The following is a 114,272-nucleotide window of genomic DNA, read 5'->3' as shown; positions in this document are numbered from 1 at the left end:
CTGCGTCCCGCGTCGAGCCGGCCCAGTGACACGGCCCGGTCGACCGCGTCCTCGGCCATCCGCCGGTACGTGGTCAGCTTGCCGCCCACGATCGTCACCATCCCGTCCGGCGTGGTCAGCAGCGCGTGCCTCCTGGACAGGTCGGCGGTGCGGCCGTCGGCGGCGAGCAGGGGCCGCAGCCCCGCGTAGGTCCCGGCGACGTCCTCACGCCGGACCGGCTCCTCCAGCACGGAGTTCAGGACGGCCAGCAGGAAGGTCACGTCCTCCTCCGGCACCGGGGGGACGTCCGGGACGGGGCCGTCCACCGGCTCGTCGGTGAGGCCGACGTGGACCCGTCCGTCGGGCTGGGGGAGAACCAGGGCGAAGCGATTGCTCTCCCCGGGGATCGGCACGTGCAGTCCCGCGGCCAGGCCCGGCAGCGTCTCGGGCCGCAGCACCAGGTGGGTGCCGCGCGAGGGGCGCAGCCGGATGCCCGGGTGCAGCCCGGCGGCCCAGACGCCGGTGGCGTTGACCACCGTCCTGGCCCGGAGCGTGAAGGTGTCCCCGCCGAGCTCGTCGCGGACCAGCGCGCCGTCGCCGGACAGCTCCAGCGCCCGGCAGCGCGTCAGTATCCTCGCCCCCTGGGCGGCGGCCGTCCTGGCCACGGTGACCACCAGGCGGGCGTCGTCGGCCAGCCGACCGTCCCACGACAGCAGGGCGCCGCGCAGCCCCCGCGAGGTCAGCGGCGAGGCGAGGACGAGGGCCTGCGCGGCGGAGATCCGCGAGGGGCCGGGCAGGAGGTGGCGCGGCGTGCGCGCGGCGGCGCGCAACCCCTCGCCGGCGCGGTACCCGGTCATCACCAGTGCCGCGTGGCGGCGGGAGACCTCCGGGACCAGCGGCAGCAGGTAGGGGTGAGCCCTGACCAGGTGCGGCGCGGTGCGCCCGAGCAGGTGGCCGCGCTCCACCGCGCTCTCGTACGCCACCCCGACCTGCCCTTTGGCCAGGTAGCGGAGCCCGCCGTGGATCATCTTGGAACTCCACCGGGAGGTCCCGAAGGCCATGTCGTGGGCATCGATCGCGGCCACGGAAAGGCCTCGGGAGGCCGCGTCGAGCGCGGCCCCGGCGCCGGTGGCGCCCAGACCCACCACCAGCACGTCCACCACGAGGTCGCGCACCTCGGCCAGCTCGCGTTCGCGGCGGGCGGCGTTGAGAGAGGAGTTCACGGTCGCAGGTACCTTTCCAGGAGCGTGGTGAGCTCGGCGTCCAGGTCGTCCAGGTCGTCCAGGCCGGCCGGGCCGAGCATGGTCGGGCCGGAGATCAGGAACGACTGGGCGGTCAGCAGCACGGCCCTGGACAGCCTCGCCGGGTCACCGGGGCGCACGGAGCCCCCCTGCTGGCCTCGGACGATCGCGGCCTCGACGAGCGTGAGCATGGCCTCGTGGCTGGCGCCCCTGCGGTCCAGCAGGTAGGGCAGGAGCAGCTCCGGGTCGACCTCGACGATCTTCCGCCAGAGCGGGTGGTCGCGCAGCGCCCGTACCACCGCCACCGACGAGGCGACCGGGTCCTCGGTCGCGAACCGGTCCGCGACGCGCACCCACTCGCGGGTCATCAGGTCGGCGACGAGGGTGCGCACGTCGGGCCAGCGGCGGTAGATCGTCATGCGGGAGAGCCCGGCCCTGCGCGCCACGTCGGTGAGCGTGGTGCGCCGCACCCCCACGGCGAGGACCGTCTCCCGGGCGGCGTCCAGGACCCGGTCGGTGCGCTCCGCGTCCGCATTGTGACGAATAGACGTCATGTGTCACAGTGTAAGGGTGGAAAATCCGACGAGCGCCGCAGATCCCATGCTCTGGTCCGGCTGGGGCGACCCCGGCAAGGCCGCCGACCTGCCGGAACCGGTCAGAAAACTGCTCCAGGACGTGCTGGGCGTGCGCCCGCGGCAGGACCGGGCCGCCGAGCTCGGCGAGGTGCGGCTGCCCGCCGTGACCCTCTCCCCGCCCGTCCTGGCGGAGCTGCGCGGCGTCGTCGGCGCCGGCCACGTGCGCTCCGGCGACGAGGCCCGCGTCCGGCACACCCGGGGCAAGTCCACTCCCGACCTGATGCGCATGCGCGCCGGAGACGGCTCCGACGCGCCCGACGCCGTGGTGCTGCCCGGTTCTCACCGCGAGGTGCTTGAGGTGCTGGCGACCTGCGCAGCGCACCGGGTCGCGGTGGTCCCGTTCGGTGGCGGGACCTCCGTGGTCGGCGGCCTGGTCGCGGACCGGCGGGGCTTCGCCGGTGTCGTCGCGCTGGACCTGGCCAGGCTGGACCGGCTGGTCGCCGTCGACGCGGAGTCGATGGTCGCCGAGATGGAGCCGGGACTGCGGGCCCCGGAGGCCGAGCGGCTTCTGGCCGGGCACGGATTCACCCTAGGTCACTTCCCGCAGTCGTTCGAGTACGCCACGCTGGGGGGCTTCGCCGCGGCCCGCTCCAGCGGCCAGGCCTCGGCCGGGTACGGGCGCTTCGACGACATGGTGGTCGGCATGACCGTGGCCACTCCGCGCGGCACCCTGGAACTCGGCCGGGCGCCCAAATCGGCGGCCGGGCCCGACCTGCGCCAGGTGATCCTCGGCTCCGAGGGCGCCTTCGGCGTGATCACCTCCCTGCGGCTCCGCGTCCGGCGCGCGCCCGCCGAGCGGGTCTACGAGGGGTGGCGGTTCGCGTCGTTCGCGGAGGGAACGGCCGCGCTGCGACACCTCGTCCAGGAGGGTGTCGTGCCCACCGTGCTGCGCCTGTCCGACGAGACCGAGACGATGGTCGGCCTGGCCCGCCCCGGCGAGATCGGCGCCTCGCCGACCGGCGCGGGCTGCCTGGCGATCGCCGGGTACGAGGGCTTCTCCGAGGTGCCCGCGCTGCGGGAGCGGGTCGCCGCCGTGCTGTCGGGCCTCGGCGGCGTCCACCTCGGCACGGAGCCGGGGGAGTCGTGGGCCCGCGGACGCTACTCCGCGCCCTACCTGCGCGACTCGCTGCTCGCCGCCGGGGCGACCGTCGAGACGCTGGAGACGGCCGGGTTCTGGTCCAACCTGCCCCGTCTCTACGACGCCGTACGGCTCTCGCTGCACGCCTCGCTCGGCTCGCCGCTGGTGATGTGCCACATCTCCCACGTGTACGGCACCGGCGCCTCCCTGTACTTCACGGTCGTCACGGCGCAGGGCGACGACCCCGTCGGGCAGTGGGAGGCGGCCAAGCGGTCGGTCAACGAGGCGATCGTCGCCGCCGGGGGCACCGTCTCGCACCACCACGGCGTCGGCCGCGACCACCGGGAGGCCTACGCGACCGAGATCGGCGACCTGGGCGTGGAGATCCTGCGCGGGATCAAGGACCGGCTCGACCCCGAGGGCGTCCTCAACCCCGGCGTTCTCGTCCCTCCGGGGAGGTGACGGGTACGGGGAGACCCGACCGGGTTCGACCTGGGAGGCTCCACCGGGCTCCACCGGGCTCGACCGGGGAGGGGCGGTCGGGAAGGTCCGGCCGACGAACTCGTCCCGGAAGGTCAACCGGCGACCACGAGCTTCTCCATGGCCTCGCGGAGCGGTCCGGGGATCCCGGCCGGCCGGCGTGTCTCCCGGTCGACGAACACGTGGACGAAGTGGCCCTCCGCCACGAGCGTCTCGCCGTCCTCGCGGAACAGCCCCAGCTCGTACCGGACGCTGGAGCGGCCCAGACGGCCGACCCGCAGCCCCACCCTGACGGCCTCGGGGAAGGACACCGAGGCCCGGTAGACGCAGTGCGACTCGACGCACAGGCCGATGGCGTCGCCGCCGTGGATGTCAAGGCCCGCGGTCCTGATCAGCCAGGTGTTGATCACCGTGTCCATCATCGAGTAGTGGACGGCGTTGTTGACGTGGCCGTAGACGTCGTTGTCCTTCCACCTGGTCGGAACCGTCTCCCAGTAGGCGTACACGGTAGAACCATATTCCAGAGGGTGGCCGCCCGGGCGGGGGCGTACGTCGACGGCTTCGAGACCGGCCGCCTTTCCCGAGAGGACGTGCGGCCCTTTAAGATCATTGCCAAGATATGGGGCATGGTTGACATAGGACAGGCGGCGGAACGCGGGCGTGAGGCCTCCTCCCGGGTGTCGAAGGAGGGCGCGGGCTGGTCCTGCGCCCAGACGGGCACCTTCAAGGACCTGCTGCCCAGCAAGGAGACCTTCTCCTGGCTGAACCCGCGTACCATCTGGCGGTCGCGGAACGAGGTCCTCGCGATCCTGTTCGGAGACCCCTCGGGGCAGGTGCGGGCGCGCTGGGTGGGCTCCCAGCGGGACCGGGGCGTCGACCCCTCCTTCCGCATCCCGATGGACGTCGGCCCCGAGTTCTCCTTCCTGGTCCTCGGCGACACGGGGGAGGGCGACGCCTCGCAGTACGCCGTGGTGCCGGGCATGCTCAAGATCGGCGAGGACACCGCCTTCGCGGTCGTCGCCAGTGACGTGATCTACCCCACCGGCTCGGGCAACGAGTACGAGGACAAGTTCTTCCGCCCGTACCAGGACTACCGGGCGCCGATCTACGCGATCCCCGGCAACCACGACTGGTACGACGGGCTCGGCGGCTTCATGCGCGTCTTCTGCGACGCCCCGGCGCTGGCGGCCGAGAACGAGGGGTTCAAGCTGTCGCCCTCGGGGCTGCGCGGCCTGCTCTGGCGCAAGCCCGAGAAGATCGACGAGGCCCGGCTGGCCAGGGCGCGCGAGCGGCGGGCGCGGCCCGAGCAGCGGGTCGTGCAGCCCGCCCCCTACTGGGCGATGGAGACCCCGGGGCTGCTCATCGTCGGCGTGGACACCGGGATCCGCGGTGACATCGACAGGGAGCAGGCCGAATGGCTGCGCACGGTCTCCCGCGACCCCCGGCCCAAGGTACTGATCACCGGGAAGCCCATCTACACCCGTAACGACCACAAGCCGTCGAAGCTGGCCGGCGGCGGCACCATCGACGACATCGTCACCGATCCCGCGCACAACTACGTCGCGGCGATAGGCGGCGACGTGCACAACTACCAGCGCTTCCCGATCAAGGTCGGGGAGCGGACCATCCAGTATCTCGTGGCGGGCGGCTCCGGGGCCTTCATGCACGCCACCCACACCATCCCGAGGGTCACCGTCGGCGGCCTGGACGAGGACGACTACCGCTGTTACCCGCTGCGCGGCGACTCGCTGTCGTTCTACAGCAGGCTCTACAGCGACCGGCTGCGCATGCGCTGGCTCTACCTCACGCCCGACGAGAGCGCGGCGCTGATGTCCCGCCAGATCGGCAACACCCCGGTGCGAGACACCCCGGCCGTGCCGATCACCCGGCGGATGAGGTGGGCGGCCCGGATCCTCGGCGGCTGGCCGATGCCGCTGCGGCTGCCCGTGGGCAGGACCTTCCACCGCTACCTGTCGGAGCTGTCCGACTGGGACACCCCGCCGTTCTTCAAGAGCTTCCTGCACATCTCGGTGACCCCCGAGGTCCTGACGATCCGCTGCTTCGCCGCCACCGGCTGCCTGCAGCAGGAGATCGAACCCCCGATCGAGGACGAGATCGCCATACCGCTCGTCTGATCGAGAATGTCGTGGCGGCGTGGCAGTGTTGGGGTATGCACGTGTCGGTCGCGGCGGCTCCCGGGGGTGGGGGCGTGCTGCGTGTGGACGGCGAGCCCGCCGGGGCCGTCGCCGATCTGGCCTCGGCCGCCCGCGAGCTGGAGACCCGGAGCCCGCGCTGGGTCTGGGCCGACACGCGGGAGGTCTACCCCGCGCTGCTCGCCGCCGGGGTGCGGCTGGCGCGCTGCCACGACCTGGTGCTGACCGAGGGCCTGCTCCTGGCCCACGAGGGGCGGTTCGGCGAGCCGAGGTCCGTCCCCGCGGCCTACGCCCGGCTGCACGGCCTGCCCGTGCCCGACGACCACCACGGGCCCGCCGGAGGGCAGGCGCGGCAGGCCACCCTCTTCGAGGAGGAGGCGCCCCCGCCGGACGCGAACCTGATCGCCGAGGTGTACGCCGACCAGCTGCGCCGCATCGAGGCCACCGCCGATCCGCGGCGGTTCCGGCTGCTGGTCGCCGCCGAGTCGGCCGGGGCGCTGATCGCCGCGGAGATGGCCCAGGAGGGCATGCCCTGGCGGGAGGACGTGCACGACGAGCTGCTGACCGGCCTGCTCGGCCCGCGCCCGGTGCACGGCATGCGGCCCGTCAAGCTCCAGGCCCTGGCCGACCAGGTGGCCGCGGCCTTCGGCACGTCGTTCAACCCCGACTCCCCGCAGCAGATCGTCAGGGCGTTCAAGGCGGCGGGCGTGCCGGTCGCCTCCACCCGCGCCCACGACATCAAGCAGGTCGAGCACCCGGGCGTCGCGCCCCTGCTCGCCTACAAGGAGATGGCCAGGTTCTACAGCTTCCACGGCTGGGCCTGGGCCGACCAGTGGGTGCGCGACCACCGCTTCCGCCCCGAATACGTGGTGGGTGGCGTGGTGACGGGCCGCTGGGCCACCAACGGCGGCGGGGCCCTGCAGATCCACAAGCTGATGCGCAAGGTCATCGTGGCCGACGAGGGCTGGACACTCGTCGTCGCCGACGCGGCCCAGCTGGAGCCGCGAGTGCTGGCAGCCATGGCGGGAGACGGCGGCCTGGCCAGGGCCGCCGGGCAGGCCGACCTCTACCAGGCGCTGGCGAAGGCGTTCGGTGGCGAGCGCGAGAACGCCAAGCTCGCCATGCTGTCGGCGATGTACGGGGGCACCAGCGGTGACGCGTCCAAGCTGCTGGCCGTGATGCGCCGGCGCTTCCCCCTCGCCCACCGGTTCGTGGAGGACGCCGCCCGGGCGGGGGAGGAGGGCAAGGTGGTCCGCTCCTGGCTGGGCCGCACCTCGCCGCCGCCCTCCGCCAGGTGGCGGGAGCTGGTCTCCGGCCCCGAGGGAGCCCGCGCGGCCCGCGACCGCGGCCGGTTCACCCGCAACTTCGTCGTCCAGGCGACCGCGGCCGAGTGGGCGCTCGCGCTGATGGCCGTGCTGCGCGGCCTGCTGCCCGACCCGGCCAGGCTGGTGTTCTTCCAGCACGACGAGGTGATGGTGCACTGCCCGGCCGAGCAGGCCGGCGAGGTCGTCGCGGCGGTCGGCAAGGCCGCGGAGGAGGCGACCCGGCTGCTGTTCGGATCGACCCCGGTGCGCTTCCCCATGCAGGCCGTCCCGGTCAGGTGCTACGCCGACGCCAAATGACGCCCGGCGCCCCGCGCGTTCCGGCCCTGACCGCGCTCAGGAGCGGGCCAGGGCCAGCCAGGCGCCGGTGACCGTCACCATGACCGCGACGGCCGCGCCGAGCACGCCGTACGACAGGCTGCCGACGATCACCCCGGCGATCACCGTGCCGGTCGCGCCGCAGACGTTCATCAGCAGGTCCGAGAGGCCCTGCACGGGGGTGCGGTGTTCCAGCGGCACGGCCTCGCTGAGCATCGCCGAGCCGGAGATCAGCCCGCACGACCAGCCGAGGCCGAGCAGGAACAGGCCGGCGGTCACCTGCGGGACGTCGTGCGCCCCGGCCCCGCCCGCGAGGACGGCGGCGGCCAGCAGCAGGCCCATCCCCAGCACCAGCACCGGGGTCCTGCCGGCCCGGTCGGCCAGCCAGCCGACCACGGGTGACAGGACGTACATCCCCGCGATGTGCAGGCTGATCACGATGCCGATGACCGTGTACGTCGAGCCGCCGTGATCGAGGTGGACCGGTGTCATGGACATGACCGAGACCATCGCGGTGTGGCTGACCGCGATCGCGACCAGGGCACGGCCCGCCACGGGCGTCTCGCGCAGCACCCGCCAGGCGGTACGGAACGTCCCCCCGCCCTTCCCCGGAGAGCCGGCCGGGCCGGACGCGGGGGTGCCGGGAGCGGGAGGCGCGTCCGGGGCCCGGAGGGCGGCGTGGGCCAGGAGCAGCGGATCGGGGCGCAGGGCGATCACGATGATGCCGAGGGCGATGGCGAAGCCCAGCAGGGCGAGGGCGAACGGGCCGCTGCCCGCCGGCAGCCCGAGCCCGGCGCTGAACCGTTCGGCCGGTCCCGCGAGGTTCGGCCCGGCGACCGATCCGACGGTGGTGGCCCACACCACCAGCGACAGGTGCCGGGCGGAGTGCCCCGGCGGGGACAGGTCGGTCGCGGCGTAGCGCGAGGCCAGGCCGCCCGCGCTGGCCGCGCCGAACAGCACCAGCCCGGCGAGCAGCAGCGGCCACGATCCGAGGCCGACGGCGAGCAGCGAGACCAGGCAGCCGAGCAGGGCGCACCCGTAGGCCAGGGCGAGTCCGGCCCGCCGCCCGCCCCTGCCGGACGATCTCGCGGTGGGCAGCGCCAGTAGCGCGGCGCCCAGCACGGTCGCGGTCCCGGCCAGCCCGCTGAGCGCGGTGGAGCCGGAGAGCTCCTCCACGGTCACCGAGCTGAAGGTGAGCCCCACGGCGATACCGATCCCGCCGCTGATCTGGGCGGCGGACAGGACGGTGAGCGTCCGCCGCTGCACGGCGGCAATCTGTTCCTCGCCGGGGGGATTGCTGGGCTTCGCGGTGTTGGTGGGGTTCGCGGTCACGAGCGAAGTCTGCCATCACTCTTGACCTCCTCCCCCTCGTGAACGAGGGGGATTCCCACGGTCGCCCGTGAGGTTTCCTGCTTCATCGCCTGTTGCCCGTCAGAGAGAACTCTCTGTGAGGTCTTACACCAGCTCCACAGGCGTTTCACCTCTCCGCCAGCCCGGCGGCGAGGATGTTATTCGCGGCATTCACGTCTCGGTCATGGACGGCGCCGCAGGCGCACACCCACGACCGGACACCCAACGGCATGGACCGCTGGTTGATTCCGCACGCCGAGCACAGCTTCGAGGAGGGAAACCACCGGTCTATGACAAGGAGTTCGCGTCCGTACCAGGCGGCTTTGTACTCCAGCATGGACCGCATCTGACGCCAGGAGGCGTCCGAGATGGCGCGGGCCAGGCTGTGGTTCTTTACCAGGTTGCGTACGGTGAGGTCCTCGATCACGACCGTTTGGTTCTCACGGACGAGACGAGTGGTGATTTTGTGCAGGTGATCGCGGCGCCGATCGGTGATACGGGCATGCACTCGAGCCACCTTGAGCCTGGCCTTGGCCCGGTTGGCCGATCCCTTCTCCTTACGGGCCAGGGCACGCTGAGCCCTGGCGAGCTTGTGCCGGTCGGCCCGCTCATGCCGGGGGTTGGCGATCTTCTCTCCCGTGGAGAGCGTCGCCAACGCCGTGATGCCCGCATCCACCCCGACCACGCTGGTGGCTGAAGGGAGCGAGCGGATCGTGTCCTCACAAAGAAGGGAGACGAACCAGCGCCCGGCGGCGTCCTTGGTCACGGTCACCGTGGACGGACGCGCCCCCTCGGGCAGGGGACGCGACCACACGATGTTCAGCGGACCGTCTATCTTCGCCAGCGTGAGCTGACCGCCCCGGTAGGTGAACGCCGAGCGGGTGTACTCGGCGCCGAGCCGCGACTTCTTACGGGACTTGAACGTCGGATACTTCGCCCGCTTGGCGAAGAAGTTCGTGAACGCCGCCTGCAGGTGCCGCAGCGCCTGCTGCAACGGCACCGACGACACCTCGTTCAAGAACGCGAGCTCCTCGGTCTTCTTCCACGCTGTCAGCGCAGCCGACGACTGTGTGTAGGAGACCTTCCGGCCTTCCAGCGCGTAGGCGCGGGTCCGCTCTTCAAGCGCCTTGTTGTAGACCAGGCGGGCACAGCCGAACGTGCGAGACAGCTCTACCGCCTGCTCACTCGTCGGATAGAAGCGGAACTTGTAGGCCCGCTTCACGATCTGCGCCACGCCACACACAATGCCACAAGAAGCCAACCGTGGACTTGTGTTCGATCCCAGACCTGCGGCACCGCGCCGCGTTTTTCCCCGGTATGGAGGCCGGGGTATCCACGCTGGAGGTAACTGATGACCGAGAGGTCGCCTCGTCGGCGAGGCGAGGCGAGGGGACGGCCGGCGGGATCAGTCGACCGGTACGAAGGTGGCGAAGAACGTCTGGAGGATCTCCGAGTTCTTCTCCCAGTCCAGATCCTGGACCCTGAACGTGATCTGGTAGGCGTTCAGGCCGTTGACGGCGACGTAGCGCGTCAGCCCGTGCATCGGGACGCCGTTGGACTGGACGTAGGTGTACTCCCAGTCCGCGGCCTTCCACGTGCGGTAGTTCACCGTCGTCACGCCGACCTCGGTGTACTCGTCCAGGCCCTTCTTGCTCGCCCGGCTCAGGGCCAGTACCGGCTCCGCGACCGGCACCTTGGCGACGACGAGGTTCTGCCCGCCGCCCTTCGGCCCGGAGAAGGTGGCCGTTCCGCCGGCGCCCTCCTTCACCGTCCAGTCGTCGGGCACCGCGCCGGAGACACCGGCGGCGTCCACCCGTTTGAAGCCCTCGGGGACCTCGCTCGGCCCGGCGGGGGTCAGCGGCTCGGCCGCCGTGGAGATCGCCGTGGACGGGGTCGCGGGGGCCGCTGGGTCGGGGTTCCCGCCGGGCAGGAAGACGAGCAGCCCGGCGACCACGATGGCCAGCACGCCGCCCCCGCCGAACATCAGCAGGCGGACGTCGGGACCGCCGCCCTCGTTTCCCTGCGCGCGGCGCGCGCTCCCGCGCGCCCCGCTCCGGCTGGGAGAGGTCATGGCCTGCGAGTCCCGTACGGCGGCGCGGGAGGGCGCCTCCGGCGAGGAGGGGGTGGGCCAGAGCGCCGCCTCGCGGGCCCGGGACGCCTCGCTCTGCCCGCCGCGCCGCGGCGTGGCCGGTGGCGCGGACAGCGGTGCTGACGGCGCTGACGGCGCTGACGGCGCGGCGACGGGCAGGTCTCCCGAGAAGCTGGTCAGCGGGTCGAACGGATTGCCGTCGGGCCCGGTCGCCGGGATGCGCAGGGCGTCGTAGCCGCGCCGGTGCCCGCCGGTCGGGCCGGTGGCCGCGTCGGCGGGCGGCCCGCCCGCCCGCGGGAACCCGCCGGAGGCGGAGGAGGGAAAGGACAGCAGGTCCGAGCGCTGGGATCCCGACGGGCCGGAGAGCGCGTCGTAGGGGAGCGGGTGGCCGCCGGAGGAGTCGTTGCCCGAGCCGTACGGCACCCGGATCGGGCCGGAGGGCGTTTCGATGATCCGGGAGGGCATCGGCCCCGACGGCATGTCCAGCGGGGGCATCAGGTGGATCGGCATGGAGTCGCCGGGAACCGGCATCGACGAGGGCGGCGGGGTGGGCGCGCGGTTCGGGGTGCTGGAGCCGTGGCTGCGCAGTATGCGGTCGAGCAGGTCGGACACCTGCGAGGCGCTCATCCGGTCGGCGGGGTTCTTGCGGAGCAGGCCCTCGATGACGGTGATCAGGGCGCCGGCCCGCTGGGGGCGGCTGGGCTCCTGGGTGAGGATCGCGCCGAGCACGGCCACCGCGTCCGGACCCTCGTAGGGAGGCCGTCCCTCGACCGCCGCGTACAGGGTGGCGCCGAAGGACCACAGGTCGGAGGACTGCGTGACCGGCTGGCCCGACAGCCGCTCCGGCGGGATGTAGGCGGGCGAGCCCATCAGCAGGCCGGTCTGGGTGATCGCGACGTCGCCCTCGATCGCGGCGATGCCGAAGTCGGTGAGGACCACCCGGTCGGAGGTGAGCAGCACGTTGCCCGGCTTGACGTCGCGGTGCATGATCCCGGCGGCGTGGGCGTGGCGGAGCGCGTCGAGCACCCGGACGCCGATCTCGGCGGCCTGGACCACCGGCAGCGGCCCGCTCTGCCGCACGGCCTGCTCCAGTGACCAGGCGCGGACCAGCTCCATCACGATCCAGGGGCGGCCGTCCTCCTCGACGACGTCGTGGACGGTGACGATGCCGGGGTGGCTGAGCCGGGCCGCCGAGCGGGCCTCGCGCAGCATCCGCCGGTGGGCTCCCTGGGTGCCCGCGTGGTCGAGCCCGTAGGGGAGGATCAGTTCCTTGACCGCGACGTCCCGGTCGAGCAGGACGTCGTGCGCGTGCCACACCATGCCCATGCCGCCACGGCCCACCGGTGACACCAGGCGGTAGCGCCTGCCCACCAGCCTGCCCTGGCCCTCCGGTGTCCCGCCGGCGGAATCGCCGCCCTCAGGCCCCTGGGGGTTTCTCCCGAGCAAGCGATCGGTCATCGTTCCCCGTTCCCCATAACCAGCGCTTTTGTGAGGTGGACACGATAGCGAGATGGCATTTGGTCATGGAAGTTTGCATGCTGAGAAAGCACGTGACGGTATTTGTCAGGATCGGTGTTCTCCGGATCACTGAGGCCTGCGCCCGCGCTCTGACGTCGCCGAATGCTACCGGCGGATGGCTGAATTGTCAGCTTTACCCAATCTTAATAGACAAAAGATCACTAAGATGCCGTATGTTCATGATCGGCCACCGCGGCCGCCTCTGCCAGCGCGGCCAGGGCCGAGGTGAAGGCCGAGGCGGGCGGGCTGACCAGGCCCGCGCCGACCTGTCCGGTCCCCGCGACCCGTCCGGCGATACCGGTGTTCACGGTGGGCAGCAGGCCCGTCCTGGCGACCAGCGTGACGTCGACGCCGACCGGCGTGCCCCGGAAGTCCAGCCCCGGGATCTGGTACGCGGGATGCTCGGCCAGGGTGATCTCGTACATGGACCGGGTGGCCGCCATCGCGTCCGACACGTCGCCGCCGACGAACCTCACGATCGCCGGGGCCGCGGCCATCGCGAAGCCGCCCAGCCCCGCCGTCTCGGTGATCGTCGAGTCGCCGATGTCGGGGTTGGCGTCGTCCGGGCCGTACGCGCCCAGGTAGAGACCGTCCGGCACGCCCGCGGGGCCGGTGAACCACCGGTCGCCCAGCCCGGAGACCTGGACCCCGAAGTCCGTGCCGTTGCGGGCCATCGCGACGACCATCGTGGAGCCGGGGACGTCCCGCGCGGCGTCCGTGCTGACCTTGCACGCGGCCATGCCCGCGTTGAGGAAGAAGTGGTCGTTGCCGTTGACGAAGCGCAGGACCTCGGCGGCGTGGCCGGGAGCGGCCTCCACCACGTCGGGGGCGAGCTCGCGCACCAGCAGCGAGGTGGCGGCGCGGTTGCGGTTGTGCAGCTCGTCGCCCATCTGCAGGGCCTGCGCGGCCAGCGACCTGAGGTCGAGCGGCCCGCTCCGCTCCAGGGTGGCCTGGAGCACCGGGCCGAGCACCTCGGCCATCCAGCGCAGCCGCCGCAGCACCTCGGGGCCGTACGCGCCGTACCGCAGCACCTTGCCCAGGCCCTCGTTGAGCGAGCAGTAGGCGGTGCCGCCGTGCTCGGCGTCGTGGACCTCGAACATCCACATCGACGGGGTGACCACGCCCGCCATCGGCCCGACGGTCCGGTGGTGGTGGCAGGAGTCGAACCGGGCCCGCCCGGCGGCCAGCCGCTCCTCGGCCTCCCCGGCGTCGGCGGCCAGCCCCTCCAGCAGCATCGCCCCGATGAGCGCGCCCCGCATCGGGCCCGACGCCCGTTCCCACTCGATGGGCGGTCCCGCGTGCAGGAACGTCCCCCTCGGCAGGTCGAGCACCTCGTGCGCGGGCCGCACCCCGACGAGCTGAGGCCGCGCCGAGACCAGGCGGCCCACGGCCGTCTCGTTGGCGCGGACCCTGCGCGGGTCGGCCAGCACCCTGGCCAGGTCCGCCTCGGTGCCGGGCATCGGCGGGCGCCAGTCCACCCGGACCCGCGGGACGGCCTGCGCGTCCAGCGCCTCGCCGAGCACGTCGGCCCCCACCGTGATCACTTCCGGCTCGCCGGAAAGCATGGACAGCGTCATCGTGTTCCTTTCGGCGTGGAGACCCCCGCCTTCGGACGTGGGGAGGAGACCCGGTCCGTGAGGGTCGGAATCCCCTGGCCTCAGTCATGGGGAGGACGTCAACGGTTCTCCCCGAACCTGAAAACGGTCAACGGGCGTTCGCGGCGATCCCGGCGGCCGCTCGCGCGGCGTACCCGGCGGCCCCGGCGTTGGACGTGAACACCGCGGCCCCCGCCGCGTTCAGGGCCCCGGCCTGCGCGGCCAGCCCCTGCGGGTCGCCCTCGGAGCCGACCAGCGCGACCACCGCCGTGACACCTCTCGCGACGGCCTCGGCGATCGCGGGCGCGAGCCTGGCGGAGGGGTCGGGGTCGGCGCCGTGGCCGAGCACCACGTCGAGCAGGACGACGTCGCCGGGCGGCACCTCGGCCAGGGCCTCCAGGCGGAGCGTCGGGTCGATCATCGGGTGGGCCCTGCCGACCGTGTAGGCGTCGTCGCCGAAGTCGGTGAACTCGCCGTGCCCGGCGATCAGCCGCGCCTCCACGCACAGCGTCCCGCCCGAGTAGATCCCCAGCAGGTTCCCCCCGGCTCCCGCGCCACCCGTCCCGGGGGGCGCGGAGGTCGCGTCGGCCGTTCCGGGGGCGGGCCAGGAGGGCCAGGTGGGGACCGGGACCCCGAGGGCGCGCAGGGCGGCCTCGGTCACCGAGGTCAGGTCGTCCTGGCCGGGACCGAGCAGGGCGGTCACGACCGGCGTGCCGAGTTTCGCCACGGCCTCCTCGACGGCCCGAGCGACCCCGGGGGCCGGAGGCTTGGAGATCAGGACGATCAGCTCGGTGGCCGGGTCGGCGTCGAGGGCCTCCAGGGCGCGCAGGGTGGACAGCCCGCCCACGTCCGCGGACAGGTCGCGACCGCCCACGCCCAGCACGTGCGACACTCCCACCCCCGCCAGGTCGAGCAGGCAGGTCACCTGCTGCGCACCGGTCCCCGAGGCGGCCACCAGCCCGACCGGGCCCGGCCGCAGGACGTTCGCGAAGCCGAGCCCCGCCCCGCCGACCACCGCGGTGCCGCAGTCGGGGCCCATGACCAGCACGCCGCGCTCGGCGGCGCGCCTCTTGAGCAGCACCTCCTGCTCGACCGGCACGTTGTCACTGAAGATCATCACGGACAGGCCCGCCTCGACGGCGTCCAGCGCCTCGGCGAACGCGTGCGGGCCCGGCACCGAGACCAGGGCCAGGGTGGCGGCGCGCTCGCGGGCCGCGGCGCGGACGGTCCGCGGGGGGCGCTCGGCGCCGCCACCGCCGCCCGCGGACGGGGCCGACAGCGCGGCGAGCAGCCCGTCGAGTTCCGCGGACGCGGCCTCCAGGGCGTCCGCCTCGCCGCGCAGCGCGATCAGCAGGTCGGCGGTATCCGCCCGGGGAAGGTCGAAGCCCAGCTCGGCGGCGATCCCGAGGTTGAGCTCGGTGGCCATCGCCACCACCGCGACCTCCACGCCGGGCAGCGCGGACGCCGCGCGGCTGACCCGCATCAGGCTCACGGAGTCGTGGTAGACCCCCGTGCGCGTCCGGACCACATCAGTACTCGCCATTGCCCCCGCCTTCCAGATCGATCACCGCCGCGAGCCCGATCCGCAGCCCCCACGCCAGGTCCGCCCCGGAGGTGTGGCCCAGCTGCAGGAGGCGGTGCAGCGCCGCCTCCAGGGACTGCCGTCCCGCCATGCCCCGCAGCACGGCCAGCACCTCGCCGCTGGCCTCGCCCCGGGCGGCGCAGTGCAGCAGCGCCGCCGAGATGGGGGTGGTCCTGCCGCGCACGTCGAAGGTGACCGCCGCGGCCAGCCAGCCGGCCAGCCAGACGGCCCGGCCGGCTCCCGCCGCCCCGCCCAGATGGCGCAGTGCGACCAGCAGTCCCGCGAGCACGTCGTCACCGCTCGGCGTGAGCCCGGGACCCAGGCCGACCAGCTGCTCGGCGGCCACCACGCTCTTCAGCAGCGAGCCCTCGGCGCATCCCTGGGCCAGCAGGCCGGCCGCGCCGTTGCCCTCCAGCCCCGGACGCCTCGGCGACCGCTCGCACAGCTCCGCCATCGCGGGCAGCGAGCGGGCCAGCCGCGCGACGTCCACGGCGCCGAGCGGCGGGGCCGGGTTCCACCAGCGGTGGGCCCGCAGGCTGAGCCGCCCGACGTCGATCGAGCCGTCGCCGACGGACGCCTCGTCGCCCACCGCGACCTTCGGCATCGGGCCGGTGACCACCATGGCGTTGGGCAGGCGGGTGGCCTCCCCGGTCACCACCGCGATGACCTGCGGTTCCAGCTCGGTGCGTACCTCAAGGTAGACGCCGGCGGGGAAGGCCGCCAGCACCCGCGCCGGGCGGCGGGGCGCCTCCAGCATCCGGCGCAGCGCCGTGCTGGCCGCGCCGGTCCGGTGCGTCCGTACGTGTACGCGCTGCGCTCTCGGGCGCGTCTTGGTGCTCATGAGCGCTCCTCGGCCGGCCCCGTGGGTGTGAAGGTGCTCTCTCCAGCGGTTCGCTCGCTCACGGACTCCCCCATCCATTGAGCCGACGGTAGAACGGGCGCGGACACAGGCCGTACGGAGAAAGCTGCCAACAGTCTGTCCAAAGGTTGGCTCTTCCTGACAGACGGGTCCATCAGTCACAATCACCTCATGGAACCCCCCGTGCGCCCGGCGAGCACCGGAACGATCATCCATGGCGTCGCCGTCGGCGAGGTCCTCGGTGTCTCGACACTGGCGGGGGCCCGGCTGATCGCGGGGGAGCGGGGCCTGGACCGCGTCGTGCAGCGCCTCAACGTGATGGAGGTGCCCGACGTCCTGGCCTGGGTCAAGCCGCACGAGCTGCTGCTCACCACCGGCTACCCGCTGCGCAACACCCCCCAGTCGCTCGGCAGGCTGGTGGCCGACCTCGACGAGCGCGGCCTGGCCGCGCTCGCCATCAAGCTCGGCCGCTATCTCGACGAGCTGCCCGAGGAGATGGTGGAGCAGGCCGACCGGCTAGGCTTCCCGCTCATCCAGCTTCCCGACAACGTCGGCTTCGACGACATCCTCAACCAGGTCCTGACCGACATCCTCAACCGCCAGGCCGCCGTGCTGGCCAGGGCCGAGGAGGCGCACCGGGCGCTGGTGCAGGTCGTGCTCGCCGGGGGCGGGCTGCGCGAGGTGACGGCCGAGGTCGCCGGGCTGCTGGGCGTGGGGGTGGCCGTGCTGGACGGGACGGGCCACGTGCTGGCCGCGGCCGGGCCCGTCGAGCACATGGCCACGCTGCGCGAGGCTCCCGGGGCCCCCGAGGGGCACCACACCTCGGTGCCGGTCGTGGCGGGTGGCCACCACCACGGCAGGATCGTCGCCTGCGGCCCGGTCGGGTCCATCGGCGACGGCGACGTCGGCATTCTGGAACGTGCCGCCACGGTCGCCGCGCTGGTGGTGACCCGGCAGGAGGCGGTCAACGCCGTCGAGAGCAAGTACCGCGCCGACTTCCTGCGCGACGTGCTCACCGGCAGGGCCGGAGGCTCCGAACGGGTCGCCTCCCGGGCCAGGGCCTTCGGCTGGGACCTGCAGCGCCCGGTCACCGTACTGGTGGCCGAGCTCGACCCCGAGGGTGACGAGCGGGCCGCCCAGGACCGCCTGGTCACCTGCTGGACCGGTGCGATGCGCCGCCACGACGTGCGCGGCGCGGTGGCCGGGTTCTCCCACGAGGTCGTCACCGTCGTGGACGCGTCCGTCGACGCGGGCCGCCTGGCCAAGGACGCCGCGGCGGCCTTCGCCGAGTCCCTGCCCGCCACCTTCTCCACCGGCGCCAGCCGCACCGCCATCGGGGCCGAGGCACTGCCCGAGGCGTACGGCCAGGCGCTGAAGGCCGCGCGGGTGGGCCGCCAGCTCCACGGCAACGGCGCGGTCGCGCACTTCGACCAGCTCGGCGTCTACCGGCTGCTCTCCCTGGTCAACGACACCGCCGAGCTGCACGCCTTCGTCCGCGAGACCCTCGGGCCGCTCGCCTCGGACGACGACGCGGAGAACGCCGACCTGCGCCGTACGCTGCAGGTGCTGCTGGAGACCAACCTCAACGTGGCCGAGACGGCGCGCAGGCTGCACTTCCACTACAACACGCTGCGCTACCGGATCGGCAAGCTGGAGCGCATGCTCGGCGGCTTCACCGAGGACGCCCACCTGCGCCTGAACCTCACCCTCGCCCTGCACGTCCTGCGGATGCGAGGGATCTGAGGGCGGGATCCGGCGCCGGCCCGAAACGGTGGCGGCGAGGAGCGGCCGCGTCCGGCGCGTACCCGGGATCTAAGCTGTTCGGCGTGAACGAGACCTTCGAGCTGGACACCGAATACATCCCGCTGTGCGACCTGCTCAAATACTGCGGCGTCACCGAGACGGGCGGCCAGGCCAAGCACTTCATCGCCGACGGCAACGTGCTGGTGGACGGCGAGGTCGAGCTCCGCAAGACCTGCAAGATCCGCGACGGGCAGGTGGTGACCGGCGACGGCTTCGAGATCCACGTGGTCGCGAAGAAGTAGCGCGCGTCATGCGTGGCTTCCGCCGGGCCGGTAGGCGCACCGTGCGTGATCCTCGCCGGGCCCGCGGGGGCGACGTACGCGATTCTCACCGGGCGGGTAGGTAGGCCGTGCGCGAGGTGTCCACTGGTCGGCCGCTCAGATTTGGCAGATCATGACGGTGTAAGGGCATGCTTCCCGTCCTAACGTGCCCGCAACAGCTGTAAGGGGATTCGCCGGAGGGAAGCCCGCGGGGTGGTCACCGACCGACGGCCCGGTGAAAGGTGGGGCTCGATGGTTGCAGGTTGGACGAAACACGGCGACGGCAGGACGCTCGCCCCGGGAGAGGTGGTCAGACCCGACGAGCGGCTGTCGTGGCCGCGCATGGTCGGGTTCGGGGCGCAGCACGTCGTCGCGATGTTCGGCGCGACCTTCGTCTTCCCCCTGGTGATGGGACTCGACCCCAACGTCGCCATCATGTTCTCGGGCGTCGGAACGATCCTGTTCCTGCTCATCGTGAAGGGGAAGGTCCCCAGCTACCTCGGCACCAGCGCCTCGTTCGTGGGCGGCGTGCTCGCGATCCGGGCGCTCATGGGCGGCGACACGCCCGCCACCGACGCGATCGTCACCGGCGCCATCCTCGTCGCCGGGCTCGTCCTCGCACTCGTGGGCGTGGCCATCCACTTCCTCGGCGTGCAGATCATCAACCGCGTCTTCCCGCCGGTCGTCACCGGCGCGGTCGTCATGCTGATCGGCTTCGGCCTGGCGTACGTCGTCGCCGACATCTACTGGCCGCAGGACCAGTGGATCGCCCTGATCACGATGACCGTCACCTTCGTCATCATCGTGCTCTTCAAGGGCTTCATCGGCAGGATCGGCATCCTGCTCGGCCTGGTCATCGGTTTCCTGCTCTCCTGGGTGGCCGACAAGGTCTTCGGGAACATCACCGCCTTCAACGCGGGCACCGGCGCGGTCGACACGCACCCGAGGGTGAGCTTCGACGCGGTGGCGTCGGCCGACTGGATCGGCCTGCCGAGCATGCACTTCCCCGACTTCAAGTTCTCCGCCGTGCTGCTGGTCCTCCCGGCGGTGATCGCGCTGGTCGCCGAGAACGTCGGCCACGTCAAGGCCGTCGGCGAGATGACCAAGACCGACGTCGACCCGTACATGGGCCGGGCGGTCGCCGCGGACGGCGCCGCCACCGTCGTCGCCAGCGCCTTCGGCGGCTCCCCGACCACCACCTACGCCGAGAACATCGGCGTGATGGCCGCCACCCGCGTCTACTCGACGGCCGCCTACTACATCGCCGCCGTCATCGCGATCCTGTTCGGCCTCTGCCCCAAGTTCGGCGCGCTGGTCGCGGCCACGCCGGGCGGCGTGCTCGGCGGCATCACCGTCATCCTGTACGGCATGATCGGCCTGCTCGGCGCGAAGATCTGGATCGAGAACCGGGTCGACTTCGCCGACCCCGTCAACCTCGTCCCGATCGGGGCCGGGATCATCCTCGCCATCGGCCCGGTCAAGCATATGATCAGTTCGGACTTCACGCTGGAGGGCATCGCCCTCGGCACCATCGTGGTGGTGGCCGGCTACCACCTGCTCCGGGCCATCGCGGGGCGGGGCGGCGCCGGTCCAGCAGAGGCGTCCGAGCCACAACGAGAGGTCACCGGGTCAACGACCCCCTCCTTGGAGGAGAGGGCTTGAGGCGCAGCGATGCGCTTTGAAGCCCCGTGTTGACCAGCCCTAGCCATCAGCTCAAGGAGGTGCGCTTTGATGGCTACGTTGAACACAAGATCGCAGACCCGCCGGCGGGTGCTTCCTCAGCCTGCCGCCCTGGAATCCGTGGGAGCAGACACGCCTGAGGGCGGGCACGAAACGGCTCACGGACACCGCCTCGTGGCGGTACCTGGTGTTCAACCTGGGCGAGGGGAGATCGAGCGGACCGGCACCCGGTCTGCTCGGCGTCACCCCGAGGACGCTTCGGCGTGCGAGGGGGCGAACCGTGAGGTTCACCCGGCTGTGTTCGTCCTGGACAGGCACGGCCACCCGCTTGATCCCTGTCATCCCGCCCGTGCCCGTCGTCTGCTGGCGGCCGGGCGGGCGGTGGCGGTGCGCCACACCCCGTTCGTCATCCGTCTCGAAGACCGGTCGGTGGCCGATTCCACCGTGATGGGCCTGCAGGTCGGTATCGACCCCGGTTCCAAGCACACCGGCCTGGCCGTTTTCACCGGCTACAACGGGAGCCGGGCCGGACGGTATGCGATCCAGCTCGACCATCGAGGCGCGCTGATCCGCGACAGGCTCGCCTCGCGGGCCGCACTGCGCCGGGGCCGCCGTTCCCGGAACCTGCGCTACCGCTCTCCCCGGTTCCTCAATCGCACCAAGGCGCAGGGGTGGCTAGCGCCGTCGCTGCGACACCGCGTCGACACCACCATGTCGTGGATGGTGCGACTGACCCGGTGGGCGCCCGTAGCCGCCGTCCACGTGGAACGGGTCTCTTTCGACACCCACGCCCTCTCGGCGGGCAAGCCGTTGGAAGGCGTTGAGTATCGGCAGGGCACCCTCGCTGGGTACGAGGTCCGCGAATACTTGCTCGCCACATGGGGGCGTACCTGCGCGTACTGCGGCGCGAGCGGCATACCGCTCAATCTCGACCACATCTACCCCCGCAGCCGGGGCGGCTCCGATCGGATCAGCAACCTCACCCTGGCCTGCGTCCGGTGTAACCAGGCCAAGAACGCCACCTCGGTAGAGGAATTTCTCAAAGGCAGGCCCGCCATGCTGGCGAGGATCCTCCGGCAGGCGAAGGCTCCACTGCGGGATGCCGCCGCTGTCAACGCCACCCGGTGGGCGCTGTGGCGGGCGCTGGAAACGATCGGCCTGCCTGTTCACACCGCTTCGGGCGGCCGTACAAAGTGGAACCGCTCTCGCACCGGCGCGCCGAAGTCCCACACGTTGGACGCGTTACACGTCGGCGACCTGGAGAGCGTGACCGCCTGGCCGTCCACGGTCCTGGTGGTCACGGCGACCGGGCGCGGCGCCTACGCCCGCACCACCCTCGACCGATACGGGTTCCCCCGTCTTGTCCGGCCACGGATCAAACTGCACCACGGCTTTCAAACCGGCGACCTGGTCCGGGCGAACGTCCCGGCGGGCAAGAAGGCCGGGGTTCACGCCGGGCGAGTGCTGGTCCGCTCTTCTGGCTCGTTCGACATCACCACCCGGCACGGTCGCGTCACCGGGATCAACCACAGGTATGTCCGCCATCTTCAACGCGCGGACGGCTACGGCTACACAACTCAAAAAGAAGCCGATCGAAATGATTGACCCGTCAGGGCACGCTCGGGCCTTGGCGGCCCTCCTGCTGCCGATTTCTCCCCGGCCTGAAGGACTTCGTTGCCCAATTCGTTTTCGATCTTCGCGACCTGGGTCTCCGGCGCTGTACAACGAGGCCGGACGTCGACCGGCGTCAATCGAGCAACGGAGTCCTGAAGGCCAGGGCATCCTCGGGAGGTTCTGGTGAAGCCACCCCCGTTCGAATACCACGCCCCCCGCTCCCTCGGCGAGGCGCTCGACGCCCTCGCCGGGGCCGGGGAGCACGGCAAGGTGCTCGCCGGGGGGCAGAGCCTGATCCCGCTGCTGAACATGCGGCTGGCCGCCCCGGCCCACCTGGTCGACATCAACCGGCTGCCGGAGCTGGCGTTCGTCGACGTCGCCCCGGAGGGCGTCCGGGTCGGAGCCCTGGCCAGGCACGCCCAGGTGGAACGGCACGAGCGGGCCGCCACCGCCCAGCCGCTGCTGCGCCAGGCGCTCCGGCTGGTGGCCCACCCGGTGATCCGCAACCGGGGGACCGTGGTCGGCAGCCTGGCCCACGCCGACCCCGCCGCCGAGCTGCCCGCCGTCCTGGCCCTGCTGAAGGGCTCGGTACGGCTGGCGCGGCCCGGCGCGGTCAGGGACGTCCCCGCGGACGCCTTCTTCACCGGCCCGCTGGAGTCGGCCGTCGCCCCGGGCGAGCTGGCCGTCTCCGCGTTCTTCCCCGCGCCGCCCCCGCGCTCGGGCACCGCGTTCCGCGAGGTCGCCCGGCGGCACGGCGACTACGCCCTGGCCGGGATCGCGGCGCTGGTCGTCCTGGACGACGACCTGAGGATCACCTCGGCCGCGGTGGCGTGCGTGAGCCTCGCCCCCGTCCCGCTGCTCGTCGACGTCACCGAGGCCGTCGGCCACCGCCCGGCCGCCTCGGCCGACTGGGACTCGGCGGCCCGGCTCGTACGGGAACGGGTCGATCCCGAGACCGACATCCACGCGACCGCCGCCTACCGGCGGCACCTCGCCGGAGTCCTCACCGAGCAGGCACTCCGTGACGCCGCCAGGGAGGCCGCGGATGCATGAGATCACGCTGACCGTCAACGGGGTGCTGCGGCAGGCGGAGGTCCCCGCGCGGCGGCTGCTGTCCGACTGCCTGCGGCACGACCTCGGCCTGACCGGCACGCACGTCGGGTGCGAGCACGGGGTCTGCGGGTGCTGCACGGTGCTGCTGGACGGCGAGCCCGTCCGCTCCTGCCTGACGTTCGCGGTCACCGTGGACGGGCGCGACATCACCACCGTCGAGGGACTCGCCGACGGGGACGGCACGCTGTCGCCGGTGCAGCGGGCCTTCGCCGAGTGCCACGGCCTGCAGTGCGGCTTCTGCACCCCCGGCTTCCTGTGCACGGTGACCGCGCTGCTGCGCGACAACCCGGCGCCGACCGACGAGGAGGTGCTGGAGGGCATCTCCGGCAACCTGTGCCGGTGCACGGGGTACCAGAACATCGTCAAGTCCGTCCACCGCGCGGCCGAGATCATGGCGGAGGACCCGTGAGCGGGTGCAGCGGGTGCAGCGGGTTCCTCGCAGGCGCCGAGTCCCCGCGCGGGCTCGGAGGATTCCCGGGTGGACGAGGCGGGGGACATGTTCCGGCGGGCCGGCAGGTGAGGCGATCATCATGACCACGAAACTGTTCGGCGAACCGGTCACCCGGCGCGAGGATCCCCGGCTGCTGACCGGCCAGGGCCGCTACGTCGACGACCTGGGGGCCGGGGCGCTGGAGGCGGCGTTCGTCCGGTCCCCGCACGCCCACGCCAGGATCCGCGACATCGACGTCTCGGCCGCCATCGAGGTCGACGGGCTGGTGGCGATCTACACCTGGGAGGACCTGCCCGGCGCGCTCGCCCAGCCGCTGCCGCTGCTCATCCCGCACCCGGCGCTCACCCACGGCCGCACCGCGTACCCGCTGGCCCGCGAGATCGTCAGGCACGTCGGCGAGCCCGTCGTGATGGTCGTCGCCCGCGACCGCTACCTCGCCGAGGACGCCTGCGCGCTCATCCAGGTCGACTACGAGATCCTCAAGCCGGTGGTCGGCGTGGAGGAGGCCGCGCAGTCGGCCCAGCTCGTCCACGAGGGCGTGCCGGGCAACGTCGGCGCGCACCTGGTCCAGGAGGTGCCCTCGGCCGCCGGGCTCGGCGCGCGCGAGGCGATCGACGCCGCGCCGCACACATTGTCCTTCCGGCTCGACATCGAGCGCAGCGCGTCCATGCCGCTGGAGGGGCGCGGCGTGCACGCCCGCTGGGACGCCGACGACCGGTCCCTGCGCGTCCACTCCAGCACCCAGACCTCCACCAGCGTCCGCATGGCAATCGCGGCCAAGCTCGGCCTGCCGCTGCCGAAGGTCGAGGTGATCGCCCCCGACGTGGGCGGCGGCTTCGGCGTGAAGATCGTCCACCCGTGGCCGGAGGAGATCCTGGTCCCGTGGGCGGCGATGACGCTCGGCCACGAGGTCAAGTGGACCGAGGACCGGCGCGAGCATTTCGTCTCCTCCGCGCACGAGCGGGCCCAGGTGCAGTCGGTCCGGGTCGGCTTCGACGACGAGGGCCGGGTGCTCGGCCTGGACGTCGAGATCCTGCACGACCACGGCGCCTACACGCCGTACGGGATCATCGTGCCGATCATCACCTCCACCCAGCTGCTCGGCCCCTACCGGATCGGCGCCTACCGGGTCGAGTTCTCCTCGATCTACACCAACACCGTGCAGGTCACCCCGTACCGGGGGGCGGGCCGCCCCCAGGGGGTCTTCTGCATGGAACGGACGATGGACCACATCGCCGAGCATCTCGGGGCCGACCGCACGGCGGTGCGCGCGGCCAACTTCATCCAGCCCGACGAGTTCCCCTACGACCAGGGCCTGATCTTCCAGGACGGCCGCCCGCTGATCTACGACAGCGGCGACTACCCCGAGTCGCTGCGGATGCTCAAGGAGCTGATCGGCTGGGACGACTTCCCGGCCATGAAGGCCCGCGCCGCCGAGGAGGGCCGCACGATCGGGATCGGCGTCGGCTGCTACGTCGAGGGCACCGGCGTCGGCCCGTACGAGGGCGGGCACGTCCAGATCACCTCCGACGGCCGGGTGCACGTCTCCACCGGCCTCACCTCCCAGGGCCAGGGCCACGAGACGGTGTTCGCGCAGATCGCCGCGTCCGAGCTGGGCGTGCCGATGGAGCGGGTCTCGGTCGTCACCGGCGACACCCGCAGGTTCGGCTACGCGGTCGGCACGTTCGCCTCGCGCGCCGCGGTGATGAGCGGCAACGCGATCGCGCTGGCCTGCAGGAAGGTGCGGGAGAAGGCGCTGCGGATCGCCGCCGACGCGCTGGAGGCCGACCCGCGCGACCTGGAGATCGTCGACGGGGAGGTGCGGGTGGCGGGCACCCCCGGCGCCTCGATCCCGCTGGCGACCGTGGCGGTGCTGTCCAACCCGCTGCGCTACGCCTTCGACGAGGAGGCGGCCAGGGCCACCCAGTTCGCGGGCGCCGCGTCCTACGACCGGCCGCCGGTGGCCGAGGGGGAGGAGCCGGGGCTGGAGGGCCGCGACTACTACTCGCCGATCCGCTCGACCTTCGCCTCCGGCATGCACGCGGCCATCGTCGAGACCGACCCGCTCACCGCGGAGATCCGCATCCTGCGCTACGCCGTCGTCCACGACTGCGGCAGGCTGATCAACCCGATGATCGTCGAGGGCCAGATCCACGGCGGGGTCGCCCAGGGCGTCGGCGGCGCCCTGTACGAGAAGATGGTCTACGACGGCCACGGCCAGCTGCTGAACGCCTCCTTCATGGACTTCCTGATGCCGTACGCCACCGAGGTGCCCTTCATCGAGACCGCCCACCTGGAGACGCCGTCCCCGCTCAACCCGCTGGGCATCAAGGGCGCGGGGGAGGCCGGAGTCATCCCGGTCTCGGCGGTGATCGCCTCGGCGATCGAGGACGCGGAGGGGATCAGGATCGACAGGATGCCGATCTCCCCGTCGGACCTGTTCGACCTGCGCCGCGCCGCCACGGTCTGACCCTGGCGTCATCAGGGTTCCCGGGAGTCGGGTTTCCTCGGCCGTACAGGACACGTCTCCAGGGCGATGAGATCATCTTCCTGACTTCGCGGGATCATCCGGCCGGGCGGCCGTGATCCCGGACGGAGCCGCTCCGGGTCATACGTCGTCGGCCGGGAGATGGCGCTCACTCCAGCGCGACAACGGCTGAAGGGCGGAGATCAGCTCTTCGGCGTCGGGCGTGAGGGCGTAGGTGATCTGGACCGGCATGCTGGGGATCACCGTGCGTTCGATGAGCCCGCGGGCCTGGAGCTGCTTGAGCCGCAGCGTGAGCTGCGGATCCGAGATGCCCGGCACCAGGGCGCGGTACTCCTTGAACCGGCGGGCGCCGCGGACCGCGGCGAGCAGGATCGGCCCGGTCCAGCGGACCCCGATGATGTCGATCGCGCGCAGGATGCGGTGGCAGTGCTCCTCGTCGATCTGAGTGGTGGGCGGCGTAGTCACTTTCCAAATGTAAGTAACTTTGGTGGCCTTTGCCAACCCGGATCGGCGGATGGATGCTTCTGATGACCGACGAAAGGGAGGGTCGTCATGACCATGCGAACCGTGCCGGCGAGCCGGAAGGTGAACCGGGTTCTCGACAAGGTGGACATCGGCGCGACCGCGACGTCCGATCGCAGCGCGATGATCATCGCGCCGGGCAACGACGCCTGGACCGATCCGTTCCTGGTGATGGGGGAGGAACTGGTCAACCGGCCGGGGTTCGACTGGCACCCGCACCGCGGGCTGGAGACCGTGACCCTGATCCTGGACGGAGCCCTGGAGCACGGCGACAGCATGGGCAACGCCGGTGTGCTCGGGGCGGGGGACGTGCAGTGGATGACCGCGGGGCGGGGCATCATCCATCGTGAGGTCGCCGCCCGCTCAGAGCGGGCCCACATCATCCAGATATGGGTCAACCTGCCGGCGCATCAAAAGATGGTACCCACCCGCTACCAGGACCTGCGGGCCGGCATGCACGCCGTGCACACCGAGGACGGCGTGCTGGTCCAGCTGATCTCGGGGGAGACCGGGGCGGCGCGCGGGCCGGCGCTCAACCACTGGCCGATCCTGGGCATGGTGATCACGCTCGACCCGAGGACCGAGTACCGGCAGCTGCTCGACGGGGACCAGCGCGCGTTCGCGTACGTGATCTCGGGCCGGCTGACGGTCGCCGGCCGGACCGTGCACGCCGGGCAGATCGCCTGGTCCGATCCGGTGTCCGGGCAGGGCGACGCGACCACGCTGACCCTGGCCACCGGCGACGGTGACGAGCAGACCAAGGTGCTGCTGCTCGCCGGGCGGCCCATCGGTGAGTCCGTGTACGCCAGCGGCCCCTTCGTGATGAACACGCGCGCCGAGATCGAGCAGGCCTACCGCGACTTCCACTCCGGCAAGTTCGGCAAGATCCCCCGGCACACACGCCTGCCCGCCGGTGCGTGACCGGTCGAGGTCGCCGCTCGGCGAACAGGCGTGGCCACGCCCCCGGGCCGGGTCACGGCTCGGAGGCCGGTGCCCGGTTCGGGGTCAGGGCGGTGCCGGTGGCGGAGAAGTCCCTGGTCCGGCCGAAGTTGTCGAACGAGCCGAAGCCGATCCGGCCGGAGGCGAAGGTCTGGTCGGTGGCCGTCATCAGCGGGGTCGCCGAGCCGTCCAGGTAGACCGCGATCTCGCCCGTGCCGGCGCAGTGCCGGACGCGGACCCGGTGCCAGCCGGCGTCGGTCACCGCCGGGGGAGCGCCGACCGTGCCGGTCCACTGGTCGTCGATGCGCAGCCGGTCGGCGTTGTTCACCACGAAGATGCCGTTGTGCGGGTAGATCGTGTTGTCCTGCGACAGGTGGACGTAGTAGTACTCCGTGTCGGACCGGTGGCCGAAGACGACGATCACGTCCCGGTTGCTCACGCTCACGCTCTCGTCCAGCCTGACCTCGGCGTCGATCTGCACCGATCCGAAGACCGGGCCCTTGGTGAGCACGGCGTACTCGAACGGGCGGCGCGGGCCGGAGGGAGCCGTCCCGGCCTCGGCCAGGATCACCTCGTCGCCGGGGAAGCGCCACTTGGCGGGGGTGCGCGGCGCCCAGCTCGCCTGGGCCGCGGTGCCGGTGACCCTCGCGGTGCCCACGGCGCAGCCGGCGTGCTGCGGGGGCCGGGTGACCCGCCAGATCTTGCCGTTGGCCTTGGACAGGACGAGCAGCTCGCCGTCGCCGTCGAGGCCCAGGCGGAAGTCGACCCGGTCGTTGCCGGCCAGCTGCCGCATCGTCACCTGCCGCTCGGCCGCGTCGAACAGCGTCAGCTCCTTGACCGTGGCGAGCTTGGCGCCGCGGACCATCTCCCCGACCTCGGAGTAGAAGATCCGGCCGCTGACGATGTCGCCGTAGACGTACTTGCCGGTGAGCTCCGGCACCGCCTCGCCCCGGTAGACGAAGCCTCCGACCAGCGCGTTGCCGGTGTCGTGGTCGTAGCTGATCACCGGGTAGGTGTAGCCGTACCTCGCGTCGTCGGCGGGGAGCGGGTAGACGTTGGTCGGGTCGGACTTCTTGAACAGGAAGCCGCCCTCGCGCTCGTTCCAGCCGAAGTTGTCGCCCGCCTCCACCTCGTAGACCGAGTCGATGTTGACCTCGCCGATCATGCCGACGTACATCTTCCCGGTGGCCGGGTCCCAGCTGAACCGGTGCGGGTTGCGCAGGCCGTAGGCGTAGATCTCGCCGAGCGCGCCCGCGCGGTTCACGAAGGGGTTGCCGGGCGGCACGCCGTACCCGCCGCCGGGCCCGCCGGTGCCCGCCGGGTCGATGCGCAGGATCTTGCCCTGCGGCACGCCCAGGTTCTGCGGCCCGGCGGTGAAGTTCGGCGTCTCCTCGCCGTCGCCCAGGGCGAGGTAGAGGAGGGTGCGGTCGGCGTCCCCGGCCTCGGCGGCCGGGTTGAAGCCGATCTCCTGGACGCCGTGCAGGAAGGTGTCGAAGCCGAGCCTGAGGACCTCGCGCCTGGTGCCGGCGAAGGCGTTCGCGGCCGGGTCGGTCGCGGTCCACTCGGTGATCACGTTGTGCACGGAGGTGCCGGCCGGGTACGGCAGGTCGGGCGTCTTCGTGGTGAGCGCCGGGCCCGCCTCGGAGTGCGTGGTGTAGAACTTCCCGTTGGTGCGGTAGTCGGGGTGGAAGGTGACGAAGCCGAAGCCGGTCCCGAGGTTGGGGTTGAGCCGGAAGTCGGGGAAGGCGGCCGCGACGTCGAGGAACCGCACCGGGGCGCCGTTCACGACGAGGTACATCGTGCCGTTCAGGTCGGGCACGTAGAGCCGTCCGGAGCCGTCGGGGATCTCACCGGCGTAGTTGATCCGGGCCCGGGGCGCGGTGGCGTTGCTGGCGGGGATGGTGACGAACTCCCGCAGCGTGACGCCGAGGCCGGTGACGACGGGGTCGCCGGGCAGCGGGTCGGGCAGCGGCAGGTCGCTCGTGCCGGTCACGCCGCAGGCGTCGGCGGCGCCGCCCGGCACCCGCAGGTTGACCCCGCCGGTGTCGACCGCGATGTCGTCGAAGTAGAGGGCGGAGGCGCTGTTCGCGCCGTTGATCACGGCGAACCGGTCCAGCGCCTCGGCGGTGCCGTTGCGGAAGCCGAACCGTCTCTCGGTGCCCGCGGGCAGCCGGGTGGTCACCGCGTACGGGCCGCCCCTGCTGTACATCGCGAAGGTGTCGGTCGTGTTGTCGGCGACCAGCCACACGCACTGCCAGGTGCCGGGCGCCCAGGTGCCCGCGGGGGAGAAGGCGCCCCGGTCGCGGGCGTTCAGCGTGGCGGAGTTCTGGTTGTTGGCCTGGACCTCGAAGTCGCCGAACGCGGCGGGCGCGTCCGCGTCGGTCAGCCCGGCGCTGGTGTCGACGTTGCCGGTCCGCTGGAAGCGGAAGAAGAGGGTGCCGCTCGCGCCCGGCGCGATGGCGGGGACCGCCCGGTGCGCCCGCAGGTTCGGGCCGGTCATCCGGATCGCCTGGTTCCCGGCCTGCCTCGGGTCGGCGGCGACGACGACGGCCGCGCCCGAGGTCCTCCAGCCGTCCTGGCCGTTCAGCGCGCCCGCGGTGTAGCCCTCCAGGTCGAGGACCTCGTCGAAGGCGGGGGTCGGGTCGGCCAGGGTGGCGCCGTCGGGGTCGAGGTGAATGTTGTCGACGTAGGACACCCCACTCGGCGGGTCCTCCGGGTCGTTCAGGTGCAGGAAGGTGACGAGCGGGGCGGAGCCGCCGGTCCGGAAGGCGAAGGTGTCGTCGCCGCCCGCGGCGGCCCGCACCGGCTGCCCGCCCGGCGCGGCGACGTGCACGCGGTAGCTGTCGGCGGCGGTGTCGACCACGGCCCAGATCCGGTGGACCGCGCCGGGGGTGAGGGTGACGTTGTCGGCGACGCGGTCCTGGCCCCCGTCCCTGATGACGAGGCCCCGTTCGTCGAAGCGCACCTGTACGGCGTAGTCGTCCAGGTCGAGCTCGTCACCGGTGGTGTCGAAGCCCAGGCCGGGGGACTCGTCGGCGCTCAGGCCCAGGCTGACGTCCGTCCTGGCCGGGTCGTCGGCGGCGAACTCCAGGAAGAGGGTGCCGGTGGCGCCCTCGGCGATGGCGAGGTCGCCCAGGGTGGCGTAGGCGTTGCCGCGGTAGCGGACCGGCTGGGCACTGGCGTCCAGCTTGTCGATCAGGGTCTTGCCGGAGAAGCCCGCGGGCACCGCGTCGCCCGCGAGGGCTCCGTCGGCGGCGCCGGGGGTGTTGACGTGCCAGGTTCCCTGTGAGCGCAGGCTGCCGTTGTCGTAGTCGTCGAAGGTGGCCAGGGCGCAGAGGGCGGGACAGGGGGGTGCCGCCGCGGCGGCCGGGGCCGTGGCGACCAGCGCGAACCCCAGGCCGGTGACCAGGGCGAGCGCCGGTGACAGCAGCCGGCGGAGGGGGGTGGGCAGGGCGGGCATCCGGATCCTCTCGGGGGGTGAGTGATCCGTAAGCGCTTGCGAAAGCGCTTACGTTCGGGCCTGCGCAGATGTTAACTCCGAAGATCGGGATGTCAACAGTCGCGACCGCCGGACTGTGCGGGAGGGGCTCCCCGCGCCGCGGTACGGGCTTCCTCGCGGTACGGGCCCCATGCCGCGGGTACGGGCTCTCCGCGCCGCGGGACGGTCACGCCGCCCGGGGGCGTTCCACGAGCCTCCACCGCGGGCACGAAGAGCTCGAAGGGCCCAAAAGCTCGAAGGGCTCGAAGGGCTCAGCGGGTGAGGCGGGCCGCCCCGGATCTGGCGGGGACCGGGCCGGTGGAGGCGCGGACGACCAGCTCGTGGCCGGTGCGCCGGCGCCGGGGGCGGGAGGCGGGAGGCTTGAGGACGAGTTCGAGCGCCTGCCGGCCCATGCCGATCATCGGCAGGCGGATCGTGGTCAGGCCCGGGTAGACGTCGGCGGCCACCGGGATGTCGTCGAAGCCCGCGACCGAGACCTCGCCGGGGATCAGGCGGCCGTCGCGCAGCAGCCAGGACAGCGCGCCGACGGCCATCGGGTCGTTGAGCGCGACGACCGCGGTCAGCTCCGGGTGCTCGCGCATCAGCCGCGCGGTCGAGGACACGCCGCCCTCGCGGGTGAAGTCGCCGTGCACGACGGGGATCGCCCCCCAGCTCAGGCCGTGCGCCTCGGCGGCGCCGCGCAGGCCGGCGAGGCGGTCCTCCACGGTGGTGAGGTTGGCCGGGCCGCCGACCACGCCGATGTCGCGGTGGCCGAGGTCCAGCAGGTGGCGCATGACGGTCTCCGCGCCGTTGCGGTTGTCCGGCAGCACCGCGTCGACCGGCAGGTGGTGGCGGCCTATCACCGCCACGCGGCCTCCCGCCGCGCTGAAGGACGCCAGCTCGGCGGCGGTGTCGACCTCGGTGTCCGCCTCGACGTACCCCGATCCGGCCAGGACGATCGAGGTGACCCGGTGGGCCCGCAGCGTGCGGATGCGCGCCAGTTCGGCGCGCGGGTCGCGCTCGGTCTGGCTGATCATGGCCATGTAGCCGCGGCTCTCGGTCTCGCGCAGCACGCCCCGGGCGATCTCGGAGAAGTAGGGGTCGCCGACGTCGTGGACGATCAGCCCGATCATGGATGCCTGCCCGCCGGCGAGGGCCCGGGCGTGGCTGTTGGGGACGTAGCCCACCTGGGCCGCGACCGCCTGGACGTGCGCCGCGAGCGTGGAGCTGACCCCGCTGCTCCCGGTCATGGCGCGGGAGGCCGTCGCCAGCGAGACCCCCGCGGCGCGGGCGACGTCCACCAGGCGCGGGATGGCCGGACGCTCTTTCATTGGCGAAGTTAGCCCCTTGTCACGTCGCTGTAATGCGTGCCATGGTAACCGAAAGCGCTTGCGAAAGCGCTTTCGAAGGCGAAACCGATCCAAGCTCTGGAGGGTTCGACATGGTAAGGGCTCCCCTCGCCCTCAGAAGCCTTGCCTTGGTAGCGATGTGCAGTCTAGGCCTTTCCGCCTGCGGCGGCATCGGCGACGAGCCGGCCGCGGAGAGCGGTGGCACCGGTCCGGTCAAGGTCGGCATCTCCCTGCCGCTGACCGGTGATTTCTCCGAACCCGGCAAGGGTGTGCGGGAGGGGTACGAGGTCTGGGCCGACCAGGTCAACGCGGCCGGCGGCCTCCTCGGCCGGAAGGTCGAGCTGATCTTCCGGGACGACGCCTCCGACCCCAACCGTGTCGTCTCCGACTACGAGTCGCTCATCACCCAGGACAAGGTCAACCTGGTGTTCGGCCCGTTCTCGACCCGCCTGGTGATCCCCGCCGCCGAGGTCGCCGAGTCCTACGGCATGCTGTTCGTCGAGCCCGCGGGCGCCGCCAAGGAGGTCTTCGAGCAGGGGTTCAAGAACCTGTTCTACGCCGCTCCGGCCATCGCGAGCGACCACTACAACTACCTGGCCGAGTACATCCTGGCGCTCCCGGCGGACAAGCGGCCCAAGACCGCGGCGTACGCCTCCCTGGACGACCCGTTCGCCCAGGGCACCGCCTACGGCCTGCGCGACAAGCTCGCCGCGGCCGGGATCAAGACCGTGGCCGACGAGGTCTACCCGCCGGAGACCACCGACTTCGCCCCCATCGCCGCCCGGATCGCCGACGCCAAGGCGGACATCGTGGTCGGCGGCACCCAGTTCGAGGACTCCGTCGGCCTGGTCCGCGCCCTGCAGGAACTCGGCGCCCAGCCCAAGCTCGCGGCCTTCTCCACCGGCCCCACCCTGCAGGAGTTCCCCGAGGCGGTCGGCGGCGCGGTCGAGGGCATCCTGTCGCCCGTGGGCTGGTCGCTCACCTCCGGCTTCCCCGGCAACGACGCCTTCGTCAAGCGCTACCAGGAGATGTTCAAGGGCGAGGCCAACGAGGACGCGGCCAACGGCTACACCGTGGGCCAGATCGTGCAGGCCGCCGTCAAGGCGGTCGGCTGCGTCGACCCGACCGAGGAGTGCCAGACGAAGCTCGCGGACCACATCCGCGCGGGCACGTTCGACACCATCGTCGGCCCGCTCTCCTTCGACGACAAGGGCCGCCCCGAGGCCGCGCACATGATCCAGCAGTACGTGGACGGCAAGGTCCAGATCGTGCTGCCCGAGGGCTCCAAGGCGCAGACCACCAAGCTGGTCTTCCCCAAGAAGGACTGGTGACCTGATGCCGTCGGGCTCCCTCCTGCTGCAGGGACTCGTCCTGGGCGTGCTGACCGGCGGCCTGTACGCCCTGCTCTCCTCGGGCCTGTCGCTGTACTTCGGCGTCATGCGCGTGGTGATGGTCGCCCACCCGGCGTTCCTCATCGTCGCCGCCTACCTCACCTACACGCTCAACGTCCGCCTCGGGCTCGACCCGCTGCTCACCATCCCGCTCACCGTCCCGCTGTTCTTCGCGGCGGGCGTGGCGATCCAGCGGCTGCTGATCTCCAGGCTCGCCTCCGACACGATGGCGATGATGTCGGTGCTGCTCACCTTCGGCATGGCCCTGGTCATCGAGGGCGTGCTCGGCACCGTCTACACCGGCTCCTACCGGTCGATCAGCATGGACTACGCCACCCAGTCGCTGTCGCTCGGCGCGGTCCGCCTGCCGTACGACCGCATCATCGCCTTCGGCGTCGCCGCGCTCACCTTGGGCCTGCTCTTCGTGGTGCTGCGGATGACCCGCTTCGGCCAGTCCCTGCGCGCGACCATCCAGCACCCGCAGGCCGCCCGGCTGGTGGGCATCAGGACCGACCGGGTCACCGGATACGGCTTCGGGCTGGGCCTGGCCACCGCGGCGGTCGGCGGCGCCGTACTCGCGCTGATCACTCCGTTCTTCCCGGCCGCTCACTGGGCCTGGATCGGCAAGCTGATGGCGATCATCGTCGTCGGCGGCCTGGGCAGCGTGCAGGGGGCCGCGGCCGCCGCGCTCATGCTCGGTGTCATCGAGAGCCTGGTGCTGGTCACCGTCGACGCCACCTGGGCCACGATGATGTTCTACGTCTTCCTCTTCCTGACCCTCGTCGTGCGTCCCCAGGGATTCTTCGGAGGTCGCCTTGCGCAACGGTTCTAAGGCGGGTTCCGGGGCTGGTTCCAGGGCGAAGGCCGGGCTTCTCGCGCTCGGGGCGCTCCTCGCCCTGGCCTATCCGTGGCTGGCGCCCAACACCTATCTCCTCTACGCCGGCGTGCTCACCGTGATGTACGCGGTGATGGCCACCTCGTGGAACCTGCTCGGCGGGTTCACCGGATACGTCTCCCTCGGCCACTCGGCGTTCTTCGGGCTCGGCGCGTACGGCACCGGCCTGCTGATCACCCGGGCCGGGTGGAACTGGGTCCTCGCGCTGTTCGCCTCGGCCGTCGTGGTCGCGCTGTTCGCCGTGCTGGTCGGCATCGCCGCGGTCCGGGTGCGCGGGGCCTCCTTCGTGATCGTCTCCATCGCCCTGGTCTCCATGATGAACCTGCTGGTCCAGGGCTGGCGGTCGCTGACCGGCGGCTCCACCGGCCTGCGGGTGCCCGCGCAGTTCCGCGAGCTCAACCGCGGCGAGACGCACCTGGTGTTCTTCTACCTCTTCCTGCTCCTGCTCGTCGTGGTCCTGCTGACCTGGTGGTTCGTCGGCCGCTCCCGGTTCGGCAGCGGCCTGCGGGCCATCCGCGAGGACGAGGACAAGGCCGAGTCGCTCGGCGTGCCGACGGTCGCGTTCAAGGTCGTCGCCTACGCGCTGTCGGCACTGTTCGTAGCCCTGGCCGGCGGCCTGTACGCCGTCTGGTTCCGCAGCCTCGACCCGATCTTCGTCTTCTCGATCCTGATCGGCTCCTACATGGTGCTGATGAGCCTGCTCGGCGGGGTCCGCCACCTGTTCGGCCCGCTGCTCGGCGCGCTCATCGTGGCCCCGGCCGGGGAGTACTTCCTGGTCGCGCTCGGCGAGTCGCAGATCCACCTGACCGCGACCGGCCTGCTGCTGGTGCTCGTGGTCCTGTTCATGCCCGAGGGGATCATCCCGGCCGCCGCGAGGCTGCTGCGCCTGAGACGGCCCCCCGAGGCGTCGATCCGCGAGGAGACCGCCGCGCAGCGGGCGGAGATGCAGGAGGCGGCCCGATGAGCACGTCGCTGCGCACCGAGGGCCTGACCAAGGCGTTCGGCGGCGTGACCGCGGTGAACGGCGCGACGGTCGAGCTGGTGCACGGCAAGATCAACGGATTGATCGGGCCGAACGGCTCCGGCAAGACGACCTTCTTCAACCTGGTCACCGGGATGATCCGGCCCGACTCCGGGCGGACCTTCTACGGGGACAGGGAGATCACCCGCTACTCGCCGCACCGCATCGCGCACGCCGGGCTGGGGCGCACCTTCCAGCTCTGCCGGGTCTTCCCCCGGATGACCGTGCTGGAGAACATGCTGGTGGCGGTGCGCCGCACCCGGCTGCGCGAGCTGCTGGCCGGCAGCCACGACAGGGGAGAGGTCGAGCGGGCCCGCCACTGGCTGCGCCGGGTCGGCATCGACCACCTGGAGCACGCCGAGGCGCGCAACCTCTCCTACGGGCAGCAGAAGCTGCTGGAGCTCGCGGCCGTCTTCATGGGCGACCCCGAGCTGGTGCTGCTCGACGAGCCCGCCGGAGGGGTCAACCCGGCGCTGATCGAGCGGATCGTCACCCTCGTCCGCGAGCTCAACCAGGAGGGACGGACGTTCCTCGTCGTCGAGCACAACATGGACATGGTCATGGGGATGTGCGACCACGTGATCGTCTTCGACCGCGGTGCCCCCATCGCCGCGGGCCCGCCGGCGGTCGTGCAGAACGACCCCCGAGTGCTGGAGGCCTACCTCGGTGTCTGACGTGTCTGGCGTGTCTGAAATGCCCGCTCCGCGGGAGATCGTTCTCGAGCTGCGCGACGTCGAGGCCGGATACGGCAGGGCGGCGCTGGTGCTGCGCGGGCTCTCGGTCACGGTCCGCACGGGTGAGGTGGTCTGCCTGGTCGGGCCGAACGGCGCGGGCAAGTCGACGGTGCTCAAGGTGGCCAGCGGGCTGCTCGTCCCGCGCTCGGGCTCGGTGCTGCTCGGTGGCCGGGACGTCACCGGCGCCTCGCCGCAGGACCTCCTGGGCCAGGGGATGGCCCACGTGCTCCAGGGGCACAGCGTGTTCCGCGAGATGACAGTCGAGGAGAACGTGCGCCTGGGCGGCTACACCGTCCGGGACAAGGCCTGGCTCAAACGGCGCGTCGAGGAGGTCAAGGAGATCTTCCCGGTGGTCGGCGAGCGCTGGACGAGCATCGCGGGCCTGCTCTCCGGCGGCCAGCAGAAGCAGGTGGAGTTCGCCCGCGCGCTCATGCTGGAGCCCAAGGTGATCCTGCTGGACGAGCCGTCGATGGGCCTGGACCCCAAGACGACCTCGACCGTCTTCGAGCAGATCGACCTGATGCGCCGGACCGGCGTCGCCGTCCTGCTGGTCGAGCAGAACGCCCGCCGCGCCCTGGAGATGGCCGACATCGGCTGCGTGCTGGACCTGGGCCGGGTGCACATCTCGGGACCTGCCGCGGAACTGGTCGAGGACCCCCGGCTGGGAGCCCTCTACCTCGGCGGCAGCGCCGCCAGGAAACCGGCCGGCCCGCCGGGAACTCCGGAGGGCGAGGCAGGGACGACGCCGCAGGGCACGCCCGGAACGCCGGAGGGCACGGCAGGGGAGACGCAGGTCAAGGCCGACACCACCCCGGCGTGACGTCGTCCTCCCCGCCGGCCGCGTCCTCCCCGGGACGGGCGGGCCGCCGCTGGACCGGGGCGGCCGGGGCGTGGCTCGGGCTGGGCGCCGCACCGGCGACCCTCACCATGGGGGCGGCGATGGCCGACCGCCACGGCGGGGCGGTGCCGATCGTCGCCGTCCTGCTCGGCGCCGCGCTCATGGCCGGGCTCCTGTACGGCCAGGGCATGCTGGGCCTGGGCTCGTCCCGCGCCGAGGGCGGCACGCTGACGGACGTCGCGCCCACCTACCTGTCCCCGGCCGCCCGCACCGCGGTCGGCGTCCTGCTCACTCTCGCCATGATCGGCTGGAACGGCTTCAACGTGGGGCTGGGCGGCGCCTCGCTCGGCACCGTGACCTCCCTGCCGGGACCGGTGGGCGCGGTGCTGCTGGCCGCCGCCGTCCTGGCCGCCTCCCACGCCTCCGGCCGGGCAGGCAACCGGATCGCGGTCGTCACCACGCTGGCGGCGCTCGCGCTGGTCGCCGTGTGCGTGACCAGGCTGAGCCCGCCCGTGCTGCCGGTCACCGCCGAGGTCCGCGGCATCCTGCCGGACGTGGCGGTCCTGGTCGGGTACGTCGCCGTCTTCGCTCTGCGGGCACCGGACTTCAGCCACGGCCTGGCCGGGCGGCGGGACCTGCTGGTGTGCGTGGCACTACTGGTGGTCCCCGCGTCGCTGGCGACCCTGGCCGGCGCCGGGGTGTGGCTGCGCACTGGCTCGCCCGACGTGGTCGCGACGCTGGCGGGCACCGGTGACATCGCGGCGTTCGGCAACCTCTTCGTCACCGCGGCGGTCTTCGCCCCCAGCCTGACCACCACCTACTCCGGCGCCCTGGCGATCAGGTCGGTCATGCCCGGGCTCTCCGGGACCGCGGCCATGCTGGCCGTCGCCGTCCCCGGCACGCTGCTGGCCGTCCTGCGGTTCGACCTCTATCTCCTGCCCTGGCTCTCGGCGCTGGCCGCGGCCCTGCCCCCGCTCGTCGTCCCGATGGCCGCCGAGGCCTGGCGCCGCCGCCGGGGCGGCACACCCCGCATGATCCCCATCTGGACGTGGGTCCCGGCCGGCGTCACGGCGACCGCCCTCGCCCTCCTCGGCGTCCCCGCCGCCCCCGTCGCCGGCCTCGCCCTGGCCCTCGCCGCCACCGCGCTCAACGCCTTCCGGCGCAGGCCCCCGGCGTTCTCCTGACGCGACGCGCGTCCCGGGAGGTCACGCGTGGAGGCTGCGGAGGCCGTGGAGGCTGTGGCCCTCCGGCAGGGTCAGTCCCAGCCGGAGGTGGCTGTCGGCGGTCTCCACGATCGTCCCGGTGACGTCGCGGGGCTCCCAGCCCAGCACCGAACGGGCCTTGTCGTTGCTGATGACGGGGATCTGACCCCCCAGGCCGGCGGCGTCCCGAAGGGACGGATCGGTCTTCGCGGCCTCGCGCACCTGCTCGATCGTCAGCTCGGCGGACGGCAGCAGGTCCGCGGCGGCGGGGAAGTGCTCACGCAGGATCCGGGCGACGTCGAAGAAGCTGATCGACGGCCCGCTGACCCCGATGAAGCGCTCGCCCGCCGCCTTCGGGTGCAGCATGGCCCGCAGATGCAGGTCCGCGACGTCACGTACGTCGACGACGCCGAAGTACATGATCGGCACCACGGGCATCCGCCCGGTCAGCATGGCCTTGACCAGGCCGGCCGACGCGGACGGACGGTCGCTCAGCACCGGGCCGAAGATGCCCGTGGGGTTGACGACCGCCAGCTCGATGCCGCCGTGGGTGCGGACGAAGTCCCAGGCCGCGCGCTCGGCGAGGACCTTCGACCTGTGGTAGGCGGGCAGGCCGTGAGTGTCCGGGTCGGTCCAGTCCTCCTCCGAGTAGTGGCCGCCGGGCTTCACCGTGTAACCGACCGCCGCGTAGGAGGAGGTCATCACCACGCGTGGCACGCCCGCGGCACGGGCGGCGGCGATGACCCGCAGCGCGCCGTCGCGCGCCGGGAGGATGAGTTCGGCCTCCGTCTCCGGAGGGGTGAACGGGAAGGGCGACGCCAGGTGCAGCACGTGGCCGACCCCGTCCACGGCGTCGGCCCAGCCCTTGTCGCCGGAGAGGTTCGCCACGGCGAACTCCAGGCGACCGGCCGGATCGACCCCGGCCCGGCGGAGCTGGTCCAGCACCTCGGCCCGCTGTCCGGGCTCCCGGACCGTCACGCGGGTCCGGTATCCCTCGCGCAGCAGGCGGGCGACCGTGTGGCCGCCGACGTAGCCGGTGCCACCGGTGACCAGCACCGTCTCGTCGGCGGGGGTGGTGAGATCTTCTGCGTTCATCGTGTTCGGTCCTTCAGTGGATGAGTTCTGCCAGCACGCGCGTGATCTCGTCGATCGCGCGCTTCTCGGCGGCGGCGTCCCCGCGAGCGCGGGCGTCCCACATATCTGCTTTCTGCCGCAGATATGTCAGGCGCAGTCGCAGCTGCTCGATGTCGGCGGCCAGCTTCTCCGCCTGCGCGGCGAACAGGTCCCGCTGCTCGGCCGCCGCGGCGTCCCCCCGGGCGAGCAGGTCCAGGTAGCGGCGCATCCCGCTGACCGTCATCCCCGACGAACGCAGGCAGGACAGTGCCTCGACGCGGTCCGCGGTCGCCGCCTCGTACCGGCGATGACCGCTGGACTCGTCCCTGGCGACCGCTCCCAGCAGGCCGATCTTCTCGTAGTAGCGCAGCGTGGGCTCGCTGAAACCCGATCGTCGCGCCATCTCCTGGATGGTCAGACCCGCTGCTCGCTCTCCGGACGCCGTTGCCATGAAGGGAGCCTCCAACACTTGAAGCGCTTGAAGTCAAACCTCCTGTCGACGATATGACGCGGATCACCGTGATCATGAGGGGGCCGGAGGTCCGGGGCGCCGGGCGCGTACGGCACCGGGGGCGGGGCCTGCGAGCCGCGGCGGGTTCCTCGGAGACCGGTGAGCGGCCACTTACGGAGGGTCGCCGGATCGTCACCATCCGGGATATGACACCGTGGATGTGTATCCCGTGAACCGCACGCGCCGCCTTCACCACAGGGGACGCCGGGGCGAAGAGGAGTGATCATGTCAAAGCCGCCGCTTCCCGAGGAAGCAGTCGCCATGCTGAGGAAGCCGAATCACGCCGTCATCACCACGCTTCGGCCCGACGGCCAGCCCGTGTCCACGGCCACCTGGTATCTCTGGGACGACGGCCGGATCCTGGTCAACATGGACGGGGGCCGCAAGCGGCTGGAGCACCTGCGCGAGGATCCCCGGGTCTCCCTCACCGTGCTCGACGAGAAGGACTGGTACACCCACGTCAGCATCGTCGGGCACATCGCCGAGATGCGCGACGACGGGGATCTGACCGACATCGACCGGCTGGCCCGCCAGTATCTCGGGAAGGAGTATCCGGACCGGGACCGCAGCCGGGTCAGTGCCTGGATCGAGATCGAGTGCTGGCACGGCTGGGGCGCGCACAAGGACAGCAACCAGCCCGGCTGACGTTCACGCCCGTCCGGGTGCCGGGCGGGCCGCCGGTCGAGACCGGATCTCGCCCGGCCTGATGGGCCGTCCCCGGACCGAACGCGGCCGGATGCCGGGGAGGCGGGCGGCGCCGGGGCGTCAGGTGACGTTCGTCGCGACGTAGACGGTGTTGGCCGACTCGCCGCCCCGCAGCGGGTTGGGGAAGGTGACGACGTGCGCCCGCGAGGTCGCGAAGACCTCCGCGAGCACGGCGGCGAAGTCCGGGTCCGGCGGGTCGTCCGACCACAGGGCGAAGACACCGCCCGGATGGAGGTGCTCGGCGAGCCGGCGCAGGCCCTCGGGGGTGTAGAGGGCGGCGTGGCTCGGGTGCAGCACGTGGCGCGGCGTGTGGTCGATGTCCACCAGGACGGCGTGGAAGCGCCGGTCCGGGGTCTCGGGGTCGAGGCCAGGACCGGCGGCGACCATCGCGAAGAAGTCGCCGTGGACCAGGCGGCAGCGAGGGTCCGACATCAGCCGGGCGCCGACCGGCAGCAACTCCCGCTCGTGCCACTCGATCACCTCGCCGAGCGCGTCGATCACGACGAGCGAGCGCACGCGGGAGTCCTCGAGCACGGCCTGGGCGGTGTGTCCGAGCCCGAGCCCGCCCACGGCGACGTCGAGGTCCGTGCCCGGCAGCGCCGCCAGCCCGAGCCGGGCGAGCTCGATCTCGGCCACCGTGAACAGGCTCGACATGAGGAAGTCGTCGTCGAGTTTGATCTCGTAGACGTCGACGCCGAGCGAGGGCTCGCGCCGGCGCCGCAGGCTGATGGCGCCGATCGGCGTCGGACGCCAGTCGATCTCCTCGAAACGCGCGCTCATCGCAGCCGTCCGTCCATGGCGAAGGAGGCGGCCGGGCCGATGCCCGGGTCGGCCCCGGTGGTACCGGGCCTGAATCTATCCTGGCGGAGGCGCTCCGGTGGTCAGGGCAGGAGGGCACGGACCTCGGCGAGCAGGTCGCACTGCTCGCGCCAGTCGCCTCCGGCGAACCCCAGGACCACGTGACGGGCCCCGGCCTCGCGGTAGGCGGCCAGCCGCTCGGCCGCCCGTGAGGGCTTCCCGGTGACGGGGAGTCTCGTCGCCTCCTCCAGCGGGATGCCGTACCCGGTGATGCCCGAGGCGATGGAGGCGCGGGTGGGCAGGCCGGGTGCCGAGCCGAGGACGCCGGTGGCGCCGATGGCGACGACCGGCTCCGGGCGCCCGTGGGCGGCGGCGAGTTCGGCCAGCGCGGTCCTTCCCGAGGCCACCGCCGCCGGGAGGACCATCGAGGGGAACCAGCCGTCCCCGTGGCGGGCCGCCCGCCGCACGGCCACCGCCGACGCGTTGCCGACCCAGATCGGCGGGGGCGTCACGGCCGGTTCGAGCCGCGCCTTCGCCTGCTCGTCCGCCAGCGTGACGGTCTCGCCGGCCAGCAGGCGCGGGAGCAGTTCCAGCGCGGTGTCGGTCCGCCTGCCGCGCTCGCCGTACGGCACCCCGGCCGCCGCCCACTGCCCGGCACCGCCCCCGGACCCGACGCCCAGCACCAGCCGCCCGCCCGAGACGTGCTGGAGGCTCGCGATCTGCTTGGCCGACCACGCCAGGGGACGGATCGCCGGGACGAACACGCTCGCCCCGATCCGGACCCGCGTCGTCGCCCCCGCCGCGACGGCCAGTGCCACGGCGCAGTCCAGCGAGGCCGCCCCGGTGGCCAGGTGGTCGCCGTGCCAGACGCCGTCCAGCCCCGCCTCCTCCGCGTGCCGCGCGGCGGTGCCCAGGTCGAGCCGCTGTTCCCACTGCACGGCGACGGAAGGCAGGATCACTCCGATCTCCATGGAGGCCATCCTTCAACCTCAAGCCTTCTCGAGGTCAATGCGCGGCGGGCGGCCGGGCGTGAGGGCGGGTGGCGTCGCGGGGGGGGCGGGGGAACGCCTCAGACGGCGCTCCGCGGGAAGAGTTCGGCGGGGTCCAGGGCGGCCGCCGCCTTGACCTGCACGCTGACCGGGTCCGCGAGGATCTCCGCCGCTCCGGCCTCGATGCCGTCGAGCGCCTTCCGCGCGATCTCGGGGGCCGGGGTCTTCTGCACGGTCGGGTCCCGCAGGATGTCGGTGTCGGTGAAGCCCATGTGAAGGCTGGACAGCTCCACACCCCGCGCGGGGAGCGTGTCGCGCAGGCCGTTGGTCGCCATCAGGAGCGCGGCCTTGGTCGACGCGTACGCGGTGTACGACCCGTAACCGGGTGCCACGAGGAGGCCCAGGGCCGAGTTGACGTTCTGGATGTGGCCGCCGCCGTTGCCGGAGATGACCGGGGCGAAGGCGCGCATGAGCCGCAGCGGGCCGAAGAAGTTCACCTCGAACTCGCGGCGGACGTCGTCGAGATCGTGGGTCAGGAGGTCGTCGATGGCGAGGTCCACGCCCGCGTTGTTGATCAGGACGGTCACGTCGGAGGCCTGCTCGGCGGCCGCGGCGACCGCCTCGGGGTCGGTGACGTCCAGCCTCAGGGGTACGGCGTTCGGGGTGGAGACGGTCTTCGGGTCCCGGGCGGCGGCGTACACCTTGCGCGCGCCCCGCGCCAGAGCCTCCTCGACCAGGGCCCTGCCGATTCCGCGGTTGCCGCCGGTGACGAGCACGACGGCGTCTTGGATCTTCATGTGAGCCTCCAGAGGGTGGAAACCGATCGGTTTCCACCATGGTAAACCGATCGGTTTCCAACGCCAAATCGGGAGGTACCCTTCAGGGGTGAGCACGATCCTGAAGGCCACCCCCCGCGAGCGGCTGCTGCGCGCCGCGGCGGACCTCTTCTACCGCGAGGGCATCACCGCGACCGGGGTCGAGCGGCTCTGCCGGGCGGCCGGGGTCTCGAAGCGGTCGATGTACCAGCTCTTCGAGACCAAGGACGAGCTGGTCGCGGAGAGCCTGGCGCTGTTCGGGGCGGACGTCCTCGCGGACTACTTCCCGGGTGAGGCGGCCGGGCTGACCCCGCGCGAGCGGATCGTGCACGTCTTCGAACGGCTGGAGGCGCTGGCCGGGGATCCGGCCTTCCGCGGCTGCCCGTTCGTCGGCACCGCCACCGAGCTCAAGGACCCGGCCCACCCGGCGGTCCTGGTGGCCCGCGCGCGCAAGCAGGAGCTGACCGACTTCTTCGCGAGGCAGGCCGCGCTCGGCGGCGCGGACGACCCGGAGACGCTGGCGAACCAGCTGACGATCGTGTTCGACGGGCTGAGCGCCCGCGCGGTGGTGCGGGGGAGCGGGGTCGGGGGGCTGGCCGTCACCACCGCCTCGGTGCTGCTGGACGCCGGCGGGCTGCGCGCCGGCTAGGTGTACTCGGTCGTGGCGTTGGCGACAGCCGGCTGATGGGTGGTGGGCCGCCCTCGACTCCGCAACTCTGAGGCCGCCGACCGGGGGACCTGGATCGTCGTGGCCCACACCCGGCTCCGCCTTGCACGCCCGCTCGTCCAAGACCTGCGGTACCCCTGGGAGAAGCCGACCCCGCCCGTTCTCAAAGGCCGCCGAATTCGGATCGGTGGCCTTTGACCTGCTGGCACAGAGGTCAGGATCGTTCTCAGCCCTTTCAGGGTGCGGTGTCCTGCGGTTTCGTGACAGCCTGGACCGTTTCCCGCACCTCGTCCGACCAGGGCGAAGACCGCAGGGTCGCAGGGTCCAGCCGCACGACCGTGCGTGTCCCGTGCGCGTACGTGGTGGCACCGTCCGGCGAGCACGGGCGGTAGCCCGACCCACTCACACGCTGAATCGCCGAACAAAGCCCTGCCATCCCCGCATGTGATTGATGAAGCGCTCGCTCAGCCCGGCGGTGCGCAGGTACTGCGCCGTCACCGGAAGCTTCGGGCTTTCGTACAGAGGGTTTTCGTGTACTCGCCGGGGGAAGTCCCGCTGGAGAATGGCCGCCCGGCCGATCAGTACGAAGTCGCATCCCTCGTCCAGTAGTCGGCCGGCGCGCTGGGCGCTCGTGATCTTGCCCGCGGCTCCCACACGTACGCCCTTGCGGGGGAGGTCTGTGAAGACGCTGAGCATGGTCTGCCCTTGAAACGCTCCTTCTCGAACGATCTGGGCAGAGTCCCACAGGGCCAGGTCGAGGTAGTCGATCAGTTCTCGATCGAGAATCTCGGCCGTGATGTCACGAAGTTCCTCCAGGCGTAGTCCGTAGCGTTCGACCGACAGGCGCCAGCCGATCTGGAACCGGGGGCCGCACGCTCGGCGGATTCCTTCGATCACCTCGATGGTGAGGCGAGCCCGGTTCTCCGTGCTGCCGCCGTACTTGTCTGTGCGGTCGTTCAGCAAGGGGGACATGAACTCCGACAGGATCCACCCGAAAGCGCCGTGGAGCGCGACGCCGTCGAACCCTGCCTGTTCTGCCCTCTTCGCGGCCGCGATGAAGCCGTCCCGGATTCGCTCCACCTGTTCCGTGGTCAGCGCTTTGACTCCCGGAACCGTGGCGCTGGAGGCAGGGGCTGGAACTCCCCCCAGTTCCGGTCGAGCGCGGTGGCCGGCGTGGTGCAACTGCACCGCGGACAGGCCGCCTCCCTCCCGAATCGCGGCTGCCATCTCGGTCAGGCCGGGCAGGTGTTCGTCGCTGTGAACACCCAGCTGCCGCTCGTACGCTATGCCGCCGGCCTCGACGGTGGCGGCGCCGGTTTGGATCAGGGCGTAACCGCCCCGCGCCACCTGCCTGATCCAATCCCGATCGAAATCGGACGCGGAGCCGTCATGCTCGCTTTGCTGATTGGTGAGCGGCGCCAGCATGAAACGATTCCTCATCGCAGGGCCATGCGAAAGAGTAAGCGGTTCGAACAAATCTGAGACGGACATGGGAGTCTCCGGGACCGGGTGGGTGGGGCGCCGTGTGATGACGGTTTGTTTCGCTGGTTCTGACCGACTTTCCGGCAGCGGGACCTACGGCGACATGGCGTGATCCGCTACGGAGATCGTGCGCACCGCTGTGGCGTCAGCCGGTTACGGGGCTGCGCCTGGGGAATGCGTGACCGCGCGCGAGGACGACGACGAGCACGATCGGTGCCAGGAGTACGACGGCCGCGATCATGAGAGATCCGGAGCCGAAACCGGCGAGGAGTACGCCGCCGACGAGCCCGCCGAGGCCGATGCCAAGATTCCAGGTGGTCACCATCGACGACTGTGCCGCGTCGGCGTGTTCACCTGCCGCTCGCATCAGTGCCGACTGAAGCAGGGTGGCCGCTCCGCCGAACGCGAGTCCCCAGGCCGCGACGGCGGCGTAGTCGGCCGCGGGGCTCGAGGCGAACGCGGCCAGTACCGCCGCGGCCGCGGCGAAGAGTGCGGTGCTGAGGACCACCAGGGTGCGGTGGTGGCGGTCGATGAGTACGCCGGTGAGCCAGATGCTGATGATCGAGGCGATGCCGAAGTCGAGGAGGATCCACTGGACCTGGTCCTCCAGCCCGACGTCGCCGAGGATCGGCGCGATGTAGGTGTAGAGGACGGTGTGCGCGAGCACGAAAGCGCCGGTGACCACGAGGACGGTGCGCAGGCCCCGCAGTCGCAGGATGCGACGGAAGGGGATCCTGTCCTCGACCTTCTGGCCGGGGAAGTTCGGCAGGGTCCGCACGGTCCAGATGATGAGCAGCCCGGTCAGGGCGGTGACGATGCCGAAGGTGAGCTGCCACCCGACGGCCTTGCCGAGGTACGCCCCGACGGGGACTCCGAGGGAGAGGGCCACGGGAGTGCCCGCCATGGCGAAAGCCATCGCCCGGCCCTTCAGCCTGGGGCCGACCAGACGTGCCGCGTAGCCACCGAGGAGGCTCCAGACGACGCCGGAGGAGGCGCCCGCGATGAACCGGGCTCCCATGGTCAGGGGGAAGCTGACGGAGACGGCGGTCACGAGGTTGGCTATCACGAAGCCCACGAGCGCGGCCAGGAACAGGTGGCGCCGTGGCCATGAGGCGGTGGCCAGCATGACGGGTATCGCCGTCAGGAGCGTGCCCGCCGCGTAGATGGTGACCGTCTGGCCGGCGACGGATTCCGAGACTCCGAGCGCGTGGCTCATCTGCGGCAGCACACCCGCCGGCAGCGCCTCGGTCTGGGTGGTGATCAGCCCGGCTGTGAAGAGGGCGATCAGGGGCGGGAGCGGCAGACGTTCCGCGGACGAGGTCCGTGCAACGTCCGTCTGGGTGGTGGTCACGACTGTTCCTTCACTGGTCAGAGCCTCGGAGAGAACTCCGGGTTCAGGTCGGGCCTCCGCGGTCGCGGCGGCTCGACTAGGCTCCGACCTTGACATCAGTGAGAAGGCAAATTACGTCTCAGGAGATGTGGTGAGGATCAAGGAACTCTCCGAGCGGACCGGTGTTTCCGCTCGATTGCTGCGCTACTACGAGGAGCAGGGTCTCCTGAGTCCAGAGCGTGCGGAGAACGGTTACCGTGAGTACGACGAGTCCCACGAGGCGAGGGTCCGCCAGATTCGCAGCCTGCTGGATGCGGGCCTGACCACTGAGATCATCGGGACCGTGCTGCCCTGCCTGGCCGAGGCGGCGAACTCTCGGTATCCCGCCCCCGACTTCGTGAGCCGGGTCTGCCGGGAGCGCGAGCGCATGGCCGAGCGCCTGGCATGCCTGGCGAAGAACCTGAAGGCCATGGACGACTATCTGGACGCTCTCAACAAACGGTGACGCGCAGCCGCGTGGCGACGGCCGATGGCGAGTGCCTCGTAGGCGATGCGGGACGAGCGGGAGCCGGGGCGCCGTGTCCGACCGGTACAGGCGGCAGCGAACTCGTATCCGCGGGGCGAGCCGCGCCCGCGAGCCGGGCTCCCAAGGCGCTTCCGCGAGATCATCCACGCTATGGCCCTGCTCGACCGGCCGATCCGAACGCATCAACCCCTGGATCGGCAGGAGGACTGCGCCCATCGACCGCGACCGCAGCAGGGCGGCCATTCCTCCGAATGTGAGCCCCGCGACCGCGGCGAAGCCGTCGCCGACGGCCCTCAATATTACCGAAAGTTCGGTAATATTGAGGGATGGCGCGTCTTCCCTCCATCGATCAGGCTCGGCTGCTCGACCTCCTCCTGCCCGTTTTCCGGGAGAAGGGCTTCGACGGGACCGTGATCGGCGACCTGTCGGCGGCCTCGGGCCTGCAGCGCGCGAGCCTCTACCACCGGTTCCCCGCCGGCAAGGAAGAGATCGCGGACGCGGTCCTCACCATGGTCGGCGAGCGCTTCCTGTGGATCCTCGAACCGATGCGAACGGACTCCGAGGTCGCGCGAGGGATCGCCGAGACCGCACGCCGCCTGAGTGACTTCTACGGGGCGGGGGCGCTGTCGTGCGTTCTCGACACGATGACGCTGGCGGGGACTCCGGCGAAGGTCCGCGATCACGCTCGCTCGCTCGCCGTGACGTGGATCGACGCGATGGCCGAGGCCGCGCAGCGCGCCGGACGGCAGCCCGAAGACGCCCGAAGCGCCTCGAACGACGCGTTCCTGCGGATCGAGGGAGCGCTGGTGCTGGCACGGGTGCTGGGCGAGACGCGTGCTTTCACCGAAACCGTGGCCCTCCTGCCGAGCCTGCTGATGCCCGCGCAGAGCTAGAGCCAGGACTCGACCGCCTCCTCGGCTCGCCGACGGCCGGCGGGGCTCGCTCCGCTCCGTGGCGTGGTCGTGGTCCCACGGGGAACCGCCGCCTCGCGAAGGGCGCGCCATCGGCCCCGCGACGAGTCCCGTCCCACTTCGGCCGATCCGCCAGGTCGCCGCACCGCGGTCACCGACCTGTCGGTTTGTTGAGGAGTGCGCCGCCGATCCGGGGACCTCGGTGTCACGTCGGCGGATCCGGTCCGCCGGAGGGCTGTGGGCGAAGGGTGTGGCGCGCATCACTCTTCATAATTACCGAACGTACGGTAAATTGAAGTTGTTCGTCTCGCTCGACCTGGAGGAGGGTCTTTCGTGAGCGGCAAGACCGCAGTCGTGGTGCTGTCCGACCCCTCGACCGGCACCGACGAAGCGCTGGGCCAGGTGTTCGACGCCCTCGCGGCGGCGTGTGTCTGCTGAACCGGCGTGTGAACGAACTCCTCCGCCGGCCCGTTCACGGTCCCTGACCAAGGAGTCGCCGTCACCGGGTCGGCGACGAGCGCGGCGGGATACCGATGAATCCACACCGTTCCAGCAGTCATCGCATCGAAGACCAGCCGACCTAGGATCGTCGACATGATCATGAATTCAGCAAAGAAAGCTGATATCAACTTCTATTTCGACCCCATCTGCCCGTTCGCGTGGATGACGAGCAAGTGGATCCGGATCATTCAGGCGCAGCGCGACTACACCGTCGACTGGCGATTCATCTCACTGCGGCTCATCAACTCGCACATCGACTACGACACCCACTTCCCCGAGGAGTACCACGACCAGCACACCTCGGGCTTGCGACTGCTGCGGGTGGCTTCGGCTGCCAGGGAGAAGCATGGCCGCGAAGCGATCGGCCCGCTCTACGCGGCCTTCGGCGCGCGCATCATGGAGGCCGGACCCGACGAGGGCCGAGCCCCCGGCTGGCGAAGCACCCCCGGCCTCGTCGTCGGTGCCCTCGCCGAAGCCGGCCTGCCGGCCTCGCTCGTCGAGGCACTCGACGACACGACCCGCGACGTCGAGATCCAGGCCGAGTCCGACGAGGCGCTCTCGCTGACGGGCAGGGACGTCGGCACGCCGATCGTGCACTTCGAACCGCCCGAGGGCGTCGCCTTCTTCGGACCGGTGATCAGCCGGCTGCCCGACGACGAGCAGGCGGGGGTGCTGTGGGATCACGTCATCGGCCTTGCCCGGTTCCCGGGCTTCGCCGAACTCAAGCGCAGCCTGCGCGAGCGTCCGCAGCTACCGTCATTCGGCGTCACGGTACAGGAGACCGGTAGGACCGAGGACTGGCACGCAGGAAGCCGCAGGCTCAAGAAGTAGCTCAGCCGGAGTGCTCCTTCGCCGGCCGGTCTGATGCAGCCGGCCCCAGACCCTGTGGGGACCGGATGGCGAAGCCGCGATGCACGGTCGACTTCGATGCTCCGAAACACGGTGGCGATGCCCGCCACGCACAGCCGCTGAGCAGGACGTAGAGAATCGCGGCGATCACCACGGCGCCGGGCGGCGGTGAGGTCTCCTGCGAGGGCCTACGCACCGACCCGGTGTCCGCGTTCGGCTGGGCGCGGCTCGTTCCGGTGTTCAGCCGCGGGCGGAGCGCCGCGGTTTGGGAGGAGCGCCGTCTGGGTCGAGCTCCTCGACGAGCCGGCAGGCGCTGTGCACCGGGTCCACGCTGTTGGCCTGGACGGCCAGCTTCCGCAGCAGCTCCCGGAACACCGAGCGGTCGGCCGGGTCCAGCGGTGCCAGCACGTGCTCCTCGGCGTGCTCCAGCCGGGACTGGGTGTCGGTCCAGGTCGCCCTGCCCTGCTCGGTGGCGACGACGCGCTTGTTGCGCCGGTCGGCGGGGTCGGGGCGGCGCTCGACCAGGCCGGCCTTCTCCAGGTCGTCGAGCAGGTAGGTCATCACCGTCTTGTCGACGCCGAGGCGCTGTGCCAGCGCGCCCTGGCCGCCGGGCAGCCCCTGGACCGCGGCGACGAGGACCTGGTAGCCGCGCGGGCCACCGGGGAGATGGCTGACCAGCACGTTCGCGGTCCTGACGTAGGAGCGGAAGACCACACCGAGCGTCCAGCCCAGATCGGTGTCCAGGGCGTCCGGGGTCTCGGCGCCGGAACGTGGGGTGGCGGGCATGCCACGAGATTACCAGGATCGGCGGTCGCCAAGACCTTCTGTTTGACAATTCATCTGCTTTGCATACGATCTGTCGTGCCGCACCATCGCGGTGCCACGCGTCCATGTGTCCGGGAATCCGGGCAAATGGGCAAATGGGCATCCGGGGGGACGCGTGCCGCGCAGCCGAGATGACGCACCGAGGAGAGACATGGCCGACTACGGGCACGAGCTGCTGTTCGGGACCTTCCTGACCCCGATGGCCGACCAGGCCGAGAGGGTCGTCGCGCTCGCCCGGCTCACCGACCAGGCCGGTCTGGACCTGGTGACCGTGCAGGATCATCCGTACCAGGCGCGGTTCCTGGACACGTGGACGCTGCTGTCGGTCATCGCGGCGAGCACCTCGACGGTGCGGGTGTCGCCGAACGTGGCGAACCTGCCCCTGCGCCCGCCCGCGGTGCTCGCCCGCAGCGTCGCGACCCTGGACATACTCAGCGGAGGCCGCGTCGAGCTCGGGCTCGGAGCGGGCGGCTTCCGGGACGGCATCGCCGCCGTCGGCGGTCCCAAGCTGACCGCCGCCCAGGGAGTCGACGCGCTGGAGGAGGGCATCCAGGTCATCCGGGCCATCTGGGCGGAAGAGGGCGGAGCCGTGCGGGTGGACGGCCGCCACCACCGCGTCTGGGGGGCGCATCCCGGCCCGGCGCCCGCCCACGACGTCGGCATCTGGCTGGGGGCCTACAAGAAGCGCATGCTCGACATGACCGGCAGGCTCGCGGACGGCTGGCTGCCCACCCACGCCTACGCCGCCCTGGACGCCCTCCCGGCCATGAACGCGATCATCGATGAGGCCGCTCTCGGCGCGGGGCGCTCACCGGCCGACGTACGGCGCCTGTACAACATCGCCGGCACCTTCACCGGTTCCGGCAGGGACTTCCTCCGGGGGCCGGCGAGCGTCTGGGTCGAGCAGCTCGCCGAGCTCACCCTGGAGCAGGGGATGAGCGCCTACATCCTCGCGAGTGACGACCCCGACGACATCCGGCGCTTCGCCGCCGAGGTCGTCCCCGGCGTGCGCGAGCTCGTGGCCGCCGAGCGCGCCGCCTCGAGCGCGCCGGCCGCCGGGGACCGGTCCCGGCCGGCCGAGACGGGCACGCGGGCCGGTGACCGGAGCGCGTCACCGGCCATCGCGTCGGCCACCTCGCCGGCCACCTCGCCGGACACCGTCGCGCACGCCCGCACCGGAGGCGGGGTCCCCGCACTGGGGTTCACGCCGACCCCGGACGACGGCACCCGGCTCACCGACGTCCGGGTCTGGGACGAGTCCACCCGTCCCACCGGCCCGGCCCCCGACCCGGATCGCACCTACACCGCCAGGGAGCAGGCGGCCGGACACCACCTCGTCGAGGTCCACGACCAGCTCCGCCAGGAGCTCGCCGAGGTCCGGCGGCTCGTCGAGGAGGTCACCGCCGGGGCGATGGATCCCGGCGTCGCGCGCTCGCACATCAACACGATGACGATGCGCCAGAACAACTGGACGGCCGGGGTGTACTGCGAGTCCTACTGCCGGATCGTCACGACCCACCACACCATCGAGGACCAGAGTCTCTTTCCCCACCTGCGCCGCGCGGACCCCAGGCTGGTACCCGTCGTCGACCGTCTGGAGCAGGAGCACCACGCCATCCACGAGGTCCTCGAAGGCGTCGACCGGGCGCTGGTCGCCTTCGTCTCGGAGCCCGACGGCCACAAGGCCCTGTGGGCCGCACTGGACCTGCTGACCGACGCGCTCCTGTCGCACCTGTCCTACGAGGAGAGGGAGCTCGTCGAGCCGATCGCCCGGCTCGGCGCGCACTGAGGCGGCCGGTCGAGACGGCCGGTGCTGAGAGAGGCCGGTGCTGAGAGGTGGCCGGTCGAGGCGTCCGGTCCAGGTGGCCGGTCCAGGCGGCCGGCGTTCTCAGGACACCTCGGCGACCAGGCGCCTGCGGAAGACCCAGTACGACCAGGCCTGGTAGCCGAGCACGAACGGCAGCGCGATCAGGCCGATCCAGGTCAGCACCCCCAGCGTGTACGGGCCCGAGGCGGCCTCGGCGACGGTGAGGCCGGGGAACGGGGCGGGCCACAGGGCGCCGAACAGGGCGGCGCCGCCCAGCGCGATGGACGAGGCCGTGGCGGCGAACGCCCAGCCGTCCCGGCCGCGCCAGGTCAGCGCGACCCCGGCGGCCAGGGTCGCCATCGAGGCGAGCGCGCCCGCCCACAGCCACGGGCTGGTCGGCGCCGCCGACCAGGAGCCGACCGCCGTGCCCGCGACGGGGATGTGCGACAGGGCCGCCACGGCGGCGGGCAGCGCCACCGCGGAGGCGATCATCGCGGCGCGCCGGGCGCGGGAACGCACCGGCCCGGTGGTCTTGAGCGCGACGAACACCGCGCCGTGCAGCACGCACACCGAGAGCGAGAACACCCCGCCGACCAGGGCGGCCGTCGCGCTGCCCCGCAGCAGGTCGGCGAAGACGGCGCCCCACAGGAACGCGGGCAGGGCGCTGCCGACCAGCACGCCCAGGTCGCACCAGGCCCGGTCGGAGGCGTGCTTGACCTTGCCGCGCCACTCCAGGCCGATGCCGCGCACGATCAGCCCGACGAGGACCAGCACGATCGGCAGGTAGAACTCGCTGAGCAGCCCGGCGTACCAGGCGGGGAAGGCGGCGAACATGGCGCCGACCGCGGTGATCAGCCAGACCTCGTTGCCGTCCCAGACCGGGCCGATCGTGCCCAGGACCTGCTTGCGTTCGGCCTCGTTCCTGGCCAGCGCCGGTGCCAGCATGCCCACGCCGAAGTCGAAGCCCTCCAGCACGAAGTAGCCGGTCCACAGGAACGCGATGACCGCGAACCAGAAGGTGGTGAGTTCCATCGTCGTCGCCTTCAGTACATGAGGGTCGGCTGGAGCCGGGCGTCCGCGCTCTCGTCGTCGTCGCGGGAGGGCGGCGTTCGGGGAGCGGCGGGGGCGGCGGGCTCGGGGCCCGTCTTGACGTGGCGCGTGAGCAGTATCGCCTCGGCCAGCGCGAGCGCGCCGTACAGCACCGTGAAGATCGCCAGCGAGACGGCCACCTCGGCCAGGCTGACGCCCGGCGAGACGCTCGCGGCCGTGAGCAGCTCGCCCTGGACGGTCCACGGCTGGCGGCCGATCTCGCTGAGCAGCCAGCCGGAGATCATCGCGATCGTCGGCAGCGGCAGCGCGAGCAGGCAGATCCGGGCGAACCAGGCGGGGACCTCACGCGGGGTACGGGCGGCCACGGGGGTGCCGCGGCGCCTCCGGCGGGTCAGCCAGAGGCCGAGCACCGACAGGCCCACCGTGGACAGACCGAAGACGATCATCACGCGGAAGGACCAGAAGACCACCGGGAGGTTGGGCCGGTAGTCGCCGGGGCCGAACTGCTCCTCGTACCGCGCCTGCACGTCCTCGACGCCCTGGACCACCGCGTTCGGGTCGTCGGTGGCCAGGAAGCTGAGCAGCATGGGCACTTCCAGCCCGGGGACGGGGGAGAACGGCGCGCCGGCGGTGTCGTGCCGGAGTCCCTCGGCCGAGGCGAGTTTCATGGGCTGCTGCTCGTACAGCAGCTTGGCCGACATGTCGCCGCTGCCCGCGACCAGGGCCCCGGCGATCGCCGTCATCACCAGCGCGGCCCGCATCGGAGTCCGCCAGATGCTCACGCCTCTGCTCACACCTCGCGGCGCCGGTGCGGTCCCGCCGGTGGCCGCGGCCGTGGCGGTGGTGGCCGTGGCGGCCGTGGCGGCGGCGGAGGCGGCGTGGCGCTCGCGCAGGAGGTGGTAGCCGCAGACCGCCAGCACGAAGCCGCCCGCCACGACGAAGGCTCCCGCGATTACGTGGGGCACCTGGGCGAGCGCGGTGGAGTTGGTGAGCACCGCCCACAGGTCCGTCATCCTGGCCTTGCCGTCGACCACCTCGTACCCGACCGGGTGCTTCATCCAGGCGTTGGCGGCGAGGATGAAGTACGCCGACAGGTTGGATCCGATGACCGCGGCCCAGATGGTGGCCAGGTGGACGCGCCTGGGGAGCCTGTCCCAGCCGAAGATCCACAGGCCGATGAAGGTCGACTCCAGGAAGAAGGCGAGCAGGGCCTCCAGTGCCAGCGGGGCGCCGAAGACGTCGCCCACGAAGATCGAGTACTCGCTCCAGTTCATGCCGAACTGGAACTCCTGCACGATGCCGGTCACCACGCCCATCGCGAAGTTGATCAGGAAGAGTTTCCCGAAGAACTTCGTGAGCCGCAGGTAGTGCTCCTTTCCCGTGCGGTACCACGCGGTCTGCAACCCGGCCACGAAGACGCCGAGCCCGATCGTCAGGGGTACGAACAGGAAGTGGTACACGGTGGTCACCCCGAACTGCCACCGGGCCAGGTCTAGCGCTTCCATCGTTCCCTTTTGTTCCCTTCGCGGGCCTGGAGCTCTACAGCTTGTAGTTCTACTTCTAGTAGTACTACGGGTTGTAGAGCTATGGGTGGGAGAGGCGCCGCGAGCTGCTGCGATCTTTGTCACATGGTCCGCCGGGAGACCGCACTTCTCCGTTGGACCGAGATCGTCTCCGTCGGCTCGCGACGCCGGCTCTCCCGCGCGCCACCGGGGACCCCTCCCCGGATGTCCCCGCCCGAAGAGACGCCCGTCCCGTCGCGCCGGGCGATCCCCGTGCCGCCATCCCCCGGGGCGTGACTCCATGGTGGGCCGGGCGCCCCCTGCGAGGCGTCCGCCTCCGGAGTGATTTCCCGGTACGCCGGGCGGCGGACCCGCCACCCCTCCGATGACCGGGTTGTTCTCCACGCGACCGGGTCAAGCCACTGCAAACGGCTCGCAAGCACTCCGTAAGGAGCGGTACGGGGACCTGCAAGCCCCTCCCCATACAAAGGAGTCACTCCAGGGGGAAATCGGCAAAGGCCGGTTCGGGGAGGTAAAGGAGAAACCATGATCAAGCGACTTGCCGCCGGCCTGCTGGCCACGGCCGCCCTCGGCGCGATCGCGCTCGCCGCGCCCGCCACCGCGCACGCCGCGACCACGGCGGCCCCGGCGGCGGCGACCACCGCCGCGACCGGCTCGTCCGGCTACGACTACAGCGAGAACTGGGGCCACTACTTCTCGTCCAACCACCGGGCCAAGAGCCGCGGCTGGATCGGTGTCGAGTGGGACGACCAGCAGAAGTGGAACCGGGTCGACGTCAGGGGCAAGCTGTACGACCTCGACCACCGCACGTACAAGCAGGGCGGCAAGTGCGCCTACGTGAAGTTCGCGGTCCACCACTTCGGCGACGGCGGCAACAAGTGGTACGACGGCAAGTCCTACAAGTACTGCAACGCCGGGGGCGCCAAGCACTTCGCCTTCAGCAAGCACAAGGTCGACAGCGTCCGCGTCAAGGTCTGCCAGATCGGCCTGCACAGCTCTTACCCCACCCGGTGCGGCGACTGGGAGTACCTCTACACCGCCGAGAGTGAGTGATCACATATATCCCCGGACGGCCCGCCCCCGCACAGGGGGCGGGCCGTCCGGCTGTCCGGCCGGGGACTTCAGCACAGGGGCGGACCGCCGTCCGGCCGCGGGACTCACGCCCGTCGTGGCCGCGTCAGCGGGCCGCCGCCTTCAGGTACGCGTCGAGGTTGCCGATCTCGAAACCCCGGCGCTTGATCTTCGCGACGAGGATCCTGAAGTCGCGGGCGAGGTTCGGGCGGAAGTGCAGCAGCAGGATGTCGCCGGGGCGGAGCTTCTTGTCAGGCACCTGGTAGGCGATCTTCCCGCCCGGCTGCACGGTCGCGGTCCAGAGCAGGAGCGCGTCGATGCCGCAGGCCTTGGCGGCCCTGCGGGTCAGGGTGTTGTGGTTGCCGAACGGCGGGCGGAACAGCGTGGGCGCGGTGCCGGTGTGCCTGCGGATCAGCTTGGAGATGCCGCAGATCTCGGTTTTCTGCCCCTCGTAGCCGAGCGCCGGGAGGTTCGGGTGGGTCAGCGTGTGGTTCTCGATCGTCGCCCCCGCGTCGCGCAGGTCGCGCACGTACTCCCACTTGCCCGCGCCCAGGAACCTGCCGCCCTGGGCGGTCGGATCGGCCGCGCCCCTGGCCTCCACGGCGTCGCGGGTGACGAAGGCCGCCACCGGGATCCGCTGGTCGCGGACCTGTGCCACGAAGCCGGGATCCTGCTCCCAGCCGTCGTCGATGGTGAGGAAGACGACCTTCCGCCTGGTGGGAATGGAGCTGATCACCGGAGGCAGGCCGTCGCCGGGGCGGGGGAACCGGCCCACCTCACCCGGCCTGGGCGTCACCCCGGGAGGCCCGGCCGGTCTCGCCGCCCGGTCGCCCGCGCCGGAGGGGGCCTTCGACGCGTGGGAGGCGCCCGGACCGGGGGTGGCGCCGGTCCCGCCCCTCCCGCCGTCGGGGCTCGTGGCGCACCCGGCGCTCACCGCCAGAGCCGTCGCCGCCGCCGTTCTGATCGTCCAGTATGTCCCCGATGCCATGGGCGACCATCCTGCCAGCAGCCGGGAGTCCGACATAGCGGTCCTGGAAGGAGTGACTCCGGCGGCTATCGCGTGATCATCCAGAAATCGTGGCATCTGCCAGGGTAGGGCCAGCACTACCACAAGCTGGGGTGTGAGCGGGGGTTTGGGATTACGGCAGGCACGGAATCCTGGGATGGTCGTCCTGCTTGGCTGACGTCGATCTGCGACGCCACCGGCTGACGTGATCATGTCGAGTGATCCGGCCCATCTGAGGAGAACCGTGACCGACTCAACCGCGATCGATGACGCGGATCCTCCCGTCGTCCCCGAGAACGCCGTCCCCGGAGAAGGAGAGCGGGGCAGTGATTTCGCGCGCCTGTCGCGCCGGATCGCCCAGGCGGGACTGCTCGACCGGCGCCCCGGTTACTACGCCGCGCGGCTCGGCCTGGTCGCGGCGGCCTTCGTCGGCGGCTGGGCCGCCTTCTTCGCCCTCGGTGACTCGTGGTACCAGCTGCTGGTGGCGGTCTTCCTCGCGCTGGTGTTCGCCCAGATCGGGCTGGTCGCCCACGACCTGGCTCATCGCCAGGTCTTCCGCTCCCGCCGCTCCAGCGAGATCGCCGGGCTGGTGGCCGGAAACCTCGCCATCGGCATGAGTTACGGCTGGTGGATGGACAAGCACACCCGCCACCACGCCAACCCCAACCACGAGGACCACGACCCCGACGTCAACCCCGACTTCCTGCTCTGGTCGCGCGAGCAGGCCGCCGCGAGCAAGGGGCTGCCCAGGTTCGTGGGCCGCTGGCAGGCGTTCCTGTTCTTCCCGCTGCTCACCTTCGAGGGGTTCAACCTCCACGTGTCCAGCGTCCGGGCGCTGACGCGCCCGGCGATGAAGCACCGGGCCGTGGAGGCGTCGCTGCTCGTCGTGCACGCCGTCCTGTACCTGGGCGCGCTGTTCGCGGTGCTGTCACCCGTCAAGGCCGTGGTCTTCCTCCTCGTGCACCAGGCGATCTTCGGCGTCTACCTGGGCTGCACCTTCGCCCCCAACCACAAGGGCATGCCGATGCTCAGGGGCGAGGACAAGCTCGACTTCCTCCGGCGCCAGGTGCTGACCTCGCGTAACGTGCGCGGCAGCGTGGTCCTGGACGTCGTGCTCGGCGGGCTCAACTACCAGATCGAGCACCACCTCTTCCCGAGCATGCCGATGCCCAACCTGCGCCGCGCCCAGCCGATCGTCCGGGCGTACTGCGAGGAGTTGGGGGTCGACTACCTGGAGACCGGGATCGTCAGCTCGTACGCGCAGGCGTTGCGTCACCTGCACGACGTGGGCGTGCCCCTGCGATCCGGGAGCCCCGTGCCCGGCTGACCCGTGCCCGGCTGACCCGTGGTGTCCCGCCCGCGCCGCGCCGGGCCGGGGCCCGCGTTCCCGCGGGCGCCGGAGTCCGCTTCGGGGCACCGGGACGGCACTGAGGCAGCACTGACAAGGGTGGGTCCCGTCGGCGGGCAGATGTTGCTGTTATCCGCCCGCCCGGCGATTGCCTAGGGTGCTTGGTGTGAAGCTCGCAGGCAGTGCCGTGCTCGGCATCGACAGAGATCGTGTGTGGTCAGCGCTCCAGAACCCGGCCGTGCTCGTACGCACGATCCCCGGCTGCGAGCGCCTGGAGGAGACGGGGCCGGACACCTACCGGATGACCGTCACCGCGGGGGTGGCCTCCATCAAGGGCGTCTACCAGGGCGAGGTCGCCCTGTCGGAGCCCGAGGCGCCGGAACGGTTCGTGCTCAGGGCCCGGGGCCAGGGTGCCCCCGGCACCGTGGACGCCACCGTGGAGATCCGCCTCAGCGAGGTCGAGGGCGGCACCCGGGTCGACTACGACGCCGAGGCCGTGATCGGCGGCATGATCGGCGGGGTCGGTCAGCGCATGCTGGGCTCCGTCGCGAGGAAGACCGCGGGGGAGTTCTTCTCCGCGGTGGAGAGCCACCTCGTCTCGGGGGAGATTCCCGCCGCTCCCGCTCCCGCTCTCGGTTCCGTCCCCGCTTCCGGTTCCGTTTCCGGCGTGCTCACCGGGATCGCGCCGGGCGGCGACCCGTCGCCCGGCGTGCCCGCCGAGGTCGCCGAGGTCGCCGCGCCGGGATCGCCGGTCGCGGCCGGCCGGTCCGGACCCGCGCACGTCTTCGAACGCCCGGCCGAGCAGCCCAGGCCCGGGGTCCCCGCCTGGTCGCTTCTCGCCGCGTTCGGGATGGGCGCGGGCGTCGCGCTCGGCAGCGCGGTGATCGGCTGGCTGCTCGGCCGTACCGGCGGGAGGCGGTGACGACGCTCTCCGGCGGGAATCGGCGGGAAGGAGCGACCGTGTCCGCCGGTTCGAGGAGCTGATCACGCCTCGGTGAAGAACCGGCGGTGTTCGGGTCAAGCGGCCCGCGCGCTTGACCGGTGAAACGTGTACCTCCCGGCATTTTGGGATACGTCGACCACGACGGGTGCCCGGGGGGACATGGAGCCGCTGCTGATCCTGCACGCCGTGGCGGCGGTACTCGCCCCGGCACTGGTGCGCCGCTTCGGCCGGGACGCGTTCTTCCCGCTCGCCGTACCGCCCGCCTGCGGGTTCGCCTACACGGTCCGGATCGCCCTGACCGGCGTCCCGGTCGAGTCGCACCATGACTGGGCACCCGTCCTAGGCCTGGGACTGTCCTTCCGCGCCGACGCGCCGGCCGTGCTGATGATGGCGCTGGTCACCGGCGTGGGCGCGCTGGTCGTGCTGTACTGCTCGCGCTACTTCGCCGCCACCGCCGAGAGGCTCGGCCGGTTCGCCGGGGCGCTCGTGGCCTTCGCCGGGGCGATGCTCGGCCTGGTGGTCGCCGACGACCTCCTGCTGCTGTACGTGTTCTGGGAGCTGACCACCGTCTTCTCCTACCTGCTGATCGGTCACGACCCCGCGAGCAGGGCCGGCCGCAGGGCCGCGATGCAGGCGCTGACCGTCACCGCGTTCGGCGGGCTGGCGATGCTGGGCGGCATGGTCGTGCTCGGCGAGGCCGCGGGGACGTACCGCATCTCGCGGATCGTCGCGGACCCGCCGTCCGGCGGCCCCGTCCCGATGGCGGTGGTGCTGATCCTGATCGGCGCGCTGTCGAAGTCGGCGATCTTCCCGTTCAGCATGTGGCTGCCGGCCGCGATGGCCGCGCCGACGCCGGTCTCGGCCTACCTGCACGCCGCGGCGATGGTGAAGGCGGGGGTCTACCTGATCGCCCGCCTGGGCCCGGCCTTCGGGGACCTCGCCGGGTGGCGCTGGACGGCCGTGCCCCTGGGCCTGCTCACCATGCTGCTCGGCGCCTGGCGGGCCCTGCGCGAGTACGACCTCAAGAAGCTGCTCGCCTACGGCACGGTGAGCCAGCTGGGATTTCTGGCCGTGCTGTTCGGCGCGGCCACCCGTGACACCGCGATCGCCGGGGCCGGGATGCTGCTCGCGCACGCGTTGTTCAAGGCGTCCCTCTTCCTGGTCGTCGGTGTCGTCGACCGCTCGACGGGAACCCGTGACCTGCGCGAGCTGAGCGGCCTGCGGCGCTCGGCGCCGTGGCTGTTCGCGACCGCCGCCGGGGCCGCCGCCTCGATGGCGGGCATCCCGCCGTTCCTGGGGTTCGTCGGCAAGGAGGCCGCCTTCGAGTCGCTGCTGACCGGGCGGCCCGCCGACACGGCGGTCCTGGCGGGAGTCGTCCTCGGCTCCGCGCTCACCGCCGCCTACAGCGCGCGTTTCCTGTGGGGCGCCTTCGGCGACAAGCCCGGCGGGGAACCGGTGGCGGTGCGCCCCACCGGCACCGCGACGTTCCTGCCGCCCGCGCTGCTGTCGGTGCTCGGGCTCGCCGCCGCCCCGCTCGCCGGGCGGTACGGAGCGGCGATGGAGGGCTACACCGGCACCTTTCCCGGTCCCGGCCACGGCACTCACCTCGCGCTGTGGAGCGGCGCCCCGGTACCGCTGCTGCTGTCGGCCGTCGCGCTGGCGGGGGGAGCGCTCCTCTTCCGGGTCAGGGAACCGCTGGCCCGGGCGGGGACGGCACTGCACGTGGTCGACTCCGGCCGGGTCTACTGGGCGCTGGTCCGCGGGCTGGGCCGTTTCTCCCTGCAGTTGACCGGCGTCGTCCAGCGCGGTTCGCTGCCCGACTACCTCATGATCGCCTTCGTGTCCCTGGCGGGGATCGCGGCCTTCTCCCTGCTGTACGGGCCCTCGCCCGACCTGCGTCCGGACGTGGTGCTCTGGGAACGCGTCGAGCAGCCCCTCATCGGCGTGCTCCTCATGGCCACGGCCGCCGTCGCGCTCAGGGTGCGCTCGCACATCGTGCTGGTGCTGCTGGCGGGCCTGACCGGGTACGGCACGGCGCTGCTGTTCCTCGTCCACGGCTCGCCCGACCTGGCCCTGACCCAGTTTCTCGTCGAGACGCTGAGCCTGGTCGTGTTCGTGCTGGTGCTCCGCAGGCTTCCCCTCGGTCCCCGGGAGGACCGGCCCCGGGTGCCGTTCGCCGCGCGGCTCGCCCTCGGCGTCGTGAGCGGCGCGGTGGCGGCCGGGGCGGGCATGCTCGCGATGAACGCGCGGCAGGCGACGCCGGTCGGCACGCTGATGGTCCCGGCCGCGACGGAGGCCGGGGCCGCCAACCTCGTCAGCGCGATCCTGGTCGACATCAGGGCCTGGGACACCATGGGGGAGACCTCCGTGCTCGTCGTCCTCACCCTCGGCATGACCGGCCTGGTCTTCCTGCGCAGCCGGTCGTACGCGCTGCGGGCCCCGCAGGGCAGGACCGGCGACGACTCCGGCACGTACTGGCTGGCGGCCACCCTGCCCCCCGGGCAGCGGGCGGTCATCCTCGAGCTCGTGGCCCGGCTGAGCTTCCACACGGTGATGCTGGTCTCGGTCTTCCTGCTGTTCACCGGGCACGGCGCGGTGGGCGGCGGGTTCGCAGGGGGCATGGTGGCCGGGCTCGCGCTGGTCGTGCGCTATCTCGCCGGAGGCCGGTACGAGCTGGCCGCCGCCGCGCCGGTCACCGCCGGGGTGCTGATCGGCCTGGGGCTCCTGCTGTGCACGGTCACCGCGTTCTGGGGGATGCTGGCCGGCGCGGGGCCGCTGGACATGCTCCCCGCCGACCTGCGCGTCCCGCTCGTCGGCGACCTTCACCTGTCGACCGTGCTGCTGTTCGACGCCGGGGTCTACATCACGGTGATCGGCATGGTGCAGGACGTCCTGCGCAGCCTGGGCGCCGAGCTGGACCGGCGGATCGACGAGGGGGAGGACCGGTGACCGCCCCGCTGCTGCCCCTCCTGGTGGCCGGCACGCTCGTGGCCACCGGGGTCACGCTGCTGCTGGAGAGGAGCCTGGTCCGGCTGCTGGCCGGTGTCATCCTGCTCGGCAACGGGGTGAACCTGCTGATCCTCACCGCGAGCGGGCCGCCGGGAAGGCCGCCGCTCCTGGGCACGGCCGCCCCGGAGCGAATGGCCGACCCGCTGCCGCAGGCCATGGTGCTCACCGCCATCGTCATCACGCTGGGCGTCACCGCCTTCCTGCTCGCCATGGTCCACCGGTCCTGGCAGCTCACCGGTGCCGACGAGGTGCAGGACGACACCGAAGACCGCCGGGTGCGGCTGCGGGCCAGGCGCGGCGAGCTCGGCCAGGAGGTGCTCTACCGCAGGGAGGCGTACCGGCGGCTGGTCAGGGAGCAGCGCGCCGAGCTCGCCCGCCTGCAGGAGGCCCGCCACGAGCGGGAGCGCAGGGAGGCCGCCGAACTGGAGCAGCGGATCCTCGACGTCAACGTCGACCTGGGCCGCTGGCTGCAGGAGCACAAGGACGAGGGCCTGTCCGCCGAACGGCTCGCCGAACGGTTCGCCGAGGCGCGGCGCGCGGAGGACCTCTCCAAGGAGGAGCGGCAGGAACGCGTCCGGGAGATACGCGCCGAGTTCGCCCGCAGGGAGCGGGAGCAGATCGCGCGGGAGCGGCAGATCCGCAGGCGGCTGCACGCCCGCCGTCGTGACGCCCTCCGGCAGATGCGCGCCGCGATCCGCGCCGACCGGGCGCGGCAGGCCAGGGCACAGGGCGACACCGACCTGGAGGGGGAGGACTGATGCGGGATCGCGTCCCGCGCGGTGCGGGAGGGAAGTCCGTGACGGACGGGAGGAGGGGGTGCCGGTGGAGGCGCTGATCCCGGTGCCCGTGGTGCTGCCGCTGCTGGCCGCCGGGCTCAAGCTGGCCATCGGCCGGAAGCTGGTACGGCTCCAGGCGCTCATCAGCGTGGGCACCCTCGCGGTGGTACTGCTCGTGTCGCTGCTCCTGCTGCCGGCCGCCGACCGGGAGGGGCCGCTGGTGGCCCAGGCCGGAGGCTGGGGCGCGCCGATCGGCATCGCGCTCGTCGCCGACAGGCTCTCCACGCTGATGCTGGCGGTCTCCTCCGCTGTGACGCTCTGCGTGATGGTCTACTCGCTGGCCCAGTCCCGCGCCGACCAGGAGCACAGGGCCCCGCTGTCGATCTTCCATCCGGCATATCTGATCATGGTCGCCGGGGTGTCGGACGCCTTCCTCTCGGGTGACCTGTTCAACCTCTTCGTCGGGTTCGAGATGCTGCTCGGCGGCTCGTACGTGCTGCTGACCTTCGGCGGGACCGAGGCCCGCATCCGGGCGGGCGCCACCTACACGGTGATAGGGATCACGTCGTCGCTGCTGTTCCTCGTCGCGATCGCGGTCGCGTACGCCGCGACCGGCACCGTGTCGATGGCGCAGCTGGCCGAGCGGTTCTCGGTGCTGCCCCAGCACATCAGGCTGCTGGTCGAGCTGACGCTCCTGCTGGTCTTCGTGGTCAAGGCCGCGATCTTCCCGATGTCGGCGTGGCTGCCCGACTCGTACCCGACCGCGCCCGCCCCCGCGACGGCGCTCTTCGCGGGGCTGCTCACCAAGGTCGGCATCTACTCGATCATCCGGCTGGAGGCGCTGCTGTTCCCCGGCGGGCCGGTGAGCGGCGTGCTGATGTGGGCGGCGCTTCTGACCATGCTGGTCGGGGTGTTCGGGGCGGTGGCGCAGACCGACATCAAGCGCATGCTCTCCTTCACCCTGGTCAGTCACATCGGCTACATGGTGTTCGGGGTCGCGCTGTTCACCGTCGGCGGCATGGCGGGCGCCATCTTCTACGTCGCCCACCACATCACCGTGCAGACGAGCCTGTTCCTGGTGACCGGCCTGATCGAGCGCCGTACCGGCACCACCTCCCTGAACCGGCTCGGCGGCCTGGCGGGGGCGGCCCCCGCGATCGCGGTGCTCTTCTTCGTGCCCGCGATGAACCTGGCGGGGATACCGCCGATGTCCGGCTTCCTGGGCAAGCTCGGGTTGATCCAGGCGGGGGTCGCGGACGGCCGTCCGATGGCCCTGGCCCTGGTCGCGGGAGGGCTGCTGACCAGCCTGCTCACCCTGTACGCGATGGCCACGGCCTGGAACAGGGCCTTCTGGGGGGCACCGGCCTCGCCGGCCCCGGAAACGACCGCGGAGGGGGGAGCCGTGCGGGAGGGCGGGGAGGGCGAGCCCGGCACGGCCGGTATGGAAGGGGCAGGAGAGGCGGCAAGCCGGGGGAGCGGGGCGGAGGGCACCGGGGGGATCACCGGTGAGGCCGTCGTCACCTCCGTCACCATGCCGGCGCCGATGCTCGCCGCCACGGCGGCGCTGGTGGTGCTGGCCCTGTCGTACACCGTGCTGGCCGGGCCGCTGTCCGCACTGGCCGAGCGGGCCGCGGGCGAGCTGCTGGCCCGCGAGCCGTACGTCTCCGCGGTGCTCGGCGGTGAGCGGTGAGGGGGCCGGGCCCGGTGATCCCGGTGCCCCGGGTGCTGGGCAGGTCCGTACCGCTGCCGCTGGTGGCCTGGCTCACCGCGGTCTGGCTGTTGCTCTGGGGAGACCTCAGCGTGGGCAACGTGCTCGGCGGCCTGCTGGCCGGGCTGATCGTCGTGTGGCTGCTGCCGCTGCCGGTCCAGGATTCCGGGATCCGGCTCCACCCCGTCGGGATCCTCCTGTTCGTCGTCCGCTTCGCGGGGGACCTGGTGGCCTCCAGTCTCCGGGTCGCCTTCTGGGCGCTGCGCCCGGGAGCGCCGCCCCCGGTCCAGATCGTCGAGGTCTGGCTGCGTTCCTCGTCGGAGACGGTGGCCGTGCTGATGACGGTGGCGTTGTCGGCGCTGCCGGGCAGCCTGGTGCTGGAGGCGAACGTCCGGCGGAGGCTGCTGGTGCTCCACGTGCTCGGCATCCCGGGTGACGCGCAGACCGTCGCCCGGGTCACCCGCGAGGAGGTGACGCGGCTGGAGAGCCGCGTCGTGGCCGCCTTCGGCACCCGCGCCGACCGGGAGGAGCTGCGATGACGGTGACCCGCGACGGGGCCACGATGACGGGGGCGTGTGAGGGGGAGCCGCGATGACGGTGATCTGTGAGGGGGCCACGATGACGGGGGCGTGTGAGGGGGAGCCGCGATGACGGTGACATATCTGACCGTTCTGGTGCTGCTCGCCGCCGCCGCGGTGATGACGCTCTACCGCCTGGTTCGCGGCCCCACGATGCTGGACCGGGCCGTCGCGCTGGACGTGCTCACCGCCGTCGTCATGTGCGCGATCGGCGCGGAGGCGGCGATGTACCGGGAGTACTCGGCGCTGCCCGTGCTGCTGGTGCTGTCCCTGCTGGGGTTCGTCGGCTCGGTCTCGCTGGCGAGGTTCTTCGCGGGACGTGCCCGGTGACCGTGCTGGACGTGGCCGCCGGCGCGTGCCTGCTGCTGGGGGCGGGCCTGGCGTTCGCGGCCGGGGTGGGGATGGTCCGGTTTCCCGGCACGCTGTCTCGCATGCACGCGGCGACCAAACCCCAGGTGCTCGGCCTCCACTTCGTCCTGCTCGCCATGTGGCTGCGCCACCCCCGCTGGGCGATCGCCGGCACGCTGCTGCTGACCGCCGTCTACCAGGTGGTGACGGTGGCGGTGGCCGCCTACATGGTGGGAAGGGCGGCGCATCTCGCCGAGTCGCCACGGGACGACGGCACGGCCGTACCGCCCGGTGACGCTCGCGCCTAAGGATCTCCCGGCGTACCGTGTCGGTATGCGTGATGCACGTGCGGAGGACGCGAGGACCGAGGCCAGACGACTGATCCGTGATCTGCTGGGCGAGGAGCGGCCGGACGCGGCCCTGCTGCTGAGCGAGGCGAAGGCGGCGCTGGGCGCTGACCGCGTCGTGCGTTCCGTCGAGCTCGCACGCGGCGCCCCCCTCACCCGCAGATCCACCGAACTCGCCGCGCTGGCCGGTCTGCTGGTCGGCACCCGCGAACTCGGGAAGGAGTGGTGGCGGCAGGAGCGCGGTGGCAAGCTGCCCGCGCCCGACGAGGTGCTCCAGACCTCCACGGCGATCGAACCGTGGACCGATCTGACCGTCCTGGAGATGCTCGCCGCCTGGATCGCCGACGACGCGGCCGACGAGACCTGGGGTCGTCCGGCCGCGGTCACCGACCTCAACTCCTGGCAGGCCGAGGACCGGGTCGAGCTGCCCAAGGACGCGCACCCCGGCCAGCGGGTCGTGGTCTCCTTCGACGCGGGCGGACGTCTCGACGCGGTGGTCCTGCGCCGCTCCGACGACGAGCTGGGCTCCAACCTCGACTTCGACTCCCTGCGCTACTCCCGTCCCGCCGAGGCCCAGTGGAGCTGGGGCGTCGCCGCCGGGCTCGGCCCCCACCGGCTGGACGAGCACCCCGACCCGTACGAGCAACCGGTCGACGCCGAGGCCGCCGCGACCCTGCACGCCTGGGCGTTGCGACACGGTGCCTCCACCGAGCAGGCCGGTGAGGTGTGGCGCGTCAAGGGCGACGTCGTCGCCTCCATCGAGCGGATCGACTGGATGTGGCGCAGCGGCGAGTGGTTCGCCTGGTGGCGCGGGGTGTCCGCCCTGGTCGACGGCGAGCCCGAGCAGCTGGCCGCCCGCCTCGAGGAGATCGCCTCCGTTCCCTAGGCGCGCCCCCCGTGAGCACGGGGCGTGAGCGCGCCCCGTGAGCGTGGGCCGTTGGCAAGGACCGGGAGGGCGGGCTGTTGGCAAGGACCGGGAGGGCGGGCGTCAGCCGAAGGTGCGCGGTGTCAGATAGTCCGGGATCACGACCTTTGTCCCGGGGCTGACCTCGCGCACCGCCGCGACGAACCCGGCGAGGCTCTTCCTCGACTTCTCGTCGGCCTGCGGCGGGTTCCGCAGTGCCACCTCGAAGTTGTCCCAGTGCACCGGGACGACCACGCGGGGCATGTCCAGGGCCCGCAGGAGGCGCGGCACGTAGTCGTACGTGGACGACGAGGAGGTGGTGGGGATCATCGCGACGTCCGGGGCGAGACCGGTGAGGTTGCGCTCGACGAAGTCACTGCCGCCCATGAAGAAGACCGACGGGCCGCCCTTGATCTTCACCTGGAACGCCAGGGTGTCGCCCTCGGGCAGCTCGGAGATGTTCTCCGGCTTACGCTCCGGACGGGTCAGCCGGACCCCGGGGAAGACCATGGAGTAGTCGGCGTTGCGGCTGTGCAGTGACGCCACCACCTCCACGACGTAGTCGCCGAAGTCCAGGACCTCCCCGCCCTTCACCGGGCTGAGCAGGTTGCTCTTCACGTCGAACGCCAGCGCCAGGTTGCACGCGGTGGCGGTGCCGACCACCCGTGCCCCGGTCGACGTCGCGATGTGCGGGACGTCGTTGAAGTGGTCCCAGTGCGCGTGCGTCACCAGCACCACCTTCGGCGTGCCCGCGTGCTTGGCGACCGCCTCGGCGTCGACCTCGAGCCGCGTGGTGGGCTTGAACGCGCCCGCCGCCAGGCCGGTGTCGAACCGCGTCACGTACGGGTCGACGAGGAACGTCGACGACCCCACGTCCACGCGCCAGCCCGACGTACCGAGCCAGCGGAACGTCGCGGCGGTCTTCTTCCCGCCCGGACGCGCCGCCGCGGCCCTGGTGGGGGACGGGGACAGGAGGCCTCCGGCCGCCGGTGCCAGCGCGGCTCCCGCCAGCGCCGCCCCCGCCGTCGCGGTGCGCAGGAAACCTCTTCGATCGAATCGGGACATGTCTCTCCTCGGTGCGGATGAACGCACGGTCGTCACCGGTCATCCGGGTGACGACCGCCGGCCGCGTGCGGCCCGCTGAGGACCCAACCATCACGGCGCCGTCCACGTCCAAGATCCTCGACCGTCGTCTCCGATAGGCGAACGCGTATCAGAGCAGCTGGGGCGGGGACTCCGACGGCGTGCGAGGAGGCGGAACCCGCCCGGCGAGTGGGAGAGGTCACCCGGCCCGCAGCGCGTCGACGGCGGTTCGCGCGGCCTGGCCGATCGCCAGGTCGACGTCGATGCGCCGGGTGGGCAGCTGCCCGGTCCGGGTGAACACCGCCACCGCGTAGCTCTCGCCGGAGGGATACTCGACGACCCCGGCCTCCATGTGCAGGCCGGGCAGCGTCCCCGTCTTGGCGGCCACCCGCGTCCCCGGGGGGAAGCCCGAGGCGATCCGCGTCCAGAAGACCTGCCGTGTCATGTAGTCGCGGACGGCCGCGCACGCCTCCGGCGGCCCGGCCTCGTCCCGCCAGATCAGCCCGAGCAGCCGGGTCATGTCGCGCGCCGTGCTGGAGGTCGTGTGATCGGGATCGAGGACCCGCAGTGCCCGTACCCGCTCGGGGGGCAGCGTCGGGAAGATCCGCGCGAACTCGGCGTCGTCCCGCGCCCCCACGTCCGCGAGCATCGACTCCAGCAGCTGCCTGGGCCCGCCGATCACGCGCGTGCGCGCCAGCCCCAGCTCCGCCGCCAGCATCCGCACGGTGTCCAGGCCGATCCTCCGCATCAGCAGGTCGGCGGCGGTGTTGTCGCTGACCTGCATGGCGAAGTGGGCGAGATCGCGCAGCGAGATCTCCACGTCGTCCGCGCATCCGGCGGTCCCCCATCCGCCGAGCCTGTCCTCCGCCGTCACGAGAACGCGCTCTGCCGGGTCGAGCTGGCCGGCCGCCGCCTGGCGGGCGAACTCCAGGACCAGGAGCACCTTGAAGATCGAGGCGATCACGACCTGTTCGTCGGCGCGCACGGCGATCTCGCGGCCCCCGGTGACGTCCAGCGCGTGCAGGTGCCCCTCCACCCCGGCGGTCGCGAAGATTCCCGCTATCCGTTCCTCTGCCGACATGCCCGCAACGCTATCCAGCCCCGCCGCCGGGTCGTGACACGCCGCCGGATCATGCCGTGCCACCGGATCGCGGCGCGCCGCGGGTCTGTGACGTGCCGCGGATCCGCGGACGATCGCCTATCGTGACGCCGTGGACCTTTCCCGGCATCTGCGACATTTCATCGTCGTCGCCGAAGAACTGCACTTCGGCCGCGCCGCGGAGGTGCTGGGCATCGCGCAGCCACCGCTCAGCCAGTCGATCCAGAGGCTGGAGCGCGAACTCGGTGCCGAGCTGTTCGACCGCTCGCGCCGGCAGATCGAGCTCACGATGGCGGGCCGGCTCCTCGTCGAGGAGGCCAGGCGGTTCCTGGCCGGTGAGGAGCGCCTGCGGGCGATGATGCGCCAGGCCGGCGACGGCGAACTGGGAACCCTCCGGATCGGGGTACCCCCGGAGATCCCGGCCGTGACGCTGCACGCCCTGCTGCGGCACGTCGCCGAGGAGACTCCGGGGCTACGGTTGGAGCTCCACGAGCTCACCATTCCGGAACAGCTGCGCCGTCTGACCTCCGCTCAGCTCGACGCGGGCCTCGTACACCACCCCGTCGACGTTCCCGGCCTGCGGTCCGGGCCCGTCGTGGAGATCCCGCTGGGCGTGGTGCTGCCCCGCACGTCCCCCCTGGTGCTGGCGCGGCCGCGGGCGCGGCCGGGGTCACGGCCGTGGGAGATCGCGCTGGCCGACCTCGCCGGGCACGACCTCGTCGTCTTTCCGCGCGAGACCTCTCCCGCGTGGTACGACCGCATGCTCGATGTCTGTCGCGCGGGGGGCTTCTCGCCCGTACGCCTTCAGCACGCCCGCAACCCGGAGTTCCTGCTGGGGCTGGTGCTGGCGGGGCACGGGGTGGCGTTCGAGCAGGAGGCGATGGCCCGCAGGGAGCCTCGGCTGGCCTGGCGCCCCCTGGCCGGTGCCCCTCTGCTGAGGGGGATCTGTGTCGCCTGGCCGGAGCGGTCGGCCCACCCCGCGGCCGCCAGGTTCGCCGCTTTGGCGGCCGGGATCCTCGCCCAGGACGTCACCGCGGGGACACCGCAGGCGGCACCCGGGACGTCCCCGCCGCCCGCCGCCCGCCCCTGGTCCGTCGTCTACGCCCCGTAGCGCCCCCGCCTCTCGTCCACACCCGGGGGTGCCCAGGTCCGTCGTCCGCGCCCTGTGATCCCCGCCGCCGTCGCGTTCGGCCTTTCCCTAGACCGCCCGCGGGGGACCTGGAACGGTGACCTCGTCGATCTCGGCCAGTCCGGCGGCGAGGAGCGCCGCCGAGAGGCCGCTGTCGTAGCGGGCGATACCGGCGATCTTCGAGTCCCGTACGGTGAACAGGGTCGCCACGGTCGTCGCGTCGCCGAGAGCCCCGGTGCCGGGGTCGTGCCAGCGGGCCGTCTGCTCGGCCACCAGGTGGGGGAGCCGGACGAAGAGGCGCCGCGAGGTGAGCCGGATACCCGAGTCCGCGACCCACCCGCGCAGGACGTCCACCCCGTGAGCGGTGCCGCGCGGTCCGGTGATCGCGACATCCTCGGCGGCCATCCCCGCCGCCTCGGCCACGGCCCGCCGGTTGACCGCCTCCTCGAATCGCGTGACCAGGGAGATCGCTTCGTTCACTCGTTCGGGATCGGCGGCGTTGCCATCAAGTGCGTGCATTTTGCACACATTACATGTGTGATTTGCACACATCAAGGGCGAGTGCGATGCTGCGCCCATGCGCACCACCGGTGACCAGGCGAACGACCCGGAGTCCGGTCCCAAGGCCGGTTTCAAGGCCGATCCCGGGTCCGGCTCCGTGGTCGACCCCGCGGTGCCTCTCGCGCCCGGTGTGTCCTCTGACTCGGCGGCCCCCGCCCTTTCCGGAAGTCGCCTCCCCGCCGCCGGGCAGGCGGGGCCCGCGCTCTTCGCGCTGGTCCGTTACTGGTCGCGGCGCTGGCCCCAGCGGGTCGCCGGTGACGACGCCGAGGGCGGGCACGTCTCGCGGGTCGTGGTCGTCGACATCATCGGCGCAAGGGGCGGAGGTGACGAGAGCGGCGGCGTCGCAGGGGCCGGGGTGGCCGATGCGACGGGCGGTGGCGGTGGGCGTACCGGCGTGCGGGCCGTCGCCGACGCCCTCGGGGTGGACCGCTCCGTGGCCAGCCGCATGGTCGCCGACGCGGTCGCCGCGGGCCTGGTACGGCGCGGCACGATGGAGCGCGACGCCCGCCACGCCGACCTGGAACTGACCGCGTCCGGCCGTGAACTCCTCGCAGCCGCCCGACGCTGGCAGAACGACGCGTTCGACGCCTTCACCGCGCACTGGCCCGCCGAGGACCGCGAGACCTTCGCCTCGCTTCTCGTCCGGTTCGCCGCCGACGCCACCGCGCCACGCCGGGAGTGATCCGGACTCCCTGGAGCCTCCTTGTCATCGCCCGTTTTGCCTGATGCGGCAAGAATCCATACCGCAAAAAATGCTCTACCAGGACAAGACTCTGGCTCTATCGACGCTCAACACATACGGGTGTAAACACAGATGAAACCACATATAAGTGGCTGTAAATCAACACCGCGTTCGCTCGGGGGAGCCTGGTAGAAGATCCCGCGTCACGTACAGGTCATCGAACGGGTGGACGTGGTCGCCGACGACGGATTTCCGGCCATCACCGAAACCGTTCGCCACCGGTCGCGCTGGGAGGTACGCAGGCGCGGGCGCGCGTGAAGGGTCGTCGCCGGCAGCGGAAGCGAGTCGAATCCATCGCGTTCGGCAGGGGAAACCGATCCCGTCGTCGACGGGCCGGAGGCGAGCCGGTGAGGACGATCGCCGGCTCGGGGTTCCGCGAGGTTCCCCTCCGCAGCCAATCAAGATCGGAGTAGGACCGTGTGTCAGCACCTGCCCGCCTGTCCGTCCGCGGACGCCCTCGATCATGAGGCGGCTCGTCTCGTGGTCTCTCACCCTGAGCAGGGATGGGGGCTGCTCTGCAACGGTGTGGTGGTCTTCGAGGACACCGGGGAAATCCTGCCGGACGGGCGTGTCGTTCCCGCCCATCGCGCTCCCTGCGGGAGGGCGGCATGAGACCGTCCGCCGCCCTCGCCCTCACCTTCACCCTCTGCGCGGTCGCCGTTCCGTTCCCGCGGCCCTTCGCCAGAAGGGCGTCCTGGCCACTCCCGCCCATCCCGGCCTCGGTGCCCAGAGCCCGGCGGCTGATCTACGGGCAGATGACCGGGTGGGGGATCGCCGAGCAGGGCGAGATCGCCCTGCTGCTCGTCAGCGAGCTCGTCACCAACGCGTTGCGCCACGCGTGGGGACCGATCCGGCTCGCCGTCTCCTACCAGGAGGGAATGCTGCGTTGCGAGGTGGACGACGCCAATCCCGCCCTTCCCTACGTGCGCGACGCCCACGGGGACGACGAGGGAGGGCGCGGGTTGTATCTGCTCGACCTGCTCTCCGACCGGTGGGGCAGCGAACGCACGTCCCTGGGGAAGGTCAGCTGGTTCGAGCTGTCCGTCCACCCGCATCTCAACGGCACCGCGGCCTGAGAAGGTCGAAGGGAACCTCCCCGAGACCCGGCTCGCCGACCACGACAGGAAAGCCTCTCCTCACCGAGGGCAGAGAGGATACGGGGGACGTAGACGACATGGACCGATCGCGCCGCCCGGACGGCGGCACACCACAGGAACCGGCAAGTCAGGCCCGTACGCGCATCAGAAAGGAGTCCCGGGCGATGCGCCAGACACGAATCCGCAAGCGCTCACGACGTCGCGACCGGGACGTACTGGATCTGCGGAGCCCGTCGGGAAGGCCGCTGCCGTACTGACCCCGGACGCCGGGCGTGAACACCCCGCCCGGCGGCGAGCGCGGTCCCCGCGGCCCTTGACGTTCCCGTCCGTTCCGTCCGTTCCCGTCGTCAGTGCCGTTAGGTGCCGTTAGGTGCCGGTCGGCGCCGGTCAGGTGTCTCTCGCCGGGGTGCCACGGGTCCGTGTCCGTCCCGCGTCCACGGACGGCGGGCCGGCCCGTGGAATCAGCGGATCCCGGTGCCGGTTGCAGCGTGGTGTGAAGGTTGAAATCTACTCAGACGTCGTCTGCCCATGGTGCTACATCGGCCACACCCGCTTCGCCCGTGCCGTGGAGCGCTACCGGGCCAAGGGCGGTGAGGTGGAGGTCGAGTTCAGGCCGTTCCAGCTCGCGCCGGACGCGAAGTCCGACGGTGAGCCCACGCTCACGTGGGCCGCGGCGAGGTTCGGCGGGGCCGAGCAGGCCGCGCGGATGTTCGGCAGGGTCACCGAAGTCGCCGCCGAGGACGGGCTGGTGCTGGACTTCGATCACTCGATCCAGGCCAACACGTTCGACGCGCACCGTCTCGTCCAGCTCGCCGGAGAGCAGGGCAGGGGTGAGGAAGCGCTCTACGCCCTCTTTCGCGCCCACTTCACCGACGGCCTCGACGTCGGCTCCCGCGAGGTCCTCTCCGGACTGGCCCGCGAGCTCGGCGTACAGGCCGACCTGGACGGGGAGGACGGCGCGGCGGCGGTGAAGGAGGAACTGGCCCAGGCCCGCGCCATCGGTGTCAGCTCGGTGCCGCTGTTCCTCTTCGAGGGCCAGTTCGCCGTCTCCGGCGCCCAGCCCGAGGACACCCTGCTCGCCGCCCTCGAAGAGGTCGCCGAGCGCACCGGCCGGTCGCCGGCCGCCAGGGCCGTCAAGGCCGCCACGAACGGTGGCGACGCATGCGACGACGAGGGCTACTGCGCGGTCTGACACACGCGCCGGGCGGGGCGTCCCACTCGTCCGGTGCGGGGCTCAGCCGGTCAGGCCGAGCTCTCCGGAGCGGTAGTGGCGGCGGCAGAGCACCTGGTAGCGGATCGGGTCGGCGCCCGTGTCGCCGATGACGACCTGCTCGCCGGTACGGACCATCCTGCCGCCGACCACCCGGGCGTTCAGTCGCCCGGGGCGCCCGCACCAGCACAGGACCTCGACCTGCAGGCGGCTGATCTCGTCGGCCAGCTCGAACAGCCGCTGGGTGGCGGGGAACATCTGCGAGCGGAAGTCCGAGGCCAGGCCGAAGGCGTAGACGTCGATGCCGTGGTCGTCGGTGAGGTCGGCGAGCTGCTCGATCTGGGCGACCGTGTAGAAGCACGCCTCGTCGCAGATGACGTAGTCGATGGGTTCGTGCGCGCGGACCAGGGCCACCAGGTCGAGGTCGTCGACGACCTCGACGGCCTCACTGCCCAGGCCGATCCGGCTGGTGACCTGCGGGGCGCCCGAGCGGTCGTGCTTGGTGAGCACCAGGCCACGCCTGCCCTGGCGGCCGTGGTTGTAGTTCATCTGCAGGGCCAGCGTGGACTTGCCGCAGTCCATCGGGCCGAAGTAGAAGCGCAGCACTCCGTCCCGGGAACCGGCGGGAACGGCGGAAAGGGCAGACAATTCGGTCACGGGGGGCCAGCCTAGTACTCCGGTCGCGTTCCGCGATCTCCACCCCTGGCGATCGGTTCGTCGCCCTCACCAGGCGTCGGAGCGTACGGGATCGGCCGCCGCGCCCGCCGGGACCTCTTCCGGCCCCGCCGCCGAGAACCGGCGGGAGCCGATGGGAACCGACGTGAACCGGCGGGACCGGGAAGGGCGAGGAGAAGGAAGAGGCGGTGAGGGAACCGAGGGGGCCTCGCCCGATCCCGGCGGGCGGGGCCCCCTCGGCCGATGGGCCGGCTCAGAGCTCGCCTGTTCGGCTCAGAGCTCGCCGCTCTCGATCGCCGCCTTGAGACCCGCCTGCGTCGCCTGGTGGGAGGAGACGCCGTTCGTCACGGTGAAGTCGATGAGCAGGATGCTCGCCTCGAAGGTGAGATGCTCGGTGACGCGCGTCCGCCCGTCGCCCAGGTCCTCGAAGACGATCTTCTGGTGCGTGACGACGTTCGGCAGCGTCCAGGTGTCGGTCTCGTAGTAGAGCTCGTCGCGGTGGATGCGCTGCTGCGCGTGCGTGTTGGAGGTGACGGGCAGCCCGGCGACCGGGATGTCCTCCACGGCCGTGAAGTTGACATAGCGCGTCCCGGCGTCGGTCCAGTCCGCGTGGGTGACGACCCGCTTCAGGAACGAGTGCATGCCGAGGTGGTTGTTGATGTTCGAGTAGGCGTCGAACACGTGCTGCACCGGCGCGTCGATCTCAATGGAGATGTCGCGCTTGGCCTGGCTCCGTCCCGTTATCGGGAGGGGGGCGGTCAGGCACTCGTAGAACCGGTAGGTGTCCCACGCGATCTGCCACTGGGCGGCGAGCACGGGGTCGGTGTCGGCTCGGGCGGGGGTCGAGAACACGCTGAGAAGGAGGACGGCGGCGGACAGCGGGGCCACGAGGAGCCGCAGGAGCTTCGTCACAGATACCTCTGAAAACCGGATGGGAGTGGTGAATGTCTTCTATCTCATCCGAGTCCTGTTTTACCGCGCCGAACATGGATCGTGATCTGCATGTTTCGTGGACGGCTCGCCCTCGCGCACCCGCCTGAAAGATAACGATCTACAGCTGGTAGTGAACTGTGAGGCATATGAGGGCGTTTGGGTGGAAGATGCGCTGGTAGAAGGGGGTGGTCCCCGGTCGGCAGGCTCGGGCGTGACCTGACTTGGCTTGACGGTGAAAACCGTGGGAGATTCCTTTTGGTCTATCGAAAAGTGGGAGAATCTGTGACGACCACCAACAACTCCGCTCCACCCCTCGGCAAGACCCCCGCCGTCGTGACCCCCGGTCCCACCGGCGCGGAGACCACGGAGATGCCCGCGGCGCTCGCGGCGATGATGACCGAGGACGAGGCCGTCGCCGCCCAGGCCGAGGCGGCCCGCTGGCGGTACGGGTTCTACGTCGTCGTCATGGGACTCGTGGTCATCCTGATCGGCTTCGTGGTGATCGCGCTGCGCGAGGGTGACACGGCCGCGCCGTTCGCCGGGCTCGTCGGGGTCTCGGGCGCGATCATCGGCGCCTACTTCGGCGTGCAGGTCGGCCAGTCCGGCAAGGACCGGGTCGAGGCCGAACTGCGCCGTACGAACGAGATGGCCATTCGCCTCGCCGCCAAGATCCACGCGCACGACGCCGACGCGGTGATCAACACCACCATGGGTCCCCGCCGCCGCTAGGGACCGCTCCCGCCGTCCCGGTCCGTGACCGGGGCGGCGGGACCGTCTCCGGCGAGGTCGTTCGAGGTCGTTTCCCGCCAACACTGCCCAAGGACCGGGCGCAGCTTCGGCAGGGTCCGCCGATTTGCGGACTCGCCGGGACTGGGTAGACACGGGGGCATGCGCAGCGTCCGTATCGGGGTCGACACCGGAGGCACGTTCACCGACGTGGTCGCGGTGGACGAGCAGACCGGTGAGATCACCACGACCAAGACTCCCTCCACCCCGGCCAACCCGGCCGACGGGTTCATGGAGGGGGTACGGAAAGTCCTGCGGAAGGCGGCCGGTGCGGGCGAGGCGGGCGACCTGGGTGACGCGGGCATGGAGGCGGTGTCGGCCGTCGTGCACGGCACCACGGTCGCCACGAACCAACTCCTCGAAGACCGCATCGCCGACCTGGGTTTCGTCACCACCGAGGGTTTCGAGTTCATCCTGGAGATCGCCCGCCAGAGCGTGCCGGACGGCTACGGCAACTCCTACTTCTGGGTGAAACCGCCCCGCATCGTCCCGGTGCACCGGGTCAGGACCGTCGGCGGGCGCCTGGACCACACCGGTGCCGAGGTGCGGCCGTTCGACGAGGAGCAGGCCGTCGCGGCGGCCCGCTGGTTCCGCGACCGCGGCGTCACCGCGATCGGCGTGTGCTTCCTGCACTCGTACGCCAATCCCGCCCACGAGCTGCGCATGCGGGAGGTCCTCGAACGGGAGCACCCGGACGCCGTCGTCTCGATCTCGTGCGACGTGCTGCGTGAGTACCGCGAGTACGAGCGGTCGGTCACCACCCTGGTCGACGCCGCCGTCAAACCGACCATGCGCCGCTACATCGCCAGCCTGGCCGAACGCCTGGAGGCGGCGAGCCGCGCACGGGACGCGGACGGCCGGGCGTACGCGGAGGACGCGGAGGACGCGGGAGACGCGGGGGACCGGACGTACCGGAAGGGTGTCGTGGGCGCGGCGGCGGTGGCGTCGTCCGCGGCGGGGGTCGCGCGTGCGGGGAGTGCCGGGAGGGGGAGCGGCATGCCGTTCTCCGTGATGAAGAGCAACGGCGGCGTGCTGTCCGCGGCCGAGGTCGTACACCAGCCGATCACCACCGTGCTCTCGGGACCGGCCGCGGGCGCGCTCGGCGCCGCGCTGATCGCCGCCACCGCCGGGCACCCCTCGGTGATCACCCTGGACGGCGGCGGCACCTCGACCGACGTCGCGGTGGTCGTCGACGGGGAGCCGTCCCTGACCACCGAGGGCAGCATCGGCCGTTACCCCTGCAAGATCCCGATGATCGACATCGTGACCGTCGGCGCGGGTGGCGGCTCCGTCGCGTGGATCTCCCCCGAGGGCACGCCGAAGGTCGGGCCCAGATCGGCCGGGGCCGACCCCGGCCCCCTCTGCTACGGCCGGGGCGGTACCGAGGTCACCGTCACCGACGCGCACGTCTTTCTCGGCCGGGTCCCCCCGCACCTGCTCGGCGGGGAGATCCCGCTCGACGCCGACGCCGCCCGCGAGGGGATCGAGGCGCTCGCGGGCAAGATCGGGCTGTCCCCGGAACGGACCGCGGCGGGCATCCTGGAGATCAGCGCGTTCAACCAGTCGAACGCCATCCGCCAGATCACCGTCAAACGCGGCCTGGACGTGCGGGACTTCCCCATGGTCGCCTTCGGCGGCTCGGGCCCGCTGCTGGTCTGCCGCCTGATCGACATCCTCGGCCTGCCGTCGGTGATCGTCCCGCCCGACCCGGGCAACGTCTCGGCCTTCGGGCTGCTCACCGTGGACGTCAAGAACGACTACGTGCGCACCTTCGTCACCCGCGACCTCTCCCTGGAGACCGCCGGGGAGATCTTCGGCGACCTGGAGGGGCAGGCCGCCGCGGCCCTGGACCGCGAGGGCTTCGCCGCCGGCGCGCACGTCTACGCGCGCAGCGCCGACCTGCGCTACTACGGCCAGGCCTACGAGGTCAGGGTGCCCGCGCCGTCCGGCCCGCTGGACGAGGACTGGCGGGCCGAGGTGCTGGACCGCTTCCACACCGAGCACCGCAAGCTCTACGGGTACGGATACCGCGACGACCCCCGGCACGGCGTCGAGTGGGTCAACCTCCGTGTCTCCGGCATCGGCCCGATCACCCGGCCCGTCATCGGGCACAGGCCGCACGGCGACCCGCGGCCCGAGCCGGTCGCCTTCCGCGAGGTCTTCTACGACGATTGGGGCGCCACCCCCATCCACCGCCGTTCCGACCTGACCGCCGGAGCGCGGGTCACCGGCCCGGCGGTCATCGAGGAGTACGGCTCCACGCTGCCGCTCCACCCCGGCTTCACCGCGACCATGGACGAGTTCGGAAACCTGGAGGTACGCCATGGGGCGGACGACAACGGCTGAATCGACGAGCGCGGCCGACCCGGTGCTGGTGGAGATCGTCGAGGGGACGCTCGCGTCGGTGGAGATGGAGGTCGAGACGGCCATCGCCCGTACCGCACGCTCACCCATGATCCGCGACGCGCACGACTTCCGCGCCGGCATCCACGACGTACGGCTGCGCAAGCTGACCGGCAGGTCCTACTCGGCGCTGGTCCAGCCGATCGTCAGGGACTTCCCGATCGGCGAGATGAGGCCCGGCGACGTGTTCTTCCACAACGACGTCTACCTGTCCGAGGGCGGCATCGGGCACCTGCCCGACCTGTGCGTGACGGTCCCGGTCTTCCACGACGGGCAGGTCGTCGCCTTCGTGCAGGCGTTCGGCCACCACGACGACATCGGCGGGGCCGTACCGGGCTCCATGCCGAGCAACGCGCGCAGCGTGTTCGAGGAGGGGCTGATGGTCCCGCCGATCAAGCTGTGGGACGAGGGTGTGCCCAACCGGGCGGCACTCACGATCATGACGCGCAACTCCCGGATGCCCGACTCCCTCGCCGGAGACCTGGACGCCGAGTGCTCGGCCTGCCTGATGGGCGCCCGGCGGCTGGGAGAGCTGTTCGACCGGTACGGGCGCGAGGCGGTCGAGGCGTGCTTCGACGCGATCATCTCCAACACCACGGAGACGTTCCGCAGGGAACTGCTGGCCAAGATCCCCGAGGGCACGCACGTGTGGGAGGACTACGCCGAGCACGACGGCGTCGACGAGCCCCGCCTGCACACGCAGCGGATGACCCTCACCGTCGACCACTCCGCCGAGGTGCCGCTCGTCATCGACTTCACCGGCACCTCCCCGCAGGCCAAGGGCCCGATCAACCACGCGGGCGACTACGCCGACGGGGTGTTCCTGAAGAAGTGGCTGGCGCCGATCCTGCGCAACCTGGCCGACACCCCCGAGCGGATGGCCGAACTCGACGTCAACGAGGGGGTCGTCCCCCTCATCGAGATGCGGTTCCCCGAGAAGGGCACCCTGCTCACCCCGATCTTCCCCGCCCCCACCAACGCCCGCACGTTCGTGATCCTGCGCCTGCTGGGCGTGCTGGCCGGGGTGCTGGCCAAGGCGACCGGCGGCCGGATGCCCGCCGACCAGGAGACCATCCGCTACACCGGCGTCTACGGCGACGGCGCCGACGGCACGCCGTACCTGATGAGGGAGGTCCTCGGCGGCGGCTCCGGCGGCCGGTGGTACGCCGACGGCGAGGACACCATCCACGTGGTGCCCGACTCGCGCAACATCCCGGTCGAGTTCGCCGAGTCCCGCTGGCCGTTCCGGGTCGAGCGGCTCGGCCTGGCCCGCGACTCCGGCGGTCCCGGCCTCTACCGGGGCGGCCTCGGCTACGACAAGCACCTGCGGATGCTCCGCGACGCCTCGTTCATGTCCATCGCCGACCGCTCGATCCTGTCGTGCTGGGGCGTGAACGGCGGCCGCGCCGGACGGCCCTTCGTCGTGGAGATCGAGGGCAGGGAGATGGAGGGCCTGGTGGACGACTCGCCGGTCCGGGCCGGTGAGATCATCCGGGTGCGCACCACGGGCGGGGGCGGCTGGGGCTCCCCGCTGGACCGCGACCCCGCGCTGGTGGCCGCCGACGTCCGCGACGGCAAGGTCTCCGCCGAGGGCGCCCGCGACGACTACGGCGTCGTCCTGTACGGCGACCCCGACGACCTCCGGGTGGACGCCGAGGCCACCGCGACCCGCCGCGCCGGGCTCCGCGCCCTCCTCGCGGGCGATCCGGCCGGCCGGCCCTTCTTCGACCGGGGTCCGGGCTTCCCCACCCTGTCGGGCGGCCTGCCGTACGCGGAGGTGGACCTCATCTGACGCTCGCGGGGCACTCGCGGGGCACTCGTGAGGCGCTCGTGAGGCGGCTCACCTCCGGTGACGGAGGGTGCGGGTGACGGTGAGCCCGCCGAGGGCGAGGACGCCGGCCAGCAGGATGCCGGTCTCGGTCCACTGGAAGCGCCAGAACCGGTCGGCCGGATGGTGGTAGACCGCCTTGCGGTAACCCTCGTCGATCAGGCACTCCTCCTTCAGCAGCTGGGCCCGTTCCGAACGGGCGTCCACCCCCGCGGGCGGCGGGCAGGCGCCGGCCGGCGCCTCCGCGATCTCCCGGCCGGAGGGGGCGACCCAGGCCTCCCCGACCAGGGTGCCGCCGCCCTCGTAGAGCGCCGTCCAGCCGGTGGTGACGGTACGAACCGGCTCGGCGTAGGAGTCGCGGGAGAAGAAGACGGCCGGAACGGCCACCGCGACCAGCGCCACGGTCACCGCCATCGCGGCCAGAGTGCGCCGGAAGAACGTCCCGGCGGCGGCGCCCAGGACGAACGCGAACAGCCACCACGCGGCCGGGACGACGCCGATGACGGTGAACGTCCCGGGTTCCAGCGACTTGTCGCCGATCACGTCGCGGAACACCGGCAGCCACGCGCTGATCATCGCCGACAGGAGCAGGGCGGCGGCCACGACCATGCCGCCGAGCACGCAGAGTTTGGTCACGAGCCACCGCAGGGGGGAGACCGACTGGGTCCAGGCCAGCGCGCCGGTCCCGCGCTCGAACTCGGCCGCCAGCAGAGGCGCGCCCCAGAAGGCCCCGACCAGCGCGGACCCGGCGATGGGAAGCAGGCCGAAGACCATGAAGACCGGGTAGTAGTAGTCGGAGTAGATCGTTGAGTTCACGCCGGAGCACGCGGCGGCGGAGCCGGGGCAGCCGGGCGGGGCCTGTCCGGCGATGTAGGCGGTCGCTCGCAGGCCGGAGATCAGCAGCAGCACCCCCAGGGCGAGCAGCAGACCGCAGGTCACCAGGATCTGCGCGCGATGCTGTCGCCAGGTCAGCCAGAGCAAGGAGGAATCCCTTCAGGTGGTACGCCCGGTTCACCCGGGTGGTCCCGTACGAGGGGCCGCGCGAACCCGGTGGTCCCGTACCGGTCCCGTACGAGGGACCGCGCGAACCCGCCGGTCTCGTGCCGGTTCCGTACGGCGGAGGCGGGGGGATCAGCGGGTGGAGGTCAGGGTGGGGCGGGGGAGGGCCGCGAGGTCCGGGGCGCGCAGATAGGCCAGCACCGTCTCCTCCAGGTTCACCGGGCGGGTGGTCCAGCGCGGGTCGGGCGGCGGAGTGCCGTCCCGGACGAGCAGGGTGGCCTGCCGCCCCGTCCCGCCCCGCGAGATCACCGGCAGCCGGGCGGCGAGCGCGTCGGCGCCCTCGGCGGGACCGGTCAGCAGGCGGTGCCCGGCCACCAGCTCGTCGATGTCGCCGCTGACCTGGACCCGGCCCCCGTTGACCACCATCAGCCAGTCGCAGGTCCCCTCCAGCTCCGACACCACGTGCGAGGAGAGCAACACGGTCAGCCCCGTCTCGGCGACCGCCGCCATCAGGCCGCGCATCACGTCCTGGCGGGCCAGCGGGTCGAGGTCGGCCAGCGGCTCGTCCAGCACCAGCAGGTCCGGGCGCTTGGCCAGTGCGACGGTGAGCGCCACCTGCGTGCGCTGCCCGCCCGACAGCCTGCCGACCCTGCGGCCGAGCGGGATGTCCAGCTCGGCCAGCCGCCTCCTGGCCACCGCGTCGTCCCACCGGGGGTTGAGCCCGCGCCCGAACGTGAGCATCTCGGCCACGCTGAAGCCCGCGTACAATGGCTTGCCCTGCGCCATGAACGCGATCCGCCGCAGGTTCTCGCGCACGGGCTCGCCGAACACCCGCACGGTCCCCGTGGTCGGGGCGAGCAGGCCGACGGCCATGTGGAGCAGGGTCGACTTGCCCGCGCCGTTGGGGCCCACCAGCGCGACCACCCGCCCGGAAGGCACCACCACCGAGCAGTCGCGCAGCGCCCAGGTCCGCCGGTAACGCCTGCCCAGCGCCTCGGTCTCCAGCGCGGTCACGCGATCTCCTCCTGGGGGCCGTGGGGGCCGTGGGACTCCCGGGTTCCGGGGGTCTCGGAGGTTCCGGGGGTTCCGGGGGTCTCGTGGGAGAAGCCGGTCAGGACGGAGGCGACCAGCGCCTCCAGATCCTCCAGGTCCAGACCCGCCTGGCGCCCGTCGCGCACCCAGCGCACCAGGTCCGCGCGCAACCGCGCGCGGTCGCCCATGGAGGTCTGGCCCAGCGACCGCTCCACGAACGTGCCCTGCCCCGGCCGCCCGCTGACCAGGCCCTCACGCTCCAGCTCGCGGTACGCCTTCAGCACCGTGTTCGGATTGATCGCCAGCTGGGCCACGACCTCCCTGGCCGTCGGCAGCCGGTCACCCGGCCGCAGCACGCCGAGCCGCAGCGCGTGCCGTACCTGGTGCACCAGCTGGAGGTACGTCGCCACCCCGGAACCCCGGTCGAGGCGGAATTCGATCAACGTCTCCACCCTTTCCCTAATTAAGTAGTGAAAGGGTGGAGCTCGAGCCGGGGAATGTCAAGCTCCGCATCAGGACGGCCCCGCCGCGCGTGGGCCGCCTCCCGGGTCCGTGTCGCCTGCCCGCCCCCTGGTGCTACCTCGCGGCGGCGGGCGCGACGATCGCCGCCCTGGCCGTGATCGCGGTTCTGGACGCCGCGCACAAGCGGGTCCCGGCGCGCGAGGAGCGGCCGGGCGGCGGGTGATCGTCACCGGTTCCGTGTTCCGGCCGGGTGGACTCGTGTGTTGGTCCGGACAGGTGCTAGCCTGAACGTAGTTGCGGTTGTGGTACCCATGAAACTTTGTGTGCACCTGACGGATAACCCTTCAGGTGCATTTTGTTTTCCCGGTCATCTCCGGATGGGCTCATCGCGGCGACGCGAGATCCACGCGGTGTGGATCTCGGCTCTGCCCCCTATCGAAGGAGAATGATCATGGCGACTGGCACCGTTAAGTGGTTCAACGCGGAAAAGGGCTTCGGCTTCATCGAGCAGGACGGCGGCGGCGCCGACGTCTTCGCCCACTACTCCAACATCGCCGCCCAGGGCTACCGTGAGCTGCAGGAGGGCCAGAAGGTCTCCTTCGACGTCACGCAGGGCCAGAAGGGCCCGCAGGCGGAGAACATCGTTCCCGCCTAGTAGTACAGGCACATCACGGACCGGGGCCCGCACCTTTCTCAAGGTGCGGGCCCCGGCTCGTGTCGTATCCCCGTCCGTATGCGGAGATTCATGGGGTTCGGGGGCAGGAATACCCTCGCGAGAGCCGATCCGGGCGCGTAGGCCGGTTGGCAGGTCGGCTTCGTCGGAAGCCGCGGCCGCCGATTACGAGAAGATCCATTGCGGTGATGTGTCCCGGCCGCTCCACGCAGCGGTCAGGAGGTGAGCGGGTCACCGTTCGAGACGGTTCGTTCGTACGATCCAGTAGGTGATCGCGATGATGGCGACCGCGATCGGGGGGCCGGCTACGGCAAGGATGATCGGCGCGCCTGTCCAGATCAGCAAGGCCATGGTCAACGCCCAGCCCAGCGCGGCGAGTGCCGTCACAGCCAGGACGTCCGAACGACGCAGGTCTCCATCCGACGCCGGGATGAACGCGCTCCATCTGTCGATGATTTTTCTTCTGCCGTGATGAGCATGGACGTAGACGTTGGCGGTAGTGATGTTCAAGTACTTCGCGATCTCCTCTCCCGACCAGCCGTGCAGGCTCAACAAGGTGCTGACACGTTCGCGCTCGTTCGGCAGGCGGCCTATGTCGCGCACCAGTTCCCGGACGATCACCAAGTCCTCGACGGTGGCGGGCTGGGCGACGAACATGGGCTGATACGGCATGGCCGAGTCGAAGTCGGTCATGTCCGTCGGCCGCAGGCGGCGGGTTTTGTCGCAGGCTCGACTGGCCAGGCGACGGGTGACCACGAAGAGCCAGGTCCGGGGGCTCGTGATGTTGGCCCATCCATGGTTGATCGCCGCCTCGAACGCCTCCTGCACCACGCTTTCGGCGTCCAGCTGCCATTTGTGGACCCCGTGCTTTTCGGCGACGAGGTAGGCGAAGTTCACCAGCGGTTGGCGGAATCGGCGGTATGCCTTCTCGATCTCGTCATCCGACGACGGTTCACGGTGCTGGGGAGCGGCGGGGTCGCGGGCATCGTCGGGTTCGACGCTCATCGCCGTCCTCCACGAGACTTCCCCGTCTTCACCTGCGGCCCGTTGGCTCGTACGAGCGCGGCACGGGCATGTAAGACGAGCCACTGAGCGAAGGCCTCGATGAGTTTGGTGATGGACGAGACAAGAACCAAAGCGATCATCACGAGAATCGTCACGGGGTCCAACGCGACCTCCCTGAAGGTGTCTCCGATCCTGGTCGAATCGGTGCTCACCTACTTAGTGCGGCGCCGAGCATGATTCCTTAAGAATTTTTTCAAGATCACTCCGATGAGGGGGGAACGATCGGCTCTTCCACGTCATCGATGATGTTCAGCAGCAGCTCTCGTGAACCGTCGAGCTGGGAGCGACTGAACTTCTGGCGTATGGTCATCGTCGTGCCGTCCTGCCGGGCGAGCCGGATTTCCATCGGGGAGTGCCGCAGAACGGTCACCGTGCGGATGTCGTGGTAGGCCAGCAGGTTGGCCCCGATGAGCGGGCGCTGTGCGAACCGCACGGCCTGCACCAGGGTTTCGAGCCGCCGGTTGCTGAAATCCACAGGGTCGCCTCGAAAGAACGCCAGACCCGTCGTGAAGATCATCAGGTCGTGTGGGCCACGCCGAAATCGCAGGCCCGAAGAGTCGCTGGAGATCCGGATACCGCTCATGGCGCCGATCACATCCCCACTGTCGGCGCCTGGGAGGATTCCTTCTCTCGCCGGGCCGATGGTGCCGTCGATACCGGCTCGAGCCAGTCGCATGCGTACCTGACCGGCTCCCTCGGGACTGTGGACAGCGTGTTCCGCGGCGACGGCCAGGTCGAGCGACGTGCTGGGAGCGAGGATCGCCGTCGCGCTCCCGTTCGACCAGTCATACGCCCAGCGGGCTGCGCCGGAGCGCACGGCCGCCACGGCAAAAGCCGCCTCGAGCCTGTGTACGAGCGGTTGAAAAGGTGTGACCGGCCGGTCGCTCCCGGTCCGGGCGACGTCGGCATGAGCAGGGTGACCACGGCTCAACACCGCTGCGAGATGAGCGGCCTGTCCCTTGTTCAGTGACTCCAGAACGGTCTGCAGATTTGCAGATGATTCACCGGTCGCATTGTACAGCGCGTCGGCGTCGCTTTCTCGTTGGCCTATGGCAATCCGTTTGAGGTACTCCTCCAACGGCTCGCTCGTGAGCGGCTTCGTTGTCACCCAGTCGGGCAGATGGGGAAGAATCAGTCTGTCAAGATGCGGGCTGTAGTGATCAAGGTTTGGCAGCAAACCGCTGGCCGGCTGATTTCCGTCCTGCGCGACGCAGCTCGGTATTCCCGGCCTGGTTGTGGGAGGCGTCGCCGGTTTCGTATCTTCGGCGAGGTTCTGTATCGCGGCGATTCGGTCGGCGATCGGGGGATGGGTGTCCCATCGTGTCGTTTGCTCGGCGGAGACCTGAAATTCGTCATCGAGTGTTTCCGTGAAGACTCGGACGAAAGTGCTCACGATGGTGGTCGGCACACGGCCGCTTGCCCGATCTTGGGCAATATGACTGTTCACCTGGGTTAGAAACGATTCCCACGCCTCCGTCACCACAGGCATCCTGTGGAGCGCGCTGACCGCGACCTCCGGGCCTGCGACGGCGGCCGAGAACCGATCCGCCGCATACTCCTGGCGGCGGAGGACGGCAGATGACACCAGCCGGAACAGCGTGAGGTATCCGCGAAACGGTGGCATGATCAGCGGTACGAAACCCGCACCGTTCAATGCCATTTTCTCCAGCCGTTCGAGGCTCCGTTCGAGCGTCTCGTGAGCGAGATAGGTGATCGGCAGCAGTCGGGTGTCGGCACGGCTGTAGTGGCCGAGTTCGTGAGCGATCACTGCTGTGAGCTGATCGATGGTGAAGGTCGCCAGTACGGGGGCGCCGATGTATAAACGCCGTCGCCCGGCGATGAGGCCGAGCAGCCGGGTCTTCTCGGTGACCGCGACGTTCGGCTCGCCGGTCAGCAGAATCTCGGTAGGAGCCCTGATGTCGGAATCGCGGGCCAGATCATCGACGATCTTCCATAACTTCGCGGCATCGGTTTCACCGACCGGAAGTCCGGGAGGCTCGGGCGTCCGCAACGCCGCCCATGTTCCCACGATAACGGCGATGGCGACGGCAACGACCAGCATTGCCGGCCTCATGACCCCGCTGTTCCACCACCCGTCATCGGTGAACGAGACATACCAGGCCGCGTAGAGGGCCAGCCCTCCGGCGGTAACGATGGCCAAGATAAACAAACCGGAGAACAGAGCGATCGCGATAAGCGCCCGGAGCCAGGTATTCATATCCAGCTGTCACCACCTGATGCGGGGAGGAGTTTTATGGTACATCGGCGCTCGCATATCCGAACAGCTTAAATGGGGTGTACTTCTCGCCTTGCCCTTTAGAGTGTTTTGTCAATATTGCATCATGTTTGATGCTTATGTGATTCGGTGCGACAAATATCATTGTAAACGTGCCTTCTGTTTCCCTGGTGGACAATTCGGGTTATTTTGAGAGGTGGCTGTACCGGGAGGGCCGATCCGCGAATGGCTCACCCTGACGGCGAACACGGCGAACACGGCGAACACGGTGACCGCCTATCGGCGCCAGGCGTCGGCCTGCCGGGCCCGCACCGTTTTCGCCGCACCTGCGCCACCCGGCTCCGGAAAGCGGGCCCGTTCCCCTGGCCGGAGCCTTACGGGAGATCGTGACGAATACATCCTCATGATCTCGCCCCCTCCCGTCCCGCTCGGTGACGGTATGGGAGATCATGGGTGTGCCCCCGTCCGGATGTCGTGCCAAGTGGTCTCATGGCAAACGGGCCGGGAGCGGGGAGCCCTTGCCGGCCGGGCCGGCCGCCACGCACCGGAGGTTGATCTTGCAGGGAGCACTCGGCGACATCGTCGTCCTCGATCTCTCTCGCGCGCTCGCGGGCCCGCACGCCGCGCAGATGCTCGGTGACCTGGGCGCCCGGGTGATCAAGGTGGAGCATCCCGCGGGAGGTGACGACTCGCGGGGCTGGGGTCCGCCGTTCGTGGGCCCTGACCAGGACATCTCCACCTATTTCCTGGCGGCCAATCGCAACAAACAGTCGATCGCCGTCGACCTCAAGTCCGCCGAGGGCAGGTCGCTCGTCGAGCGCCTGGTGCGGCAGAGCGACGTGCTGGTGGAGAACTTCCGCACCGGCGTCATGGACCGGCTGGGTTTCTCCGTCGAACGGCTGCACGAGCTCAACCCCCGCCTGGTCATCCTGTCGATCACCGGTTTCGGCCATGACGGCCCGGAGGGCGGCAGGCCCGGTTACGACCAGATCGCGCAGGGCGAGGCGGGGCTGATGAGCCTGACCGGCCCGTCGCCCGAGGAGCCGTACCGGGTGGGCGCCTCGGTCGCGGACCTGCTCGGCGGTATCCACGGCGCGTACGGGGTGGTCGCCGCGCTCTACGAGCGGGAGCGGACCGGGCGGGGCAAGGTGGTGCGGACCTCGTTGCTGGCCGCGGTGACCGGGGTGCACTCCTACCATGGGACGGCCTGGACGGTCGGCGGCCAGGTGTCCCGGGCGGGCGGCAACCATCACGCCTCCATCGCCCCGTACGGCGCCTTCCGCTGCGCCGACGGCATGATCCAGATCGCGGCGGCGAACGACACGCAGTGGCACAAGGTCGCCGCCCTGCTCGGGTTGGACGTCGAACCATATGTCACCAAATACACGTCCAATCGGGAAAGATTTACGCATCGGGATGAGCTGATCTCCGACATGGAGCGGGCGCTCACCGAGCACGACCGGGCCCACTGGCTGGCCGCGCTCGGCGAGGCCGGGGTGCCCGCCGGGGCCATCAGGTCCCTCGACGAGGTCTACGCCTGGGACCAGACCCGTTCCCAGGGCCTGGTCGTCGAGGTGGACCATCCCGTGCTCGGCACCATCGAGCTGCCCGGACCGCCGCTCCGCTTCGACGGCGACCCTCCCATGCGCCACGCCGCCCCGCCCGCTCTCGGCGAGCACGACGACGAGGTCCTCGCCTGGCTGGAGGCGCGCGAGCGATGACAGGCACACCCCCCGTCCACACCCGGACGCCGTCCCGCGGAGCGCGGGTATGACCCCGGCACGGCCCGACGCGCGCACGCTGATCGGCACCTTCCTCGACCCGGGTACGTGGCTGTCGTGGGACGAGCCGCCCGCCGACCCCGCCGCGCCCGGCTCGGGGTACGCCGAGGAGCTGGCCGCGGTCCGGGTCAAGACGGGATACGACGAGTCGGTGATCACCGGGGAGGGCCTGCTGGACGGGCGCCGGGTGGCGATCGTCGTGTGCGAGTTCTCCTTCCTGGCCGGTTCGATCGGGGTGGCCGCCGCCGAGCGGCTCACCGCCGCGGTCGAGCGGGCCACCGCCGAGGGGCTCCCGCTGCTGGCCGCCCCCGCCTCGGGCGGAACCCGGATGCAGGAGGGCGCGGTGGCCTTCGTCCAGATGGTGAAGATCACCGCCGCGGTGGCCGCGCACCGCGCCGCCGGGCTGCCGTACGTCGTCTACCTGCGCCATCCCACCACCGGAGGCGTCTTCGCCTCCTGGGGATCGCTCGGGCACGTCACCGCCGCCGAGCCGGGCGCGCTGATCGGGTTCCTGGGACCGAGGGTGTTCGAGTCGCTGCACGGCTACCCGTTCCCCGAGGGCGTCCAGGTCTCCGAGAACCTCTTCGCCCACGGTCTGGTCGACGCGGTCGTGTCGGCGGAGGACGCCCGCCGGGTCGCGATACGGGCGCTCGCCGTGCTGTGCGCCCCTCGCCGGGACCTGGATCCGGGGCCCGAGCCGGACGAGCGGGTCCCGACGGTCCAGGCGTGGGACGCGATCAGCCGCTCCCGCCGCGACGACCGTCCCGGGGTGCGGGCGCTGCTCAAACTCGGCGCCTCCGACGTCACCCCGCTCAACGGCACCGGCGTGGGCGAGAACGATCCCGGGCTGATCCTCGCCCTGGCCAGGTTCGGCGAGGCTCCCGCGATCGTGCTCGGCCAGGACCGGCGGCACCAGCGGATCGACGCCCCGCTCGGCCCGGCCGGGCTCAGGGTCGCCAGGCGGGGCATGCGCCTCGCCTCCGAGTTGGGGCTGCCGCTGGTCACCGTGATCGACACCGCCGGGGCCGCGCTGTCCAAGGCGGCCGAGGAGGGCGGCCTGGCGGCGGAGATCGCCCGTTCGGTGGCCGATCTGGTGATGCTCGACGCCCCGACGGTGTGCCTGCTGCTGGGGGAGGGGGCGGGCGGTGCCGCGCTCGCGCTGCTCCCCGCCGACCGGGTGCTGTGCGCCCAGCACGGCTGGCTGTCGCCGCTGTCTCCCGAGGGGGCCTCGGCACTGCTGTACCGGAGCGTCGACTTCGCCCCGGAGATCGCCGCGGCGCAGGGGGTGAGGTCCACCGACCTGCGCAGGGACGGCCTCGTCGACCGGATCATCCCGGAGTTCCCCGACGCCGCCTACGAGCCGGAGGCGTTCTGCGTCCGGGTCGCGCGCACCCTGGAACACGAGATCGCGGGACTGCTGGGCCAGGCCCCCGCCGACCGCCTCGCCGCCAGGCTGGCCCGTTACCGGCGGCTCGGCGTGGGCTGAGGATCCCCGGCCCGGGGGACGGCGGCATCACCCGTACGGATGCCGGACGCCCCCGGGGCCCGGAGGTGGCCGTCGGCGGTTGACCTCAACTTTGGTTGAGGTCTCATCCTGATGACCATGACCGATCCGACCACGCCCGCGAAGCCGATCACGCCGACCACGCCGACCGCGCCGGTTACGGCCGGGCGGCGGGAGTGGGCAGGCCTCGCCGTGCTGGCGCTGCCCGCCCTCCTCGCCTCCCTCGAACTGACCGTCACCAACCTCGCGTTACCCGCCATCGGCAGGGATCTGGCGGCGAGCGGCACCCAGTCGCTGTGGATCGTGGACGTCTACGCCTTCCTGCTGGCCGGGTCGCTCATCACCATGGGCGCGCTGGGCGACCGGATCGGCCGCCGCCGGTTGCTGCTGATCGGGGCGGTGGCGTACGGCCTGGCCTCGGTCCTGGCCGCCTACGCGCCCGACGCCGGGAGCCTGATCGTCGCCCGGGGGCTGATGGGTGTCGCCGGATCGACGCTGATGCCCTCCACGCTCTCCCTGGCCGCGTCCATGTTCTCCGATCCGCGGCAGCGGGCGACGGCCATCGGGATCATCGTCGCCAGCGTCTCGGGAGGCACCGCGATCGGCCCGCTGGTGGGGGGATGGCTGCTGGAACGCTTCTGGTGGGGGTCGGCGTTCCTGCTGGCCGTACCCTTCATGGCGGTGCTGCTGGTCGCGGGCCCGCTCCTGCTGCCGGAGCGCAGGGACGCCGCCGCGGGGCGGCTGGACGTCGCCGGCGCGCTGCTGTCACTGGGCGCGGTGCTGCCGCTGGTCTACGGGCTCAAGCGGATCGCGGCCGACGGCCCGGAGGTGACGTCCGCGGTCGCGGTCGTGACCGGGCTCGCGCTGGCGGCGGTGTTCGTCCGCAGGCAGCGCACGCTGGCCGATCCCCTCGTCGATCTGCGGCTGTTCGCCGGACGGACGTTCAGCGCCGCGGCCGCCACGCTGGCGCTCGGCATCTTCGTGCTGTGGGGTTCCAACTACGCCGTCGCGCAGTACCTGCAGCTGGTGCACGGCCTGTCGCCCCTGGAGGCGGGCCTGTGGACGGCGCCCTCGGCGGCGGGGGTGATCGCCGGCTCCCTCCTGGCCCCCCGGATCGCGCGGAGGATCCCGCCTTCCATCGTGATCGCCACGGGCCTGGCCGTGTCCGCGGCCGGCTATCTCGTGCTCACCCGGACGCAGGGGACGGGCGGGCTCGCCGTCCTCGTGTCCGGTGCCGTCGTCGTCTCCGCGGGGCTGGGGCCGATGATGGCGCTCGCCACCGACCTGGTCGTCGGCTCCGCGCCGCCTCGCCGGGCCGGTGCCGCGGCGGCGATCGCCTCGGTGGCGCCCCAGTTCGGCGGCGCGCTCGGCATCGCGGTCCTCGGCAGCGTCATCACCGCGGTCTACCGGAGCCGGATCTCACCGGCGGAGGTTCCCGAGGCCGCCCGCGACAACCTCAACGCCGCGGTGGTGGTCGCGGGGAGCCTTCCCGGACGGCTCGCGTCCGGACTCCTCGACACGGCGCGGACCGCGTTCGTCCAGGGCTTCCACCTGACCGCTGCGATCAGCGCCGTCCTGATGGCGGGCGTCGCCCTGCTGGTGGTGATCCTGCTCCGCGAGGACGCCGGGCGATGAGACGCTCCCGGCCGATCGACGGGCCGACCGGCAGACCGACGGCCGACCGGCGGTCGGGCCCGGCTCGCGGCTCCCGGCCGGCCGGTGAGCCCGCCCCGCGGGTGTGCCGGGAGCGTTACGGCTCGGTGCCCTCCGGGGCGAGCGGGACGGGCAGGCGCTCGATCCTGATGGAGAAGACCTCGTCGCGGGGGACGACGACCTCGTACGCCCCGTGGTCGACCATCCAGTAGCCCAGTGCCTCGGCCTTCATCCCGCTGTGCCCGGTGTAGGCGATGTGCAGGCTCTCCTCGCCGTTCTCCTCGGAGACGTCGAGGACCAGGCACGGCTCCCCGCCGAACGCGCCGACCGTGCGGACCAGCACCAGCCAGTCGAGGTCCTCGCGGGCGACGACCAGCCGCCAGTAGCCGGAGGCCGCCTCGAAGCCCTTCTGCGCCTCCTCGTTGAACAGCACCACCTCGGCGCTGCCGGGCCCGAGGGCCGCGGCGTACGTACGGCCCAGGTAGCGGGCGGCGAACCCCGAGGCCACCGGCTCGATCTCGGCGCTCATGAGGCGGGCCGCCAGCTCAGGCCGTCGTAGAGGCCGAAGAGGCGCTCCTCGCCGGGGACCACGTGGATGATCTCGGCCCCCGCGGGGATCGGCATGGGCGTGGTGTGGAACTGCGGCACGACGTGCTCCCGCGAGGTGGTGAAGCCGTTTCCGGTGAAGGGCGGTGAATCGTTCCAGTCACCGCCCATGTGCGGGCCGTACGGCACGACGTAGGCGTCCATGTCGCGGGCGAACCAGCGCATCAGATAGATCTCCGGGACCGTCGCGGTCAGCTCCGAGCCCTCGAACCCCAGGTCGAGGCCGGCGAAGAGCTGCGCGGGGGTGGTCAGCCGCGCGCAGTCCTGAACCCGGTAGACGTACCCTGAGATCACGGTGCGTCTGCCGGCCAGATAGGGCACGAGCAGCCGAGGCGGTATGACCTTCTGCATCTGCGTTCTACGCCCAGGTGGCTCACTCACGGTCGGCATTTTACGATCCGCCGACCTGGAGCCGCCGGTGTTCCAGGCACGGCAGGGCATTCCGGGTGGCAATCGTGATCTGCGCGTCGATTTCGCACGTCTGCACGGCGGCTGTGGGCCCCATATCGGTGCGTACCACTCCCATCGGATCGACCAGCATGCTCCGCCCGATCCCGAAGCCGTCGCGGGCCTCCGGGTTCGGCGCCTGGCCCACGGCCGCGACCCAGGTGGTGTTCTCGATCGCGCGGGCCCTGACGAGGGTGGTCCAGTGTTCCTCCTTCATCGGCCCCGAACCCCATGCGGCGATCACCGCGAACATCTCGGCCCCCAGGTCGACCAGGGCCCGGGTGAGCTCGGGGAAGCGGATGTCGTAGCAGGTGACCAGGCCCACCCGGATCCCGGCCAGCTCCACCACGACCGGCGTGTCGCCCGGCGCGACCAGCTCGGACTCGCGGGCGCCGAAGGAGTCGAACAGGTGGATCTTCCGGTAGGCCGCCTCGATCGAGCCCGAGGGGCCGATGGCGACCGCGGTGTTGTGGACCCGGCCCTCGCCGGGTTCGAACACCCCCGCGATCACCGACAGGCGGTGCTCCCGCGCCGCCTCGGCCAGCCCGGTCACGAACGGCCCGTCCAGCGGCTGGGCGAGGTCGGTGACGCGTTTGCCGTACCGGGTGAGGGCGGCCTCCGGGAGGATCGCCAGCCCGGCGCCGCCCGCGGCGGCCTCGGCGAGGGCGTCGCGGGCACGGCTGAGGTTGGCGGCGGGGTCTTCGGCCACCGGGATCTGGCAGAGGGCGATGCGCGTCACGGATGTGACCCTATCCGTCTGTTCGGCACTCGTTCCAACCACGTGAGGCTCCGCCACGCCCATTCCAGCGGCCCGTACCTGAACCTGGCCAGCCACGCGCGGCTGAACAGCACCTGAAGCGCCAGGACGGCGACGGAGAGCGCCACGCCGGCGAGCCGGGTCGTGTCCGCGACGAGCAGGGGTGCGAAGACCAGGATGATCGGGGTGCTCACCAGATAGTTCGTCAGCGCCATCCGGCCGAGCGGGGCCAGCACCGCCAGCAGCGGGTCGCGCAGCCGGGTCCGCAGCAGGAGCAGCATCCCGGTGCCGTAGGCCGTGGCGACGGCGAGCCCGGCGGCCGGGTGGACGTACGCGCGGAAGAGGAGGGGGTCCTTGGCGATGCGCACCCAGAGCCAGGTGAGCGTCACGCCCAGCACCGCGCTCGCCACGAACGCCGGCGGCAGCAGCCACCCGGGCGGCGGGCGCTCCATCAGGACCATGCCCAGCAGGAACAGGCCGGGAACGAGGATGATCCCGCCGCCCTGGTACACCGCCCACGCGGTGAGGGCGACGCCCAGCACCGCCACCGCGGGCCGGGGGAGGAACGAGGCGGGCAGCAGGACCAGCGCCCCGAAGATCGCGTAGGGCAGGAGCACCTCGCCGGAGTTGAAGATCTGGTGGACCGCGCCGAGGGCGGCGAGCACCGCCAGCCTGCGCAGCAGCACGGCCCAGGGGTGTTCGGTCCGGTCGGCCGCCGACCTCAGGAAGAGGACGAAGCTCAGCCCGAACAGGAACGAGAAGATCGGGTAGAACCTGCTCTGCAGCAGGTTGTCGATCGCCCAGTCGACCGCGTTGCGATCGGACTCGCCCAGGTGGTCACGCGTGTGCTGCCAGGTGTTGACCACCATGATCCCGCACACCGCGAAGCCGCGGAGCGCGTCGAGCGCGTCGAGCCGGGCCGGCCCTGCCGGTGCCGCCGGTTCGATCGGCCGGGTCGGTCCGCTCGGGGCGGTCGGTCCGCTCGGTCCGCTCGGGTCGGCCGGGTCGGGCGGGCCGGTCGGTTGGGTCGGTCGGGTCACAGGAAATAGACGTACCACCCCATAATCGCTTACGCATAGACGACTCCCGCTATCGACCGGTCCTGCTATCGAACGGCGCCCGGCCGGCCGGAGCTGCGGGCGGCGGCGTTCGGCGGGCCGGCGGCGCCGCTCCCGGCCGGGTCAGCCGCCGGCCAGCGCTTTTCTCAGCTTGGGGGCGAGGCCGGCCGTGAACGTCCTCGCGTCCTCGCAGCCCTTGCGTCCGAGCGACCAGCAGCCGAGCAGCTCGTGGAACTCCGTGCGGAAGACCCGGCTGAACTGACTGTAGTACGGAGAGGGCGGGCGGACCCTGGCCTGCGTCAGCGCGCGCAGCAGCGTGTCGGGCCGCACGCTCTCGGACTCGGGCTCGGCGGCGGGGGAGGAGGAGGGGGAGGGGGTGGAGCCGGGCCCGGCGGCGGGTTCGGGCGGAGCCGCCGCGGGCGACGGGCCGCCGCAGCCGCTCTCCGGCCGCGCGTAGAGCGCGGAGACCCTGGCCGGGGCGAACCCGCCGCAGTGGTAGAGCAGCCTGGCCGCCTCCCCGCCGGTCAGCGCCGCCACCAGCTGCTGCGCGGCGTCGCGCCGGACGGTGTGCCTGGAGACGGCGAGGTACTGGCCGCCGAGGACTCCCTGCCAGGGCAGCGGTGCCGCGCGGAAGGCGACCCCTCCCGACTTCGACTCCCCGGAGAGCACCTCGTGGGCGTAGGGCCAGTGCCGCAGGAACAGCGCGTGCCTCTTGCGGAAGGCGGTCAGCGACTCCGTCTCCGTGCTGCCGAGGGTCTCCCCGGAAATCACGCCGGCCCGCACCGTCTCGATGAGCCGCCCGACGGCCTCCACGCCCTCCTTCTGGGCGATCACCACGCGGCCGTTCGCGTCGACCACGTCCCCGCCGTTGGCCCAGATCGCCTCCAGGGCGTTGACCGTGAGCCCCTCGTAGGAGGCGAACTGCCCGGTGAGTCCGAGGACGGTGGAGCCGGGACCGGCGCGGCGCGCCTTCGCGAGGCCGGTCATGTCCCGCCAGTCCTCCGGCTCCCGCAGGTCGTCGAGGTGGTAGAGGAGCCCCACGTCGGTGTTGAACGGCACCGCGTACTGGACGCCGTCCCAGGCGCCCGCGGACCAGATCTGGGAGAGGAAGTCGTTGGTCCCGCCGTGCTCGGAGGTGTCGATCGGGCGCAGATAGCCCCCCTCGGCGAACTCGGGGATCCACTGGATGTCGAGGTTGTACACGTCGTAGTGCCCGGCCTTCGACTGGGCGGCCGAGATCATCGCGCTGCGCTGCTCGTCCGCGACCGAGGAGATCGCCACGAAGCACGCCCGGGGCCTGCCGCCGACGCCGTTCCACACGGCCTGCAGCGCCCGCTCACGGGCCCCTCCCGAGACGTCGGCGCCGCTGGCGATGCGCAGGACGCAGTCGTCCCTGGGCGGGCCGGGAGGCGGGGTGGGCGCGGCGCTCGCCCCCAGGGAGGGCAGGAGGACGAGCAGCAGGAGGAGAAGGATCACTCCGTGGCCGACCGGCTCCGCCCCGGAGGGCGTGCCCCGCCCGCCCGTCCCCCCTGAGGCGGACGTCGTGGACGGCGAGGGGCGGCTCATCGGATACCTCCAGTGTGGAGACCTCGGGCCTCGGCCCTGGGGAGGACGTCAATCGGTGACCGTCCGGAGTTCGGTGAACGCGTCGTCCAGCTTCTGGTCGGGGTCGGTGCTCGCGTCGTAGCAGGACATCAGGCCCTCGTCCCTGAGCTTCGGCAGCGGGGGCTTGGCGCAGCCGTGCAGGTCGAAGGAGAGCATCAGCAGGCGGACACCGTCGTGTTCCCTGAGGTCCCCACCGGTCAGCCCGTGGGGGCTCCCCCCGTCGGTGAGGACGAGCACGGCCTTCCGCTCCCCGGGGTCACCGATCCTCGCCATCTGGCCGAGCGCGTTCCTGATGATGGGGCGCATCGGAGGATCGCGGTGCGAGCTGTCCCGGTAGGCCTTCTGGACGGAGGTGAGCCTGCCGGCGAGAGCCCTTCCCCCGTCGGCGACGGGCGCGAGGGGGACACCGCGGCCGTCGTCGTCGTCAGGGAAGAACGTCATGATTCCCGTGGTCAGCTCACCGCGCCTGGACGTGACGGCGAGCTGGGCCACCTGGATCGCCGCCTCCAGCCGTGACCTGCCGTCGTTCACCCTGTTGCCCGCCATCGATCCGGAGACGTCGACCACGACGAGGACGTGGTCGGCGAGCGGGGTCGCCAGCTTGTACAGCAGCTTGGAGATGTCCGGCTTCCAGTTCGCCGCCACCGGCGCGCTCGGCCTCAGCCAGGGCGCCTTCGCCGGCAGCCTCCCGACGTTCAGACGGCCCTCGGCGTCACGGAATCCGTAGCGGGGGAGGGCCTCCCGCAGGAAGTCGCAGAACTCCCTGACCGTCCGCTCGACGGCGGGGGGCCGCCTCAGGTCCGGCCACCGCTTGGAGACGCAGGCGTACCGCATGGCGTGGCCGCCCCTCGGGTAGACGGCGGTCAGCCGCGGCGGCCTCTCCCCGGCGCTCTCCGGCGCGGAGGCGGCACCCGGCGAGCCCGCACCGGGGACGGCGCAGCCGCCCGACGCGGGGAGCGCGGGGTCGGCGCCCGACAGGGAGACGTTGAGCTCGTGGAACTGCTGTTCGGTCAGGACCATCGCGGACGTGTCGAGGGAGCTCGCGTACCGGCACATCACGTCGCGGACGTCGTCGCCCGGCCGTACCTTCGTGGACAGCCCCTCCGCGCGGCCGGGGGCGGCGGCCGTGGCCATCAGGCCGACGTTGGAGGCCAGCGGGTGGGTGCGCACGACCTGCCGGGCGCCCGGCCTGCTTCGCAGCAGGTCGGCCCACTCGCGGTCTCCCGGTTTCCTGTTGGCCTCGGTGAGCTCCTCGGCGAGCTCCTCCGGCGCGGCGATGACCAGGGGCGAGGTCGCGACGACCGTCCGGGCGCCGAACGCCGGCATGCCGTCCGCGTTCCTGTCCAGGTAGTCGATCTCCTGCGGGGAGTCGGCGATCCACCCGTCGGGCCGGGCGCCCGGGGGCCGCAGGGCCGTCCGCTCCGCCGTCCGCCCGGTCGCCGGCTGGACGGGGAACGTCCAGTCGCCCAGCCGGTCCCGCACCTCGTCGGCGCGCAGCCCGCTGACGTTGATGTTCATCTGGCGGCAGCCCCACCAGTCGGTCTTTCCCGCCATGAACTCCCCGGCCGCCCGCTGGATGGCCGGGGAGGTCTCGGCGGACGCCAGGAGCGTGACCTCGTCGGGGATCTGGCAGGTGACCCACGGCTCGTCCTTGGGAACGACGGCCAGGGTGACGACGACGGTGACCAGGACACCGGCGGAGAGCAGCCACCAGGCGTCCTGGCGCACCCACTGGGAGAACGTCCCGAGAAGGCCGTACAGCCGTTCCGGAATCGCGCGGCGCAGCCAGGCGGTGCTCTTCAGCAGGTGGCCGGGGAAAATGGTCAGTGCCGTCAGCGCGAGAATCCCGCAGACCAGGAGCACTTTCGAGACCGTCGAAATGGAGAGGGCGAGAAGCACCAGCAGTGTCTGGACGAGGGCGTTGGAGAAACCGGTCACCATCTGCCACGCGCGTTCCGTCGAGCCGGGGGTGTCCGTCGAAGGCGAGGTCTCCGCGGTCTTCTCGCTGTTCACCATCTGTCAGTCGTCTCCGCCGGTGGTTTCCCGAGACTTCGCGTTCACCCTACGTCGGGCCATCACCACCGAGAGAGGGTTTCGGTGATGCACGGAACGGGGATTCGCCGAACGAATGCCGTCCCGGCATTTGTCCGATGGCGCGGCGGCGCGAGCGGCGATCGGACGGCTGGTCACCGGGAGCCGCCGGTCGGGGCGGGACTACGCTGGAGCGCGTGAGCGATCCTCTGGTGGCGCGGATGCGCGAGTTCGGCACGACCATCTTCGCCGAGATGTCGGCACTGGCCCTGCGGACCGGCTCGATCAACCTCGGGCAGGGCTTCCCCGACACCGACGGGCCCGCCGCGATGCTGGAGCGCGCGGTGTCGGCGATCCGCGAGGGCGCCAACCAGTACCCGCCGGGGCCGGGGGTGCCCGAGCTGCGCCGGGCCGTCTCCGAGCACCGCAAGGACCACTACGGGCTCGACTACGACCCCGACGGCGAGATCCTCGTCACCGTCGGCGCGACCGAGGCCATCGCCGCGACGATCCTCGCGCTGTGCGAGCCGGGCGACGAGGTGATCGTCTTCGAGCCGTACTACGACTCCTACGCCGCCGCCGTCGCCCTCGCCGGGGCCGTGCTCCGCCCGGTCACCCTGCGCCCGGTCGGGGGCCGCTTCACCTTCGACCCCGCCGAGTTGCGCGCCGCCGCCGGACCGCGTACCCGGGCCGTCCTGGTCAACTCCCCGCACAATCCCACCGGTACGGTCTTCACCCGCGCCGAGCTGGACGAGATCGCCCGCCTGTGCCTGGAGCGCGACCTGGTGGCCGTCACCGACGAGGTCTACGAGCACCTCACCTTCGACGGCGTCGAGCACGTGCCGGTGGCCACCCTGCCGGACATGCGCGAGCGCACCGTGATGATCTCCTCCGCGGGCAAGACCTTCTCGGTCACCGGCTGGAAGACGGGCTGGATCTGCGCGCCGCCCGAGCTCGTCAGGGCCGCGCAGACCGTCAAGCAGTTCCTCACCTTCACCGCCGCCGCGCCCTGGCAGCTCGCCGTCGCCCACGGCCTGCGCCACGAGCTCGACTGGGTCTCCTCCCTGCGGGCGGCCCTGGAGGCCAAGCGCGACCGCCTGACGGCGGGGTTGTCCGCGGCGGGCTTCGAGGTCTACCGCCCCGCGGGCACCTACTTCGTGCAGACCGACATCCGGCCCCTGGGCTTCACCGACGGCCTCGCGCTGACCCGCGAGCTGCCGTCCCTGGCGGGCGTGGTCGCCATCCCGACCCAGGTCTTCTACGCCCGCCCCGAGCGCGGCAGGCACTTCGTCCGCTTCGCCTTCTGCAAGCGGGACGAGGTCATCGACGAGGCCGTGAGCCGTCTGGCCGGTCTCGGCGCGGCGGCGGGGGCGGTTCGACCCGGCGGGGGGTGATCGGGCATCCTGGGGATGACGCGACTGGCGGCTAGGGGATGGCATCAACCATCGGGGAGCTCGTCGTGGGAGTCGACCGCCTGGGCGCCCACGCCGAGAGGACGCGCATGTCCCAGTTCACAGCGAACGGCCCGGAGTCCGAGAGCGCGCCGTCCGCCCGGCTCCTCCCGGGCGGCCCGGTGGCCGAGAGGATCCTCGCCGACGTGGCCGCGCGGGTGGCCGCCCTGACCCGCGCGGGTGTCACCCCGAGCCTGGCGACGGTCCTGGTCGGTGACGACGACGCCAGTGCCGGATACATCCGCATCAAGCAGCGGCAGGCCGCCGAGCTCGGCTTCGCCTCGCCGCACGAGCACCTGCCCGCGAGTGCCACCCAGGCGGACCTGCACGCGGTCATCACCGCCTTCAACGACGACCCGGCGGTGCACGGGCTGCTCGTGCAGCACCCCGTCCCCAAGCACCTCGACTACGACCGGGCCCTGCAGGTCATGGATCCGGACAAGGACGTCGACGGCATGCACCCGCTCAACATCGGGCGGCTGGCGCTGGAGCTCCCCGGCCCGCTGCCGTGCACGCCCGCCGGGATCGAGGCGCTGCTTGCGTTCTACGACATCCCGGTGGCGGGCCGGGAAGTGGTCATCCTCGGCCGCGGGGCCACCCTCGGCCGTCCCCTGTCGATCCTCCTCGCCCAGAAGCGCCCGACGGCGAACGCCGCGGTCACCGTCGTCCACACCGGGGTGAGTGACTGGCCCCGCTACACGCGGCGCGCCGACGTCCTGGTCGCCGCCGCGGGGGTGCCGGGCATCGTCCAGCCCGAGCACGTCAAGCCCGGCGCCGTCGTCATCGGGGGCGGGGTGCGCTACGAGGGCAGGCGCCTGCTGCCCGACGTCGACGAGTCCTGCGCCCGGGTGGCCGGGGCCATCACCCCCAGGGTCGGCGGGGTCGGGCCCACCACGGTCGCGATGCTGTTCCGCAACGCGATCACGGCGGCCGAGCGCGCCACGGGATCCCTCACGGGGGAGGGTCACAGGTAGCCCGCCCGCAGGACGCCCGCGCCCCGCGAAACGCCGGTCGCCGTGTCGCCGACCCGGAATCGATCTCTCTACGTGTACCTTCTGCTGCGGAGAGTGATGGCCGGGCGTGCTCGCGGGAGCGGTACGCGCGGTGCGGGGTGGATCGGGCTGGGCGGTTTCCTCCCGGTGGCGTGCGCCGCTCTCCACACTGCCGTGATTCGCAGGAAGGAGAGCATCGACGATGCGACGGAGATTCAGGGTGCTGGCGTCGGCGGCGGCGGTCGCGCTCGGTTGCGCGGGGTTCGTCCCCGGTGCGGCGACCGCCTCGGGTTCGGAGTCCGCGGCCTGGGGTCCCATTCGCAGCCACCAGAACTGGCGCTGTCTGGACGCCGACCTCGGCACCATCGGCCCGAACGGGACGAAGGTGCAACTGTGGGGCTGCAACGGCTGGGACAACCAGTCGTGGAGCTACGACGTGTCCAGTCACACGATCCACAGCAAGGAGAACGGCCGCTGTCTGGACGCCGATCTCGGCACCATCAACGCGAACGGGACCAAGGTGCAGCTCTGGGACTGCAACGGCTGGGCCAACCAGAAATGGATCTACGACGCGACGAGTCGCACGATCTACAGCATGTACAACGGGCGCTGCCTGGACGCGGACCTGGGGACCATCAACGCGAACGGGACCAAAGTACAGCTGTGGAACTGCAACGGCTGGGCCAACCAGAAGTGGACGCTCTGACGGCCGCCGCCCGCGGGTGGCGGTACGGGCCGCATCCGCTGTTTCCTCGCGCCGGGGCCTGACCTCCGGGCGGGGAAGGGGGGCGATCCTCGCGGCGCCGCCGGGAGGATCGCCCCCGTCCAGGGGCGGGCGGCTCGGGTGAGGCGGGCGTGAGAGGGCCCGGGGCCGGCCGGAGAGCGGGCCGGTCCCGGGCGGCGCGGGGGTGTGTCACCGCCTTCCCGCGACGGTCGGCGGGGAGGCCGGATCGGTCGTGGCGGCCGGCGGGGAGGCCGGGCCGGTCGTGGCGGCCGGCGGGGTGAGCGGGCCGGCCGGGTCGGCAGGCGGGACGGTCGGGCCGGTGGTGGCCGCCGGGGTGGCGGTCCGCGCCGAGCGCAGGGGGATCTCCTTGAGCATCAGGGCGGCCACCGCGGACAGGAGGGCGATCGGGACGCCGACCACGAAGACCGCACTCATCGCCCGGGTGAAGGCCTCCAAGATGATCTCCAGGATCGGCGCGGGAAGATTGTGGATGGCCTCGGGGGAGCCGAGGCTGGGGACCGCGCCGCCGCTCAGCGGCAGGTGTGCCGCCTTCGCCAGGGAGATCAGTTCCGCGGTGAGCCGGTTGGACAGGATCGCGCCGAAGGCCGCGACGCCCACCGCGCCGCCGAGGGAGCGGAAGAACGACACCCCGGAGGTCGCCGAGGCGAGGTTCGCGCGGGTCACCGCGTTCTGGGCGGCCAGGATCAGGATCTGCATGGAGGCGCCGAGCCCGATGCCGAGCACCGCGTTGTCGAGGCCGACGATCACCAGCGAGCTGTCGACGTGCAGGCGGGAGAGCAGGAACAGGCCGACCGCGACCAGCAGCATGCCCACGACGGGGAAGATCTTCCACCGGCCCGTCCGGCTGACGAACCGGCCGGTCAGGATCGAGGAGGTGAGCAGGCCGAGCACCAGGGGCAGGGTCATCAGGCCCGAACCGGTGGGGCTCATTCCCTTGACGATCTGCAGATACTGCGGCAGGAACATCAGCGCGCCGAACATCGCCGCGCCGACCAGCAGGGAGGCGACGGACGTGAGCACGAAGGTGCGGTCGCGGAACAGGTGCGGGGGCAGGATCGGGTCGGCGGCCCCGCGCTCGGCGACGACGGTGAGACCGAACAGCACCAGGCTGAGCGCGCCCAGGCCGTAGGTCCACGCGGAGTTCCACTCGAACTCCTTGCCCCCCAGGGAGAGCAGCAGCATCAGCGCGGTGGTGCCGCCGGTGATGAAGGTCGCCCCCCACCAGTCGACCTTCGTGTCGCGGCGGACGAGCGGCAGCTTCAGCACCTTCTGGATGACGAAGAACGCGACCACGGCCAGAGGCACGCAGAACCAGAAGGTCCAGCGCCAGGACATGTTGTCCACGATGAACCCGCCGAGCAGCGGGCCGGCCACCGTCGAGACGCCGAAGACCGCGCCGATGTAACCGGAGTAGCGTCCTCGCTCGCGGGGCTCGACCACGTCGCCGAGGATGATCTGCGGCAGCGCGGCGAGGCCGCCGGCGCCGATGCCCTGCGCCGCCCTGGCCGCGATGAGCTGGCCCATGTCCTGGGAGAACCCGGCGGCGATGGAGGACAGCACGAAGACGACCAGCGCGACCTGGAACATGAGCTTGCGGCCGTGGAGGTCGGAGAGCTTGCCCCAGATCGGGGTGGAGGCGGTCATGGTCAGCAGGGTCGCGCTCGCCACCCAGGCGAGCTGCTCCTGGCCGCCGAGCGTGCCGACGATGGTCGGCAGCGCGGTCCCCACCACGGACGTCGAGATCATCGACGTCAGCATGGCGAGCATCAGTCCGGCCAGGATCTCCAGCACCTGTCTGTGGGTGAAACCCGGTGCGGCCTCGGCCTGGATCCGTTGTTCGGTCGGCATGAACCTTCCCCCAATGCATGTACAGTACACATGAAGTTAGTAGACGCTTGTTTACTCGTCAAATCTGGAAGGATCCCGTAGGTGGATGAGACACGGCAGCGCGACAGGGAGGGCACCAGGCGGCGCATCCTCGACGCCGCCCGCCGGCTGTTCGCCGACCTCGGGTACGACCAGGTGACGATGCGGGCGATCGCCGCGGAGGCGGACGCCAACATCGCGCTGATCAACCGCTACTTCGGCAGCAAGCGGGAGCTGTTCGCCGAGGTGCTCGCGATGCAGGGGCGCTTCCCCGGCGTCCTGGAGGGGCCCGAGGAGGAGTTGCCCCGCCGCCTGGCCGAGTACGTCGCCGGCCGGCTCCGCTCCGACCAGGGGAGCGTGGTGCTCGCCGCGCTCATCCGGTCGTCCGGCTCCCCGGAGATCCACGAGATCATCCGCGACCGGGTCAGTTCGGCGATCCTGGAACCCCTGTCGGCGCGGCTCTCCGGTCCCGACGCGGCCTTCCGGGCGACGATCGCCACCGCGCTCGTCACCGGCACCGGCACGATGCGCCAGCTCTACGGTCCCGACGCCGCCGCGGTCCCCGACCACGAGGCCGTGGTCGCCCGCCTCACCGCCGTCTTCGAGGCCTGCCTCGGGACATGAGGCGCGGGGCCCGTCCCGGCGCCATCCGCGATCATCCGGTCGCCCGCGGCATGCGAACATGGTGGATCCCGGGCCCGTCGCGGAGATCGCGGCGCCTTCCAGAGAGGACACGCGGTGAGCGGGAACGTCGAATGAGCTGGTTGCGCTGTGCCTTCCCCCGTCCGGGGGCGACCACGAGGCTGTTCTGCTTCACGCACGCGGGAGGGTCGGCCACCGCCTACCGCGCGTGGTCCGAGCTGCTGCCCGCGTCCGTCGAGCTGCACGCGACGCAGCTGCCCGGCAGGGCCGACCGGTTCGACGAGCCGCCGCCGGACGACATGGACACACTGGCCGACGAGGTGACCGGGTCGATGCTGCCGTTGCTGGACAGGCGTTTCGCGCTGTTCGGGCACAGCATGGGGGCGATGCTCGCCTACGAGGTCACGCGTCGCCTCGAAACCAGGGGAATCACCCCGGCGCGGCTGTTCGTGTCCGGCGCGAGAGCGCCGCACGACCCCCGCGACAGGCCTCCGATCTCGGAGTACGACGACGACCGCTTCGTGGCCGAGCTGACGAAGCTCGGCGGCACCGAGGTGGAGATCCTGTCCCACCGGGCGATGCGCGAGATCGTCCTGCCCTACGTCCGCGCGGACTTCCGGCTGGTCGAGGCCTACCGTCACCGTCCCGGACCTCCGCTGCTCACCCCGATCTCCGCCTTCGTCAGCGACGCCGACCCGGTGGTCACCCCGGTCCAGGCCAAGTCGTGGGAGGCCCGCACGAGCTCCGACTTCTCCCTGACGGTCTTCCCCGGCGACCACTTCTACCTGCAGCCGCAGCGTGCGCCGGTGGTCGAGAGGATGACCAGGACGCTCCTGGGGTGAGCGGGCGTCCCGCGATGGGGGCAGGGGAACGCCCCGATACGGGCTCCGGATGGTAGGAGCCGTACCGGCTCCGGGTCATGTCCGCCGCCGCGAGGCCCGCGGAAACCAGCCGGTTGGCTGGTTGTGCCGAAGGAAGGGTGCCCCTTGGGCAATGAGTGCCCATGAGGTGGGGCGGGGAGGCCGTTAGCGTCGGCCAGGTGGGTGAACGAGTACTGATCGCGCTCGGCGGCAACGCGATGACCGGGCCCGACGGCGGCGCCTCGCCGGGCGACCAGCACCGCGCGGTCGAGCAGGCCGTGCGCCACGTCGTCGCGCTCATCGAGGACGGCCACCAGGTGACCCTCACCCACGGCAACGGCCCCCAGGTCGGCAACCTGATCCTGAAGAACCAGCTCGCCGCCCACGTCGTGCCCCCGGTGCCGCTCGACTGGTGCGGGGCGCAGACGCAGGCCACCATCGGCACCCTCATCCTCAACGCGCTCGACGGCCGCGCCGCGGTCGTGGTCACCCGTACGCTCGTCGACCCCGCCGACCCGGCCTTCCAGGACCCCGTGAAGCCGATCGGCCGCTACTTCAGCGAGGCGGAGGCGCGCCGCTTCGAGGACCTCGGCCAGACCTGGCGCCGGTTCGAGCGCGGCTGGCGCCGCGTGGTGGCCTCCCCCGAGCCGCTGGAGATCCTCGACGCGCCCGCGGTGGCCGCGCTGGTGGCCGCGGGATTCACCGTCGTGGCCGCGGGCGGCGGCGGCGTGCCCGTGACCCGCGACGACGAGGGGCGGCTGGCCGGGGTCGAGGCCGTGATCGACAAGGACCTGGCCGCCGCCGTGCTCGCCCGGGCCGTGCGGGCCACGGTCCTGGTCATCGCGACCGACGTACCCCAGGCCGTCGTCGGGTTCGGCACGCCCCGGGCCCGGCCCCTGGGCCACGTCACCGCGGCCGAGCTGCGCGTGCTGCACTCCGCAGGGCACTTCGCCGGGGGCAGCATGGGCCCGAAGGTCGAGGCCGCGCTGCGCTTCGTCGAGCAGGGCGGCGACCGGTCGGTGATCACCTCCCTAGAGGACATGGGAGCGGCGCTCACCGGGGAGACCGGCACCGTGGTGCGAAAGTGAACATGACGCGATCGAAAGGTGGCAGGGATGCCCGAACCCATTGAAGTGCGCAAGGTCCCCATCGAGAGCGTGACCGACGCCTCCGGGCTCGCCCGGCTCATCGACGACGGGGTGATCGAGGCGCACCGGGTGCTCGCGGTGATCGGCAAGACCGAGGGCAACGGCGGCGTGAACGACTACACCCGCATCCTGGCCGACACGGCCTTCCGCGGGGTGCTCGCGGCCAAGGGGCACCCGTCCCCCGAGAGCGTGCCGCTGGTGTGGTCGGGCGGGACCGACGGCGTGCTCAGCCCGCACGCCACGATCTTCGCCACCACCGCGAACGCCGAGCCGAACGACGAGCCGAGGGTCAGCGTCGGCATCGCGATGAGCGACGTGATCCTGCCCGAGGACATCGGCCGCCCCGCGATGGTGGAGAAGGTCGCCGCCGGGGTCCGCGAGGCCATGAAGCTCGCCGGGATCGACGACCCCGCCGACGTCCACTACGTCCAGACCAAGACCCCGCTGCTCACGCTGTCCACGATCAACGACGCCAAGTCGCGCGGCAAGGACGTGGTGATCGAGGACACCGGCCCGTCGATGGACATCTCCAACTCCACCACCGCGCTCGGCATCGCCGTCGCCCTCGGCGAGATCGAGATGCCCGCCGCCGACCAGATCCACCGCGACCTGTCGCTCTACTCCTCCGTCGCGTCGTGCTCCTCGGGCGTCGAGCTGGACCGGGCCCAGATCGTGGTCGTCGGCAACGTACGGGGGATCGGCGGCCGTTACCGGATCGGCCACTCGGTGATGAAGGACGCGCTGGACGCCGACGGCATCTGGGAGGCCATCCGCTCCAGCGGCATCGAGCTGCCCGAGCGCCCCCACCCGTCCGACCTGGGCGACCGGCTCGTCAACGTCTTCATGAAGTGCGAGGCCGACCCGTCGGGCAGCGTGCGGGGCCGCCGCAACATCATGCTCGACGACTCCGACGTGCACTGGCACCGCCAGATCAAGGCCACCGTGGGCGGCGTCGCGGCCAGCGTCACCGGAGACCCGGCCGTGTTCGTCTCGGTCGCGGCGGTCCACCAGGGACCGAGCGGCGGGGGGCCGGTGGCCGCCATCGCCGACCTCGGCTGACGGGCGGCACGCGCCCCTGACGGGCCGGCACGCTCTCCGGCCCGTGCCGCACCCCGGCATGAGCCCCTGACGGACCGGGCACCCGCCCCGGCCCGCGCCCCACCCCGGCACGGGCCGGGGCGCGTGCGGGCGGGGCGTTCGTCCTCCCGTCCCGGCCGCGGGTAGGCTCCCGGTTCGTGCCGAGCATTCCGCAGCCCCTGGTCCCCGGCGACGACGGCGCCGCCGACGCCGCCGTGACATCCGCGCTCGCGGCCTTCGCCGCGGGAAGGGCGCAGGCCGGCGAGGTCGTCGCCGCGCTGAGCGGGGCCCGGCTGCTCGTGCCGGTGGTCGCCCTGCTGAAGGAGTCGGAGATCGGCGAGCACGGGCTGCGGCAGGAGAAGGAGAGCGAGATGGCTCTCCCCAAGCTCGTCGGCGCGGACGGCCGCGAGGCGGTGCTCGCCTTCACCGGGATGGAGCCGCTGCGGCGCTGGCGCCCCGACGCCAGGCCCATCCAGGCCACGATCCTCCAGGTCTGCCAGGCGGCGGTGCACGAGGACGCCGCGGCCGTGGTGATGGACGTCGCGGGCCCGGTGCCCTTCGTGATCGAGGGCGGTCTCCTGCGGGCGCTCGCCGCGGTCGAGTCGGGCACCCTCGACCGGCTGGGGACCGAGGCCCCCGACGTCACCGTGGCGCGGATCGAAGAGATCGACGAGCCTCCCAGGCGTCGGCGGTTCGGTTGGCCGCCGCGTGGACGAGGTTGACCGTCAGGATCGCCGGGGCGATCACGGCGACGAACCCGCCGAAGTCGCGCTCGAAGACCAGGGCGAGGATCACGGCCGTCACCCCGTTCTGCTGGGCCAGCCCCAGATGCACCCGGTCGATCATCGGCAGGCCGCGGGTGAGCACCAGCGCGGCGACCATCTGCGCGGCGTACGCGGCCAGCCCGAGCAGCACGCCCATGCCCATGTTCGTATGGCCCCGCGCTCCACGTCGAGGACCGTGCGGTTGACTTCCTCCCCTCGTGAACGAGGGGATTCCCGCGGTCACCCGTGAGATTTCCTGCTTCACTGCCGGTCGCCCGCCCGAGAGGGCTCTCGTTGAGGTCTTACACCGGCTCCACAGGCGTTTCACCTCTCCGCCAGCCCGGCGGCGAGGATGTTCTTCGCGGCGTTGACATCCCGGTCGTGGACCGCGCTGCAGGCGCAGGTCCACTCCCGGACACCGAGCGGCATCCCGCTCTGCGACGCCCCGCACGCCGAGCACAGCCTGGAGGAGGGAAACCAGCGGTTCACGACCAGCAACTCCCGCCCGTACCACCGTGCCTTGTACTCCAGCATCGACCGCATCTGACGCCAGGAGGCATCACAGATCGCGCGGGCCAGACTGTGGCGCTTGACCAGGTTGCGCACGGTCAGGTCCTCCACGGCGATCACTTGGTTCTCGCGAACAAGCCGTGTGGTGACCTTGTGCAGGTGATCCCTTCTCCGATCGGCGATCCGGGCATACACCTTGGCGACCTTGAGTTTCGCCTTGGCCCGGTTCGCCGACCCCTTGTCCTTGCGGGCGAGGTTGCGCTGAGCCGTGGCGAGTTTGCGCCGGTCGGCCCGCTCGTGCCGAGGGTTGACGATCTTCTCTCCACTCGAAAGCGTCGCCAGCGCGGTGATACCCGCATCCACCCCGACCATCTCCGGCCTCGGCTCCAGCGGGGCGATCGCCTCCTCGCACAGGATCGAGGCGAACCAGCGGTCGGCGGCGTCCTTGCTCACGGTCACCGCGGACGGCTTCGCCCCTTCGGGCAGCGGCCGCGACCACACGATGTCCAGCGGGCCGGTCATCTTCGCCAGGGTGATCTGCCCGCTGCGGTAGGTGAACGCCGAGCGGGTGTACTCGGCGCTGAGCCGGGACTTCTTGCGGGACTTGAACGTCGGGTATCGAGCCCGTTTGGCGAAGAAGTTCGTGAACGCCGTCTGCAGGTGGCGCAGCGCCTGCTGCAGGGGCACCGACGAGACCTCGTTCAAGAACGCGAGATTGTCGGTTTTCTTCCACGCCGTCAACGTTGCCGACGACTGCGCGTAGGAGACCTTCCGGCCCTCCAAGGTGTAGGCGCGGGTGCGCTCGTGGAGGGCTTTGTTGTAGACCAGGCGCACGCAGCCGAACGTCCGGGCAAGCTCGTTGGCCTGCTCGGGGGTCGGATAGAAGCGATACTTGTAGGCCCGCTTCACGATCTGCGCCATGTTTCACACGATACAAAAAGATCAGTTAAGGATCTCGTGTTTCGATAGAGCGGTCCGGCTGACAGCGTGGCGTCCACCCTGCTTTGCTCCGCAGGGACCTGGTTCCTCCCCCGCCTGGAGGCGGGGGTTCCCTCGGAGGTATCTGATGAGCCCCCCAGTGACCCTTCTGCCCCTCTCCGCGACGGCGGCTCTGGCGGGGCTCGCGATCGGGTTCGGGACGCGGCGCCTGGTGGCCCGTTATTCGAGGGCCGAGGAGGACTCGGGGGCAGAGGGGGAGCGGTACGGCTCCTGGCCCGCGGCCGGGGCGGTGGAGGGGGTCACCGCGGCGGTGCTGGCCGCCCTCGCGCTGCGGGCGCTGTGGCCGGACGCGGCGGCGGGAGCGCCGGGGGCGGGGGGCACGCCGGCCGGCAGGGCGGGGGAGCTGCTCGCCTTCGGCTGGCTGGCGGTGGTCGCCGTCGCCCTGTCCTTCGTCGACGCCGCCGTCCACCGATTGCCCGACCGGCTCACTCTCGCCGCCTACCTGGGGACCGCCGCCCCGCTGGCCGTGCCGGCCCTCGCCGACGGCCGCCTCGGGGACCTGCTCGGCGCCGGGCTGGGCGGTCTCGCCCTGGCGGGCTTCTACCTGGTGCTGTTCCTGGTCAACCCGGCGGGGATGGGGCTGGGCGACGTCAAGTTCGCGGCGAGCCTGGGCACCGCCCTCGGCTGGCTGGGCTGGGACACCCTGGTCGCCGGGGCCTTCCTCGGGCTCCTGGCCGGAGGGCTCTACGGGGCCGCCCTGATGGCCGCGCGCCGCGCCGGCCGCAAGAGCGAGATCCCCTTCGGCCCCTTCATGGCCGTCGGCGCCCTCGCCGCCGTCCTCACCGCCCTGTGACCGGACCTCCCCCGGACCTCCCCCGGACCGCCCCCGGACCACCCGCCCCGGTTCCGGCCTCCGGCGTGACGATCACCGGCGGATGTCTCAACCGGTGAACGGAGGCCATTCCAGTGGGCGACACGTGGAAGACTTGTCACCATGTTGCGCTGGTTGACCGCCGGAGAGTCCCACGGCCCCGAGCTCGTCGCGATCCTGGAAGGCCTGCCCGCCGGGGTGGAGGTGACCACGGCACAGCTGGACGAGGCGCTGCGCCGTCGCCGCCTCGGCTACGGCCGCGGCGCGCGGATGAAGTTCGAGCAGGACGTCGTGACCATCGCGGGCGGGGTCCGCCACGGCCGGACGCTCGGCAGCCCCGTGGCCATCCGGGTGGGCAACACCGAGTGGCCCAAGTGGGAGACGGTCATGGCCGCCGACCCCGTCGACCCGGCCGTGCTGGAGGGCCAGGCGCGCAACGCGCCGCGCTCGCGCCCCCGTCCCGGCCACGCCGACCTCGCCGGGATGCAGAAGTACGGCTTCGACGACGCCCGCCCGGTGCTCGACCGGGCCAGTGCCCGCGAGACCGCCGCCCGCGTCGCGCTCGGCCAGGTGGCGCGGAGCTTCCTCAAGCAGGCCCTCGGCGTCGACATCGTCAGCCACGTCGTCTCGATCGGCGGAGCGGCCGGCACCCGGGGCGTCGTCCCCGGCCCCGGCGACCTGGAGGCGGTCGACGCCGACCCGGTGCGCTGCGCCGACCCCGAAGGCAGCGCGGCCATGGTCGCCGAGATCGACAAGGCGCACAAGGACGGCGACACCCTGGGCGGCGTCGTCGAGGTGATCGCCTACGGCCTGCCGCCGGGCCTGGGCAGCTACACCCACTGGGACCGCCGCCTCGACGCCCGCCTCGCGGCAGGCCTGATGGGCATCCAGGCGATCAAGGGCGTCGGTGTCGGCGACGGGTTCGAGACGGCCCGCCGCCCCGGTTCCCTCGCCCACGACGAGATCGAGAACACCGCCGACGGCGTACGCCGGATGACCAACCGGGCCGGCGGCGTCGAGGGCGGCATGACCAACGGCGAGCCGCTGCGCGTCAGCGCGGCGATGAAGCCGATCTCCACCGTCCCCAGGGCGCTGGCCACCGTCGACGTGCTGACCGGCGAGGCCGCCAAGGCCCACCACGAGCGCTCCGACGTGTGCGCGGTCCCGGCGGCCGCGATCGTCGCCGAGGCGATGGTCGCGCTGATCCTGGCCGACGCGGCGATCGAGAAGTTCGGCGGCGACTCCGTCGAGGAGGTCGCCCGCAACCTGTCCGGCTACCTCTCCTCGTTGGTGATCAAGTGAGCGGGCGTCCGGGCGAGGGCGCTCCCGGTGCCCCGGTGAGCGGGCCGGCGTCGAAGGAGAGCGGATGAGTCCCCGAGCAGTGCTGATCGGTCCTCCGGGATCGGGCAAGTCGACCGTCGGGAAGCTCCTGGCCGAGCGGCTCGGGGTCGCCTTCCGCGACACCGACGCCGACGTGGAGCGCACGGCGGGCAAGCCGGTGAGCGACGTCTTCATCGAGGACGGCGAGGAGCGCTTCCGCGAGCTGGAGGCCGACGCCGTACGGCTGGCGCTGGCCGAGCACGACGGCGTGCTCTCCCTGGGCGGCGGCGCGATCCTCGCCGAGGCCACCCGCGAGCTGCTGGCCGGGCAGCCGGTGGTCTACCTGGAGGTCGGCCTCTCCAACGCCGTCCAGCGGGTGGGCCTGGCCTCGGCGCGGCCGCTGCTCGTGCTGAACCCGCGCAGCCAGCTGAAGAAGCTGATGGACGCCCGGCGGCCCCTCTACGAGGGGCTGGCCACGATCGTCGTGGCGACCGACGAGCGCGAGCCCGGCCAGCTCGTCGACGAGATCGTGGAGGGCCTGAAGCCGTGACGATCTCCAGGATCGCGGTCCCCGGCGAGAGCCCGTACGACGTGGTGGTCGGCACCGGGGTGCTCGGCGAGCTGCCCGGCCTGCTCGGCGCGGGGGTGAGCACCGTCGCGGTGATCCACCCGGAGAGTCTGCCGGAGATCGCCCGCCCGGTCTGCGGCGCCATCGAGGCTGCCGGGTACGAGGTCGTCGCGCTGCCGGTGCCCGACGCCGAGCGCGCCAAGACGGTCGAGGTGGTCGCGGGGCTGTGGTCCGCCTTCGGCCGCGCGGGCGTCACCCGCTCCGACGCCGTGGTCGGCGTCGGCGGGGGAGCCACCACCGACCTGGCGGGGTTCGCCGCCGCCACCTGGCTGCGCGGCGTCAAGGTCGTGCAGGTGCCGACCACCCTGCTCGGCATGGTCGACGCGGCGGTGGGCGGCAAGACCGGCATCAACACCCCCGAGGGCAAGAACCTGGTCGGGTCCTTCCACCCGCCCGCCGGGGTGCTGTGCGACCTGGCGACGCTGGTCTCGGTGCCCCGCGACGACTACGTGGGCGGCCTCGCGGAGATCGTCAAGGGGGGGTTCATCGCCGACCCGCGGATCCTCGCGCTCATCGAGGACGACCCGGAGGGTGCCAGGCTCCCCGAGGGGCGGCACACCCGGGAGCTGATCGAGCGGAAGATCCAGATCAAGGCCGACGTCGTCGGAGCCGACCTGCGCGAGGGCGGCCTGCGGGAGATCCTCAACTACGGCCACACGCTGGCGCACGCCATCGAGCGCGTCGAGGGATACCGGATGCGCCACGGCGAGGCCGTCGCGATCGGCATGGTCTACGCCGCCGAGCTGTCCCGCCTGGACGGCAGGATCGGCGCCGGCCTCGTGGAGCGGACCAGGTCCATCCTGACCTCGGTCGGGCTGCCCACCGCCTACCGCCGCGAGGCCTGGCCGGAACTGCGCGACCACATGCGTCTCGACAAGAAGAGCCGCGGCGCCAAGCTGCGCTTCGTCCTCCTGGACGACCTGGCGAAGGTGTCCCCGCTGGTCGACCCGCCGGAGGAGCTCCTCGAGGCCGCCTACCACGAGGTCGCCCGGTGAGCCTCGCGTCCCCGGGCCGGTACGCCTCCGGGAGGGCGGGCGTGCCCGGCGGCCCGGGAGCGTCCGCGCGGCGGGGGCCGGGCCCGGGGCGCCGGCGAGGCGCGGCGGGGCCGTGCCGGGTGGCGCGCCGGGTGAGTGACGTCGGCCGCGCGGCAGGCGCGCGGTCATCAAGGAGCGGTGAGTGACCCGATGAGACCCGTCTACGTGCTCAACGGCCCCAACCTGGGGCGGCTCGGCACCCGCGAGCCGGATGTCTACGGCGCGGAGACCTTCGCGGACCTGGCCGCGCTCTGCCGGGACACCGGCAGGGAGCTCGGACTGTCGGTCGACGTCCGGCAGACCGACGACGAGGCCGAGATGCTGGGCTGGCTGCACGAGGCGGCCGACGGCCGGATCCCCGTGGTGCTGAACCCGGCGGCGTTCACCCACTACTCCTACGCGCTGCGCGACGCCATCGCCCAGCGCACCGCGCCCCTGGTCGAGGTGCACATCAGCAACCCGGCCGCCCGCGAGGAGTTCCGGCACAACTCGGTGGTCGCCGCCGTGGCGACCGGCACCATCGCGGGCTTCGGCCTGAGGTCGTACGTGCTGGCCCTGCACGCCATCGCCGAGACCACCTCCTGAGCCCACGCCCCCGAATCCGAGCCCGTGCCTCCAAGAGCCGAGCCCACGCCCCGGGAACCGCGCCCGCGTCCCCGAGACGCCTCAGGATCCGCGCCGGACCCCGGACCCGATCCGCGCGAGCTTTCGCCCACGGACCCGCGCGGGACATCCCGGCATCGGGTGTCCCGCGCGCGGCCGTCGGCCGTCGGCCTCAGGAGTCGCTGAGGCGCTTGAGGGCGCTGCGGACCTTCGCCGGGTCGTTGGTGGGCCAGAAGGGCGGCAGGGAGTCGCGCAGGAACCCGGCGTAGCGGGCCGTCGCCAGCCGGGGGTCGAGCACCGCGACCACACCCTTGTCGTGCTGGCTGCGCAGCAGGCGGCCCGCGCCCTGGGCGAGGAGCAGCGCGGCGTGGGTGGCGGCGACCGACATGAACCCGTTGCCGCCCTTGGCGGCGACGTGGCGCTGGCGGGCGGAGCTGAGCGGGTCGTCCGGGCGGGGGAAGGGGATGCGGTCGATGATGACCAGGCGCAGCGAGGGGCCGGGGACGTCGACGCCCTGCCAGAGCGACAGCGTGCCGAACAGGCAGGTCGGCTCGTCGTCGGCGAACTGCTTGACCAGCAGCATCGTGGAGTCGTCACCCTGGCAGAGCAGCGGCACGCTCAGCCGGTCGCGCAACGCCTCGGTGGCCGCCTTGGCGGCGCGCATCGAGGAGAACAGGCCGAGGGTACGGCCCCCCGCGGCCTCGATCAGCTCGGTGATCTCCTCGAGGTAGGCCTCGGGCAGGCCGTCGCGGCCCGGCTGGGGCAGGTGCTTGGCGACGTAGAGGATGCCGCTGCGCGGATGGTCGAAGGGAGAACCGACGTCGATGCCGGCCCACCCGGCTCTGCCTTTACCGCCCTTGCCGCCCTTGCCGTCTTTCTCCTCTTTTCCTTCCGCCCCGTCTACCGGGGGTTCCGCGGCGCCCTTGCCGCCGCCCAGGCCCCACTGGCGG

The 114,272-nt window shown here is 71.7% G+C and carries 101 protein-coding genes, 1 pseudogene and 1 riboswitch (2 of these 103 running past the window's edge); of the genes and pseudogenes, 59 read left to right on the top strand and 43 right to left on the bottom strand.

Annotation, left to right across the window (positions count from 1 at the left end):
- Together ACTOQ1_RS02990 and ACTOQ1_RS02985 are read right to left on the bottom strand one after the other, a co-directional pair.
- Positions 1-1,202, bottom strand: partial view of a glycerol-3-phosphate dehydrogenase/oxidase gene (locus ACTOQ1_RS02990; protein WP_440064220.1) — the 5' portion only. The gene continues 376 nt to the left of window position 1, outside the view; the window shows 1,202 of its 1,578 coding nt (coding positions 1-1,202); the start codon lies at positions 1,200-1,202; its stop codon lies off the left edge, out of view.
- Complete coding sequence (locus tag ACTOQ1_RS02985) at positions 1,199-1,774, bottom strand: TetR/AcrR family transcriptional regulator (RefSeq protein ID WP_440064218.1); 576 nt, start codon at positions 1,772-1,774, stop codon at positions 1,199-1,201. Before ACTOQ1_RS02985 ends, ACTOQ1_RS02990 begins: the two co-directional genes overlap by 4 nt.
- A 46-nt stretch (positions 1,775-1,820) precedes the next feature.
- On the opposite strand from ACTOQ1_RS02985, the gene ACTOQ1_RS02980 reads away from it, so the two are divergent.
- Complete coding sequence (locus tag ACTOQ1_RS02980; RefSeq protein WP_440064764.1) at positions 1,821-3,395, top strand: FAD-binding oxidoreductase; 1,575 nt, start codon at positions 1,821-1,823, stop codon at positions 3,393-3,395.
- Between the two features lie 113 nt (positions 3,396-3,508).
- Here the strand turns inward: ACTOQ1_RS02980 and ACTOQ1_RS02975 are convergent, their stop codons facing one another.
- A complete protein-coding gene (locus tag ACTOQ1_RS02975; protein ID WP_440064217.1) occupies positions 3,509-3,919 on the bottom strand; it encodes an acyl-CoA thioesterase in 411 nt (136 codons plus the stop codon).
- A 120-nt stretch (positions 3,920-4,039) separates the two neighbouring features.
- Here ACTOQ1_RS02975 and ACTOQ1_RS02970 point away from each other — a divergent pair, with 120 nt between their 5' ends.
- Positions 4,040-5,548, top strand: a complete 1,509-nt coding sequence (locus ACTOQ1_RS02970; RefSeq protein ID WP_440064216.1) for a metallophosphoesterase family protein — start codon at positions 4,040-4,042, stop codon at positions 5,546-5,548.
- A gap of 35 nt (positions 5,549-5,583) precedes the next feature.
- Positions 5,584-7,188: a bifunctional 3'-5' exonuclease/DNA polymerase gene (locus ACTOQ1_RS02965; RefSeq protein ID WP_440064215.1), complete on the top strand. Its 1,605-nt coding sequence runs from the start codon at positions 5,584-5,586 to the stop codon at positions 7,186-7,188.
- 36 nt (positions 7,189-7,224) lie between these two features.
- Here the strand turns inward: ACTOQ1_RS02965 and ACTOQ1_RS02960 are convergent, their stop codons facing one another.
- From ACTOQ1_RS02960 to ACTOQ1_RS02935, 6 genes are all read right to left on the bottom strand, one after another.
- Positions 7,225-8,538 carry an MFS transporter gene (locus ACTOQ1_RS02960; protein WP_440064213.1) on the bottom strand — a complete coding sequence of 438 codons (1,314 nt, stop codon included), beginning with the start codon at positions 8,536-8,538 and terminating at the stop codon, positions 7,225-7,227.
- A gap of 145 nt (positions 8,539-8,683) precedes the next feature.
- A complete protein-coding gene (locus ACTOQ1_RS02955) occupies positions 8,684-9,790 on the bottom strand; it encodes an RNA-guided endonuclease InsQ/TnpB family protein (protein WP_440064211.1) in 1,107 nt (368 codons plus the stop codon).
- Between the two features lie 171 nt (positions 9,791-9,961).
- Positions 9,962-12,103, bottom strand: coding sequence for a protein kinase domain-containing protein (locus ACTOQ1_RS02950; protein WP_440064210.1), 2,142 nt, complete (start codon positions 12,101-12,103; stop codon positions 9,962-9,964).
- 221 nt (positions 12,104-12,324) lie between these two features.
- A complete protein-coding gene (locus ACTOQ1_RS02945; protein ID WP_440064209.1) occupies positions 12,325-13,740 on the bottom strand; it encodes a DUF1116 domain-containing protein in 1,416 nt (471 codons plus the stop codon).
- 127 nt (positions 13,741-13,867) lie between these two features.
- A complete protein-coding gene (locus ACTOQ1_RS02940) occupies positions 13,868-15,301 on the bottom strand; it encodes an FdrA family protein (protein ID WP_440064208.1) in 1,434 nt (477 codons plus the stop codon).
- A complete protein-coding gene (locus tag ACTOQ1_RS02935; RefSeq protein WP_440064206.1) occupies positions 15,288-16,181 on the bottom strand; it encodes a DUF2877 domain-containing protein in 894 nt (297 codons plus the stop codon). Before ACTOQ1_RS02935 ends, ACTOQ1_RS02940 begins: the two co-directional genes overlap by 14 nt.
- 189 nt (positions 16,182-16,370) lie before the next feature.
- Here ACTOQ1_RS02935 and ACTOQ1_RS02930 point away from each other — a divergent pair, with 189 nt between their 5' ends.
- From ACTOQ1_RS02930 to cutA, 7 genes are all read left to right on the top strand, one after another.
- Positions 16,371-17,942, top strand: a complete 1,572-nt coding sequence (locus ACTOQ1_RS02930) for a PucR family transcriptional regulator (RefSeq protein ID WP_440064205.1) — start codon at positions 16,371-16,373, stop codon at positions 17,940-17,942.
- An 83-nt stretch (positions 17,943-18,025) separates the two neighbouring features.
- Positions 18,026-18,244: an RNA-binding S4 domain-containing protein gene (locus ACTOQ1_RS02925; protein WP_440064203.1), complete on the top strand. Its 219-nt coding sequence runs from the start codon at positions 18,026-18,028 to the stop codon at positions 18,242-18,244.
- Between the two features lie 270 nt (positions 18,245-18,514).
- Positions 18,515-19,924: a uracil-xanthine permease family protein gene (locus ACTOQ1_RS02920; protein WP_440064201.1), complete on the top strand. Its 1,410-nt coding sequence runs from the start codon at positions 18,515-18,517 to the stop codon at positions 19,922-19,924.
- Positions 19,925-20,239: 315 nt separating this feature from the next.
- Positions 20,240-21,547 carry an RNA-guided endonuclease IscB gene (gene iscB, locus ACTOQ1_RS02915; RefSeq protein ID WP_440064200.1) on the top strand — a complete coding sequence of 436 codons (1,308 nt, stop codon included), beginning with the start codon at positions 20,240-20,242 and terminating at the stop codon, positions 21,545-21,547.
- 192 nt (positions 21,548-21,739) lie between these two features.
- A complete protein-coding gene (locus ACTOQ1_RS02910) occupies positions 21,740-22,609 on the top strand; it encodes an FAD binding domain-containing protein (RefSeq protein ID WP_440064198.1) in 870 nt (289 codons plus the stop codon).
- Positions 22,602-23,078: a (2Fe-2S)-binding protein gene (locus tag ACTOQ1_RS02905; RefSeq protein ID WP_440064197.1), complete on the top strand. Its 477-nt coding sequence runs from the start codon at positions 22,602-22,604 to the stop codon at positions 23,076-23,078. Before ACTOQ1_RS02910 ends, ACTOQ1_RS02905 begins: the two co-directional genes overlap by 8 nt.
- A gap of 121 nt (positions 23,079-23,199) precedes the next feature.
- Positions 23,200-25,590 (top strand): aerobic carbon-monoxide dehydrogenase large subunit, encoded by a 2,391-nt coding sequence (gene cutA / locus ACTOQ1_RS02900; protein ID WP_440064196.1) that lies wholly within the window; start codon positions 23,200-23,202, stop codon positions 25,588-25,590.
- Positions 25,591-25,728: 138 nt separating this feature from the next.
- Here cutA and ACTOQ1_RS02895 read toward each other — a convergent pair whose 3' ends face one another.
- The gene (locus tag ACTOQ1_RS02895; RefSeq protein WP_440064194.1) at positions 25,729-26,073 is read right to left on the bottom strand and encodes a winged helix-turn-helix transcriptional regulator; all 345 of its coding nucleotides are present in this window, start codon (positions 26,071-26,073) and stop codon (positions 25,729-25,731) included.
- 87 nt (positions 26,074-26,160) lie between these two features.
- Here ACTOQ1_RS02895 and ACTOQ1_RS02890 point away from each other — a divergent pair, with 87 nt between their 5' ends.
- A complete protein-coding gene (locus ACTOQ1_RS02890; protein WP_440064193.1) occupies positions 26,161-27,051 on the top strand; it encodes a pirin family protein in 891 nt (296 codons plus the stop codon).
- A 52-nt stretch (positions 27,052-27,103) separates the two neighbouring features.
- Here ACTOQ1_RS02890 and ACTOQ1_RS02885 read toward each other — a convergent pair whose 3' ends face one another.
- Both ACTOQ1_RS02885 and ACTOQ1_RS02880 read right to left on the bottom strand, forming a co-directional pair.
- Positions 27,104-30,529 carry a PQQ-dependent sugar dehydrogenase gene (locus ACTOQ1_RS02885; protein ID WP_440064192.1) on the bottom strand — a complete coding sequence of 1,142 codons (3,426 nt, stop codon included), beginning with the start codon at positions 30,527-30,529 and terminating at the stop codon, positions 27,104-27,106.
- 290 nt (positions 30,530-30,819) lie between these two features.
- Positions 30,820-31,878: a LacI family DNA-binding transcriptional regulator gene (locus ACTOQ1_RS02880; protein WP_440064191.1), complete on the bottom strand. Its 1,059-nt coding sequence runs from the start codon at positions 31,876-31,878 to the stop codon at positions 30,820-30,822.
- Between the two features lie 155 nt (positions 31,879-32,033).
- On the opposite strand from ACTOQ1_RS02880, the gene ACTOQ1_RS02875 reads away from it, so the two are divergent.
- The 6 genes from ACTOQ1_RS02875 to ACTOQ1_RS02850 are packed head-to-tail and all read left to right on the top strand — an operon-like array spanning position 32,034 to position 37,959.
- Positions 32,034-33,227 carry an amino acid ABC transporter substrate-binding protein gene (locus tag ACTOQ1_RS02875; protein WP_440064190.1) on the top strand — a complete coding sequence of 398 codons (1,194 nt, stop codon included), beginning with the start codon at positions 32,034-32,036 and terminating at the stop codon, positions 33,225-33,227.
- A 4-nt stretch (positions 33,228-33,231) separates the two neighbouring features.
- Positions 33,232-34,119 (top strand): branched-chain amino acid ABC transporter permease, encoded by an 888-nt coding sequence (locus ACTOQ1_RS02870; RefSeq protein WP_440064189.1) that lies wholly within the window; start codon positions 33,232-33,234, stop codon positions 34,117-34,119.
- A complete protein-coding gene (locus ACTOQ1_RS02865) occupies positions 34,103-35,146 on the top strand; it encodes a branched-chain amino acid ABC transporter permease (RefSeq protein WP_440064187.1) in 1,044 nt (347 codons plus the stop codon). Before ACTOQ1_RS02870 ends, ACTOQ1_RS02865 begins: the two co-directional genes overlap by 17 nt.
- Positions 35,143-35,877, top strand: coding sequence for an ABC transporter ATP-binding protein (locus ACTOQ1_RS02860; RefSeq protein ID WP_440064186.1), 735 nt, complete (start codon positions 35,143-35,145; stop codon positions 35,875-35,877). Before ACTOQ1_RS02865 ends, ACTOQ1_RS02860 begins: the two co-directional genes overlap by 4 nt.
- Before the next feature lie 19 nt (positions 35,878-35,896).
- Positions 35,897-36,757 carry an ABC transporter ATP-binding protein gene (locus ACTOQ1_RS02855; RefSeq protein WP_440064763.1) on the top strand — a complete coding sequence of 287 codons (861 nt, stop codon included), beginning with the start codon at positions 35,897-35,899 and terminating at the stop codon, positions 36,755-36,757.
- Complete coding sequence (locus ACTOQ1_RS02850; protein ID WP_440064185.1) at positions 36,754-37,959, top strand: hypothetical protein; 1,206 nt, start codon at positions 36,754-36,756, stop codon at positions 37,957-37,959. Before ACTOQ1_RS02855 ends, ACTOQ1_RS02850 begins: the two co-directional genes overlap by 4 nt.
- 21 nt (positions 37,960-37,980) lie before the next feature.
- On the opposite strand, the gene ACTOQ1_RS02845 is transcribed toward ACTOQ1_RS02850, so the two are convergent.
- A complete protein-coding gene (locus ACTOQ1_RS02845; protein WP_440064184.1) occupies positions 37,981-39,072 on the bottom strand; it encodes an SDR family oxidoreductase in 1,092 nt (363 codons plus the stop codon).
- A 13-nt stretch (positions 39,073-39,085) separates the two neighbouring features.
- A complete protein-coding gene (locus ACTOQ1_RS02840; RefSeq protein ID WP_440064183.1) occupies positions 39,086-39,493 on the bottom strand; it encodes a MerR family transcriptional regulator in 408 nt (135 codons plus the stop codon).
- A gap of 333 nt (positions 39,494-39,826) precedes the next feature.
- On the opposite strand from ACTOQ1_RS02840, the gene ACTOQ1_RS02835 reads away from it, so the two are divergent.
- Complete coding sequence (locus tag ACTOQ1_RS02835; RefSeq protein WP_440064181.1) at positions 39,827-40,246, top strand: PPOX class F420-dependent oxidoreductase; 420 nt, start codon at positions 39,827-39,829, stop codon at positions 40,244-40,246.
- Positions 40,247-40,366: 120 nt separating this feature from the next.
- On the opposite strand, the gene ACTOQ1_RS02830 is transcribed toward ACTOQ1_RS02835, so the two are convergent.
- From ACTOQ1_RS02830 to ACTOQ1_RS02820, 3 genes are all read right to left on the bottom strand, one after another.
- On the bottom strand, positions 40,367-41,086 hold the full coding sequence (locus tag ACTOQ1_RS02830; protein ID WP_440064180.1) for a spermidine synthase: 720 nt from the start codon (positions 41,084-41,086) through the stop codon (positions 40,367-40,369).
- A 101-nt stretch (positions 41,087-41,187) separates the two neighbouring features.
- Positions 41,188-42,075: an LLM class flavin-dependent oxidoreductase gene (locus ACTOQ1_RS02825; protein ID WP_440064179.1), complete on the bottom strand. Its 888-nt coding sequence runs from the start codon at positions 42,073-42,075 to the stop codon at positions 41,188-41,190.
- A gap of 98 nt (positions 42,076-42,173) precedes the next feature.
- Positions 42,174-42,890, bottom strand: coding sequence for an SDR family oxidoreductase (locus ACTOQ1_RS02820; protein WP_440064178.1), 717 nt, complete (start codon positions 42,888-42,890; stop codon positions 42,174-42,176).
- A gap of 88 nt (positions 42,891-42,978) precedes the next feature.
- Between ACTOQ1_RS02820 and ACTOQ1_RS02815 the strand changes: the two genes are divergently transcribed.
- Complete coding sequence (locus ACTOQ1_RS02815) at positions 42,979-43,557, top strand: TetR/AcrR family transcriptional regulator (protein ID WP_440064176.1); 579 nt, start codon at positions 42,979-42,981, stop codon at positions 43,555-43,557.
- Between the two features lie 420 nt (positions 43,558-43,977).
- Here ACTOQ1_RS02815 and ACTOQ1_RS02810 read toward each other — a convergent pair whose 3' ends face one another.
- Positions 43,978-45,066, bottom strand: coding sequence for an NADH:flavin oxidoreductase (locus tag ACTOQ1_RS02810; protein WP_440064175.1), 1,089 nt, complete (start codon positions 45,064-45,066; stop codon positions 43,978-43,980).
- Between the two features lie 136 nt (positions 45,067-45,202).
- Positions 45,203-46,408, bottom strand: a complete 1,206-nt coding sequence (locus tag ACTOQ1_RS02805; protein ID WP_440064174.1) for an MFS transporter — start codon at positions 46,406-46,408, stop codon at positions 45,203-45,205.
- A gap of 130 nt (positions 46,409-46,538) precedes the next feature.
- Between ACTOQ1_RS02805 and ACTOQ1_RS02800 the strand changes: the two genes are divergently transcribed.
- The 3 genes from ACTOQ1_RS02800 (at position 46,539) to ACTOQ1_RS02790 (ending at position 49,156) form a co-directional block, all read left to right on the top strand.
- Entirely contained in the window at positions 46,539-46,892 is a 354-nt protein-coding gene (locus tag ACTOQ1_RS02800) for a MerR family transcriptional regulator (protein WP_362680948.1), read from the top strand.
- 347 nt (positions 46,893-47,239) lie between these two features.
- Positions 47,240-47,806: a TetR/AcrR family transcriptional regulator gene (locus ACTOQ1_RS02795; protein ID WP_440064173.1), complete on the top strand. Its 567-nt coding sequence runs from the start codon at positions 47,240-47,242 to the stop codon at positions 47,804-47,806.
- 618 nt (positions 47,807-48,424) lie between these two features.
- The gene (locus ACTOQ1_RS02790) at positions 48,425-49,156 is read left to right on the top strand and encodes a mycothiol-dependent nitroreductase Rv2466c family protein (RefSeq protein ID WP_362680942.1); all 732 of its coding nucleotides are present in this window, start codon (positions 48,425-48,427) and stop codon (positions 49,154-49,156) included.
- Between the two features lie 258 nt (positions 49,157-49,414).
- On the opposite strand, the gene ACTOQ1_RS02785 is transcribed toward ACTOQ1_RS02790, so the two are convergent.
- Positions 49,415-49,960, bottom strand: coding sequence for a MarR family winged helix-turn-helix transcriptional regulator (locus ACTOQ1_RS02785; protein ID WP_440064171.1), 546 nt, complete (start codon positions 49,958-49,960; stop codon positions 49,415-49,417).
- A gap of 190 nt (positions 49,961-50,150) precedes the next feature.
- On the opposite strand from ACTOQ1_RS02785, the gene ACTOQ1_RS02780 reads away from it, so the two are divergent.
- Complete coding sequence (locus ACTOQ1_RS02780; RefSeq protein WP_440064170.1) at positions 50,151-51,788, top strand: LLM class flavin-dependent oxidoreductase; 1,638 nt, start codon at positions 50,151-50,153, stop codon at positions 51,786-51,788.
- Between the two features lie 99 nt (positions 51,789-51,887).
- On the opposite strand, the gene cydB is transcribed toward ACTOQ1_RS02780, so the two are convergent.
- Entirely contained in the window at positions 51,888-52,838 is a 951-nt protein-coding gene (gene cydB / locus ACTOQ1_RS02775) for a cytochrome d ubiquinol oxidase subunit II (protein WP_440064169.1), read from the bottom strand.
- Positions 52,839-52,849: 11 nt separating this feature from the next.
- Positions 52,850-54,361: a cytochrome ubiquinol oxidase subunit I gene (locus tag ACTOQ1_RS02770; protein ID WP_440064168.1), complete on the bottom strand. Its 1,512-nt coding sequence runs from the start codon at positions 54,359-54,361 to the stop codon at positions 52,850-52,852.
- Positions 54,362-54,904: 543 nt separating this feature from the next.
- Between ACTOQ1_RS02770 and ACTOQ1_RS02765 the strand changes: the two genes are divergently transcribed.
- Complete coding sequence (locus ACTOQ1_RS02765; protein ID WP_440064167.1) at positions 54,905-55,432, top strand: hypothetical protein; 528 nt, start codon at positions 54,905-54,907, stop codon at positions 55,430-55,432.
- A gap of 124 nt (positions 55,433-55,556) precedes the next feature.
- Here the strand turns inward: ACTOQ1_RS02765 and ACTOQ1_RS02760 are convergent, their stop codons facing one another.
- The gene (locus ACTOQ1_RS02760; RefSeq protein ID WP_440064166.1) at positions 55,557-56,438 is read right to left on the bottom strand and encodes a polysaccharide deacetylase family protein; all 882 of its coding nucleotides are present in this window, start codon (positions 56,436-56,438) and stop codon (positions 55,557-55,559) included.
- Positions 56,439-56,700: 262 nt separating this feature from the next.
- On the opposite strand from ACTOQ1_RS02760, the gene ACTOQ1_RS02755 reads away from it, so the two are divergent.
- The 9 genes from ACTOQ1_RS02755 (at position 56,701) to ACTOQ1_RS02715 (ending at position 66,399) form a co-directional block, all read left to right on the top strand.
- Positions 56,701-57,783, top strand: a complete 1,083-nt coding sequence (locus ACTOQ1_RS02755; protein WP_440064165.1) for a fatty acid desaturase family protein — start codon at positions 56,701-56,703, stop codon at positions 57,781-57,783.
- Positions 57,784-57,970: 187 nt separating this feature from the next.
- The gene (locus tag ACTOQ1_RS02750) at positions 57,971-58,726 is read left to right on the top strand and encodes an SRPBCC domain-containing protein (protein ID WP_440064164.1); all 756 of its coding nucleotides are present in this window, start codon (positions 57,971-57,973) and stop codon (positions 58,724-58,726) included.
- A 180-nt stretch (positions 58,727-58,906) separates the two neighbouring features.
- On the top strand, positions 58,907-61,696 hold the full coding sequence (locus tag ACTOQ1_RS02745) for a Na+/H+ antiporter subunit A (RefSeq protein ID WP_440064163.1): 2,790 nt from the start codon (positions 58,907-58,909) through the stop codon (positions 61,694-61,696).
- Entirely contained in the window at positions 61,693-62,514 is an 822-nt protein-coding gene (locus tag ACTOQ1_RS02740) for a Na(+)/H(+) antiporter subunit C (RefSeq protein ID WP_440064162.1), read from the top strand. The genes ACTOQ1_RS02745 and ACTOQ1_RS02740 overlap by 4 nt, the downstream gene beginning before the upstream one ends.
- Before the next feature lie 64 nt (positions 62,515-62,578).
- Positions 62,579-64,222 carry a Na+/H+ antiporter subunit D gene (locus ACTOQ1_RS02735; protein ID WP_440064161.1) on the top strand — a complete coding sequence of 548 codons (1,644 nt, stop codon included), beginning with the start codon at positions 62,579-62,581 and terminating at the stop codon, positions 64,220-64,222.
- 14 nt (positions 64,223-64,236) lie between these two features.
- A complete protein-coding gene (locus ACTOQ1_RS02730; protein ID WP_440064159.1) occupies positions 64,237-64,779 on the top strand; it encodes a Na+/H+ antiporter subunit E in 543 nt (180 codons plus the stop codon).
- Between the two features lie 108 nt (positions 64,780-64,887).
- Complete coding sequence (locus tag ACTOQ1_RS02725; protein ID WP_440064158.1) at positions 64,888-65,148, top strand: monovalent cation/H+ antiporter complex subunit F; 261 nt, start codon at positions 64,888-64,890, stop codon at positions 65,146-65,148.
- Positions 65,145-65,474, top strand: coding sequence for a monovalent cation/H(+) antiporter subunit G (gene mnhG / locus ACTOQ1_RS02720; RefSeq protein ID WP_440064157.1), 330 nt, complete (start codon positions 65,145-65,147; stop codon positions 65,472-65,474). The genes ACTOQ1_RS02725 and mnhG overlap by 4 nt, the downstream gene beginning before the upstream one ends.
- A 25-nt stretch (positions 65,475-65,499) precedes the next feature.
- Positions 65,500-66,399, top strand: a complete 900-nt coding sequence (locus ACTOQ1_RS02715; protein ID WP_440064156.1) for a hypothetical protein — start codon at positions 65,500-65,502, stop codon at positions 66,397-66,399.
- Positions 66,400-66,501: 102 nt separating this feature from the next.
- Here the strand turns inward: ACTOQ1_RS02715 and ACTOQ1_RS02710 are convergent, their stop codons facing one another.
- Together ACTOQ1_RS02710 and ACTOQ1_RS02705 are read right to left on the bottom strand one after the other, a co-directional pair.
- Positions 66,502-67,482: an MBL fold metallo-hydrolase gene (locus ACTOQ1_RS02710; protein ID WP_440064155.1), complete on the bottom strand. Its 981-nt coding sequence runs from the start codon at positions 67,480-67,482 to the stop codon at positions 66,502-66,504.
- Positions 67,483-67,699: 217 nt separating this feature from the next.
- A complete protein-coding gene (locus tag ACTOQ1_RS02705) occupies positions 67,700-68,581 on the bottom strand; it encodes a serine hydrolase (protein WP_440064154.1) in 882 nt (293 codons plus the stop codon).
- Between the two features lie 130 nt (positions 68,582-68,711).
- On the opposite strand from ACTOQ1_RS02705, the gene ACTOQ1_RS02700 reads away from it, so the two are divergent.
- Positions 68,712-69,710 (top strand): LysR family transcriptional regulator, encoded by a 999-nt coding sequence (locus ACTOQ1_RS02700; protein WP_440064153.1) that lies wholly within the window; start codon positions 68,712-68,714, stop codon positions 69,708-69,710.
- An 87-nt stretch (positions 69,711-69,797) separates the two neighbouring features.
- Here the strand turns inward: ACTOQ1_RS02700 and ACTOQ1_RS02695 are convergent, their stop codons facing one another.
- Positions 69,798-70,247 (bottom strand): nuclear transport factor 2 family protein, encoded by a 450-nt coding sequence (locus ACTOQ1_RS02695; protein WP_440064152.1) that lies wholly within the window; start codon positions 70,245-70,247, stop codon positions 69,798-69,800.
- 58 nt (positions 70,248-70,305) lie between these two features.
- On the opposite strand from ACTOQ1_RS02695, the gene ACTOQ1_RS02690 reads away from it, so the two are divergent.
- The 4 genes from ACTOQ1_RS02690 to ACTOQ1_RS02675 all read left to right on the top strand — a co-directional run bounded on the left by ACTOQ1_RS02690 (position 70,306) and on the right by ACTOQ1_RS02675 (position 73,320).
- Positions 70,306-70,971, top strand: a complete 666-nt coding sequence (locus tag ACTOQ1_RS02690; RefSeq protein ID WP_440064150.1) for a MarR family winged helix-turn-helix transcriptional regulator — start codon at positions 70,306-70,308, stop codon at positions 70,969-70,971.
- A gap of 477 nt (positions 70,972-71,448) precedes the next feature.
- Entirely contained in the window at positions 71,449-71,643 is a 195-nt protein-coding gene (locus ACTOQ1_RS02685) for a DUF5999 family protein (RefSeq protein ID WP_440064149.1), read from the top strand.
- A complete protein-coding gene (locus ACTOQ1_RS02680; RefSeq protein ID WP_440064147.1) occupies positions 71,640-72,107 on the top strand; it encodes an ATP-binding protein in 468 nt (155 codons plus the stop codon). The genes ACTOQ1_RS02685 and ACTOQ1_RS02680 overlap by 4 nt, the downstream gene beginning before the upstream one ends.
- A gap of 514 nt (positions 72,108-72,621) precedes the next feature.
- Positions 72,622-73,320: a DsbA family oxidoreductase gene (locus ACTOQ1_RS02675; RefSeq protein ID WP_440064145.1), complete on the top strand. Its 699-nt coding sequence runs from the start codon at positions 72,622-72,624 to the stop codon at positions 73,318-73,320.
- Between the two features lie 42 nt (positions 73,321-73,362).
- Here the strand turns inward: ACTOQ1_RS02675 and ACTOQ1_RS02670 are convergent, their stop codons facing one another.
- Together ACTOQ1_RS02670 and ACTOQ1_RS02665 are read right to left on the bottom strand one after the other, a co-directional pair.
- The gene (locus ACTOQ1_RS02670) at positions 73,363-73,995 is read right to left on the bottom strand and encodes a thymidine kinase (RefSeq protein WP_440064144.1); all 633 of its coding nucleotides are present in this window, start codon (positions 73,993-73,995) and stop codon (positions 73,363-73,365) included.
- A 291-nt stretch (positions 73,996-74,286) separates the two neighbouring features.
- On the bottom strand, positions 74,287-74,925 hold the full coding sequence (locus ACTOQ1_RS02665) for a hypothetical protein (protein WP_440064142.1): 639 nt from the start codon (positions 74,923-74,925) through the stop codon (positions 74,287-74,289).
- A 303-nt stretch (positions 74,926-75,228) separates the two neighbouring features.
- Between ACTOQ1_RS02665 and ACTOQ1_RS02660 the strand changes: the two genes are divergently transcribed.
- The 3 genes from ACTOQ1_RS02660 (at position 75,229) to ACTOQ1_RS02650 (ending at position 79,927) form a co-directional block, all read left to right on the top strand.
- Positions 75,229-75,675, top strand: a complete 447-nt coding sequence (locus ACTOQ1_RS02660; protein ID WP_440064141.1) for a hypothetical protein — start codon at positions 75,229-75,231, stop codon at positions 75,673-75,675.
- 159 nt (positions 75,676-75,834) lie between these two features.
- Entirely contained in the window at positions 75,835-78,078 is a 2,244-nt protein-coding gene (locus tag ACTOQ1_RS02655; protein ID WP_440064140.1) for a hydantoinase/oxoprolinase family protein, read from the top strand.
- Positions 78,056-79,927: a hydantoinase B/oxoprolinase family protein gene (locus ACTOQ1_RS02650; protein WP_440064138.1), complete on the top strand. Its 1,872-nt coding sequence runs from the start codon at positions 78,056-78,058 to the stop codon at positions 79,925-79,927. Before ACTOQ1_RS02655 ends, ACTOQ1_RS02650 begins: the two co-directional genes overlap by 23 nt.
- A 48-nt stretch (positions 79,928-79,975) precedes the next feature.
- Here the strand turns inward: ACTOQ1_RS02650 and ACTOQ1_RS02645 are convergent, their stop codons facing one another.
- From ACTOQ1_RS02645 to ACTOQ1_RS02635, 3 genes are all read right to left on the bottom strand, one after another.
- Entirely contained in the window at positions 79,976-80,944 is a 969-nt protein-coding gene (locus ACTOQ1_RS02645; protein ID WP_440064137.1) for a hypothetical protein, read from the bottom strand.
- A gap of 150 nt (positions 80,945-81,094) precedes the next feature.
- Positions 81,095-81,976 (bottom strand): ABC transporter ATP-binding protein, encoded by an 882-nt coding sequence (locus ACTOQ1_RS02640; RefSeq protein WP_440064135.1) that lies wholly within the window; start codon positions 81,974-81,976, stop codon positions 81,095-81,097.
- On the bottom strand, positions 81,973-82,437 hold the full coding sequence (locus tag ACTOQ1_RS02635) for a GntR family transcriptional regulator (RefSeq protein WP_440064134.1): 465 nt from the start codon (positions 82,435-82,437) through the stop codon (positions 81,973-81,975). Before ACTOQ1_RS02635 ends, ACTOQ1_RS02640 begins: the two co-directional genes overlap by 4 nt.
- Before the next feature lie 35 nt (positions 82,438-82,472).
- Here ACTOQ1_RS02635 and ACTOQ1_RS02630 point away from each other — a divergent pair, with 35 nt between their 5' ends.
- Together ACTOQ1_RS02630 and ACTOQ1_RS02625 are read left to right on the top strand one after the other, a co-directional pair.
- Positions 82,473-82,679 carry a hypothetical protein gene (locus ACTOQ1_RS02630; RefSeq protein ID WP_440064132.1) on the top strand — a complete coding sequence of 69 codons (207 nt, stop codon included), beginning with the start codon at positions 82,473-82,475 and terminating at the stop codon, positions 82,677-82,679.
- A 228-nt stretch (positions 82,680-82,907) separates the two neighbouring features.
- The gene (locus ACTOQ1_RS02625) at positions 82,908-83,111 is read left to right on the top strand and encodes a cold-shock protein (protein WP_049562746.1); all 204 of its coding nucleotides are present in this window, start codon (positions 82,908-82,910) and stop codon (positions 83,109-83,111) included.
- A 249-nt stretch (positions 83,112-83,360) separates the two neighbouring features.
- Here the strand turns inward: ACTOQ1_RS02625 and ACTOQ1_RS02620 are convergent, their stop codons facing one another.
- Positions 83,361-84,134 (bottom strand): RNA polymerase sigma factor, encoded by a 774-nt coding sequence (locus ACTOQ1_RS02620; RefSeq protein ID WP_440064131.1) that lies wholly within the window; start codon positions 84,132-84,134, stop codon positions 83,361-83,363.
- 259 nt (positions 84,135-84,393) lie between these two features.
- On the bottom strand, positions 84,394-86,412 hold the full coding sequence (locus ACTOQ1_RS02615) for a M48 family metallopeptidase (protein WP_440064130.1): 2,019 nt from the start codon (positions 86,410-86,412) through the stop codon (positions 84,394-84,396).
- 575 nt (positions 86,413-86,987) lie between these two features.
- Between ACTOQ1_RS02615 and ACTOQ1_RS02610 the strand changes: the two genes are divergently transcribed.
- The 3 genes from ACTOQ1_RS02610 to ACTOQ1_RS02600 all read left to right on the top strand — a co-directional run bounded on the left by ACTOQ1_RS02610 (position 86,988) and on the right by ACTOQ1_RS02600 (position 91,350).
- On the top strand, positions 86,988-88,151 hold the full coding sequence (locus tag ACTOQ1_RS02610; protein ID WP_440064128.1) for a CaiB/BaiF CoA transferase family protein: 1,164 nt from the start codon (positions 86,988-86,990) through the stop codon (positions 88,149-88,151).
- Positions 88,152-88,200: 49 nt separating this feature from the next.
- Positions 88,201-89,697: a carboxyl transferase domain-containing protein gene (locus ACTOQ1_RS02605; RefSeq protein ID WP_440064127.1), complete on the top strand. Its 1,497-nt coding sequence runs from the start codon at positions 88,201-88,203 to the stop codon at positions 89,695-89,697.
- A gap of 117 nt (positions 89,698-89,814) precedes the next feature.
- Positions 89,815-91,350 carry an MFS transporter gene (locus ACTOQ1_RS02600; protein ID WP_440064126.1) on the top strand — a complete coding sequence of 512 codons (1,536 nt, stop codon included), beginning with the start codon at positions 89,815-89,817 and terminating at the stop codon, positions 91,348-91,350.
- 115 nt (positions 91,351-91,465) lie between these two features.
- Here ACTOQ1_RS02600 and ACTOQ1_RS02595 read toward each other — a convergent pair whose 3' ends face one another.
- The 6 genes from ACTOQ1_RS02595 to ACTOQ1_RS02570 all read right to left on the bottom strand — a co-directional run bounded on the left by ACTOQ1_RS02595 (position 91,466) and on the right by ACTOQ1_RS02570 (position 97,857).
- Positions 91,466-91,897, bottom strand: coding sequence for a hypothetical protein (locus tag ACTOQ1_RS02595; RefSeq protein WP_440064124.1), 432 nt, complete (start codon positions 91,895-91,897; stop codon positions 91,466-91,468).
- A complete protein-coding gene (locus ACTOQ1_RS02590) occupies positions 91,894-92,355 on the bottom strand; it encodes a hypothetical protein (protein WP_362834929.1) in 462 nt (153 codons plus the stop codon). The genes ACTOQ1_RS02595 and ACTOQ1_RS02590 overlap by 4 nt, the downstream gene beginning before the upstream one ends.
- A 10-nt stretch (positions 92,356-92,365) precedes the next feature.
- The gene (locus ACTOQ1_RS02585; RefSeq protein ID WP_440064122.1) at positions 92,366-93,160 is read right to left on the bottom strand and encodes a carbon-nitrogen hydrolase family protein; all 795 of its coding nucleotides are present in this window, start codon (positions 93,158-93,160) and stop codon (positions 92,366-92,368) included.
- Entirely contained in the window at positions 93,157-94,218 is a 1,062-nt protein-coding gene (locus ACTOQ1_RS02580) for a DUF418 domain-containing protein (protein ID WP_440064121.1), read from the bottom strand. The genes ACTOQ1_RS02585 and ACTOQ1_RS02580 overlap by 4 nt, the downstream gene beginning before the upstream one ends.
- A gap of 141 nt (positions 94,219-94,359) precedes the next feature.
- A complete protein-coding gene (locus ACTOQ1_RS02575) occupies positions 94,360-95,802 on the bottom strand; it encodes an extracellular solute-binding protein (RefSeq protein ID WP_440064120.1) in 1,443 nt (480 codons plus the stop codon).
- Between the two features lie 48 nt (positions 95,803-95,850).
- Positions 95,851-97,857, bottom strand: a complete 2,007-nt coding sequence (locus ACTOQ1_RS02570) for a substrate-binding domain-containing protein (RefSeq protein ID WP_440064118.1) — start codon at positions 97,855-97,857, stop codon at positions 95,851-95,853.
- A 212-nt stretch (positions 97,858-98,069) separates the two neighbouring features.
- Here ACTOQ1_RS02570 and ACTOQ1_RS02565 point away from each other — a divergent pair, with 212 nt between their 5' ends.
- From ACTOQ1_RS02565 to ACTOQ1_RS02555, 3 genes are all read left to right on the top strand, one after another.
- Positions 98,070-99,266, top strand: a complete 1,197-nt coding sequence (locus ACTOQ1_RS02565) for a pyridoxal phosphate-dependent aminotransferase (RefSeq protein WP_440064117.1) — start codon at positions 98,070-98,072, stop codon at positions 99,264-99,266.
- A gap of 10 nt (positions 99,267-99,276) precedes the next feature.
- A riboswitch (ZMP/ZTP riboswitch) is annotated at positions 99,277-99,359 on the top strand.
- Between the two features lie 14 nt (positions 99,360-99,373).
- Complete coding sequence (locus ACTOQ1_RS02560; protein ID WP_440064762.1) at positions 99,374-100,297, top strand: bifunctional 5,10-methylenetetrahydrofolate dehydrogenase/5,10-methenyltetrahydrofolate cyclohydrolase; 924 nt, start codon at positions 99,374-99,376, stop codon at positions 100,295-100,297.
- Positions 100,298-100,517: 220 nt separating this feature from the next.
- Complete coding sequence (locus ACTOQ1_RS02555) at positions 100,518-101,021, top strand: RICIN domain-containing protein (protein WP_344749122.1); 504 nt, start codon at positions 100,518-100,520, stop codon at positions 101,019-101,021.
- 207 nt (positions 101,022-101,228) lie between these two features.
- Here the strand turns inward: ACTOQ1_RS02555 and ACTOQ1_RS02550 are convergent, their stop codons facing one another.
- Entirely contained in the window at positions 101,229-102,908 is a 1,680-nt protein-coding gene (locus tag ACTOQ1_RS02550; protein ID WP_440064115.1) for an MFS transporter, read from the bottom strand.
- Between the two features lie 81 nt (positions 102,909-102,989).
- Between ACTOQ1_RS02550 and ACTOQ1_RS02545 the strand changes: the two genes are divergently transcribed.
- The 5 genes from ACTOQ1_RS02545 to ACTOQ1_RS02525 all read left to right on the top strand — a co-directional run bounded on the left by ACTOQ1_RS02545 (position 102,990) and on the right by ACTOQ1_RS02525 (position 107,375).
- Positions 102,990-103,550 carry a TetR/AcrR family transcriptional regulator gene (locus tag ACTOQ1_RS02545; protein ID WP_440064113.1) on the top strand — a complete coding sequence of 187 codons (561 nt, stop codon included), beginning with the start codon at positions 102,990-102,992 and terminating at the stop codon, positions 103,548-103,550.
- 131 nt (positions 103,551-103,681) lie between these two features.
- Positions 103,682-104,410 (top strand): thioesterase II family protein, encoded by a 729-nt coding sequence (locus ACTOQ1_RS02540; RefSeq protein ID WP_440064112.1) that lies wholly within the window; start codon positions 103,682-103,684, stop codon positions 104,408-104,410.
- Positions 104,411-104,607: 197 nt separating this feature from the next.
- Positions 104,608-105,516 (top strand): carbamate kinase, encoded by a 909-nt coding sequence (locus tag ACTOQ1_RS02535; RefSeq protein WP_440064111.1) that lies wholly within the window; start codon positions 104,608-104,610, stop codon positions 105,514-105,516.
- Positions 105,517-105,543: 27 nt separating this feature from the next.
- Entirely contained in the window at positions 105,544-106,635 is a 1,092-nt protein-coding gene (locus ACTOQ1_RS02530) for a ring-opening amidohydrolase (RefSeq protein WP_440064110.1), read from the top strand.
- 176 nt (positions 106,636-106,811) lie between these two features.
- Positions 106,812-107,375 (top strand): SseB family protein, encoded by a 564-nt coding sequence (locus ACTOQ1_RS02525; RefSeq protein WP_440064108.1) that lies wholly within the window; start codon positions 106,812-106,814, stop codon positions 107,373-107,375.
- Here ACTOQ1_RS02525 and ACTOQ1_RS02520 read toward each other — a convergent pair.
- Together ACTOQ1_RS02520 and ACTOQ1_RS02515 are read right to left on the bottom strand one after the other, a co-directional pair.
- A complete protein-coding gene (locus ACTOQ1_RS02520) occupies positions 107,296-107,574 on the bottom strand; it encodes a hypothetical protein (RefSeq protein WP_440064789.1) in 279 nt (92 codons plus the stop codon). The two genes, ACTOQ1_RS02525 and ACTOQ1_RS02520, sit on opposite strands and share 80 nt — an antisense overlap.
- Before the next feature lie 81 nt (positions 107,575-107,655).
- Positions 107,656-108,848, bottom strand: a pseudogene (locus ACTOQ1_RS02515) (RNA-guided endonuclease InsQ/TnpB family protein); the annotation flags it as partial.
- A gap of 157 nt (positions 108,849-109,005) precedes the next feature.
- Between ACTOQ1_RS02515 and ACTOQ1_RS02510 the strand changes: the two are divergent.
- From ACTOQ1_RS02510 to aroQ, 5 genes are all read left to right on the top strand, one after another.
- Positions 109,006-109,719: a prepilin peptidase gene (locus tag ACTOQ1_RS02510; protein ID WP_440064107.1), complete on the top strand. Its 714-nt coding sequence runs from the start codon at positions 109,006-109,008 to the stop codon at positions 109,717-109,719.
- A 141-nt stretch (positions 109,720-109,860) separates the two neighbouring features.
- Entirely contained in the window at positions 109,861-111,039 is a 1,179-nt protein-coding gene (aroC, locus tag ACTOQ1_RS02505) for a chorismate synthase (RefSeq protein ID WP_440064106.1), read from the top strand.
- Between the two features lie 64 nt (positions 111,040-111,103).
- Entirely contained in the window at positions 111,104-111,607 is a 504-nt protein-coding gene (locus tag ACTOQ1_RS02500; protein ID WP_440064105.1) for a shikimate kinase, read from the top strand.
- Positions 111,604-112,680, top strand: coding sequence for a 3-dehydroquinate synthase (gene aroB, locus ACTOQ1_RS02495; protein ID WP_440064104.1), 1,077 nt, complete (start codon positions 111,604-111,606; stop codon positions 112,678-112,680). Before ACTOQ1_RS02500 ends, aroB begins: the two co-directional genes overlap by 4 nt.
- A gap of 189 nt (positions 112,681-112,869) precedes the next feature.
- Entirely contained in the window at positions 112,870-113,304 is a 435-nt protein-coding gene (gene aroQ, locus ACTOQ1_RS02490; RefSeq protein ID WP_440064761.1) for a type II 3-dehydroquinate dehydratase, read from the top strand.
- Positions 113,305-113,494: 190 nt separating this feature from the next.
- Here aroQ and ACTOQ1_RS02485 read toward each other — a convergent pair whose 3' ends face one another.
- Positions 113,495-114,272, bottom strand: partial view of an ATP-dependent DNA helicase gene (locus tag ACTOQ1_RS02485; protein WP_440064102.1) — the end only. 1,310 nt of this gene lie beyond the right edge of the window; only the last 778 of its 2,088 coding nucleotides appear in the window; the start codon falls outside the window, past its right edge; it ends in the stop codon at positions 113,495-113,497.

Source organism: Streptosporangium sp. OZ121, from assembly GCF_051918885.1.
Taxonomy (GTDB): Bacteria; Actinomycetota; Actinomycetes; order Streptosporangiales; family Streptosporangiaceae; genus Streptosporangium.
This window is presented reverse-complemented; position numbering and strand designations above follow the sequence as displayed.

Coding starts and splice junctions, on each gene's coding strand:
- ACTOQ1_RS02830 (WP_440064180.1), bottom strand. CDS start 41,086: ATGAGCGCGCGTTTCGAGGAGATCGACTGGCGTCCGACGCCGATCGGC.
- ACTOQ1_RS02605 (WP_440064127.1), top strand. CDS start 88,201: ATGACCCCGGCACGGCCCGACGCGCGCACGCTGATCGGCACCTTCCTC.
- ACTOQ1_RS02625 (WP_049562746.1), top strand. CDS start 82,908: ATGGCGACTGGCACCGTTAAGTGGTTCAACGCGGAAAAGGGCTTCGGC.
- ACTOQ1_RS02690 (WP_440064150.1), top strand. CDS start 70,306: ATGCGCACCACCGGTGACCAGGCGAACGACCCGGAGTCCGGTCCCAAG.
- aroC (WP_440064106.1), top strand. CDS start 109,861: ATGTTGCGCTGGTTGACCGCCGGAGAGTCCCACGGCCCCGAGCTCGTC.
- ACTOQ1_RS02715 (WP_440064156.1), top strand. CDS start 65,500: ATGCGTGATGCACGTGCGGAGGACGCGAGGACCGAGGCCAGACGACTG.
- ACTOQ1_RS02520 (WP_440064789.1), bottom strand. CDS start 107,574: ATGGGCGTGCTGCTCGGGCTGGCCGCGTACGCCGCGCAGATGGTCGCC.
- ACTOQ1_RS02945 (WP_440064209.1), bottom strand. CDS start 13,740: ATGACGCTGTCCATGCTTTCCGGCGAGCCGGAAGTGATCACGGTGGGG.
- ACTOQ1_RS02530 (WP_440064110.1), top strand. CDS start 105,544: ATGCCCGAACCCATTGAAGTGCGCAAGGTCCCCATCGAGAGCGTGACC.
- ACTOQ1_RS02795 (WP_440064173.1), top strand. CDS start 47,240: ATGGCGCGTCTTCCCTCCATCGATCAGGCTCGGCTGCTCGACCTCCTC.
- ACTOQ1_RS02570 (WP_440064118.1), bottom strand. CDS start 97,857: ATGGTGAACAGCGAGAAGACCGCGGAGACCTCGCCTTCGACGGACACC.
- ACTOQ1_RS02555 (WP_344749122.1), top strand. CDS start 100,518: ATGCGACGGAGATTCAGGGTGCTGGCGTCGGCGGCGGCGGTCGCGCTC.
- ACTOQ1_RS02650 (WP_440064138.1), top strand. CDS start 78,056: ATGGGGCGGACGACAACGGCTGAATCGACGAGCGCGGCCGACCCGGTG.
- ACTOQ1_RS02745 (WP_440064163.1), top strand. CDS start 58,907: ATGGAGCCGCTGCTGATCCTGCACGCCGTGGCGGCGGTACTCGCCCCG.
- ACTOQ1_RS02855 (WP_440064763.1), top strand. CDS start 35,897: ATGCCCGCTCCGCGGGAGATCGTTCTCGAGCTGCGCGACGTCGAGGCC.
- ACTOQ1_RS02540 (WP_440064112.1), top strand. CDS start 103,682: ATGAGCTGGTTGCGCTGTGCCTTCCCCCGTCCGGGGGCGACCACGAGG.
- ACTOQ1_RS02950 (WP_440064210.1), bottom strand. CDS start 12,103: ATGACCGATCGCTTGCTCGGGAGAAACCCCCAGGGGCCTGAGGGCGGC.
- ACTOQ1_RS02595 (WP_440064124.1), bottom strand. CDS start 91,897: ATGAGCGCCGAGATCGAGCCGGTGGCCTCGGGGTTCGCCGCCCGCTAC.
- ACTOQ1_RS02550 (WP_440064115.1), bottom strand. CDS start 102,908: ATGCCGACCGAACAACGGATCCAGGCCGAGGCCGCACCGGGTTTCACC.
- ACTOQ1_RS02930 (WP_440064205.1), top strand. CDS start 16,371: ATGGAACCCCCCGTGCGCCCGGCGAGCACCGGAACGATCATCCATGGC.
- ACTOQ1_RS02655 (WP_440064140.1), top strand. CDS start 75,835: ATGCGCAGCGTCCGTATCGGGGTCGACACCGGAGGCACGTTCACCGAC.
- ACTOQ1_RS02905 (WP_440064197.1), top strand. CDS start 22,602: ATGCATGAGATCACGCTGACCGTCAACGGGGTGCTGCGGCAGGCGGAG.
- ACTOQ1_RS02985 (WP_440064218.1), bottom strand. CDS start 1,774: ATGACGTCTATTCGTCACAATGCGGACGCGGAGCGCACCGACCGGGTC.
- ACTOQ1_RS02980 (WP_440064764.1), top strand. CDS start 1,821: ATGCTCTGGTCCGGCTGGGGCGACCCCGGCAAGGCCGCCGACCTGCCG.
- ACTOQ1_RS02890 (WP_440064193.1), top strand. CDS start 26,161: ATGACCATGCGAACCGTGCCGGCGAGCCGGAAGGTGAACCGGGTTCTC.
- ACTOQ1_RS02825 (WP_440064179.1), bottom strand. CDS start 42,075: ATGGAGATCGGAGTGATCCTGCCTTCCGTCGCCGTGCAGTGGGAACAG.
- ACTOQ1_RS02575 (WP_440064120.1), bottom strand. CDS start 95,802: ATGAGCCGCCCCTCGCCGTCCACGACGTCCGCCTCAGGGGGGACGGGC.
- cydB (WP_440064169.1), bottom strand. CDS start 52,838: ATGGAACTCACCACCTTCTGGTTCGCGGTCATCGCGTTCCTGTGGACC.
- ACTOQ1_RS02885 (WP_440064192.1), bottom strand. CDS start 30,529: ATGCCCGCCCTGCCCACCCCCCTCCGCCGGCTGCTGTCACCGGCGCTC.
- ACTOQ1_RS02600 (WP_440064126.1), top strand. CDS start 89,815: ATGACCGATCCGACCACGCCCGCGAAGCCGATCACGCCGACCACGCCG.
- cutA (WP_440064196.1), top strand. CDS start 23,200: ATGACCACGAAACTGTTCGGCGAACCGGTCACCCGGCGCGAGGATCCC.
- ACTOQ1_RS02620 (WP_440064131.1), bottom strand. CDS start 84,134: ATGAGCGTCGAACCCGACGATGCCCGCGACCCCGCCGCTCCCCAGCAC.
- ACTOQ1_RS02680 (WP_440064147.1), top strand. CDS start 71,640: ATGAGACCGTCCGCCGCCCTCGCCCTCACCTTCACCCTCTGCGCGGTC.
- ACTOQ1_RS02845 (WP_440064184.1), bottom strand. CDS start 39,072: ATGAACGCAGAAGATCTCACCACCCCCGCCGACGAGACGGTGCTGGTC.
- ACTOQ1_RS02710 (WP_440064155.1), bottom strand. CDS start 67,482: ATGTCCCGATTCGATCGAAGAGGTTTCCTGCGCACCGCGACGGCGGGG.
- ACTOQ1_RS02615 (WP_440064130.1), bottom strand. CDS start 86,412: ATGAATACCTGGCTCCGGGCGCTTATCGCGATCGCTCTGTTCTCCGGT.
- ACTOQ1_RS02500 (WP_440064105.1), top strand. CDS start 111,104: ATGAGTCCCCGAGCAGTGCTGATCGGTCCTCCGGGATCGGGCAAGTCG.
- ACTOQ1_RS02840 (WP_440064183.1), bottom strand. CDS start 39,493: ATGGCGCGACGATCGGGTTTCAGCGAGCCCACGCTGCGCTACTACGAG.
- ACTOQ1_RS02560 (WP_440064762.1), top strand. CDS start 99,374: ATGTCCCAGTTCACAGCGAACGGCCCGGAGTCCGAGAGCGCGCCGTCC.
- ACTOQ1_RS02860 (WP_440064186.1), top strand. CDS start 35,143: ATGAGCACGTCGCTGCGCACCGAGGGCCTGACCAAGGCGTTCGGCGGC.
- ACTOQ1_RS02810 (WP_440064175.1), bottom strand. CDS start 45,066: ATGTCCGTCTCAGATTTGTTCGAACCGCTTACTCTTTCGCATGGCCCT.
- ACTOQ1_RS02790 (WP_362680942.1), top strand. CDS start 48,425: ATGAATTCAGCAAAGAAAGCTGATATCAACTTCTATTTCGACCCCATC.
- ACTOQ1_RS02965 (WP_440064215.1), top strand. CDS start 5,584: ATGCACGTGTCGGTCGCGGCGGCTCCCGGGGGTGGGGGCGTGCTGCGT.
- ACTOQ1_RS02785 (WP_440064171.1), bottom strand. CDS start 49,960: ATGCCCGCCACCCCACGTTCCGGCGCCGAGACCCCGGACGCCCTGGAC.
- ACTOQ1_RS02880 (WP_440064191.1), bottom strand. CDS start 31,878: ATGAAAGAGCGTCCGGCCATCCCGCGCCTGGTGGACGTCGCCCGCGCC.
- ACTOQ1_RS02870 (WP_440064189.1), top strand. CDS start 33,232: ATGCCGTCGGGCTCCCTCCTGCTGCAGGGACTCGTCCTGGGCGTGCTG.
- aroQ (WP_440064761.1), top strand. CDS start 112,870: ATGAGACCCGTCTACGTGCTCAACGGCCCCAACCTGGGGCGGCTCGGC.
- ACTOQ1_RS02780 (WP_440064170.1), top strand. CDS start 50,151: ATGGCCGACTACGGGCACGAGCTGCTGTTCGGGACCTTCCTGACCCCG.
- ACTOQ1_RS02970 (WP_440064216.1), top strand. CDS start 4,040: ATGGTTGACATAGGACAGGCGGCGGAACGCGGGCGTGAGGCCTCCTCC.
- ACTOQ1_RS02920 (WP_440064201.1), top strand. CDS start 18,515: ATGGTTGCAGGTTGGACGAAACACGGCGACGGCAGGACGCTCGCCCCG.
- ACTOQ1_RS02940 (WP_440064208.1), bottom strand. CDS start 15,301: ATGGCGAGTACTGATGTGGTCCGGACGCGCACGGGGGTCTACCACGAC.
- ACTOQ1_RS02820 (WP_440064178.1), bottom strand. CDS start 42,890: ATGAAGATCCAAGACGCCGTCGTGCTCGTCACCGGCGGCAACCGCGGA.
- ACTOQ1_RS02695 (WP_440064152.1), bottom strand. CDS start 70,247: ATGCACGCACTTGATGGCAACGCCGCCGATCCCGAACGAGTGAACGAA.
- ACTOQ1_RS02705 (WP_440064154.1), bottom strand. CDS start 68,581: ATGTCGGCAGAGGAACGGATAGCGGGAATCTTCGCGACCGCCGGGGTG.
- ACTOQ1_RS02770 (WP_440064168.1), bottom strand. CDS start 54,361: ATGGAAGCGCTAGACCTGGCCCGGTGGCAGTTCGGGGTGACCACCGTG.
- ACTOQ1_RS02765 (WP_440064167.1), top strand. CDS start 54,905: ATGATCAAGCGACTTGCCGCCGGCCTGCTGGCCACGGCCGCCCTCGGC.
- ACTOQ1_RS02835 (WP_440064181.1), top strand. CDS start 39,827: ATGTCAAAGCCGCCGCTTCCCGAGGAAGCAGTCGCCATGCTGAGGAAG.
- ACTOQ1_RS02760 (WP_440064166.1), bottom strand. CDS start 56,438: ATGGCATCGGGGACATACTGGACGATCAGAACGGCGGCGGCGACGGCT.
- ACTOQ1_RS02875 (WP_440064190.1), top strand. CDS start 32,034: ATGTGCAGTCTAGGCCTTTCCGCCTGCGGCGGCATCGGCGACGAGCCG.
- ACTOQ1_RS02725 (WP_440064158.1), top strand. CDS start 64,888: ATGACGGTGACATATCTGACCGTTCTGGTGCTGCTCGCCGCCGCCGCG.
- ACTOQ1_RS02935 (WP_440064206.1), bottom strand. CDS start 16,181: ATGAGCACCAAGACGCGCCCGAGAGCGCAGCGCGTACACGTACGGACG.